Annotated in this window: 88 protein-coding genes (1 of these 88 running past the window's edge); 33 read left to right on the top strand and 55 right to left on the bottom strand. The window is 56.1% G+C overall.

From position 1 onward, the window contains the following. Nucleotides 1-162 carry the start of a DUF1553 domain-containing protein gene (locus OSO_RS0120760; protein WP_010585065.1) on the bottom strand. It extends 1,389 nt beyond the left edge of the window, so only the first 162 of its 1,551 coding nucleotides appear in the window; the start codon lies at nt 160-162; its stop codon lies beyond the left edge, outside the window. Nucleotides 163-568: 406 nt separating this feature from the next. Between OSO_RS0120760 and OSO_RS0120755 the strand changes: the two genes are divergently transcribed. Next, on the top strand, nt 569-1,219 hold the full coding sequence (locus OSO_RS0120755) for a UbiX family flavin prenyltransferase (RefSeq protein ID WP_010585064.1): 651 nt from the start codon (nt 569-571) through the stop codon (nt 1,217-1,219). Nucleotides 1,220-1,373: 154 nt separating this feature from the next. After that, complete coding sequence (gene gcvPB / locus OSO_RS0120750; protein ID WP_010585063.1) at nt 1,374-2,858, top strand: aminomethyl-transferring glycine dehydrogenase subunit GcvPB; 1,485 nt, start codon at nt 1,374-1,376, stop codon at nt 2,856-2,858. Here gcvPB and OSO_RS52050 read toward each other — a convergent pair. Together OSO_RS52050 and OSO_RS0120740 are read right to left on the bottom strand one after the other, a co-directional pair. Beyond that, a complete protein-coding gene (locus OSO_RS52050; protein WP_010585062.1) occupies nt 2,836-3,048 on the bottom strand; it encodes a hypothetical protein in 213 nt (70 codons plus the stop codon). The two genes, gcvPB and OSO_RS52050, sit on opposite strands and share 23 nt — an antisense overlap. A 40-nt stretch (nt 3,049-3,088) precedes the next feature. Next, complete coding sequence (locus OSO_RS0120740) at nt 3,089-3,292, bottom strand: hypothetical protein (RefSeq protein ID WP_010585061.1); 204 nt, start codon at nt 3,290-3,292, stop codon at nt 3,089-3,091. A gap of 314 nt (nt 3,293-3,606) precedes the next feature. On the opposite strand from OSO_RS0120740, the gene OSO_RS48335 reads away from it, so the two are divergent. The 5 genes from OSO_RS48335 to OSO_RS0120705 all read left to right on the top strand — a co-directional run bounded on the left by OSO_RS48335 (nt 3,607) and on the right by OSO_RS0120705 (nt 11,076). Then, nucleotides 3,607-4,869 (top strand): methylmalonyl-CoA mutase C-terminal domain-containing protein, encoded by a 1,263-nt coding sequence (locus tag OSO_RS48335; protein WP_010585059.1) that lies wholly within the window; start codon nt 3,607-3,609, stop codon nt 4,867-4,869. Continuing rightward, a complete protein-coding gene (locus tag OSO_RS0120725) occupies nt 4,857-6,455 on the top strand; it encodes an acyl-CoA carboxylase subunit beta (RefSeq protein ID WP_010585058.1) in 1,599 nt (532 codons plus the stop codon). Before OSO_RS48335 ends, OSO_RS0120725 begins: the two co-directional genes overlap by 13 nt. Before the next feature lie 250 nt (nt 6,456-6,705). Continuing rightward, nucleotides 6,706-8,517, top strand: coding sequence for an acyclic terpene utilization AtuA family protein (locus OSO_RS0120715; protein ID WP_010585057.1), 1,812 nt, complete (start codon nt 6,706-6,708; stop codon nt 8,515-8,517). Next, complete coding sequence (locus OSO_RS0120710) at nt 8,510-9,277, top strand: enoyl-CoA hydratase/isomerase family protein (protein ID WP_010585056.1); 768 nt, start codon at nt 8,510-8,512, stop codon at nt 9,275-9,277. The genes OSO_RS0120715 and OSO_RS0120710 overlap by 8 nt, the downstream gene beginning before the upstream one ends. A gap of 14 nt (nt 9,278-9,291) precedes the next feature. Further along, nucleotides 9,292-11,076, top strand: a complete 1,785-nt coding sequence (locus OSO_RS0120705; protein ID WP_010585055.1) for an acyl-CoA dehydrogenase family protein — start codon at nt 9,292-9,294, stop codon at nt 11,074-11,076. A 125-nt stretch (nt 11,077-11,201) separates the two neighbouring features. Here the strand turns inward: OSO_RS0120705 and OSO_RS0120700 are convergent, their stop codons facing one another. After that, a complete protein-coding gene (locus OSO_RS0120700) occupies nt 11,202-12,884 on the bottom strand; it encodes an AMP-binding protein (RefSeq protein WP_040592576.1) in 1,683 nt (560 codons plus the stop codon). Nucleotides 12,885-13,534: 650 nt separating this feature from the next. Between OSO_RS0120700 and OSO_RS49480 the strand changes: the two genes are divergently transcribed. After that, nucleotides 13,535-13,846 (top strand): carbon storage regulator, encoded by a 312-nt coding sequence (locus OSO_RS49480; RefSeq protein ID WP_010585052.1) that lies wholly within the window; start codon nt 13,535-13,537, stop codon nt 13,844-13,846. Between the two features lie 41 nt (nt 13,847-13,887). On the opposite strand, the gene OSO_RS0120685 is transcribed toward OSO_RS49480, so the two are convergent. Then, nucleotides 13,888-14,868, bottom strand: coding sequence for a sigma-70 family RNA polymerase sigma factor (locus OSO_RS0120685; RefSeq protein WP_010585051.1), 981 nt, complete (start codon nt 14,866-14,868; stop codon nt 13,888-13,890). Between the two features lie 417 nt (nt 14,869-15,285). Between OSO_RS0120685 and OSO_RS0120675 the strand changes: the two genes are divergently transcribed. The 3 genes from OSO_RS0120675 (at nt 15,286) to nadC (ending at nt 20,018) form a co-directional block, all read left to right on the top strand. Next, nucleotides 15,286-18,444, top strand: a complete 3,159-nt coding sequence (locus OSO_RS0120675) for a LamG-like jellyroll fold domain-containing protein (RefSeq protein ID WP_010585049.1) — start codon at nt 15,286-15,288, stop codon at nt 18,442-18,444. Between the two features lie 164 nt (nt 18,445-18,608). Continuing rightward, complete coding sequence (locus OSO_RS48330; RefSeq protein ID WP_010585048.1) at nt 18,609-19,079, top strand: DUF5658 family protein; 471 nt, start codon at nt 18,609-18,611, stop codon at nt 19,077-19,079. A gap of 81 nt (nt 19,080-19,160) precedes the next feature. Further along, nucleotides 19,161-20,018 (top strand): carboxylating nicotinate-nucleotide diphosphorylase, encoded by an 858-nt coding sequence (nadC, locus tag OSO_RS0120665; RefSeq protein WP_040592575.1) that lies wholly within the window; start codon nt 19,161-19,163, stop codon nt 20,016-20,018. A 21-nt stretch (nt 20,019-20,039) separates the two neighbouring features. Here nadC and OSO_RS0120660 read toward each other — a convergent pair whose 3' ends face one another. After that, nucleotides 20,040-20,831, bottom strand: coding sequence for an MBL fold metallo-hydrolase (locus tag OSO_RS0120660; protein ID WP_010585046.1), 792 nt, complete (start codon nt 20,829-20,831; stop codon nt 20,040-20,042). Nucleotides 20,832-21,113: 282 nt separating this feature from the next. Next, nucleotides 21,114-21,881 carry a cupredoxin domain-containing protein gene (locus tag OSO_RS44405; RefSeq protein WP_010585045.1) on the bottom strand — a complete coding sequence of 256 codons (768 nt, stop codon included), beginning with the start codon at nt 21,879-21,881 and terminating at the stop codon, nt 21,114-21,116. A gap of 372 nt (nt 21,882-22,253) precedes the next feature. On the opposite strand from OSO_RS44405, the gene OSO_RS0120640 reads away from it, so the two are divergent. Then, nucleotides 22,254-22,862: a hypothetical protein gene (locus tag OSO_RS0120640; protein ID WP_010585043.1), complete on the top strand. Its 609-nt coding sequence runs from the start codon at nt 22,254-22,256 to the stop codon at nt 22,860-22,862. Between the two features lie 74 nt (nt 22,863-22,936). Then, nucleotides 22,937-24,451 (top strand): HTTM domain-containing protein, encoded by a 1,515-nt coding sequence (locus OSO_RS0120635; protein WP_010585042.1) that lies wholly within the window; start codon nt 22,937-22,939, stop codon nt 24,449-24,451. A 43-nt stretch (nt 24,452-24,494) separates the two neighbouring features. Here OSO_RS0120635 and OSO_RS0120630 read toward each other — a convergent pair whose 3' ends face one another. Further along, nucleotides 24,495-26,843, bottom strand: a complete 2,349-nt coding sequence (locus tag OSO_RS0120630; RefSeq protein ID WP_010585041.1) for a PQQ-dependent sugar dehydrogenase — start codon at nt 26,841-26,843, stop codon at nt 24,495-24,497. A gap of 492 nt (nt 26,844-27,335) precedes the next feature. Here OSO_RS0120630 and OSO_RS0120615 point away from each other — a divergent pair, with 492 nt between their 5' ends. Continuing rightward, nucleotides 27,336-29,579, top strand: coding sequence for an efflux RND transporter permease subunit (locus tag OSO_RS0120615; protein ID WP_010585039.1), 2,244 nt, complete (start codon nt 27,336-27,338; stop codon nt 29,577-29,579). 21 nt (nt 29,580-29,600) lie between these two features. Here the strand turns inward: OSO_RS0120615 and OSO_RS0120610 are convergent, their stop codons facing one another. Further along, complete coding sequence (locus OSO_RS0120610; protein WP_010585038.1) at nt 29,601-31,421, bottom strand: GTPase; 1,821 nt, start codon at nt 31,419-31,421, stop codon at nt 29,601-29,603. A 183-nt stretch (nt 31,422-31,604) separates the two neighbouring features. After that, entirely contained in the window at nt 31,605-34,019 is a 2,415-nt protein-coding gene (locus OSO_RS0120600; protein ID WP_010585036.1) for an ATP-dependent helicase, read from the bottom strand. Between the two features lie 553 nt (nt 34,020-34,572). Here OSO_RS0120600 and OSO_RS0120585 point away from each other — a divergent pair. After that, nucleotides 34,573-35,706 carry an NHL repeat-containing protein gene (locus OSO_RS0120585; RefSeq protein ID WP_010585035.1) on the top strand — a complete coding sequence of 378 codons (1,134 nt, stop codon included), beginning with the start codon at nt 34,573-34,575 and terminating at the stop codon, nt 35,704-35,706. A gap of 64 nt (nt 35,707-35,770) precedes the next feature. Here OSO_RS0120585 and OSO_RS0120580 read toward each other — a convergent pair whose 3' ends face one another. The 7 genes from OSO_RS0120580 to OSO_RS0120535 all read right to left on the bottom strand — a co-directional run bounded on the left by OSO_RS0120580 (nt 35,771) and on the right by OSO_RS0120535 (nt 44,289). Next, nucleotides 35,771-36,883: a redoxin domain-containing protein gene (locus tag OSO_RS0120580; protein WP_010585034.1), complete on the bottom strand. Its 1,113-nt coding sequence runs from the start codon at nt 36,881-36,883 to the stop codon at nt 35,771-35,773. A 142-nt stretch (nt 36,884-37,025) separates the two neighbouring features. Beyond that, complete coding sequence (locus OSO_RS0120575; protein ID WP_010585033.1) at nt 37,026-38,393, bottom strand: ABC transporter permease; 1,368 nt, start codon at nt 38,391-38,393, stop codon at nt 37,026-37,028. A 212-nt stretch (nt 38,394-38,605) separates the two neighbouring features. Beyond that, the gene (locus tag OSO_RS0120565) at nt 38,606-39,490 is read right to left on the bottom strand and encodes an NAD(+)/NADH kinase (protein WP_010585032.1); all 885 of its coding nucleotides are present in this window, start codon (nt 39,488-39,490) and stop codon (nt 38,606-38,608) included. A 291-nt stretch (nt 39,491-39,781) separates the two neighbouring features. Further along, nucleotides 39,782-41,362: a hypothetical protein gene (locus OSO_RS0120555; protein WP_010585031.1), complete on the bottom strand. Its 1,581-nt coding sequence runs from the start codon at nt 41,360-41,362 to the stop codon at nt 39,782-39,784. 76 nt (nt 41,363-41,438) lie between these two features. Further along, entirely contained in the window at nt 41,439-42,386 is a 948-nt protein-coding gene (locus tag OSO_RS0120550; RefSeq protein ID WP_010585030.1) for an ABC transporter ATP-binding protein, read from the bottom strand. A 26-nt stretch (nt 42,387-42,412) separates the two neighbouring features. After that, complete coding sequence (locus tag OSO_RS0120545) at nt 42,413-42,814, bottom strand: GntR family transcriptional regulator (protein WP_010585029.1); 402 nt, start codon at nt 42,812-42,814, stop codon at nt 42,413-42,415. 425 nt (nt 42,815-43,239) lie between these two features. Continuing rightward, on the bottom strand, nt 43,240-44,289 hold the full coding sequence (locus OSO_RS0120535; protein ID WP_010585027.1) for a M14 family metallopeptidase: 1,050 nt from the start codon (nt 44,287-44,289) through the stop codon (nt 43,240-43,242). A 431-nt stretch (nt 44,290-44,720) separates the two neighbouring features. Between OSO_RS0120535 and OSO_RS0120530 the strand changes: the two genes are divergently transcribed. Then, nucleotides 44,721-45,989, top strand: coding sequence for an NAD(P)/FAD-dependent oxidoreductase (locus tag OSO_RS0120530; RefSeq protein WP_010585026.1), 1,269 nt, complete (start codon nt 44,721-44,723; stop codon nt 45,987-45,989). On the opposite strand, the gene OSO_RS0120525 is transcribed toward OSO_RS0120530, so the two are convergent. Further along, nucleotides 45,972-46,247 carry a hypothetical protein gene (locus tag OSO_RS0120525; RefSeq protein ID WP_010585025.1) on the bottom strand — a complete coding sequence of 92 codons (276 nt, stop codon included), beginning with the start codon at nt 46,245-46,247 and terminating at the stop codon, nt 45,972-45,974. The two genes, OSO_RS0120530 and OSO_RS0120525, sit on opposite strands and share 18 nt — an antisense overlap. Before the next feature lie 272 nt (nt 46,248-46,519). Between OSO_RS0120525 and OSO_RS0120520 the strand changes: the two genes are divergently transcribed. Together OSO_RS0120520 and OSO_RS0120510 are read left to right on the top strand one after the other, a co-directional pair. Continuing rightward, a complete protein-coding gene (locus OSO_RS0120520) occupies nt 46,520-46,945 on the top strand; it encodes an acyl-CoA thioesterase (protein WP_010585024.1) in 426 nt (141 codons plus the stop codon). A 412-nt stretch (nt 46,946-47,357) separates the two neighbouring features. After that, on the top strand, nt 47,358-47,795 hold the full coding sequence (locus OSO_RS0120510; protein WP_010585023.1) for an NUDIX domain-containing protein: 438 nt from the start codon (nt 47,358-47,360) through the stop codon (nt 47,793-47,795). A 31-nt stretch (nt 47,796-47,826) separates the two neighbouring features. Here OSO_RS0120510 and OSO_RS0120505 read toward each other — a convergent pair whose 3' ends face one another. The 4 genes from OSO_RS0120505 to dcd form a co-directional block, all read right to left on the bottom strand. After that, a complete protein-coding gene (locus tag OSO_RS0120505; RefSeq protein WP_162130549.1) occupies nt 47,827-48,639 on the bottom strand; it encodes a hypothetical protein in 813 nt (270 codons plus the stop codon). Further along, nucleotides 48,525-48,935 (bottom strand): DUF1559 family PulG-like putative transporter, encoded by a 411-nt coding sequence (locus OSO_RS49960; RefSeq protein ID WP_083843025.1) that lies wholly within the window; start codon nt 48,933-48,935, stop codon nt 48,525-48,527. The genes OSO_RS0120505 and OSO_RS49960 overlap by 115 nt, the downstream gene beginning before the upstream one ends. A gap of 68 nt (nt 48,936-49,003) precedes the next feature. Next, the gene (gene metH / locus OSO_RS0120495; protein WP_010585020.1) at nt 49,004-52,729 is read right to left on the bottom strand and encodes a methionine synthase; all 3,726 of its coding nucleotides are present in this window, start codon (nt 52,727-52,729) and stop codon (nt 49,004-49,006) included. A gap of 526 nt (nt 52,730-53,255) precedes the next feature. After that, nucleotides 53,256-53,828 carry a dCTP deaminase gene (gene dcd / locus OSO_RS0120480; protein WP_010585018.1) on the bottom strand — a complete coding sequence of 191 codons (573 nt, stop codon included), beginning with the start codon at nt 53,826-53,828 and terminating at the stop codon, nt 53,256-53,258. Between the two features lie 176 nt (nt 53,829-54,004). Between dcd and mutY the strand changes: the two genes are divergently transcribed. Then, nucleotides 54,005-55,075, top strand: coding sequence for an A/G-specific adenine glycosylase (gene mutY / locus OSO_RS0120475; protein WP_010585017.1), 1,071 nt, complete (start codon nt 54,005-54,007; stop codon nt 55,073-55,075). A gap of 118 nt (nt 55,076-55,193) precedes the next feature. Here the strand turns inward: mutY and OSO_RS0120470 are convergent, their stop codons facing one another. From OSO_RS0120470 to OSO_RS0120435, 5 genes are all read right to left on the bottom strand, one after another. Next, entirely contained in the window at nt 55,194-55,376 is a 183-nt protein-coding gene (locus OSO_RS0120470; RefSeq protein ID WP_010585016.1) for a hypothetical protein, read from the bottom strand. Nucleotides 55,377-55,653: 277 nt separating this feature from the next. After that, entirely contained in the window at nt 55,654-58,335 is a 2,682-nt protein-coding gene (glnD, locus tag OSO_RS0120465; protein WP_162130554.1) for a [protein-PII] uridylyltransferase, read from the bottom strand. A gap of 413 nt (nt 58,336-58,748) precedes the next feature. Then, nucleotides 58,749-59,087, bottom strand: coding sequence for a P-II family nitrogen regulator (locus tag OSO_RS0120450; RefSeq protein WP_010585013.1), 339 nt, complete (start codon nt 59,085-59,087; stop codon nt 58,749-58,751). A gap of 167 nt (nt 59,088-59,254) precedes the next feature. Further along, the gene (locus OSO_RS0120445) at nt 59,255-59,593 is read right to left on the bottom strand and encodes a P-II family nitrogen regulator (RefSeq protein WP_010585012.1); all 339 of its coding nucleotides are present in this window, start codon (nt 59,591-59,593) and stop codon (nt 59,255-59,257) included. A 256-nt stretch (nt 59,594-59,849) separates the two neighbouring features. Continuing rightward, nucleotides 59,850-61,256: an ammonium transporter gene (locus OSO_RS0120435; protein ID WP_010585011.1), complete on the bottom strand. Its 1,407-nt coding sequence runs from the start codon at nt 61,254-61,256 to the stop codon at nt 59,850-59,852. A gap of 249 nt (nt 61,257-61,505) precedes the next feature. Between OSO_RS0120435 and OSO_RS0120425 the strand changes: the two genes are divergently transcribed. Continuing rightward, nucleotides 61,506-62,435 carry a prepilin peptidase gene (locus OSO_RS0120425; RefSeq protein WP_157605362.1) on the top strand — a complete coding sequence of 310 codons (930 nt, stop codon included), beginning with the start codon at nt 61,506-61,508 and terminating at the stop codon, nt 62,433-62,435. A gap of 72 nt (nt 62,436-62,507) precedes the next feature. Here OSO_RS0120425 and OSO_RS0120420 read toward each other — a convergent pair whose 3' ends face one another. The 3 genes from OSO_RS0120420 to OSO_RS48325 form a co-directional block, all read right to left on the bottom strand. Next, nucleotides 62,508-64,967 (bottom strand): DUF1559 family PulG-like putative transporter, encoded by a 2,460-nt coding sequence (locus OSO_RS0120420; RefSeq protein WP_193378346.1) that lies wholly within the window; start codon nt 64,965-64,967, stop codon nt 62,508-62,510. 229 nt (nt 64,968-65,196) lie between these two features. Continuing rightward, nucleotides 65,197-66,159 (bottom strand): carbohydrate kinase family protein, encoded by a 963-nt coding sequence (locus OSO_RS0120415; RefSeq protein ID WP_010585008.1) that lies wholly within the window; start codon nt 66,157-66,159, stop codon nt 65,197-65,199. Between the two features lie 297 nt (nt 66,160-66,456). Further along, nucleotides 66,457-68,244: a sialate O-acetylesterase gene (locus tag OSO_RS48325; RefSeq protein ID WP_202799964.1), complete on the bottom strand. Its 1,788-nt coding sequence runs from the start codon at nt 68,242-68,244 to the stop codon at nt 66,457-66,459. Between the two features lie 279 nt (nt 68,245-68,523). Between OSO_RS48325 and purB the strand changes: the two genes are divergently transcribed. Next, entirely contained in the window at nt 68,524-69,954 is a 1,431-nt protein-coding gene (gene purB / locus OSO_RS0120390) for an adenylosuccinate lyase (protein ID WP_010585006.1), read from the top strand. A gap of 1,076 nt (nt 69,955-71,030) precedes the next feature. On the opposite strand, the gene OSO_RS0120370 is transcribed toward purB, so the two are convergent. The 3 genes from OSO_RS0120370 to OSO_RS0120360 all read right to left on the bottom strand — a co-directional run bounded on the left by OSO_RS0120370 (nt 71,031) and on the right by OSO_RS0120360 (nt 78,375). Beyond that, on the bottom strand, nt 71,031-72,329 hold the full coding sequence (locus tag OSO_RS0120370) for a DUF1501 domain-containing protein (RefSeq protein WP_029247257.1): 1,299 nt from the start codon (nt 72,327-72,329) through the stop codon (nt 71,031-71,033). A 53-nt stretch (nt 72,330-72,382) separates the two neighbouring features. Beyond that, on the bottom strand, nt 72,383-75,391 hold the full coding sequence (locus OSO_RS48320; RefSeq protein WP_157605361.1) for a DUF1549 domain-containing protein: 3,009 nt from the start codon (nt 75,389-75,391) through the stop codon (nt 72,383-72,385). Nucleotides 75,392-75,504: 113 nt separating this feature from the next. Beyond that, on the bottom strand, nt 75,505-78,375 hold the full coding sequence (locus tag OSO_RS0120360) for a hypothetical protein (protein WP_157605360.1): 2,871 nt from the start codon (nt 78,373-78,375) through the stop codon (nt 75,505-75,507). 210 nt (nt 78,376-78,585) lie between these two features. On the opposite strand from OSO_RS0120360, the gene OSO_RS0120355 reads away from it, so the two are divergent. Both OSO_RS0120355 and OSO_RS0120350 read left to right on the top strand, forming a co-directional pair. Continuing rightward, nucleotides 78,586-79,464 (top strand): helix-turn-helix domain-containing protein, encoded by an 879-nt coding sequence (locus OSO_RS0120355; protein ID WP_029247256.1) that lies wholly within the window; start codon nt 78,586-78,588, stop codon nt 79,462-79,464. Between the two features lie 335 nt (nt 79,465-79,799). Further along, nucleotides 79,800-80,288, top strand: coding sequence for a VOC family protein (locus tag OSO_RS0120350; RefSeq protein WP_010585000.1), 489 nt, complete (start codon nt 79,800-79,802; stop codon nt 80,286-80,288). 229 nt (nt 80,289-80,517) lie between these two features. Here the strand turns inward: OSO_RS0120350 and OSO_RS44385 are convergent, their stop codons facing one another. Beyond that, on the bottom strand, nt 80,518-81,018 hold the full coding sequence (locus OSO_RS44385) for a hypothetical protein (protein ID WP_010584999.1): 501 nt from the start codon (nt 81,016-81,018) through the stop codon (nt 80,518-80,520). Nucleotides 81,019-81,491: 473 nt separating this feature from the next. On the opposite strand from OSO_RS44385, the gene OSO_RS0120330 reads away from it, so the two are divergent. Continuing rightward, the gene (locus tag OSO_RS0120330) at nt 81,492-81,974 is read left to right on the top strand and encodes an SRPBCC family protein (RefSeq protein WP_010584998.1); all 483 of its coding nucleotides are present in this window, start codon (nt 81,492-81,494) and stop codon (nt 81,972-81,974) included. Nucleotides 81,975-82,251: 277 nt separating this feature from the next. Here the strand turns inward: OSO_RS0120330 and OSO_RS44380 are convergent, their stop codons facing one another. The 3 genes from OSO_RS44380 to OSO_RS0120315 all read right to left on the bottom strand — a co-directional run bounded on the left by OSO_RS44380 (nt 82,252) and on the right by OSO_RS0120315 (nt 84,685). Beyond that, on the bottom strand, nt 82,252-83,160 hold the full coding sequence (locus tag OSO_RS44380) for a M48 family metallopeptidase (RefSeq protein ID WP_010584997.1): 909 nt from the start codon (nt 83,158-83,160) through the stop codon (nt 82,252-82,254). Between the two features lie 66 nt (nt 83,161-83,226). Next, the gene (gene nadD / locus OSO_RS0120320) at nt 83,227-83,844 is read right to left on the bottom strand and encodes a nicotinate-nucleotide adenylyltransferase (protein ID WP_010584996.1); all 618 of its coding nucleotides are present in this window, start codon (nt 83,842-83,844) and stop codon (nt 83,227-83,229) included. 328 nt (nt 83,845-84,172) lie between these two features. Further along, the gene (locus OSO_RS0120315; protein ID WP_010584995.1) at nt 84,173-84,685 is read right to left on the bottom strand and encodes a hypothetical protein; all 513 of its coding nucleotides are present in this window, start codon (nt 84,683-84,685) and stop codon (nt 84,173-84,175) included. Nucleotides 84,686-84,849: 164 nt separating this feature from the next. On the opposite strand from OSO_RS0120315, the gene OSO_RS0120310 reads away from it, so the two are divergent. The 6 genes from OSO_RS0120310 to OSO_RS0120270 all read left to right on the top strand — a co-directional run bounded on the left by OSO_RS0120310 (nt 84,850) and on the right by OSO_RS0120270 (nt 95,098). Continuing rightward, the gene (locus OSO_RS0120310) at nt 84,850-86,562 is read left to right on the top strand and encodes an ArnT family glycosyltransferase (protein ID WP_010584994.1); all 1,713 of its coding nucleotides are present in this window, start codon (nt 84,850-84,852) and stop codon (nt 86,560-86,562) included. A gap of 244 nt (nt 86,563-86,806) precedes the next feature. Then, on the top strand, nt 86,807-88,825 hold the full coding sequence (locus OSO_RS0120300; protein ID WP_010584993.1) for a prolyl oligopeptidase family serine peptidase: 2,019 nt from the start codon (nt 86,807-86,809) through the stop codon (nt 88,823-88,825). Between the two features lie 80 nt (nt 88,826-88,905). Next, nucleotides 88,906-92,217 carry a PSD1 and planctomycete cytochrome C domain-containing protein gene (locus tag OSO_RS48315; RefSeq protein WP_010584992.1) on the top strand — a complete coding sequence of 1,104 codons (3,312 nt, stop codon included), beginning with the start codon at nt 88,906-88,908 and terminating at the stop codon, nt 92,215-92,217. 14 nt (nt 92,218-92,231) lie between these two features. Next, nucleotides 92,232-93,623, top strand: coding sequence for a DUF1501 domain-containing protein (locus tag OSO_RS0120290; protein ID WP_010584991.1), 1,392 nt, complete (start codon nt 92,232-92,234; stop codon nt 93,621-93,623). Between the two features lie 653 nt (nt 93,624-94,276). Further along, on the top strand, nt 94,277-94,756 hold the full coding sequence (locus tag OSO_RS44370; RefSeq protein ID WP_010584990.1) for a universal stress protein: 480 nt from the start codon (nt 94,277-94,279) through the stop codon (nt 94,754-94,756). Between the two features lie 120 nt (nt 94,757-94,876). Beyond that, complete coding sequence (locus OSO_RS0120270) at nt 94,877-95,098, top strand: hypothetical protein (protein WP_010584989.1); 222 nt, start codon at nt 94,877-94,879, stop codon at nt 95,096-95,098. Between the two features lie 25 nt (nt 95,099-95,123). On the opposite strand, the gene OSO_RS0120265 is transcribed toward OSO_RS0120270, so the two are convergent. Continuing rightward, a complete protein-coding gene (locus tag OSO_RS0120265; protein WP_237729361.1) occupies nt 95,124-95,861 on the bottom strand; it encodes a CHAD domain-containing protein in 738 nt (245 codons plus the stop codon). Between OSO_RS0120265 and OSO_RS52045 the strand changes: the two genes are divergently transcribed. From OSO_RS52045 to OSO_RS0120250, 3 genes are all read left to right on the top strand, one after another. Next, complete coding sequence (locus OSO_RS52045) at nt 95,844-95,993, top strand: hypothetical protein (RefSeq protein ID WP_237729377.1); 150 nt, start codon at nt 95,844-95,846, stop codon at nt 95,991-95,993. The two genes, OSO_RS0120265 and OSO_RS52045, sit on opposite strands and share 18 nt — an antisense overlap. Nucleotides 95,994-96,325: 332 nt before the next feature. Then, nucleotides 96,326-97,132: a S1C family serine protease gene (locus OSO_RS0120255; RefSeq protein WP_010584987.1), complete on the top strand. Its 807-nt coding sequence runs from the start codon at nt 96,326-96,328 to the stop codon at nt 97,130-97,132. Between the two features lie 126 nt (nt 97,133-97,258). Then, a complete protein-coding gene (locus tag OSO_RS0120250; RefSeq protein WP_010584986.1) occupies nt 97,259-98,851 on the top strand; it encodes a bifunctional aminoglycoside phosphotransferase/ATP-binding protein in 1,593 nt (530 codons plus the stop codon). Nucleotides 98,852-98,991: 140 nt separating this feature from the next. On the opposite strand, the gene OSO_RS44365 is transcribed toward OSO_RS0120250, so the two are convergent. From OSO_RS44365 to OSO_RS0120155, 17 genes are all read right to left on the bottom strand, one after another. After that, nucleotides 98,992-99,498 carry a universal stress protein gene (locus OSO_RS44365; protein WP_010584985.1) on the bottom strand — a complete coding sequence of 169 codons (507 nt, stop codon included), beginning with the start codon at nt 99,496-99,498 and terminating at the stop codon, nt 98,992-98,994. A 348-nt stretch (nt 99,499-99,846) separates the two neighbouring features. Next, entirely contained in the window at nt 99,847-102,546 is a 2,700-nt protein-coding gene (locus tag OSO_RS0120235; protein ID WP_162130553.1) for a beta-propeller fold lactonase family protein, read from the bottom strand. Between the two features lie 240 nt (nt 102,547-102,786). Beyond that, nucleotides 102,787-103,866, bottom strand: coding sequence for an App1 family protein (locus tag OSO_RS48310; protein ID WP_157605359.1), 1,080 nt, complete (start codon nt 103,864-103,866; stop codon nt 102,787-102,789). A 12-nt stretch (nt 103,867-103,878) separates the two neighbouring features. Continuing rightward, the gene (locus tag OSO_RS0120225; protein WP_010584982.1) at nt 103,879-104,802 is read right to left on the bottom strand and encodes a malate dehydrogenase; all 924 of its coding nucleotides are present in this window, start codon (nt 104,800-104,802) and stop codon (nt 103,879-103,881) included. A 146-nt stretch (nt 104,803-104,948) separates the two neighbouring features. Then, complete coding sequence (locus tag OSO_RS0120220; RefSeq protein WP_050986241.1) at nt 104,949-105,863, bottom strand: class II aldolase/adducin family protein; 915 nt, start codon at nt 105,861-105,863, stop codon at nt 104,949-104,951. A 32-nt stretch (nt 105,864-105,895) separates the two neighbouring features. Then, nucleotides 105,896-106,177: a EutN/CcmL family microcompartment protein gene (locus tag OSO_RS0120215; RefSeq protein WP_010584980.1), complete on the bottom strand. Its 282-nt coding sequence runs from the start codon at nt 106,175-106,177 to the stop codon at nt 105,896-105,898. A 45-nt stretch (nt 106,178-106,222) separates the two neighbouring features. Beyond that, nucleotides 106,223-107,044 (bottom strand): RpiB/LacA/LacB family sugar-phosphate isomerase, encoded by an 822-nt coding sequence (locus OSO_RS0120210; protein WP_157605358.1) that lies wholly within the window; start codon nt 107,042-107,044, stop codon nt 106,223-106,225. A gap of 46 nt (nt 107,045-107,090) precedes the next feature. After that, nucleotides 107,091-107,345: a EutN/CcmL family microcompartment protein gene (locus tag OSO_RS0120205; protein WP_010584978.1), complete on the bottom strand. Its 255-nt coding sequence runs from the start codon at nt 107,343-107,345 to the stop codon at nt 107,091-107,093. Between the two features lie 73 nt (nt 107,346-107,418). Further along, nucleotides 107,419-108,837, bottom strand: coding sequence for an aldehyde dehydrogenase family protein (locus tag OSO_RS0120200; RefSeq protein WP_010584977.1), 1,419 nt, complete (start codon nt 108,835-108,837; stop codon nt 107,419-107,421). A 137-nt stretch (nt 108,838-108,974) separates the two neighbouring features. After that, complete coding sequence (locus OSO_RS0120195; protein WP_010584976.1) at nt 108,975-109,295, bottom strand: EutN/CcmL family microcompartment protein; 321 nt, start codon at nt 109,293-109,295, stop codon at nt 108,975-108,977. 109 nt (nt 109,296-109,404) lie between these two features. Continuing rightward, a complete protein-coding gene (locus tag OSO_RS0120190; protein ID WP_010584975.1) occupies nt 109,405-110,598 on the bottom strand; it encodes an acetate/propionate family kinase in 1,194 nt (397 codons plus the stop codon). Nucleotides 110,599-110,740: 142 nt separating this feature from the next. Further along, on the bottom strand, nt 110,741-111,007 hold the full coding sequence (locus tag OSO_RS52660) for a BMC domain-containing protein (protein WP_029247251.1): 267 nt from the start codon (nt 111,005-111,007) through the stop codon (nt 110,741-110,743). Between the two features lie 300 nt (nt 111,008-111,307). Further along, nucleotides 111,308-111,616 carry a BMC domain-containing protein gene (locus tag OSO_RS0120180; protein ID WP_029247250.1) on the bottom strand — a complete coding sequence of 103 codons (309 nt, stop codon included), beginning with the start codon at nt 111,614-111,616 and terminating at the stop codon, nt 111,308-111,310. Nucleotides 111,617-111,718: 102 nt separating this feature from the next. Further along, nucleotides 111,719-112,420, bottom strand: a complete 702-nt coding sequence (pduL, locus tag OSO_RS0120175; RefSeq protein ID WP_010584972.1) for a phosphate propanoyltransferase — start codon at nt 112,418-112,420, stop codon at nt 111,719-111,721. Nucleotides 112,421-112,479: 59 nt separating this feature from the next. Beyond that, the gene (locus OSO_RS0120170; RefSeq protein ID WP_010584971.1) at nt 112,480-113,235 is read right to left on the bottom strand and encodes a DeoR/GlpR family DNA-binding transcription regulator; all 756 of its coding nucleotides are present in this window, start codon (nt 113,233-113,235) and stop codon (nt 112,480-112,482) included. 450 nt (nt 113,236-113,685) lie between these two features. Then, a complete protein-coding gene (purN, locus tag OSO_RS0120160) occupies nt 113,686-114,339 on the bottom strand; it encodes a phosphoribosylglycinamide formyltransferase (RefSeq protein WP_010584970.1) in 654 nt (217 codons plus the stop codon). 2 nt (nt 114,340-114,341) lie between these two features. Beyond that, complete coding sequence (locus tag OSO_RS0120155) at nt 114,342-115,310, bottom strand: hypothetical protein (protein ID WP_157605357.1); 969 nt, start codon at nt 115,308-115,310, stop codon at nt 114,342-114,344. Nucleotides 115,311-115,343 lie beyond the last annotated feature (33 nt).

Raw genomic sequence — 115,343 nt, 5'->3', positions numbered from 1 at the left:
GGGATGCACGTTCGCGTCATGCCATTTCGCCGCCAGGTGTTGATCAACGCGCGCGGCCAACTCTGCCGGCGCTGGTGGAGCTGCCAAGGCAACGGTCGTCATTCCTAAGCTGAAAATGACTGCCGAAATGATGAGTTGCGGCGGACCGTTGAGAATCGTCATTGAGCCCCGTGTCGTTCTGAATCGCCTCGGAGGCACGGAAAACGGCTCCGCTGCGGAAGAAATATCCCTTCACGCAGTCTTCCCCGCGGGTGCAAAAAGTGGACCAAATCCTGTCAGTCGAAATGTCATGAGCTATCCTGTGCTTTCGCTGACATGTCGGAACAGAGCGTGGAAAAGTTTTCCTCACGCGCGGGGAGGTTTTCATCAGTTTGCAGCCACGAGGAGCCCCGCTGGCAGGCAGGAGCGAATCGCTTGGACCAGTCAGGTCGGAATTGAAATTGTCTTGACGCAGGGTTCCGAAGCTTTCTCTAAGGGCGATGATGAACGATGATTCCCGATTGAGGTTCGTCGAGCCGGCCATAATTCAGGGTGAGAGTCAGACGTTTTCAAGAAAAGGCTGGGTGGAATGAGCGATATTGTCGTAGCAGTTACTGGAGCGAGCGGTTCGGTCTATGCGACGCGCTTGATTGAAGTCCTGCGCGATTCGTCGCGGACCGTTCATTTGGTGATCAGCCCGGCCGCGGTGGAAGTCTTTCAGCGTGAATTGAACGTCACGATCGATCTGGAGCGATTTGACCTGCAGCAATTTTTGTCGGCCGGGTCACTCGCGAATTCCGGCCGGGAAAAGGACGTGCCGTCGACTATTGGGAAGGTGATCTATCATCACTTTCGAGACTATTCCGCCGGGATCGCGAGCGGATCATTCTTGACCGGCGGGATGGTCATCTGTCCGTGTTCCATGGGAACACTTGCGTGTGTTGCGGGAGGGCATTCGCAGAACCTGATTCACCGAGCCGCAGACGTCCACCTCAAAGAAAGGCGCAAACTGATTGTGGTTCCTCGAGAAACACCACTCAGTTTGATCGCGCTCGACAATATGAAGCGGTTGGTTGAAGCCGGAGCGGTCGTCTTGCCCGCGATGCCGGGTTTTTATCACCAACCACAATCAATTCAGGATCTGGTGGATTTTGTCGTGGCACGGATCTGCGATCAGCTTGGAGTCAAACAGGATTTGATGGCACGATGGGGACAGTCAGATGAACGCAACAAGACTTGATCAAACCGGCGTTTGCGGCGATTCGTTTCGCGTAGAGCGACGGTTGGTCCAGTGCGTCCGCGGCTGAATTGCGGCTGGGGGGGCCTGTGAGATACAACTTATGTGGCCGCATCGATTGCTGCGGTGACTATTCAGGAGGAAGACACGAAAGTCTATGCGAAATCGTCAAGCCACACAGTTGCTCTCAGAGTTGTCACACGCCGGTCGTCGCGGGGCCGAGTTTCCTTCCTCTGACGTTCCCGGCTGGCCGTTGGAAGATTTGATTCCCGCAAGTGAATTGGCGGCGGCTCCGCCGGCCTTGCCAGAACTCGCTGAACCCGATGTCGTGCGACACTTCGTGAACCTGTCGACTCTGAATATGTCGGTGGATACGCACTTCTATCCGCTTGGCAGTTGCACGATGAAGTACAATCCGAAGCGGCATGAGCGCTTATCGCGGCTGCCTGGGATTGTTGATATTCATCCGCATCAGACCGTCGGAAATATCCAGGGGCTGCTCGAGCTCTTGTACGAAATGCAGGAAATGCTTGCCGAGATCTCTGGGCTTCCCGCGGTGTCGCTGCAGCCCGCGGCGGGGGCTCATGGAGAACTGGCGGCACTCTTCGTTGCGGCCGCATATTTTCGTGACCGGGGCGAGAAACGGACCAAGGTGATTTTTCCCGCCAGCGCTCATGGGACGAATCCCGCCAGTGCTGCGATGGCCGGGTTCGAGTGCGTCGAGCTACAGGGGACGAGTGCCGACGGACGTCGTACCGGCTTTGTCGATTTGGAGGAGTTGAAACGGCACGTCGACTCCAATACGGCCGTTTTCATGATCACGAATCCCAATACGTTGGGGCTCTTCGAGAAAGACATCGCCGAGATTGCAAAGGTCGTCCATGACGTCGGCGGTCTGGTCTATATCGACGGCGCGAACATGAACGCCATCATGGGGATCACGCGTCCGGGTGACTTCGGTGGTGACATGATGCACTACAATGTGCATAAGACGTTTACGGGGCCACATGGTGCGGGTGGACCCGGGTCGGGACCGATCTGCGTTCGTGCCGATTTGGCGGACTATCTGCCCGGGCCAATTGTGCACCAGAATTCCGATGAATCCGAATCGCGTCAATTCGATTTGATCACACCGGCGAAATCGATCGGTCGCGTACGGTCCTTCTTTGGGAACGTCGGAATTCTTGTGCGCGGCTACTGCTACTTGCGTACGCTGGGGGCGGATGGGGTGCGTGACGCTGCCGAGCAGGCCATTCTGAATGCGAATTACTTGAAGGAATTGCTGGCGGATGTTCTGCCATCGGAGCATGGCGAACATTGTCTGCACGAGTTCGTGGCGTCGGCGGATCAACTCGCCAAGAGCCGGGGTGTGACGGCGATGGATATCGCCAAGCGTCTGCTGGACTATGGATTCCATCCACCGACGGTTTACTTTCCGCTGGTGGTGCCGCATGCGATGATGTTCGAGCCGACGGAGACGGAATCCAAGGCCACTTTGGATGCGTTTTCGGACGCCATTCACAAGATCGTGACCGAGGATAAGGAATTGCTCCAGACGGCCCCTCACCAGGCACCGATCAGTCGCCCGGAAGAAGTGAACGCGACACGGCGGCCAGTGCTTACGTGGCCATCGCGTCCGTAGGCGTGCTACTCGAACTGCAACCATTCGTGGTGGCAGAGCGATCGTTGGCGTCCGTTGACGGCGGCTGCTGCTGACTCTCGGCAAAAATGCCGAGGCAGATCGGCGGGTGCTGATGGTCCGTGATTCGCCGTGACACGGCAGGTTCACCGATGACGATTGGGGTTTCGAATTCTTGCGATGGAATCTGCATAAGCGATCTCATCCCAGAAAGAGTCACGGGAAAGTCGTCGTCACTGAGGCAATTCCAAGGCGGCATAGGCGGCAACCGCTGCGCGGATCCGTCGTCGAATGCGTACGCGGGCGCGCCAGATCAAGATTGACCATCCGGCGAGCGCGGAAATCAGAATTGTCGCCGCAACGGCTTGAGTCGTAGGTCCTGCCAGAAATTCGTTCAATTGAGTATTGAAGAATTCGGGCACGTTGAGAGTCAGCATTCGAAAAGTCACTTTCTGTAGTTCTGCCGCTGATGATCGACCAAAATTTCAGCAGCGATTTCGGATTGTAGGCGAGACACGTTAAAGGAAGATGAGGCTCGCGAAAATCACGGGGATTTCAGACAAATCTGAGATGTCCGATGACACTTTGGCGAGCTTTGCGAGGCGGGGCTTTGCGGGTGGGACAGCGAAGTTTGACGAAGCGCGTCTCAAAACCTCTAGTGAGTGCGATCTGAGTTGGTTTCGGTCGCATTCGCTGCGTAAGATGATACTGAGTCCGGCGAGTTTCTCTTTTCGTAAGGAGGATCGTCGATATGAATGAATCATCCCCTTCACATTGTTGTCAGAGTGAAATCCATCGAACGCGCGTGGTTCTGGCCAAAGTTGGACTGGATGGTCACGATCGCGGAATCAAAGTCGTTGCCCGTGGGCTGCGTGACGCCGGCTTTCATGTGATCTACAGCGGTCTTTGGCAGTCACCCGAAGCGGTCGCTCGGATTGTCGCGGATGAAGACGCCGACTGGCTCGGCATCAGTTTGCTCAATGGCGCGCACCTCACACTGATTCCTCGCGTGGCCGAGGCGCTAAGGCAAGTGGGGCGTCGTGATGTCGGATTCCTTGTGGGGGGAATCATTCCTCCAGCTGACATCCCAAGGCTGCGGCAGCACGGCGTCGATGCCGTGTTTGGCCCCGGCACGACGATCACAGAAATCGTCGCGTCGTGTTCGGCTCGAAAGTCCTTGCCGATCAGTCTCGATGACCTGATTGATCGCACTCGTCAGCGGGATCGTGTGGCATTGGCCAGGCTGCTGACTTTGGCCAGTGACCCAGAAACCGCGATGGATGTGCGAAGCCGATTTCCAGAAGTGGGTGGACTCTCAGGCATGCGCCGGATTGCCGTGACGGGAAGTCCAGGCGTCGGCAAGAGTTCGCTGATCGGCAGGTTGCTGAAGTCTTTTCAGCAGCAATCAACATCGCGCATTGCTGTACTGGCCTGTGATCCACAAAGTCCGGTGACTGGTGGCGCATTGCTGGGCGACCGTTTGCGGATGGCCGATTCGACATTGGACGAAAATCTGTTCATTCACAGTCTGGCGACGCCCAGCGGAACCCAGGGAATCGCACCGGCACTCGATGTCATGGAACGAATTCTCGCATTATCGGGGTTCGATCTATTGATCATCGAAACCGTGGGGATTGGCCAGGGGGAGATTGCCGTGCGGTCGTTGGCCGATCACGTCATTCTGGTGCTGCAGCCTCAAACGGGCGACTCGGTCCAGTGGGACAAGGCTGGACTGTGGGAATTAGCCGATCTGATTGTTGTTCAGAAGTGTGACCTGACTGGGGCCGACGAGATGCTTGCCGGTTTACGTGAGCATTTGGTTCGAGCCGATGGGACGACCGTGCCGATTGTGGGCGTCAGTTCACACGATTCGGCCGGATGGGGTGCCTTGTTTCAGACGTTGAGCGGATCGTTGCGAGTGGACTTGCGATCTGGTTCCCCTGTGACGGAGGATGGCGTAGAATCCGACCTTCATCCTGAAGTACAACACGGAGTTCCGGAATGGCGCGCCTGAGCGAGCTCACGATGGCGATCGAAGCAGAACAGCAGTTGCTTCGAGAGGGAACTGGCGCGACGGGGATTGAACGCCAGCATCGCCAGGGACGACTGGCCGTCCGCGAACGCCTGGCTCAACTTCTAGATGATCAGAGTTTATTCCATGAACTCGGTCTGTGGGCGGCGTGGGGAATGTATCCCGAGTGGGGTGAGATTCCCGCTGCAGGGGTCGTCGTCGGCATCGGACAGATCAGCGGGCACGCGTGCATGATCGTGGCCAACGACGCGACGGTCAAAGCCGGTGCCATGTTTCCGCAATCGGTGAAGAAGGTTCTACGAGCGCAGAAGATCGCCGAACTGTTTAGATTGCCGGTTGTGTATCTCGTTGATTCCGCGGGCGTCTTTTTACCACTTCAGGACGAGATTTTTCCCGACGAAGATGACTTCGGGCGGATCTTCCGCAACAACGCACGCATGTCGGCGGCAGGCATTCCTCAGATCGCGGCCGTGATGGGCTATTGCGTCGCGGGCGGCGCCTATTTACCAGTGCTGTGCGACATCTTGATCATGACTGAAGGCAGTCAGATGTATCTGGCTGGCCCGGCGCTCGTCAAAGCGGCGATTGGGCAGACTGTCGATCCGGAAGAGCTTGGTGGCGCGGCGATGCATTCGCGTGTCAGTGGCACGGCAGACTTTCATGAACCGAATGATCAGGCGGCACTCGCCCGGGTGCGAAAGCTGGTTGCACAGTTTCCTGCGAAGTCGGGTTTGAAACTGTCCGAGATCTCCGCATATTCGAACTCAAGCGGCAACGAGTTGTTCGACATTGTGTCGGCCGAAGGTCATGCGGAATACGACGTTCGTCGTGTCCTGGCGTGCCTGGTTGATGGCGATTCCATTCAGGAATACAAGGCAGAATACGGTCAGGCCCTGGTCACGTCGTTTGCGAGAATCGGTGGGCATCCGGTTGGAATCGTCGCGAATCAGCATTGCCGCAGCCAATCGGCCCGCGGTGAATTCGAATTTGGCGGTGTCGTCTATCCCGAGAGTGCCGAGAAGGCCGCTCGTTTCGTGGCGAATTGCAATCAGGACGGAATACCTTTGATTTTCTTGCAGGATGTCGTGGGATTCATGGTAGGCCGCGCGGCAGAGCAATCGGGGATTATTCGGGCCGGTGCGAAACTGGTGAACGTGGTCAGCAATTCGATTGTTCCCAAACTGACCGTGATTCTCGGCGGCTCATTCGGAGCGGGGAATTACGCGCTCTGTGGTAAAGCGTATGATCCATGGCTCATTCTCGCGTGGCCGAATGCACGGTATGCGGTGATGGGAGCGCAACAGGCCGCAGAGACATTGCTGACGCTTCGCATTCGTGATGCCGAGCGTACGGGAAAGAAGTTGGATGAGCACGAAGTGGACGATTTGCGTCGTCTCACGAAGCAGAACTACGAAAATCAGACGGATATCCGCTATGCCGCGGCGCGGGGCTGGGTCGATGCGATCATTTCACCTTTGGAAACAAGACATTGGTTGCACTCGGCGCTGGAATTGATCGCCCAGCGCGGTGCGATGACGGATTTTCGGACAGGAATCTGGCAAGTCTAGTGACGCACCCACTTTGTCCTGACAGGTTTGCAAGCATCGTCCGCTGTCCCGCTGCGAGTTCTTCGACTTGTTAATTCTGGTTTGAAGCCTTACTAGTGTGCGTGATCAAAAATGGGGAGCGATGGGGTTCGCGGATCGAGTTGATCCGCTGCGAATTCGACAATTGGGTCGTGAGTTAAGGATAACGCATCTTCGAGTGTCACCAGGGAATGGCGATCTCGAAGAGTGGCCAATTTAGAATGAGGTCGTCATGTCGATCGCGCCGGTAAAGATTGCCAACGCCCAGGCGTTCTGGGGAGATCGCAATGATGCGGCCCGCGAGCTTCTCGAACGGGTTCCGGATCTGGACTACTTGACGCTGGATTATCTCGCGGAAGTCTCGCTGTCGATTCTGGCGCAGCAGCAAGTGCGTGATCCGTCTGCTGGGTTTCCTCGCGACTTTATCGAAGTCTTTGGCTCGCTCGTTCCTTACTGGCAGGGTGGAGGTCGATGCAAGCTGATTACGAACGCGGGAGGACTCGATCCTCATGCTTGCGCTCAAGCCTGTGCGCTCCGTAATGCGGAACTTGGGGGACCGCCGCTCCGGATTGCTGTCGTCATTGGGGACGCGATCCTCGATCAACTACAGGACGAAGAGCATCCTGATGCTGAATCCCTGTTTCGTCATTTTGATACGGACGATTCGTTTACGGAGATCCGGCCGCGCTTGATCACTGCCAATGTCTATTTGGGGGCCGCTCCCATTGTGAATGCTTTGGCCCATGGTGCGGATATTGTCATCACCGGCCGCGTGGCCGATCCGTCGCTGACACTTGCGGCCTGCGCATTCCATTTCGACTGGGCCGAAGATGATTGGGATCGCTGGGCAGCCGGGACGGTCGCGGGGCATCTGATTGAATGCGGAACACAAGTGACGGGGGGAATCTCGACCGATTGGTTGTCGTTGCCGCATCCTGACAGGATCGGCTTTCCCATCATTGAGATGGAAGAAGACGGAACTTTCGTCGTCACGAAGCCACCGGGCACGGGGGGGCGAGTTGACTTGCAGACCGTCGCCGAACAACTCGTTTACGAAATCAGCGATCCCGAACGATACTTGAGTCCCGATTTGACCGTTTCCTTTACCGGGCTTTGTCTGCAGCAGGTAGGGCCAGATCGAGTGCGGGTGACGGGAGCACGTGGTGCACCACCCTCTCCGACATACAAAGTCAGCGCCACCTATCGTGACGGCTATCGCGCGTCGGGAATGCTCACGATTTTTGGTCGCGATGCAGTGCGAAAGGCACGCCGCTGTGGCGAAATTGTCCTGGAACGCATGCGCGCCGCGGGATACGTCTGGAGGGAAGCACTGGTGGAATGCCTGGGAACTGGCGCGTGTGCGGGCGGCGTTCTTTCGGTGCCTGAGATCGACGCATTCAAGGAGGTTGTCTTACGAATTTCGATCGAAGCCGAGGATCGCGATGTCGTCGAATACTTCACGCGTCAGATTATTCCGCTCGTGACGTCGGGGCCGCAGGGGACGACCGGCTATTCCGAGGGGCGGCCACGAGTCCATCCGATTGTTCGATACTGGCCGTGCCTGATCGATCGGCGATATGTTACGGCGACGGTGGATTTTGTCGAGCTAAGCCCTGATGATCCGATCACCATGATCGAACTGCCGGTCGACGACGATTCGCAGCCAGTGGTGTCTGAGACGCGGGAGTGGCCCGTCGACGTCGTGCGGCTCAATTCACCGCCTCAAATCCTGTGGGATCTCGCGATCGCACGGAGTGGTGATAAGGGTGGAAATGCCAATATTGGAGTGGTCTGTCGCAACCCGCAAGATTTTGATCGACTTCGAGTTTGGTTGACCAAAGATCGTGTCGCGAAGTACTTGGCCCCTTTAGGGCCACGATTGGTGGAGCGGTTTGAACTGCCCAACTTGCATGGCCTGAACTTTTTAGTCCACGGAATCCTCACGAATGGGTTGCGGATCGACGTTCAGGGGAAGACTCTCGGCCAACTGCTCTTGGAAATGCCACTGGACGGAGATTGGTCAGCAGGAGCTTCTCATGGATGACGAACTGATTCAGTTGGAGCGTGATCCAACCGGGGTTGTAATCCTGACCTTGAATCGAGGTGACAAGCGAAATGCGCTGAATGTGTCGCTACTGCGTCAGCTGGCGGATGCGATTGAGGATCTTGAACGCGACCACGTCAGTCGTGTCGTGATCATCCGTGGAAATGGGCCCGTGTTTTGTGCCGGGCTCGATTTGATCGAAGCCAATGATCCCGCCGTGGCCGAGCATTCCGCCGCAGGGATCAATCGAATGTTGGCCGTCATTCAAAACTCGCCGCTGATCGTGATTGCAGCGGCCCATGGTGGCGCTTATGCCGGTGGCGCGGGAATGCTCGCTGCATGCGATCTTGTTGTCGGTGCCGATGATCTGAAGCTGGGATTTCCCGAGGTCCGGCGGGGGCTCGTCGCTGCGATGGTCTGGGGCGTTCTCACCCGGAAGGTACGGGATGGCGACCTGCGCGAACTGCTACTTCTTGGAGAACCGATCACGGCCGACCGCGCGCGACAGATGGGGCTCGTACAATGGATTGTGCCGCCGTCAGAGTTGCTATCGCGGGCTCGCGAAATTGCGGTCGGAGTGGTGACAGGGGGACCGCACGCGGTACGCGAAACAAAGCTGCTACTGAATCAAGACTCAAGTTCCGTCAATTTTGTCGAACTGCAGGCCCTGCACGAACGCGTGCGTATGAGCGACGAAGCCCGCGAGGGTTTGGCCGCTTTCCGTGAACGGCGCGAACCGCATTGGCGCTCGCAACACTGACGAGGAAAAAACCAATGACTGCATCTGAAACCTCAGCAACGGCATTGCGCGAACAGCAGATGAAGCAAGCGGAAGAACTGCTTGCAAGTCTTCCGCAACGTTCCGGTGTGGCGAAGGGGCTGTTTCGAGGCGAGTTTGTCGCAGATTGGATTTTTCCGTATCCGCAGCTCTCGAGTGACGAGCAGCGGCGGACGTCGGCAGCGCTGACCGAACTCAGGGCGTTCTGTGATGCCGAACTTGATCCCGCTCAGATCGATCGTGATGCCGACATTCCTCGCAAGGTTATCGACGGATTGGCGCATCTGGGCGTGTTAGGGATGACGGCTCCGGAATCGCTCGGCGGACGGGGTTTTACGCAACTGGCCTATTGTCGAATTCTGGAAGAAATTGGCGGCCGATGCAGCTCAACCTCGATTTTCGTCAACGCGCATCATTCGATCGGGATGCGAGCCCTGCTCTTATTTGGATCGCCCGAGCAGCAGAAGCAGTGGCTGCCCGACTTGATTGCGGGACGCAAGCTGGCCGCGTTCGCGTTGACGGAGGTGGAAGCTGGCTCTGATGCGGCGAACGTCCAAACCACTGCGACGCCGACGGTCGATGGAACTGGTTACGTCATCAATGGTCAGAAGCGTTACATCAGCAATGCTGCGATCGCCGATGTTCTGACGGTCATGGCACGAACTCCTCATCCCAGTGGGACGGGAACCGCCGTGACCGCATTTCTCGTCTCACCAGACATGCCGGGATTTCGAATTATTGAACCGCGGATGTCTAAGTTGGGAATTCGAGGGACGGCGACCGGGCGGCTGGCTTTCGAAAATATGATCGTCCCGCGCGAGAATGTCTTGGGACCGGCGGGCAAAGGGCTGAAAGTGGCGCTAACGGTTTTGGATTTCGGTCGCACGACGTTTGGTGCGTGTTGTACTGGAGCGGCGAAAACGTGTGTGCGTCTGGCGATCGACCATGCGCGGAACCGCCGACAGTTTGACCGACGTCTTGCCGATTTCGAATTGGTTCAGCAGAAACTCGCGCGGATGGCGGCATGGACGTATGGCATTGACGCGATGACCACGGTAACGGCGGGGCTGATCGATCGCGGTCTGGAAGATTATATGCTGGAAACGGCGATGTTGAAGGTCTACAGCACCGAGCGAGTGTGGACGATCGTGAATGATGCCTTCCAGATTCATGGCGGAGCGGCCTATTTCACCGACAAGCCGCTCGAGCGAATGCTTCGCGACGCACGGATTAATCAAATCGGTGAAGGCGCGAATGAGGTCTTGCTCTCATTTCTTGCGTTGGCGGGCATGCGTGAACCGGGGATGGCGCTGAAAGGAACCTGGGATGCAATGAAGTCACCTTCACAGGCTCCTTCAGCGATTGTCAATTTCGCACGCAAGTTCTTGCACTTACGGTGGTCGACACCCGAAGTGCCGGTCCGCGCGCCCAGCTTGCAAGCGGCGGCATTGCGAATTGGTCAGCTGGTGGGGCGATTGGGAATTGTGACTCAACAGACGCTCATGCGGCATCGCGAGAACGTGCTCGATCGTCAATTGGAACAGGAACGGATTGCGTGGGCGGCCATGGAGATTCTCGCGTCGCTGTGCGTGCTCAGCCGCCGCGATGCGGAACTCGCCGGGAATATTCCCGATGATCCGACTTATGAAGCGTTATCAAAATTGTTTCTGGACGAATCTGCCGCCAATGCCAGTCGGCAACTGTCGCTGGTGGGGCACTCGCACGACGATCTGATTCGGAATGCGGCGAAGGCCGTCTTGACGGAACGAAAATCGAGTTGATCACGTCGTGCCGTGAATGCCGCGTTAGCAGTCTGTTGAAGTATCGGGGACTGGCTCCTGCCAGTTTAAGAGCGCCATCACATCGTCAACGCCAAGGTGCCAGTCCCCCTTGCTTCAACAGGCTGCTATGCCGTTTCGATTTTGGCCACTTCCGATAGTCCAAGTTCATTGATCGCGATTTCGCGGATCTTGAATTTTTGGATTTTCCCGGTGACCGTGGTGGGAAAGCTGGTGACAAAACTGACATGGCTTGGGGTCTTGAAGTGCGCGAGCCCCGAGCGGCAGTAGGTTTGAATCTCTTTTGCGGTTACGGTGTGTCCTGCTCGCAACTTGATCCAGGCGAGGACCGCCTCGCCATATTTCAGGTCGGGCACTCCCACGATTTGAACTTCCTCGACCGCGGGATGTCGATACAGATACTCTTCAATTTCGCGCGGGTAGATGTTTTCACCGCCACGGATGATCATGTCTTTCAGGCGTCCGGTAATTCGATAGCAGCCATTCGGTTCGCGCAGCCCGAGATCGCCGGTGTGCAGCCAGCCATCGCCGTCGATCGCTTCGGCTGTCCGTTCGGGATCGCGGTAATAACCAATCATCACGCCATGGCCCCTTCCGCACACCTCACCTGGTTGCTCATTGCCCAGGTCCTCGCCCGTTTCAGGGTTCACAATTTTGACTTCCACGCCGGGAAGTGGACGCCCGACCGTACCGACGCGTATTTCCAACGGATCGTAAATTCCGGTTTGCGTCAGCAGCGGGGCGGCTTCTGTTTCGCCATAGCCAACCGTCATTTCTTTCGCACCCATTTCACCAGTCACGCGTTTCATCAGTGTGATCGGGCATGGGCTGCCGGCCATGATGCCCGTTCGCAGCGATGTCAGCCGGCGCTGGGGATAGTCTGGATGTTCGAGCAACGCGATGAACATCGTTGGTACGCCGTACACCGCCGTGCATTGATAGGTCTCGATTGCGTCAAGCACCGCGCCCGCATCGAACGTTTCCGACGGATAGATCATCGCGCAGCCGTAGGCTGCCGCACACAATGAGGCAAGCACGCAGCCGAAACAGTGGTACAGGGGAACTGGAACACACAGGCAATCGGTGTCTGTCAGACCCTGATTGGCACCCGCGTAGAACGCATTTAGCAAGATATTTCGATGCGACAGTGTGGCGCCCTTGGGAAGCGCGGTTGTGCCCGAGGTGTATTGGATATTGATTGGATCGTGCGGGTCGAGACCGTGCTCTCGCTGGTGAAGTTGCTGATTGCTAATGGAATTGCCGTACTGCATGAACTCGGTCCATGACAGGACACCGTTGGTGGTTTTGTCGGTCAGTGAGATCAGCCACTGTAACTGGGGGAACTCGTCATGGGCGCGCTGGCCCGGCTGACACGTGGGCAGCGAAGGGATCGCCTGTTCGAGCATCTGCAGGCAATCTGTTGCCTTGAAATGATCAAGTAGTGCCAGACCGCGAATCTGTGACTGACCGATTGCATAGCGCAATTCCGTGGGCTGATAGCCTGGGTTAATATTGACGAGAACCACACCGATCCGAGCCGTCGCAAACTGCAGCAACAGCCATTCGGGGCAGTTGGCCGCCCAGACACCGAAATGATCTCCGTGCTGAAATCCGATCGCCAGCAGCGATTTGGCCACACGATCAACGGCATGATCGAAGATTTCCCAAGTGATGTCATATTGGCGACGTGGAAACACAATCGCCGTTTGATCGGGAAATCGTTCGGCCGTTTTCCGCAGGACCCGGCCAATCGTCAGTCCATCGACCCAGGGCATCGAACATGGATCCATCTGCAACCTCCATCGGAAAGAGTCAATTCTTTCGAGGACATTCGGCGAATCACATCGACCGATATTTTACGCTGCAACTGGATGTCTCGCACGGCCAACGCGAAAATCTTGTGGCAAAATCGCGGCGACCAGGCTGTTCCGAGAGTGGACTCTTGGAGGTTCACCGTCGACCGTGGAAGAACGCAGGTCGTGAATCGCGGGAAGTTCTGGCAGCCGCGTCGCAGATTGTACCGAGTTTTCATGGAGGCGATCGCGGCGTGGAATCGTTACGACGTCTGTGGCAAAAGCCTTGATGAATTCGGTCGCCCTTGCCGGTTTGTGCAACCGGTCCGTCGACGGTTTGCTCTTACGGACGGTAGCACAGGTGAAGATTTTCCCCGTGCCGTTTCGCACAACGTTGTAATTTCTCCAAGGCTGATGTTGACAGTCTTGCCAGGGCATTGCTTCAGATCGCTCACTGTGCTGTTTGAAAACCCTGTGAAACAAGAGGTTGTCCCGTGAAACGCGGAAATTTATCTCCGGAATCACGGTCTGGCATCGCGGTTGCTTCATAGTCGTTTCGTCGGCAGCACGATCAATGTTGATCGGCTGAGGCGATGGTCGCACCGAATCGGCGAAAAGATTCGACCAACAAAAAAGGATTGTGAATCATGCTGGTACTGACACGTAAGCGAGAAGAGTCGATCCGAATTGGCAATGATATCGTGATCAAGGTGACGCAAATCCATCAGGGAAAAGTCAAACTGGGAATTGAAGCCCCGGCGCACGTGCGGATCCTGCGTGCTGAACTGACAGAGTTCGAACAGGCTCCCGCGCCGGTGGGGGTCGGTGAGCGAGCGACGGATTCGGCAGAACGGTGTGAGCCTGCGGACTCAATCCAGGAGGACGAAAGTGAAGTCGAGTACGGACACCAATACGTGCTGGAAGTTGAGGATGTCATGATGTGCGTCGGAGCCCATTGAGGTTCTGAATTTGTGCCCGAACGTGGTCTAAGGTCAGCATCTCAGATCACGATATCCCCTTCCTGATTGACCGCGTACTCTCGTAGTTTTTCCAACGACGCGAGTGCAATCTGGCGAACGCGTTCCTTACTCAAGTCCATTTGCTTGGCGATTTCGGCGAGGCTTTGGCTATGGGGCTGGCCATCCAGACCAAAACGTGCTGCCACAATCGTCCGCTCGCGCTCGGAGAGCGTCGACATCAGGCGATTGACTGTTTCGGCGCTCGTTGGCCGTTCCGATTCTGCAGCGTCTGCGATCGGACGCTTATCGGGAAGACTCTCCAATGAAGGAGACTCTTTCCTTGATGCTCCCTCAAGCGCCGAACGATTGCGTTTCAACCACCGCAGCATCTGATTTCGAGCAGCCCAGGTTGCGTAAGTGCTGAACCGGTTCCCCAAATGGACATCGAAAAGCTCGACCGCTCGAATCAATGGTGTTGTTCCCTCGCTGATCAGTTCAGACATCGTTTCCAGCGAATGTGACAGCTTCTTGGCCAGCGCGACGATCAAACGCAGATTGGCCTGAACGATCCGATTTCGAATCTGCTGTGATTCCCACAAATCCGCTTGAATCCCGTCGACCCGTTGCTGATCGGGGTGGCGCAGATCGAGCAATCGTCGATGTTGTTCGGCGCGAAATTTTAGAAAATTCATCTTCGTGAACCAGTACCGCTCCTCTTGGACGGTTAAGCGCGCAGCGCTCACCAGGCCCGTGACGAATGCGATTCCCGCTGTGGCCGGCGCGTCATCGTGAGGGGCATCAGAGGTTTCGTTAAGAAGTGATTCCACATATTCGGCACAATCCGATCTGTCAAAATTGGGATGTGGAATGAACTCGATCGTTCGTTCCATCAAATGCCGTGTCGTCTCGATTAACTTGGCCGATCCGCGAATCGGTTGTCGACTTCTCGATCGACGCGGGGGCGATGTGGAGTTCTGGTGATCCGGTTTCCGTGCGGGGCGGGAGCAAATCTGTTCACTCATTGTCGTTTTCCTTCGCGGGGAACGGCTTGAAAATGCGTTTCTTCCGTTTCCCAGACGCGCATCCAGCGCGGTGTTCTTGATCAAAACGCCGCTGCTGGCCCGTTTTGGAATCCCTGCAGCGTGAGCGCACGTCGTCTCAGCAGCAATAACCGTTGCGAGTGCAGGGAATTAACGACGATTCTTGAATTCTCATTTTCAGAACGGATCACCATCTCGATTGAGACTCTGTCTCCATTCCTTTTCAGCGAAAGGCCAAGGTGCCGCGACGTGCTGTCGCGTGTTTCAAGTGGAAACTGATTGCAGACAATGGTGAGACGAATTCCATAAACAACTTCAAATCCGTCTCCCGTCGCTTTAGAATTCGAGATCTCCAACACGACTGCTCACCGTCACAGTTCCGCCGAGGATTCGCTGTCGATGCTCAAATCCGCTCGTATGCCATCTCTTCTCGCTCTCTGCATATTGTTTGCAGAGACAATGAGCGCCCAAGACAAGCCTGCGGCTGTGGCGCCCCAAGCGGTTGTGCACTTTACCTTTGACGAGACGGACGGGCCCGCCAAAGATTCCGCGATCGCTGGACAAGCAGCAGACCTCGGAAATCTGGTGAATTATCCAGCGCACATTGCCAGCCCATTCTGGAATCAGAGTGGAAAGAAGGCGATTCGACTCGATGCCAGCAAGCAACAGTCGTTGGAAATTGCCGACAGTCCCGATGTGGGGAATCCTCAAGGGATCACGGTCAGCCTATTTTATGTTGGTTTGACAGACCCTGCCGACACCGCACATCACAGCCTGTTCGCCAAGCGAGGCAACTCGGAGGGAAAATTCTCGGCGAATTACGGCGTCAACTTCCAGATGCAGAACGATTTATGCCAAGTCTACATCCACGATGGCGTTGATTATCGTATCGCCAACTATTCGTCAAAAGCGGGCATGCCCTATCGAAAGTTGACATTTCTCACGGCGACGTTCGCTGCGGGGGATGCACCAGGGCAGGACGCTGATACGGATGTCGACGACGTGCGGATGCAATACTTCGTCAACGGCGAGCCATTGATTCCCAAATCGGTAGGACGCGGTTTTGTGTCAGGGACCGAGGCTTGGGCGCTGGATGTTCAACTCGCTGGCCTGATGAATAAGCTGCCGTTGACGGTGGGGCGAACCGAGAACGCGATCGAATACAACAATTGTATCGTTGCCGATTTCCGTGTCTTTCCGCGGGCGTTGTCCGCCGAGGAAGTCAAACGTTTGTTCTTGGAAGTCGCGGGGGCGAACGTTCATGAATTGATCGCCGCCGATAAGGATGCTCCGCCTCGTATTCCCGTGATCGGTAGTCTTTCACAACAAGGGTTGCAGACGGGACAGACGACGCAGTTGGTCGTCACCGGTAGTGATCTCGGGCCTGATTCGATTCCCATTTTTCCGCTTTCCGAGGTGCAATTTGCAATTGCCGACGGATCGACTTCGAATCGGCTATTACTGAATGTCACTGTTCCGGCCGAAAGCGTGCCGGGCCTTTATCCCTTGTGGATCAAATCGTCTGTTGGGATCAGCAAGGCGACGACGCTGGCCATCGATCGCTTGCCGCAGGCTCCGATGGAGAGTTCGCCCAGCAAACCTGCGACTCTGCCAGCCGCCTTTAGTGGCAGCCTGACCGGAGGACAGCAACAGTTGGTTCATTTCGCTGGAACGAAGGGGCAGCGGATTGTCGCCGACGTGGAACTTAAGCGACTCGGAGGAGCGGCGAATCCGGTAATCGAAATCAAGTCGCACTCTGGCAGTCCACTGGCGATCGGCTGGGGACAAAACTCGCTCCTTGGGGACGCGCGGGCGGAGCTGACGTTGCCCGCAGACGGCGCCTATGTCGCTGAGCTGCATGATCTTGTTTTCAACGCCCCAGGTGCAAACGCGTTTCGAATAAAGATTGGAGATTTAAAGCTGGTTGATAGTGTCATTCCCGCCGCTGCTGCCCCAGGCTCCGTCGAAGTCGAACCGGTTGGAATCGGTTTTTCCCAGGGGATGAAATTTCCTGGTCAGTTCCAAGTGCCGATGGCGAGCTCGACGGGAATATTGGCCTTGGGTTTGGATGCCGGCTTTACAGGCAGTCTGCCAGCAGTGCGATTGAGTCGTGGAATCGAAGTTGTTGAAACGGCGACAAGTCCTGGTGCACCCTTACAGTCGGTTGACGCGACATTTTTGAACAGCCCACCTGTCACCGTCGCCCTCAATGGTCGAATCTCAAAGAAGGGGGAAAAAGACCGTTATTTGTTGAGCGTCACACCGGGACAAAAGCTGAAGCTGACCTTGCAGACAGATACGATCGGTTCACCACTTGAAGGTGAAGTACGAATCGAAGGTGAGTCTCAGGGAAACGTGCTCGCTCTCTCCAGTGATCAGCCTTCGACAGGCGACCTGTCCCTTGAGTTCGCGGTTCCCGGCGATGTCTCAAGAATCGTCGTTCAAGTACGCGATTTGTTCGGCCGTGGGGATCCTCGATCGAGTTATCGATTGGTCGTTGAACCAGCCAATCGTCCGCAGTTCAGCTTGTCGCTGAATCGTTCCAACATCAGTCTGCCAGAAGAGGGGAACGCTCTCGTCGATCTGCAGGTGACTCGCACGGGCTATGACGGTCCGATTCATCTGAGTGTTGTTGGTGATCCCTCAATTTCAGTGATGCCGCACGACATCCCTGCCGGAGTCAGCGGCCGAATGTTTCTGACATTTGTTCGACATGGAAGCGCGGCCGCCATGCATGCGCCGTTACTGAGGCTGGTAGGGGAATCGGTTGGATTGGAGCCTGCAATTCACCAGACCGCGCGGATTCCGTCAGGAATCGGATCGCTCGCGTTCAAAGACGTCGTGGGCATGGGGATGACGGCATCAATTGGAGTGGGAATTGAATTGAAGCGACAGCCGAGCGTCCTCTTCCGTGGGGCGATTCCTGACCTCCAGGTTGTCATTAAGCGTTTGGCGGGCCAGTTTCCTGCGGATGCCGCGGTGAGAATGTCGCTCGAATCGACAGAACCGGTTCGAAGACGCGATCCCAATAACCCGGCGGCCGGAAATTTTCCTTTCGTCTCGTTATCACCAAAATGGATCCTTGCCGACGATCCCGATCAGGCGGATCTGAATTTGTCGGTCCCGCTTGAGACGGTTGAGCCTGCGATTGATCTGGTTATTCGGGCCGATGTCATGGCGCACGCATACTCTGATCGAGTCGTGGCAACGACGTACACTTCGCCGCTTCATCTGAGTATTCAATCGGCGGTCGCACCCAAGATTGACGAGGAATCGCTGTCATTGAAGGGGGATGTTGATCATCCAGTCCTGGGGCAGCTTCAACGGACGGCCGGGTTTGGAAAAGTCGTTGACCTGACGTTGACCGGGCTTCCTGCTGGATACACCGCCCAGCCTGTCCAAGTCGCGGCGGATCAGGATCGTTTCCAGATCATCGTTCGGGCTCCCAAGGCGGCTGCCGACACGCCGCTGAATGATGTCAAGCTGCGAGTGACGGACGCTGGCAGCTTACTTGTCCCGGAAATGCCGGTGAAGCTCAAAGTGGTTCCGACACCATAAGCGAAGCCTCCGTAGAATTGACCGCGCGAACCTGGGTTGACGCAGTTGTCTCTGACAATTGATGATGGAAAATGGACCTCGCGCAACGCTTTCGAGTACGATGATCCGCACATATCAATGCCGACCAAGAGGCGTCTGGCGGGGTGGGTGAGGAGTGTTTCGACGTGACGAGTTCCGATTCCGAATTCATGACCTCCCACAAAGGTCTTCGGCCTTGGGCGGGACTGTTATGGTTTCCACAAGAGACGCTGATTTTGTGGATCGTGAGCGGGCTCGATGTAACGATGACGCTGCATTTGTTGTGGCGCGGCGATATCCAGTTTGTCGAATCCAATCCCTTCGCGGGGTACTTCCTGGATCATTGGGGCGTGACCGGCATGGCTGGCTTCAAAGCTGCGATGACCTTGCTGGTGAGTGTGATCGTTCAGGTTGTGGCGTATCGCGATCCGGTGCTGGCCCGACGTGTTTTGTCGATTGGAACCGTGATCATCGTGTTTGTCGTCATTTACAGTGTCTGGCTTCATTTCAGTCACGTCGAAGTCGATGTCGCGCTGAAGGGGATGCCATGGGCTGGTCGATCAAAGGAACAGGTTTGTGAATTGGCCGTCTGGCTGTTGGACGGCATAGACTCGTGATGATGCTTAGGCTGCGTTGCAATTCATTTCAGGAAAGTCTCGTAATTGATAATCGAACAGACATTCGGCCAGAACGAACAGATGGCCGCTGCGAAACTTGTCGATTTGGCTTTGGCTGAAGATCTGTCGATCGCAGGCGATTTGACCTGTGCGGCGCTCATTCGTCCAGATCAGACGGCGACGGTGCAAGTCGTCGCCCGTCGCGATGGCGTTCTGGCCGGATCGCCGATCGGCCGCATGGTGTTCGAGAAGCTTGACCCAACGGTCCGTTGGGGGGCGAAACGAGCTGACGGCGAGACAGTTGCTCCGGGAACGGTGATTGCCGATGTCTCAGGGCCGTTAAGCTCGCTCTTGATTGGCGAGCGAACGATGCTGAATTTCATGACGCATCTGAGCGGGATTGCGACCATCACGCGTCGATTCGTTGACGCTGTCGCGGGGACCAGGGCCAAAGTGTTGGACACCCGAAAGACACTGCCTGGTTGGCGACTTCTCGAGAAGTATGCCGTTCGCTGCGGCGGCGGTACCAACCACCGCATGGGGCTTTATGACGGTATCTTGATTAAAGACAACCATCTGGCGGCCTGGACTGAATCCGCCAGCATTGCCGAGGCGGTACGGGTGGCCCGCGCGAGTGTGGCGGGAAAGGTTGGGATTGAAGTTGAGGTCGATACGCTGCAGCAGCTTGAAGACGCCTTGGGCGGGGCTCCTGATATCGTGCTGTTGGACAACATGAACGCCGACACCCTGCGCCAGGCCGTCTCGATTCGCAATCGACTGGCCCCCAAGGTCCAGCTTGAAGCGTCAGGCGGTATCACACTCGAGACGGTGAGCGGCTTGGCCCGGACCGGCGTGGAACGCATCAGTGTTGGCGCGCTCACGCACTCGGCACCCGCTCTTGATCTTGCTTTTGACTGGTCCTCGTCGACCGCAACGTAGATCTCGGACGTCAGGGACCGGTCACGCTTTGTCCGGATCGAATCCGCGGACGAGTTCCGCTTCCCATTCGTCCAGCAGCGGCCAGTCAACGGCACAGGTGCCGAAGTCTGCCATATGTTGATATTCAGTCAGGCGATCGATGGTCTTCTGCAGAAGCGCGTTGTTTTTGCGGAAGATCGGGCCATGGCTGGGTAGCAACCATTTCACATCCGAGTCGCGGATCCGTTCGAGCGATTGAATGAACGCAGGAATGTCCGATCCATGATGGGCGTCAATGTTTCCGACGCCGCCATCGCGATAGATGTTGTCGCCAGAGAACAACAGGTCACCTAACCGAAATGACAACTGACTTGGTGTGTGGCCGGGAGTGTTCCAGACATCAAGGGACAAGTTTCCCAGCTTGATCTTGTCACCTTCGTTGATCGTTTCCTCAATTTTGATGATCGGAAGATCGATGGAAATCCCTTGTGCCGCGATTTCGGCATACGTCACGATCCGGTCACCAGCGGCGAGCAGTTGCTGACATTCCGGGTGGCCCAGTGTGGTGGCGCTGGGCAACAGCTCTTTCAAACGCTTCATCCCTTGGATGTGGTCGACGTCGGCGTGCGTTGCAATCAAGTACTTGCAGTTCGCGAGCGAAAAATCCATCTGACGGATCATGTCAATGATTTCTTCGACGACATCTTCGAAGCCGATGTCAATCAGCAGCCACTCACCCGCATCGTGAACGAGGTAGACGGAACATCCCAGCCGCTGCCGGAACTGATAATTCATCTCGATCACATTGGGGAACACTTCGCGGCGTTGGAGCATGAAACAACTTTCCAGCGATCAATAAACGAATGCCAACACGACATGACGACGACAACGGGCCGCTCGTGTCGCGATTTTAGGCTGCTGATCCTCGATCAACAACCCGCGGCCGTCGATGAATCACAGAGGATCGCGCGACTTTCTCAATCCGGTTGACCTGGGCGAATGAGCCAGAGCCCACTGACCGGAAGTGTCTTTTTCTTTTCAAGTCCGATGATGACTCAGGCAAAGAATGACCATGCCCGGCAATACCGTGCCGGGCATGGTCGCGAATTCTTACGTCTACTTCAGGATTTGAGCGGCTTTATACTTGAGCGGCTTTTCCTGGTTGTCGCCCGCCTTGATCGTGACGGCGTATTTTTTGTCGAGCCAGCCCGACGATTCTTGCCAAACCATGAATTCATGTTGGCCAACAGGCAAATTGGGGATCTCGAAATTTCCCTTTTCGTCGGTGACGGCGGCGTAAGGGTGGTCAATGATCATCCAGTAAGCAACCATCCATGGGTGGATGTCGCAACTGATCTTGGTTGGAGTTCGTTCGACCAGGTTCATCGGCTTGATGGCGACACCGACTCGGTCGTTGGGGGTGACGATGAAATTGGCGGGTGTGTTCTTGATCGGATTGGTGTGCGTGTTGTGAGCGACCGCATCGTCCGATTTCACGCGTACACTTTGATCGGTACGGACGATCATCACGTGCGGCAGGAATCGGCACCCCTTTTGGTCAAACAGAATTTCCTTGTCCTTGCTCGCGGCGAGGTCTGGATGCACCTTCGCAGGTTTTTTCGCCAGGTAGACGACGATATTTGCGATTCCCTTCGTTTCAGGGTCAACGACCAGCTTTTCGTCGGGAACGATCTGCGCTGCACAAACGGCCGAGTCTTTTGCCGCAACATCGCCCTGGGCGACCAGCGGTGCGATCTTGGGAATATCGCCATCCAGCAGAATCTGGCCCTTGAGGTTACCCCACTGCGCGTCGGCAGAAGGAGCAAAAGTCACTGCTGCGGCGACGATGGCGGCAGCGAGGGCCCTGGAAAACAGCTTTGTCATGGCAGTGTATCCTCGGAAAAGTGGGTTTGGGCAGCCTTGCCCTTGAGGGGAGGCGTCCCGCCTCGAATTGGCACGGTCAGCGCATTATCGCCGATTGCCGGTTGCGAACAAGAATGCCGGGCGAATTTCTCTGAATGAAGAACGACAAATGCCGTGAGAAATATGACAACTGATGCTGTCATGCGGCTGATTCCAAGTCGTTTCGTATTTCCACAATAGGCTTTGATGCCTCGTCTGATCTTTGGACCTTGGTCTTGACCATACCCAGGGGATGAATAAGCTTCCGCTCATCCTATCGGCAGTTACCGCCAGGGACGGCGGGCTTCGTCCCAAAATCACCACAATTCGTTGCGGTTCCAAGGAAGGAACATCATGAAGCGTTGGGGCTCACACCTCGTTATCGCCCTCTATCTGTCGGCGATGTCCGTGGGAATCGTCAGTCAGACGTTAAAATTCGGAAATGCATCGCATCCGGCGATGTACTACCTGATCTGGGACATGTTCTGCGGCTGGTCGGCCCACGAAATCCGCTACCACGTCATTGGCCAGGGCGAAAGCGGAACCTATTACGAATTGGCACCTGGTCCCTGGACGCGGTTCATGCCTTATGGCGATCTCGATCGTCTGCATTACGACGTCTTGGGGAATTCGCATCACAAGATGGCCCTGAACGCCCTCAGACGTACCGAGCATGAGCCGATTCATCGCATTGTGATCGTCGAAGAAGTCTGGCAGAAGAAATACAATCTTTCCGATCGAATTTGGGCGATGCGTTTCGACGAGCCCAAGGACCGGATGAGCTACTTCTGGCAGCGTGCCGAAATGGACGATGAAGGGCGAATCCTGAGTGCGGTGCCGGATTATTTGGCCTATCTGCACAACAACAGCATTGCTTCGAACCCGCAGTTGGTCGCGGAAATGCACGTGGGGAAAGAGCACTACATCTACAACCCGGCTCACCGGGTTCATGCCCCCGAATAACGTTCGTGCGTTGCCCTTCCCTGCCGGAATCATCTGACTGAATTCGGCCTCGCGCCAGATGGAGATACGGTTCGATGTTACAAAAAGAGTCTTTCGCTGTCCGTGTGCATCGCTTCTTCTACGCGGAAGAGGTTCCCTATGGTTTGGCGCTCTGCCGAATCTGCTTGCCGCTCGTGCTGATGGGGCTGGTACTGCCTCGCTGGGTCGTCTGCCGAGAACTGTACTCCGCAGACGGGGCGACCGGCCAACTGTCAGTGGGATATGGCTACATCGACCTGCTTCCCGAGCTTTCGGGGAATATGGTCGCGGCCCTCTACACCACAATGATTTTTGCGATGCTCAGCTTGTGCGTAGGATGGTGCACGCGGATTTCAGCGTTCATCTCGTGCGTACTACTCACCTACTTTTGCATGCTCGACTGCGTCAGCACAATGACAAAGTACACGGCGATCAGTTCGCACGTATTACTGATTCTGTCGATGTCGCAGTGCGGAGCGATCTGGTCGGTCGACGCCTGGTTGGCCAGTCAGAAGCGAAACCTCGATCCGACCAAGCCGCGCGTCGAATTGCCAAAATCGGCCGCCTGGCCGCGTCGCTTGATTCAGTTGCATATCGCCTGGGTGTACTTCGGCGCGGGGATGACCAAGATTCACACGCCATCCTTCTTCACTGGTGATCAATTGCAATATTGGATGCTAACGCATCTGAACTACAAACACCCCCTGGGTGAACTGCTTAGTCTCTACCCGATCTTGCTGGTGACGGCGGGATTCGTGACGGTTGTCTGGGAAATCACGTTCATTTTCTGTTCTTGGAAGTCGTCGTGGCGAAATATCATATTGCCGATCGGAATTTCGTTTCATTTCATGACGGCCCTGACTCTCGGTTTGTTGATGTTTCCAATGGTCTGTTATTGCACGTATTTTGCCTTCTTCGACGACGAGGACATGAGTCAGTCATGTGCCTGGATGCGGCGTAAAGTTCGGCAAAATGCCTGGCTGAAGGCCTTTCAACAGCAACTGGCCGTCTGGCGTCAACAGTGGGGTCAGCACCCCGAATGGGCCGCCAAATCACGCTGGGGCTTCGCCGTGGCTGTTCCCGTGGTCGCGCTGATCGGGTTGCAACTGGAACGATACATCGATCTTTATGGTGAACGACGCCCAGAAGGCCGCTATCAATTGACCGCACTTGATCCTGAACGAGCTGAATTGATGCTGGCTCCTGCGGCTCCACAACGAGATATCGACAAATTCTTCTCTGTCGATATGGGAACGTTCCTCATCAGCGATTTGCTTGCCGATCGGCGAACGAAGTTTCGTCAGGGCGAGAAGATGATTGCGCAGTGCAATCTGGCTCCGCCACATCCCGACATGTCGGTTGAATGCAAGATCCGTGACAGCGAAAACCGTCTGATCGAACGAATTCCGGCAATTGCCACGCGCGAAATGTTTCGGGTGAACATCACCTTCCCGATCAGCGAAACGATGCGGCCAGGCGAATATTCGATGATCATCGAGACCGCCGGACGTCACGTGATGCAGAAGAAGTTTGAGGTCTTGCCAAAGTACGGTACGGTTGCGGCCCGTTAAGCTTTTGATGGCGACATTGTGAAGTTCACATTGGCACCGGTGCCTACTGACCGGTGCCTGTTTTGTTTGGTGAAGGCAGTTGCTTGATCCACTCGGTCAACAGATCGATGGCAGGCTGGTCGATCAGCGACGTTGCCAGTTGCGGCATCTGTCCGCGGCCACGTCGTGCGACACGGTACAGCAGCACGGATCGATCGGGGTGTCCTGGCGCGACGACACGTGCATCGGCGAGGCCGAATTTGTCGTGGACCGGAATCGCATCGACCATGCGCATCTTGTCGAGCGGGGTAGAAAACTCGAGCTGAATCTGAGCGTTCCCTCCTCCGGCATCGACATGGCAGATCGCACAGTTTGCATGCAAATAGGATTTCGCGCGGAGCGTCAGATCGGCCGTCGAGTCGTAGGGATTGACGAGACGTTCCATCTCGTCAGGCTTTTTTTCGAGTTTGAGCCAGCCGAATCGCTCAAGCATGGTCAATTGATTCTCAGGTTGCAGTTGTTTGGCAGGTGGTGTTTTGGGCTGGCAGTCACCTGGATCGGCGCTGCTCTTAGGGGCGATTGTCGTCGTCAGCGAAACGCTGTGTCCACGATTCATCTGGCCCGTGCTGAGTCCCAGCACGAAACCCGCGGCGCGACTGTGGCAAACCATGCATTCCGTGCGGCTTGGATAGTGCCAGACTTGCTGTCGGGGCCCCTCTATTGTCTGAATTGTGAAGTCGACATCCAATCCTTCTTGCCTGACGAGGGTTGCGTCGGTTTGTTCATCGTTCCAGCGGTATGAGTAACCAATCCATTCATTTTGCTGCTTCGTCATGAAACGCGTTTCGATCCAGCGCTTGGAGGTGGCGTCGCCTTCCTTAAACTCGAGCGAAAACGATTTCACCAGGACCGTTTCATCGGGGAACTTCCAGCCGCGATTGCCAGCGATTTCGATCTTGGGCGAGTCTCCGGGAATTGCCATGTATCGGACTTTTTCGGCCCCGTCGGACCAGAGCGGAGCATTGACCTCGTAGGGGACGAGCGCGGCTTCGACGTCATGGCCTTTGACCAAGCGAAACAGTCCGCTTTCGCTGAGCGTACGCGGAAATGGCGGGGCGTCCTTCTGCGGTGGGGTTGGAATCAGGGTGTATAGGGCTCCAGCATCGTCGCCGACATAGTCGCAGATCAGTAGTTCGTCGTGTGAATCGGTTCCAAAGCCTGAGATATGAAAAGGCGTGTCGGACAATTCCTTGTGCCAGAGCACTTTGTTTCCATCATGTTTTGCCGCCCAGATCTTACCCGTCGAGTGATCACCATAAATGTAGGCCCCTCGCAGTTCCGGCAAATGAGACCCGTAGTACACAACGCCGCCGGTCAGTGATCGTGCTTCAGAGTGGTGATGTTCAAACGTTGGCTGGGCGAGTGGTGCGGGGCCCATTTCGCGATTGAGATAGAATGGATGGCTGCCCTCGTAAACGGACCAGCCATAGTTCTCGCCCTTTCGCAGGAAGTAAACCTGTTCCCAAAGGTCCTGGCCATTGTTTCCGATCCAGATATGACCAGTCTCGCGATCGGCGGTCATTCGCCAGGGATTGCGTAGACCAAACGCCCAGGTTTCGGGGGCGATGCCGCTCTTCCCGATGAATGGATTGTCGGCTGGAACCGAGTACATCTTTCCCGGATCGGGATGCTCAATATCAATTCGCAGGGCCTTTGCGGTTAGGTGGCTCATTTCCTGGCCGCGAAGATTCGTGTCGCTGTCTGATGTTCCATCACCCGAGGTCACGTAGAACATTCCATCGAGACCGAAGGCCATCGCGGCGCCATTGTGTCCATCCGAGGGCCATTCGATGATGGTGGTTTCGCTCTTCGGATCAAACTCGTACGGGGGCAGCGGGTTCATTTTGAACCGTGAAATGACGGTGTATTTCTCTTTGCCAGCTGCATGAGGACGATTGTGACCGACGAACAGGAAGCCGTTCTGTTGAAACTGAGGGTGAAAGACAATGTCGTAGGCGATGCGATCGTCGGCAGGAAGCAGAACCTCTGTTTCCTTGACATCCGGATGATCGACAAATCGCCGAATGGTCGAGAATCCTTTGGCGCCTTCCTCTAACGTGATCAGCAGGATGCGATCGCTTCCCGGTTGGCGAGCCACCGCCACCGGGTTGCTCATTTTCAATTGGGGATACATCCGCCGACTTGTGTAGGGCAACGGCGGCTCGGGCGAACCCAGGACGCGCGAGGTCGTCAGCTTTGGAACGCGTCCATCAGGCCAAAGGAGGCCGTTCTTTGGCACCTTGTTTGTGTCGTCCGCTTCCACCTTTCCTGTCGCACACGCCACGGCGGCGAATGCCAGAAGAAGTCCGTAGGCTCGCGGTCTCATTTGATGGACGAAGGACGATCGAGTCATCGTGCGGAACTCTCGCGGAAACAAATTGAGTGATTCAGAATCGCGGCTGATCGGATCAGATTGGTGTCGAACGCAGGTGAGCGGCCGGGGCCTGTTCAAGGCGATCACACCCAAGGATGCAGTACTTCCCGTCAATTGTGAAGAGATCGTGAACTCAATTTCCGATTCGGTACGAATCCGTCTGAACGAAACGGGCCGTTCTATTGTGTTTTTGTTCGGGATGCCGAAAACTCATACTGGGGTCGTCTGGGCCTAGGTCTAAGATGACCGTGGATGTTCGGATCACGGATTTCGTGCGCGGTCGGTCGTTGATCGTTCGTGTCTCTTCTCGGGGCCGATGTCATTCTTGAAATTTGTCCAGTCACACTGTCGTGTCGAGGCGACTTTGATATGCTTCGGCGCGCTGGTGACGGCGGTTTTGGGGCTTGTTCTGTCGTGCCGCATGATCTCGGATGAGACGCATGCGGGGTGTTCTGGTGGAGAACTGTGTGCATGGCGCTTCGTGCCGGCGGTCGACTGGTGGATTTTCTAGTTGCCCGTCATGTTCTATTGCTCGTCGTGGCTGTGATCCTCACGGTGTTCTCGGTCGGGCCCGCGCGACGCCTGGCATTCGATCAGTCAATCGAGTCGCTTTATGCCGCCGAGAATGTGCGTCTGAAGGACTACGTTGAAGGGAAGTCGTTGTTCGGTGGGGATGAGTTCGTCTTTGTCGCCTATACGGACCCTGATCTCTTCACAGAGGAAGGACAGGATCGTGTCGACGAACTCGCGACGAAACTGGGCGATGTTCAAGGCGTCGTTCCCGACAGCATTCAAAGCCTCAGCCGTGCATTGGCGATTACCAAGCTGCCGTTCTTCAAGAGTCGACGAGGGGAGCTGATTGAATTCAGCCGCGGTGTCCTTCTTGGCCCTGACGACCAGACGACTGCGGTGGCGCTGCGTCTGCTTGAGCCACACGAATCGCCCGTTCCCCGCGCGGAATCATTGGCACAGATTCATCGAATTGCCGCGGGGCAATCAATTCCCACGTTTGTTGTCGGTGAGCCGGTCCTTGTTCACGATATGTTCCGATATGCAGAAGATGATGGCGAATGGATGGGATGGGCCGCTTCTGGTCTGCTCGTGATTGTCATCCTCTTTTTCTTGCGTAGCCTGCGTGCGGTCATTCTGCCCTTCGTCATCGTGCAATTCGCCATCATCTGGACGAAAGCCGTCCTGTATCAAAGCGGGATGCAGCTCAGCATGGTCAGCTCGATCCTTGGATCGCTAGTGACGATCATTGGGGTCTCAACCGTCGTTTACATGTCGTTGTACTATCAGAAGCTTCGGGAAGAGACTGATCGTGTGACAGCATTTCGACAAACCGTAAAGATGATCGGTGCCGATATCGTCTGGGTTTGTCTGACGACTGCTGTCGGATTCGGAGCCCAGCTTTCGAGCCACCTGCATCCTGTGCGTTCGTTTGGTTTGACGATGGTTATCGGATCGCTGCTCGTCCTGCTGGCGATGACCCTGGTGTTACCAGGAGGATTTCTGATCGGCCCCGAACGTGCCAAGCCGCAGCGTCCGCGTGGCGATCGCGAAGTGAATCAATCTCTTCAGGGACTATCCCATTGGGTCCTGTGTCATCCCTGGCGTGTTTCGCTCTCATGCGTTGCTTTGATGATCGTCGGCCTGTTTGGTCTGTTTCGCCTCAAGATCGAAACCGATTTCAGTAAGAATTTTCGCTCCGACAGCCCTGTCGTGAAAGGGCTCGACTTTCTCGAAACAAAACTCGGCGGTGCAGGAGCTTGGGAGGTGAATTTCCCCGCACCCGAAGAGCTGACCGAAGAGTTTCTGGTAAAGGTTCGAAGGCTGGCGGCGAAGCTGCGCGAAATTCCTGGCGAGCGTGGTCCTGCCCTGACGAAGGCCTTGGCTGTCACGGACGGATTGGATCTGATTCCCACGATTCCTCTCCTTTCTGGAACCCTCGGGGCCAAGGTCTCGAACCTGAATCGGATTCAGCCTGAGTTTGTGCCGAGCCTTTACAATCCGAAGCATCAGCGGATGCGGATCATGCTTCGCGCCTATGAGCGACAGTCCTCCGAAGACAAACAACGCTTGATTGATGACGTGGGTGAGATCGCTCGTGCCGAGTTTCCCGAAGCGAAGGTCACGGGGCTATTCGTGCTGCTGACCTTCCTAATCGAGAGCCTGTTGCACGATCAGATGACGGATTTGATTCTGGGGACAATCAGTCTCATCACGATTATGACGATTGCCTATCGCAGTTTGTGGATGGGCGTCGTGTCGCTGGTGCCGAATGTCATCCCGATCGTGCTGCTGCTCGGCGGAATGGGCTGGCTCGCGGTGCCTGTGAACATCGGTACGGCAATGATTTCGAGCGATACGATGGGGCTGACGATTCACGACAGCATTTTCTACATCTCGGCATTCTTACGGGCTCGCCGTTCGGGGCTGAATTTTCCCGACGCGTTGCATCTGGTGCAGTCTGAAGTGCGACAACCCCTCCTGTATTCGAATCTGGCGCTGATTGTCGGGTTTCTCGTTTTGGCCACGTCTCACTTCGTACCACTCATCTATTTCGGTGTCATGGTCAGTGTGGCGATCGCGGGGGGATTGGCGGTCAATCTGCTCCTGCTGCCGCTTTTGCTTCAGCTTGGCGAGCGATGGACATTCCGCCCGGTCGCGGCGCCAGAACCTAGCGAGCCTCAAGAACCCGCTCAGAACGTGTGAATCCCTTCACGCGGCCGATACTCAAGTGGTCGTCTCTTGTCGGATGCTCAAGGCTTCAGCGGGCTGGCCCGCGAGATATTGCAGTCTGATCGATTCGACGCTCGACGAAAATTGATCCAGCCGGTCGCCGTGACGGGCGAACTCTGCGACAGCCTGCTCCAGATCAGGAAAGAGTCCCGCTCCGGCATTCAGTCGGGCCAGCTCACGGGCCAGTTCTTCGATGCGCCGCGTCAGGCCGCGTCGTAGACGCAAGGTGTAGCTCATGACGAACGCGCCCGCCCAGAACAACAGGAAGAGTGCCGAGGGAATGTAGAAATTCGTATCCAGCAATGGCTTTTCGAGCCAGAACGAATCGTAGAAGAAATTGCGTCCCACTCGGTACAGCAAGAACGCGGGTAGAAGTGCGAACAAGATTTCGTATCGCCACCGAATCGACCACTGCGAGTTGCGTTTGGCCGTATTAAGAATCAGTTCATCAATTCGCTGCGCGGCGTCGGTCAAAAACTCCAAACGCACCTCGGTGGCTGCTTGGCGCAGGTTGTCGAACGACGCCGTGCCGGGGACGACTCGGTCCAGCTTTGCGGCGTGAACATGACCCGAGACCACAATCTGCGACTCGCGAAGTTCTGAATCGCTCAGTCCGAGTGACGACAATGATTCAAGGCGTCGCTCGGCATCTTGCTCCTGCTGCTGTGACGTCACCCATCGCGTTCCATGCACCAGTCCGACCAGGGCCATTTGTGCCGTCGTGTGTGACCTCATCAACGAAAACGAGGCGAGCAGGCTGGCCTGGCTATGCCACAATCGCAAGACCGATGCAAACGGGCTGTAGCCCCACATCTGAGTCACCTGCCCCAGTAACCGTCGTTCCCAAAGTCCGCGACTGACAAGTAACTCTTCCTGCAAGCGACTGGCCATCCGCTCTGTGGTGCGATGTCGTTGTTCGGAGAGTGCTTGTTCCAGTTTTTTGACCTGGGGATCTTGTTCGGACAAGATCGCGCGGGCGTGCATCAAGACTTCCTGGACGAGTCCCATGAGATTGCCGCGGCGGATCCGAATTCGTTGTGTGGTGGAAAGTTCCTTCAGCAGCAGGTCAATTAACCGCCCAAACTCACCCGTGGGACGCATGCCGGATTGCTGTTCACGCAGCGCGAGCTTCGAATCGACAAAGAACATGTCGGCAATTCGAAATGTCCGGCTCAGTTGCGAACGCCAGTCGTCGCGAATGTCGGAATCCAGATCGGCGTGGGATTGAATGAAAACCAGACGGCAGCCGCTGGCCGCCTGCAGCAGTTCCTCGCTGACTCGGGCCGAGCGATATTTCTGCTGTGTGCTGACGTAAAGCAGCACATCACAATAGGGGAGCAGACGATGTAGACGAGCGAGATTACTTGACGTCGTCTCGACCTCGGAGGTGTCGGGATCGGGACAGTCGATCAGCACGATATCTCGTAGCAAAGGAGTCTCAAGCCGGACCACCTTCAGTTCATCGTCACCCTTCTCCAGTGGCAAATGGTAGGCGGTCAGATCGGTCTGCGGGTGGGCCAGGACAATGGGGTGTGTCGTCGTCGGACGCTGGCGGCCAGAGGAGGTGACCTCCTGGCCAACCAATCCATTGACGAGAGAACTTTTTCCGACACCCGTGCCGCCGAATGTCGCGACGACGAGTGGAGCTTCAACGCGGGCTCGCAATGGTTCCAGACGAGACAAGAGTCGTCGAACCAAGGCTTGACTCTGCTGGACAGACTCCCAGGCGGAAGGCTCGTTCGACCAACTGACCAACCGAGCGACCAGGTCATCAACTTGAGCAAGCAGTTCCAACTGAGCCAATTCCACTGTCATTCGTTGTGTCCTATGCACTCACAATCCCGTTGCGCAAATCGATTGATTCGAAGACAGTCTGTCGTATCTCGTTGACCGATTCCAGCAATGCCGGTGACTCTGACTCAATCGACCCGATGGATCGCACTGATGGCGCCCACAATCGACGTGGTTCTGGCTGAACGAGCGACACGGCCCGTCGGATCAACTGAATCCCACCGGTTGCAATGGGCATTTCGCGGCAATAAAGCTTTCGCGCCGATGGTCGGCGGCGAATTCGACGGTCACTGTTCGCATTCTCGAGAATCCGTTCACCTCCACGACCGTTCCAATGCCGTAGCGAGGGTGACGCACTTGTGAGCCCAGTCCGAAGCCAACCGGGATGTCTGCAAAGGTGCTTGCACCGGCTTCCAGTGCGGCACCGGTTGTCAGGTGTGGCTTGCGTGGTGTTTTTTTGGGTTTCTTGGGACTGGCTTGTGACTTGTACGTCCCGCCATACCAGTCACTTGATTGTGCAGGTGCCGTTGACGACTCCTCGAATCCGTCATCGTGTATGATGTCTTGATCCCACATTTCCATCGTCACGCCGGCACCCGTGCAATCCCGGCGCTCCACGATCAATTCTTGCAGAAAATCACTGGAAATTGTCGACAGGGTTCGTCCGTGCATTTCACGTCGCTCGGTGTGTGTCAGCACCAGCCGTTCTTGGGCACGCGTGATGCCGACAAATAACAAGCGACGCTCTTCTTCAAGCGGTTGCTTATCGTTCTCACGCAGCGACCGTTCGTGCGGGATGAGATTTTGTTCGACGCCAATCAGGTAGACATCGGGAAATTCAAGTCCCTTGGCGGCATGCAACGTCATGAGTGTCACGGCACCCGTCTCTTCTTCGAGAGAATCGACATCCTGCGTCAAGCTGGCGGTTTCCAGAAAGCTGCCCAGAGTCGCGACCTCTTCTTGCTCGGTCATATGTCGATCGAACAACATGGCGGAACTGACCAGTTCGTCGACATTCGATTTTCGCTGGACTTCATCTTCGTCCAAGGGGCCCTCGTATTGTCGATAGTAGCCGGTGCGTTCGAGGACGGCTCGAACAATCGTTTCGACTGCGCCTCGTGACGACTCGGATTGGTCCGAGTCGTCGGAATTGTCGCTCTCGAAATCAAATTCGGTGGACCCAAACTGATTCCCAAACGGGTTGGCAGACAGATCGGCCAGTTCCGCGATCAACGCCGCAAAGGCGCGAAGTCCGACAGCCGCTTTCTTCGAGAGGTTTGGCACGCGTTCGGACTGCGCCGCTGCGGTCAGGAGATCAATCCCTGCAGTGTCGGCCCATTGAACAAAGCGATCGAGTGAGCTTTTTCCAACTCCACGGGTCGGCGTATTGACGACGCGCAGAAATGCGATTCGATCGAGTGGATTCTCGATCAGGCGAAGATACCCCAGGACGTCTTTGATTTCCGCGCGTTCATAGAACGCCAGTCCTCCAGCCACCTGATACGGGATCTTAAGTCGAGAGAGCGCCGTTTCGACGGTGCGTGACAGTGAGTTCACGCGGTAAAAAATCGCGAAGTCGTTCCAGCCGCGTTGCCCCGCCTGGACAAGTGACTGAATTTCCGCAGCGATAGAAGACGCTTCACTTTGCCCATCGGCGTAGAGTCTCAATTGAACCGGTTGTCCGCTCTCTCTCATCGGCTGAAGGCGTTTCGGTTTGCGATTGACGTTATGGCGGATCAGTTCGTCAGCCGCGGCAAGGATCTCGGGTGTGCTTCGGAAGTTTTCTTCGAGTCGTACCTGCACGACGCCGGGGAAATCTCGCTCAAACCGGAGGATGTTTTCGATCTGAGCACCGCGCCACCCATAGATCGACTGATCAGGATCACCCGTCACGCACAGATTGGGAAATTGCTGCGACAGTGCCGCGACGATTTGGTATTGCGCCCGGTTCGTATCCTGGTACTCGTCGACGAGGATGAACCGATACCGTTCATCCAGTGACATTCGCAGTTCATCGTGCTCATGCAGCATGCGTGCGACATGCATCAGGAGATCATCGAAGTCGACCGCGTTGGCGTCGAGCAATCGCTGTTGATAGACGGGGTAGACGCGCGCTGCGACGGCATCGAGATGCGTTCCGATCGAAGCGGCATGCTTTTGGCGAAATTGATCGGCCGTGATCAGATCGTTCTTCGCCTTGCTGATTCGGCCGAGTAGTTTTCCGGGCGGAAAATGTGTCGCATCGAAATTCAAATCATGCAGAACCGTTTTGAGCAACGTGAGCTGATCACTGGTGTCGTAGATCGAAAAACTGGGCCGAAGTCCAACCACAGCCGCATGTTCACGCAAAAGACGCGAGCAGAATTTATGAAATGTACTGACCCAGACAAAAGAACGCGGCAAAAGCGCCTGCACACGCTCACTCATCACTCGGGCGGCTTTGTTCGTGAAGGTGATCGCAAGAATTTCGTGCGGATGGACACCCCGGTCGATCAACCGGGCGATGCGGCGAGTAATGACTCGTGTTTTTCCCGAGCCCGGTCCCGCGACGACGAGCAACGGTCCTTCAAAATGCTCGACGGCCGCACGTTGAGATTCCGTCAAATCTGCGTCTTTACCCACGACCGTGCCGCTCCTTGGAATGCAACCAATCCTTCATCGGGGAATTGTAACGAACGTTCGGCACCGCGACGAATCAACGGACATCGGCATCGAGTTCCACGTTGACTTGGCGATTGTAAAGCAATGTTTTGAAGGATTTTTGGACCTGGCAAAGTCGTCAAGTTGCGTGGCAGGTCTTCAGGCTCAAAGTGGCTGTTAATGGGCGAAGGCGCCCCCCCTGGAATTCCTCCCTATCAAACCGTAATAAGGTCTGCGTACGCCCCGAGACATACACTGATGCGCACAGTTTTTTTCCTTGCGTCTTGGCGCCCTGGCGCCTTTGCGTTCCCTTCTTCTCCGGTGAAAAGCGGCTTCGGAAAGAAAAATTAACGCCAAGGCGCAAGGACGCAAAGTGAAGACCACACGACTTCTTTGTTTCTTTCTTTGCGATCGATTCCCCGCGAACGGGCAAAGTGCGCGACGTCAGAGCCGGTCTGTGGGCCGACAAGTTGAAATCCCTGATGATCCTTCTCATGATGCAGTTGGTGAACAATGATCGTCACGGAGATGGATCATGGCGGCGATGGACCGTCGCTCGTTCAGCGGCCTTTGGCTCAATGGCTTGATGACACACTCGAAACTGGGAATCCGACGCATGAAGAACTGTTTGATGTCTTTGGCCGCAATTCTGGCCATGATGTTTGCGCTACCGATATCAGCCGCCGAGAAGACGCTTCCGGTCCGCATGGGCTGCGGCATTATGACGTTCGATACGGTGCCAGGTTGGGGACTTGGGGCTGATGGCAAATCCGTGCTGGGGTCCACACATGGCGGCGTCGTGGTCGACAAGGCGGGAAATATCTACACCAGCGCGAACATCGGCATGTTTGTGTTTTCGCCAGATGGCAAGGTGATTCGTCGATTTCTCGGTGACGAATACACGAATATGCATGACATCGAGATCCGCGACGAAGCGGGGGGCGAGTTCATCTACGCTGCTCGAAATGCCGCCGCTGAAGGGATCAAATTCAATGCCGAGACGGGCGCAATCGTCTTGAAACTACCGTTTCCAGAGGCCTCTGGATTGAATCTAAAGAAATTCAGCCCGACGGCGATCACCGTTGCTCCCAACGGCGATATTTTTCTGTCGGACGGCTATGCCAGTGACCATATTTTCAAGTTCGACAAGACCGGCAAGTACTTGCTGCACTTCGGAGTCAAAGGCAATGAACTGAAGCAGTTCAATACGGCCCATGGTATGACGATGGATACACGTTATGAAAAACCGCTGCTTTTGATCTGTGACCGCAATCACACTCCTCCTGGAGAAGCGGGCCCCCGAGGTCGCTTGTTGCACTATACCCTTGATGGAGAATTCGTCGCCGAGATCGTGACCGGTCTGGGAATGCCAACGTCTGCCTCGATTCAGGGAGATTATGTCTCGGTTCCGGATCTTCACGGTCGGCTGGTCATTCTCGACAAGAGCAACACGATCATGGCGGTGCTGGGGCACAATGCCGATCCCGCAAAGCGGGCAAACTTCAATGTCCCGCAGGATCAATGGGTCGAAGGGGTGTTCAGTGGTACGCACGGTTCGTCGTGGGACAACCAAGGCAATTTGTACGTCCAGGATTGGAACGTGTCGGGCCGTCTGATGAAGCTGGTGCGAGTTAAATCGCCTGCGGCGGCTCCTGCTGCCGGAAACTGACCCGTCCGGAACACGAAGTCTTGCAAGTGAGGGAGGGCCGCCATGATTGGTCGCCCTCCCTTTCTTATTTCGCGGCGGGCTCGGCCAGAAGGTTCACGATCCGTTCGCGCATGTACTTCTCGCCGTCACGACCTTGCCACTTGAGTTCGCCGGGCCAGAAGTCGCGCAGATATCCACGCTTGTCGATCAGGTAGACCGAGGGCCACATCGAATTGCCCCATGCGTCCCAGTTCTCATTCTTGGCGTCGATCAGAATCGGAAACTCAAGCTTCTCATCCTTCGCCTTGCGGCGGACATTCGCCGACTCTCGCTCGCTCGATGTCTCGGGTGAATGGATTCCAATCAGCACGACATCTTTGTTCTGGAATTGTTCGTGCCATTGTTTGTATGACGGATAATTGTGGATGCAGTTGATGCAGCCGGCCGCATAGAAATGTAACACGATAATTTTGCCGCGCTGTGCGGCGAGCGTTATCGGTTCCGAGTTGATCCACTCGTTTGTGTTGACGAGTTCCGGTGCCTTGAATGTGGGTTGACGCAATTCCGCCAGGGGGAATGAGGGGCCCAGCATCGCCTTCAGCGTCTCGATCTGATCTTTCTTCAGGACGGCGATCAGCTTGCGTTGCTCGTTTGTTTTAAGTCTCACAAAACGAACTTGCGGTGGCTCGGACGCGTTGCGGTTGTCCTTGTCCTGGTTCTCGTTGGCGAGCGCCGCGTCCGTTTCGGCGATGATGTCTTTCATCCGCTTTCGTTGGGCGTCGGTGTACTTTAACCGATCCGCTACCTGATCTAGCAGGAACGAACTGTTGCCCAGATGCTGAAGCAGGATCTCATTCAGCCGTTGCAATTGCTCCGGTTTGAGCAGCGTTTTCAGTTGCGTTTTGACTTCGTCCGAAATCTTGGCCATCCCGGCGGTCGCATCATCGGCGGACTTGTTTCGAAGCGGAAAGAACTTCAAATCCAATTGATCGAGCAGTTGCGAGTAGGCTGCCTGCTGGGCGTCGTCGAGTCTCAAGTCTTTGACCACGGCGGGTTCGTGCAGCAAGACCCAGTAGGGATCGTTCCCAAGGTAGGGATCGATGGCAAATGCCTCCGAGGCCGCAATGACCAAACCAAGAAATGACACGAAAGCCAAGAGAACTCGCAAGTTTGGAACTCCCACTTGTTCTAAGGTCATCGCGCGGGATTGAGCCGCGTTGGTTATCGAGTGTGACGCGGCCGAAACAAGCTACAAACGACTACCATGACTGACAAAGCGCGAACGGTCAAGATTGTGCGAGCGCATCGACCCAGTCAGAGGGGGGGGCTCGCCTCGCAGATCATTCGTGACGCAATGCTTCGATGGGATGCATGCGAGCGGCGGAACGGGCGGGATAGATTCCAAAGACCACACCGATTGTCACCGAAATTCCGAAGGCCACCGGCAGGCTCCAGAACGCAACTTGTGGGACCATGTCGGAAAAGATCTTTGCCATCGGAGACTCACCCGATGATCGATCGAGAATGTAGTTCTCGACGACGTACTTGATCCCCTGGAATGCCAGCGGCGTCGCCAATCCCAGCAAAATGCCGATTAAGCCCCCCGCACCCGAGAGCACGATCGTTTCTGTCAAGAATTGGTGAATGATATCGCGTTGGCGTGCACCCAGTGCCCGCCTGATCCCGATTTCGCGAGTTCGTTCGGTGACCGTCGCCAACATGATGTTCATGATGCCGATCCCCCCAACGATCAAGCTGATCGCCGCGATCGAGCCAAGCACGATGTTAAAAATCTGCCGGATCTGATCGGCCTGTTTCAGCAGTTCCAGCGGCACAATGATGTCGTAGTCGTTCTTGGAGCCGTGTAGCTTCTTGAGTGATTCTTTCACGACTTCGGCGGTCGGAACCACGTCATCACGGTTCCGAACTTTCAGCGTGATCTGATTCAGCTCAACTTGCTCTGCCGAGAACGATCCGCTCATGCGGGTGAAGACCGTGTCGCCGATGCGACTGCGGAACGTACTGAGTGGAATATACACGTCTTTGTTGTAGTCCTGGCCCGAAAGGCTGCCACCAATCGCTGCGGATGAGGTGCGTGAACGCATCACGCCGACAATCTTGTAGCGATGGTTCCGGACTTGGATTGTCTTGTCGAGCGGATCTTCGAATGGGAACATTGTCGAGGCTGTTTCGGCGCCGATCACGGCCACGTTCGCGACTTGTGTATCATCCTCGTCGCTCAGAAAACGGCCGCGCAACAACGACAGGTGGTTCATGTCGGCATACTCGGTGGTGCATCCCACGAGCCGCACATTGAGAGTGCGATCCAGGTACCGAGCTTCGCTGACCAGCTCGCGCATTCGCACCGCACCAGAAATGGTGGGAAGAGTTTTGGTCAGCAGATCAAAATCGGCACGCAGCAAACCATACTGAGGCACCATCATGCCGCCACGACCACGACCGCTGCCTCCACCGCCCGCTTGCGAATCGGCGGGTGGCTTTACGGTGACGATGATGATGTTGGTCGCGCCGAGCGCGAGCACTTGCTGTTGGGCCTGGGCACTGGCGCCTTCGCCAATGGCCAGCATCGCGATGACGGAGAAGACCCCGAACACAATTCCAAGCATTGTTAGGCCAGAGCGCAACTTGTGCAGCATCAGGCTTTTCAAAGCCAATCGAATCGTACGGAGGGTTTCAGCGAATGGCATTTAGGGCGAGCCACGAGGAGTGGTAAGCGAAAGTTTAACGGTATTCGGCAGGATTTTTTGGCAGAGCATCCATCAGATTAACGTTGATGCATGCGATTGGGAAGGCTTTCAACGGACCTGAAAGGTAATTCAGGTCGTACTGAACGGCGACCGGCACGAATACCTCCGCCGTTGGCCGCTGATGACGGCAATTCATCTTGCCGACATTGGCGTCAGGGGCCGTCCTGCAGGGGATCGCGTTTCTCGTAATGAGGCTGGCCGCCCCAACCCAGTTTGCGATGCAACGTTGTGTAGTAGCTATGATCCGGCAGGCGGACGAGCTGAAAATTGACCGGAGCTTTCCGAATTTCGATGTGATCACCGGGCAGCAACGGCTCTTTGATCTGGCCGTCGATGACCAGTGTCGCGCCAACCGGAAATTCGGGTGACGTCAGCGTGTACGTGCAATCCGCTCGTTCGACCAAGGGGCGGTTGGTCAAGGTATGCGGACAGATGGGGGTGATGACAAAGGCCTGAAGATCTTGACGCAAGATTGGCCCCCCCGCACTCAGGCTATGGGCCGTTGATCCCACGGGGGTGCTGACAATCAGACCATCGCAGCGATATGTCGTGACAGACTCTCCATCAATGGCCAGATCGAGGTGCAGGATTCGCAGCGCGGCTCCGGCATGCACCGAAACCTCGTTGAGACCAAGAAATTTCTGCTGAGACCCGTCGGCACGTCGAAGACGGCACTCGAACATCAAGTGATTGACGATTTGATATTCGCGCGACAAGAGTCGCGGAAAGACCGCCTTGAATTCGCCTGGCGACAAGTCCGCGAGAAATCCGAGTCGCCCCAGATTCACGCCGAGCAGCGGGCGCTGGTGTGAACCGAGCTGCCGACACGTTCGCAGAATCGTACCGTCGCCCCCCAGGACGATGATGAAATCCATTTGCCGCCGACCCAGGTTCAGCTCGTCGGGTGACCCGAACACCGATAACTTGACGCCAGGATGGATGTTCAGAAATTCAATAATCGAAGCCCGGACGTGCTCGACACTCTCTCCATCAGAGCGGCTGGTAAGGGCCAATCGAAGCGGTTTCTGTGAGGTCATGTTCAGACTTCGCGGTCCAGCTCGCCTTGGGTTTGATTGCCAAGGCGTAGGAAATCAGGGGTGCAGGAAGAACTGTCATACGGCGACCAGTCCAGCCGGGAAATCATAGCCCCAACGTCCAGTCGTGTGTCAGCGGAAATCCGCGAACGAAGGCCAATTTCCGGTTGTGAACATCAGAATTGAGCTGCTTGCCCCCGCTTCCCGCGTCAGAATCGCTGAAGTCAATGCCATTGATACAATCGAATCAATCGATGCCAACGATTTGCGGAATGAACGGTGTTTTGTTTGGAACTACCGGGTTCTGTTTCTGGCGAACGCCAGTGGCGACGCGGCGACCGACACAACCGCGAGAGATGCCACACCAATGGCTGTGACGTGAATTGAAATCGGGTGTGAGACACCTCGACATGCCTCGAACGCAATGGCGGCGACAAACAACAGCCAGATCCACGCGCAATTGATCGCCATCGTCTTGGAGATCAATTGCCGACGCCGCGCCAGTTTGAAAAGCCAGAATGAACCTGCCACCGCTCCGCTGACGCAAGCCATATGCGTCAGTTGAAATAATCTCGCCTTCAAATCCGGTTCGAGCCACTTGTTGGAAAGGATCATCGCGAAGGAGGCACCCACGATGATTGACACGATTCCTGGGCCAAACCTCTGTAGTTCGCCCGTCACGGCGACAGATGTCAAAGTCGTTGTCGTAGTCCACAACAAGACAAGTGTTGTGGGCAGAAACCACCAGGTGAATGTGGATACCTCCAGCGAGCGAGCGTCGAGTACGAGACTATAGGACACGAGGAGTGAAACGCCCCAAATGGCCCATGCGATCAGAACGCTCTTCCCCAGTGAAAGCAGGTTCGCGTAAGCCAGCGTCGCATTGGTGATAGGTCGCGATGCCAGGAAGTGCCCCAACTCGAAATCCGACTTCTGATTGCCTGTGCTCCAGGAGAAGCCGTAATTTCCATAAGCAAGGAGTCCCAGGAGTGCGCCCAGAGCGGACAAGAGGTATCCGCTAACGATGAGGCCTCGAAAGAGTTCATCAGGATCGCGACTGCGGAGCGTCCACGTCACTACACCCACCATGATCCCAACCGAGACAAACAGCGGAAGTGTCCAGCCTTTGGAACGCCATTCGAACCAAAGCTGCGCCGCAAAAGGTGTGGAGAAGCGCTTGGGATGAACGGCCTGCCATTGTGGGCGTTGCGACGAGATCGAAAGAGCCCGCTGCGAGCCGAATCCCTCTCCACAGCGGACCCGCGCAAACCCGCGGTAGCCCATGCAGGAAAAGAGAATCGTGACGACACAAAGCGCCAGCCATTCGAAACTGGATAGGTCGGGGATTGGTTCCGACGGTTGCATCCACAAGAATCGCGAGACGTACCAGCCGACGAGCCCTCCTGTGGTGATTGCAAACGCGACCGCCTGCCATGCGGATCTATACGTCATCCAGTGGGTCGACCAGCAGATCGCGACGCCGCAACTTGAAACCAGCGCAGCGGACCATGCGGGAAAATCCTGTGACGTGCACCAGTTCTGCATGGTGACGAGCAGCCATGTTCCACCCCCCGCAATCAGCATCTGGGGAAGCAGCATGTAAAAGAAGAGTTTGGCACTCGAGGCGGGAGCGACAAACAGCCGTGATGAGAACGGGTGGTTATCAATGAGTGACGCGGCGCAGAAAAACGAATTCAATGTCATGAGGCGATACAACATCACTTTCAGATGAGCGTCGTTGGCGGCAAGCCCTTCCGATCGAAGCGCCACGAAAAGCAACAACGGCAAGAGGTTCGCAATCGATGCGAACATCAAAAAATTCCAGCGACATCGATGGATGAGATCGCGCGTCATCGCCATCAGAATCGTATTCATCGGTTCGGTCCTTTGACGTTGCGGAATCAAATGTCCTCAAGAATTTGGTCCGGTGCAGCTCAAAATCGTCGTGCCTTCAGTGTCGTTGCGATGTCTGCATTTCTGACGTCGTTGCATTTCGTCGATTGAGAACGCGCGCGACAAAGATCTCGTCGAGTGACATTGTGGCGTCTTCAATGACGGACGCGCCCAATGATGACGCCGCGACCATGAGATCCGAACGTTCTCCGCTACAGATATACGTCCATTCATGACCTCGTCCTGATGACGTCAGTGCGCCGGCCAGGATGGGAGCCGTTTCGACAGGGTGCGCAAACCTCAACGTCAATCGGCGATGTTGTTCTTTCATGTCGTCCATGGTGGCGGAAAGGATGATCTGCCCTTGATGAATCATCGCAACATGGTCGGCGACACGTTCCACTTCGTCGAGCAGATGCGATGAAAACAGAACAGTTCGCCCTTCGTCAGCAATTGTGCGAATGATGGCGCTCAAGATGTCACGACGCACCACGGGATCCAGGCCCGACGACGGTTCGTCGAGCACCAGCAAGTCAGGGCGATACGCGAGGGAAATCAGCAGTCCTGCGCGAGCCCGTTGACCGCGAGAGAGGCTTTTGACGCGGCTGTTCACGTCGAGTTCAAAAGCTTGACGCAGTTCTTCGGCATAGGTCTCGTCCCATGTGGGATAGAACGCCTGCGTATAGCGAATCAGTTCACCGACCCGCATCCAATCTGGCAGATCACGGTCTTCGGACAGGTAGCCGATGCGCCCCAATGTTTCGACGGGATGCTGTACGGGATCGAGCCCGAACACGCGGACGGTTCCCTCTCGCGGCGTTAACATTCCCAGGATGTGCTTGATCAGGGTTGTCTTTCCGGCGCCGTTCCCGCCAATCAGACCAAAGACGCCACCGCGAGGAACGGTCAGATTGACCCGGTTCAGCGCGATCGTCTGGCCGAAATGTCGGCTCACACCGGTCAGTTCGATCACGGCGGCACTGTCACTGAGGTTGGGCTCAGACATGAGATACTCCTCGGGTTGGTCAGATCTCAATCTGACGCAGAGTGATTCGTGGATTGCAGAATCGTGTGACGCTGCGCGACCAGCTTCTGCAGTTCGTCCAGATCAACATTCAAGTGGCTGGCTTCGGCCAGCAGTGCGTCGATGCGTTCGGAGAGAAACTTCAAACGTTCGCGACGAGCAAGCGGAGATCCCTGCTCAGAAACATAGGTTCCCGCCGTCCGCCGTTTCTCGACAAGGCCCGCGGTCTCAAGTTCGCGGTAGGCTCGGGCCACCGTGTTCGGGTTAATGACCAATTGCGCGGCAAGAGTGCGGATTGGCGGCAGTTCGTCTCCTGCGGCAAGACGGCCCGACGCAATCAGAAATTTGATCTGGTTCACGACCTGAAGATAGATCGCAACGCCGTCATTTGTAGAGATGTGGATTTGCATCAGCGGACCTCGCTTTAGCTGCGATCATGTCGGCAGATTGTATTAAGTCAATAATACAATCTGTTCGTCGATCGTCAAGGCGTCGCTGAAATATTGTGTGAACCTGACGGTCGACGAGTCGTCTTTCCGCAGGATCAATCCCAGAATCGCACCGAGAGATTATTTGAGGGGGCGAGGGATCGCGTCGAAGTGGATGGTCCAAATCCTTCGAGCGAACGATTTTTCCGGGGCCCTCGTACACATTTCTGCTCTTGGCAACGAGGAAATGCTGGGCACACTCGGCACAGATCTTTTGACGTCGACAGTCTAATCGACAACAAGGCTCGTGGCGGCGAATCGCGCCGCCTCGAGCACACACTTGCACCAGTCACATTTGCGCGAATCATGCCGTGCGAATCGACGATTGATGGTGGTGAGTTCAGGGCTTATTGAGGTAAAGGCCATGGCTGTTCGCGGCCCACGCACAGAATGAACTGTCCTTGTCGAACTTTTGCACTCCAAGCCTGCGCGACGACGACGCCGTCGACGCCGGCGCAGACCGGCCACGCTGGCTCATCGATTCGGGCAAAGTCATGGAGACGTCCGACCAATTCACCTCGCTTGACTCGCTGTCCGCAAGGCAGAACTTCTTCATAGTGACCGGCGAACGGCGCGGCGACATAGCATTCAAAGTCCACGATGGCGGCGCACTTCTGGGTTCCGTCCGCGTGGTGCGCGATGGGGGCGATCGTGCCCTGCAGTTGCCCGTGGTGGATCGCCGCGGCAAGGACACCCTGCCGCGCATAGGTGACGCCCTTTCGCAGCACCGCTTCGCCCCATCCCAATTCCGTACCGATGGTGATTTTGCCGAGTCGTTCGGCTTCGCTCGTCAGCAGTCCCGGGGTGTTGTTCTGATAGATCATGATCAGCGGAGCGCCGAACCAGCGTGCCGTTTCCGCGATCTTGCGATGCTGATCCGGATCGTCAACAGGATGGAAGCTGGCGCAGATATCGAAGCGGATCTGGTTTCCACCCGAGTGCAAATCGATGACGACATGCACGTTCGGCCAGATGTAGTCGCGAATAAATGCCGCCATTCGATGCGTAATTCCGGCCAGTCCCGATTGCTTACCGGCGCCGTCGACGAATGCGCGATTGAGATTGACGCGGTCGGCGTCAACGCTATCCCGTGTCCCCGATCGAAAGGCTTCTACGTTAAGGACGGGGATGAAGATGATCCGACCTGTGACGTCCGCCGTATTGATTTCGCCAAGAAGTTCCTTAAGAACGACTGGGCCTTCGTATTCATTTCCATGGGTCGAACCGATCGCAACCAGTCCGCGTCCGGTTTGGGCCTTGGGGCCGACCCAAACGGTCAGAGGGATCAGTTGAGCTCCCCACATGGTGTCGTGTTCGAGTGCCACCCAATAGTCACGTCGGCCGGGTGATTCGAGGTCGAGATTTGCGGGTTTGACAATCTGTCGGGTCACCGTCATCAGCAGTTCCTTAAGGCATTCAATGTGAGCCTGCCAGCGGCAGGGGCTTCCAGTGGACGTCCCATCTTGGGCGAGCTTCGTCAATCTGACAAGCATTTGACGAATTACGAACGCGGCCTGACTGTGTTCTCTTGAACGTTGTGGGTATTCTGGGGCCTTCGTTGGATTTGGGTTCGCTGAATCCCGACTCGACGAGGAGGGCGTCAATTCGGTGTCGTGGAGCAGACCGCGTCAGTGACGACACCTGTGCCTCAATGCGCCGTCGCCGTTGGCTCTGGGCTAAACGAATTGCGAAATAAGGAAATGCGAAAGAGGCTACGGTCCGGGCTATCCCAGCTCGCCGTGCAGTTCCCAATTGTTCGATCCTTCATTGTCCAATCGGTTCGCGGTCTGGCTCCACGAGACGCCGGCAGCGGAGAGGAGAAAACGTCGTGAGTCGCCGTGCGATTGTCGTTGGTGGTGGAGTGATCGGGGCCGCTTGTGCGCACTACTTGAACCTGACGGATTGGGATGTCACGGTGGTGGAGCGAAAGGAATTTGGCAGCGGTGCCGCACATGCCAATTGTGGCCTGATCTCACCAAGTCATGTGCTGCCGATTCCGCAACCCGGCGTGATCGCAAAATCATTAAAGGGAATGCTGTTTCCAAACTCGCCCTTCGCGATCAAGCCGCGACTCGACATTGCGCTGTGGAGCTGGTTGTTTCAATTCGCTCGCCACTGCAATCAGCGAGACATGCTCGAGTCAGGTGAGACCCTGCAACGCATGCTGAACTCGTCGCGGTTGCTCTACGACGAACTGATTGCCAACGAATCGCTGGATGTGGAATGGCAGACTGAAGGAGTCCTGTTTCCGTTCCTGCATCAGGATGGGATGGAGCACTTCGCCGAGACCGATCGACTGCTGCGCGAGCACTTTGGCCTGGGGGCAGTGCGGTACGATGGCGCTGAGCTATCAAAACTGGAACCTGCCTTGAAACCAGAGCTTGCCGGCGGGTGGCACTACACCGCCGATGCGCATTTGAAGCCGGACAAGTTGATGTCCGCCTGGAAGGTGCGACTTGAAGAACGCGGTGTGACCATCCGTGAGCACCACGAGTTTCTCGGTTTTGGCGAGCCGGCGCCGCACAACGGTTCAAGCAGCAGTCATGGGGCGACTCGTGTTGTGACATCGAAGGGCGAATTTGAAGCCGACGCCTTCGTGGTGGCAACCGGTGCCTGGACACCCCTGCTGAATCAGTCTTTGGGATGTCGAGTTCCGATCCAGCCGGGCAAAGGCTATTCCATGACGATGGCCCGTCCCAAGATTTGTCCGAAGATTCCGATGATCTTCGAAGAACATCGTGTCGCGGTGACGCCGTGGCCGAGTGGGTACCGGCTAGGGTCGATCATGGAATTTGCTGGCTACGACGCGACCCTCGACCCTAAAAAAATGGCGATGCTGCGTGCCGGGGCCGCGCACTATTTGCATGAGCCTTCGGCTGAGCCCGTTGTTGAAGAATGGTTCGGCTGGCGTCCCATGACACCCGACAGCCTGCCGATTATCGACCGCTGTCCGAATTTCAATAATGTGTATCTCGCCGCCGGGCACAATATGCTTGGCGTTTCGATGGCTCCAGTGACCGGAAAGCTCATCGCAGAGATGATGAACGGACAAACGCCGCATGTTCCGATCGAACCGATGTCACTCAAGCGGTTCTAGTAGTGCCGATTGATGCGATGGCTCAGCAGGTCGAAGAAGTCGGTAGGGAATTGTGAATTCCAAATGCCCCTCGCTCGACCGTTCTTGAACAAGGGACACGTCGCCTTGCGAGAACTCAATTTCACGGAACAGAGAGAGTAGTGTGGACATCGCGTCACCGGGAGTGTCCGCGGTCCGCACGAAGTTCGGAACGCTCGAGAAGCAGGCCTGCCATTTCTCGTCTTGCCGCTCGACCACGACTGTTGCGACGTTTTGCATGCTTTTCAGTCTTTCACGATGATCCCGCCCGCAGTGTCGATTCTGCAACAAAGATATCTGCCCTCCACTCCAAACGGAATCATCAGGAGGAGATCTCCCCGCCGCAATTGTCGCTCGTCGTCGCGTCGGGCTGGTGGTGTTGCGGCAGTGGTCCTTTGAAATGCCTGCGGAACGGTGGTCGTCGCCGCTCTGGGGCGGAGGGCGTGGACGTTGACTCGTGGGGCTCGTCACGGCCCGTTGCCTCGTCGTGGATCGTTCGCTAATTTGACGGCATGAGCTACCATTATCTTGCGAAACACCGTGTCGAGTTTTTTGAGACCGATCTGGCCGGGATTGTGCATTTCGCCAATTTCTACCGGTTTATGGAACAGGCCGAGCACGAATTCTTTCGGTCGATGGGCCTGAAGATTCATGCGACCCTGCCCGATGGCACCGTCTTCGGCTGGCCTCGTGTGTCGGCGACCTGTTCCTTCAAGTCCCCCGCCTATTACGAAGACGAAGTGGAAATCCGAATTACGATTCTTCGTCTCACCCGGCGCTCGCTGACGATGACGTATGAGTTCCAGCGGGATGGCGTGGTATTGGCTTTGGGCGAGATGAAGACCGCGTTCTGCGTGTTTTCGGCCGATGGGAAGCTGGCTTCGTCGGAAATGCCAGATGACTATTTCGAGAAGCTGACAAGAGATTCGATTGCTTGAAATGACGCTGAAGATCGTGTTGAAGCTGGGACAGATTCCGTGGTGAACTCGCTTCCGTGAGATGCGGAATGTGATCCAGAGCCAGGAAGAGAACGCCGCCCGCAGGTCGAACAATGAACTGCGGAGTGCTTTCTCAGCGGAATTTCTGTAGGCGTGGATGGCGACGTGGCCATCTGAGTTCTTCGCTTTTCTGAACGGATTGCAACGGGAGAACTTCGCTCCTAAGATTCGATGTCTGCTTTTCGGCGACCGTTTCCCGTTCAATTGGGCATGGAAACCGCTAGGAGATGGAGGTCAAGCGGGCCTCGGGACGCAAATGTGACGGCTTGAAACCAGGCAAGCTGTCGCGATTGCGAATGAAAACACACTGCATCCGATCACGAATGGACTCGTATCGCGAGGATGAATTGCAATGCTTCAGGTCAAATCATGCGGCGTCATCATTTTCCGTCAGACGCCGGAACTGTCATTTCTGCTCATGAAGCATTCGCACCGGTACGACCTGCCGAAGGGCCATACGGAAGAGGGCGAAACCGAAATCGAAACCGCGCTGCGAGAAATGTGGGAAGAAACCGGAATTCCGCGGGAAGAAGTGCAGCTCGATCCCGACTTCCGCTACGAAGAAAAGTACTTCCCCGTTGAGCCTCGTTTTGGCAACGAACGCGTCGAGAAGACGTTGGTGATCTTCCTGGGTTGGATCAAGCAGAATTTCCCGATTGCCGTGACGGAACATGCCGGCCACGAATGGAAACGCTGGCACCCCCCTCACGAAATTCAGCGATTTACGATCAACCCGCTACTGGCCGCGCTGCTCAAGCATTTCGAGACGCATACGCTTCCCCGGGTCTGAACTGCGAAATTCGTCCTGCTTCGTTGTCTCCCTATTGCTCGATAGACAATCCAGCCGGGGCTTCTTTCAAAATCGATTCGACGTCACCTGTGACATAGGCTCGGGAAAGGTCCAGTCGTTTCAATGTTGGTAGTTCCCAAATCGACCTCAATTCGGTTGAATTGAGCGTCCCCCTGATTTCGATTGCTTCCAGCTTTTCGACGGATTGCGGATCTCGAAATCTGGATGTCCAGTGATCTCTCGCGGGGGTTGATTGCTCGATGTCTCCAAGCGAGATTAAGAGCGTTGTCTCGTCCGGCGATGTTCGAAACGTGCTATGCGATTTGTGCCCGCGGCTGCTCCAATCGAATTTCCAATAGCGAGCGGACTTCAGTGCATAAGGACTATCGGGCTTGCTCGTGCAATCCGGGTTTGGGTGGAGTTCCTCTGGACCTGCCATGTGACGGAGCACAGTGTTGTCAGTGCGATTGTTGAGTTCTCTTACGGTCCCGTCGGCCATCGCGATCATCGTACTGCTTCGGGCAGGGCAGCCGAAGCTTGGAGATTCGCAGTTTGGAGATTCGCGGTGCAGTCCGAGCGCGACGTCGCGCCAGTTGTAAGGATACCCTGCTGGAACGTATTGCCCTGCGGAATCACCAAGTAACATTGTGGAGCTTGCGCCGGTGGTGATGTCAGCGAGGCGAATGTGGCTATTTCGGTGTATCAGCCACTGATTCGCGGAGTAATGAATCAGGCGAAAACCATCCGGAGAGAATTGTGCAGAAATGCTGGGGTTCTGCAGGCTTTTAATGGCGTAGCTTCCCAGGAGGAATACGCTGACATTCTCGGGGTCATCCCACGGCAAATTGAAATTGACAAAGGTGTACCATTGACAAAGGTGTACCAAGGATCCGATGACAGAAATGGATCGAGAAACGTACTCCAACTGTGGTGTGCGTTGCCGTTAGAGTCGAACGTACCTCCTGGCGGCAACGTACTGAATACATCGTTGTAGTTTTGGAACGCCAGACAGAACTGTTTGAGATTGTTTTTCGACTGTGATCGACGCGCTGCCTCTCGCGAATGCAGGATTGCAGGTATCAAAATCGCGAGCACGGCGATCAACAAGCCAAGCGGAATCAGCTTACTGAATCGCCTCATCCACAACGCGGATTGTTCAGAGGGCATCGTGATCGCCTTCAGAATCTCGCTCTATCGATTCTGACGCCTCAATGATCGTACCCCAGATTCGGTGATAGCCACCGTTCCAGGACGTCGAGCGGCATCTGCTTGCGTCGAGCGTAGTCTTCAACTTGATCCTTCGTAATCTTATCGACGCTGAAGTAGCGGGCTTCCGGATGAGCGAAATAGAGTCCACTGACACTCGCTGCGGGGTGCATCGCGAAACTCTCTGTCAGCTTGATACCGATTTGCTTTTCGACGTCCAGCAGCTCAAACAGTTTCGTCTTTTCGGTGTGATCTGGACATGCGGGATAACCATGGGCCGGTCGAATCCCTCGATATTTTTCTTCGATCAGGTCGTTGGTCGAAAGTCCTTCTTCCTGACCATAGCCCCAGTCATTGCGGGCACGATGGTGCAGGTACTCGGCAAACGCTTCCGCCAGTCGATCAGCCAGGGCTTTGGTCATGATCGAAAGATAGTCATCGTGCAATTCGTTTTGGAACTTGTTGGCAAGTTCGTCGCAACCGATTCCCGTCGTGACGGCGAATGCACCGATGTGATCTTCACGGCCTGATGACGTCGGCGCGATGTAATCCGCGAGCGAACGGAAATCGGCCTGGCCCGGTCGTTCCCACTGCTGACGCAGCATCGAGAAGCGCAAGTCGGATGCACCAGACGTCGCGTCGGGATTGTGCTGGACGATGATGTCGTCGCCATCGGTCGAAGCGCGCCAGAACCCATAAATGGCATTTGCCTTGAGCAGTTTCTCGTTGACGATACGGGTCAGCAACTCTTGAGCGTCGTCGAACACCTTCTGGGCCTGCTCGCCGACCACAGGATCTTTGAAGATCTTGGGGTATTTTCCACGAAGTTCCCAGGTCATGAAGAACGGGGACCAATCGATATACGGAACCAGTTCGCTGAGTGGAAAATCTTCAAGGACGCGCGTACCCAGGAACGCCGGCTTGTCGATTCGTACCGACTTCCAATCCGTCTGGAATCGCCGTGCGAGCGCCTCGGTGTACGGAACCAGTTTTCGATTTGCCTGCATGGCGTCGTAATTGGAACGATCGCGCTCTTGACCGGCCTTGTTCTTTTGGATGAACTCGGCGCGGCGTTCTGTGTCCAGAAGGTTTTCCACGGCCGGAACAGACAGCGACGCATCGACGACGTGGACGACCGGCTCTTGATAGTGCTGGGCAATCTTGACGGCTGTGTGCTTGGCCGAGGTTGTGGCTCCGCCGATTAGCAGCGGAACCTTGAAGTTCAGTCGCTGCATTTCTTTGGCGACATGGACCATTTCATCGAGTGACGGCGTGATGAGCCCGCTGAGACCGATGACGTCTGCCTTGGATTCACGTGCCGCCTCGAGAATCTTGTCGCACGAGACCATCACACCCAGATCGACGACATCAAAGCTGTTGCAGCGCAGCACGACGCCAACGATGTTCTTGCCAATATCGTGCACATCGCCTTTCACCGTGGCAAGGACGACACGTCCGCGTCCTCGCGATTCGTCACGTGCCACGGCCTGTGCCGTGGAATCGGCCTGCGCTCTTAGGCGTTCGGCTTCCATGAACGGCTCGAGATACGCCACCGCTTTCTTCATCACACGGGCACTCTTGACGACCTGCGGCAGGAACATCTTCCCTGCCCCGAAAAGTTCGCCGACGACATTCATGCCGTCCATCAACGGCCCTTGAATGACTTCCAGCGGCTTGCCGTACATCAAACGGGCTTCTTCGGTATCTGCGTCGATGTGATCCGTGATTCCTTTGAGCAGAGCATGCTTCAGGCGATCTTCGACCGGACCATTTCGCCATTCTTCGACGACATCTTTGGCAACTTCTTTCCCGCCGCCTTTGAATTTTTCCGAAAACGCGATCAGTCGTTCCGTGGCGTCGGGACGTCTGTTGAGGAGCACATCTTCGATGTAAACGAGTAGCTCTTTGTCAATTTCTTCATAGACTTCGAGCTGTCCCGCATTGACGATCCCCATGTCCAGTCCCGCGGAAATGGCGTGGAATAAGAACGCCGCGTTCATGGCTTCACGGACGACGTCATTCCCTCGGAACGAGAACGAAACGTTGCTGACACCGCCCGAAGTCTTCGCACCAGGGCATTCGACCTTAATCCTGCGGATTGCTTCAATGAATTCGACGGCGTAGTTCGAGTGTTCTTCCATCCCCGTGCCAACCGTCAGGATATTGGCGTCGAAAATAATATCGGTCGGCGGGAATCCGGCTTCCTTGGTCAACAGGTCATACGCGCGTTTGCAGATGCGGACTTTGTCGTCGCAAGTCGCGGCTTGCCCCTGTTCATCGAAGGCCATTACGACAACCGCGGCACCATAGCGGCGAATGCGGCGGGCCTGCGCCAGGAATGTTGCTTCCCCTTCTTTCATACTGATCGAATTCACGACGCCTTTGCCGTCCAGGCACTTCAGGCCAGCCTCGATCACACTGAATTTGGAACTATCGACCATGACCGGGACTTTGTTGACGTCCGGGTCGTCCGAGATCAGATTCACGAACGTGGTCATGGCGACCTGACTGTCGAGCAGTCCTTCGTCCATGTTGACGTCGATCATATTCGCGCCGCCTTCGACCTGTTCGCGGGCGACGGCGAGCGCTTCGTCAAACTTTCCTTCTTTGATCAGACGGGCGAACTTGCGCGAACCCGTGACGTTCGTGCGTTCCCCAATCATGAGGAAGTTCGAACTCGGGCGAAGATCGATCCGCTCTTTTCCGCAATACGAGGACGTGGCGGCGATCTCGGGGCACTTCCGTGGCGAGACGCCTTCAACGGCTTCCGCAATCGCTTTGATGTAGTCCGGGTTGGTCCCGCAGCAACCGCCGACGATATTGACCCAACCGTTCTGAGCGAATTCGCGCAGGTTCGCGGCAACTTCCGCCGGATTCGAATCGAACCCCCCAAAACCATCGGGCATGCCCGCATTTGGGTAGCAGCTAATGTATTTCGGAGCCAGATTGGCCAGTGTTTCGACGTACTGTCGCATCTGCTTGGGGCCGAGTGCGCAGTTGAGCCCAATGGTCAGCATCGGGGCATGTGAAACGGAGGTCCAGAACGACTCGACCGACTGACCTGTCAGCGTGCGTCCGCCATTAAAGATCGTCCCTGAGACCATCACCGGCAACCGCACCCCTAGTTCGGCGAAAACGTCTTCGATCGCGAACAGACATGCTTTCATATTCAGCGTGTCGAACGAAGTTTCCGGCAGCAGCAGGTCGACGCCCCCTTCGACCAGCCCACGAATCTGAACCGCATAGGAGGCCACCATCTGGTCGAACGTGACTGGTCGATAGCCAGGCTTGTCGGCGTTGAACGACAACAAGACCTTCGTCGGCCCGATACTGCCGGCAACGAACCGCGGTTTCTTGGGGTTTGAGGCGGTGAACTCGTCACACGCCGCACGGGCGACTCGGGCGGCGACGACGTTGATTTCGCGGGTGTATTCCGCCAGTCCGAATTCTTCCAGCGAGATGATATTCGCATTGAACGAGTCGGTTTCGATGATGTCCGCGCCAGCGGCCAGGTACAGACGGTGGATCTCGCCAATCATCTGGGGCTGAGTCAGGACCAGGACGTCGCCCGCGTTCTTCAAATCGATCGGATGCTTTGCAAAGCGTTCGCCGCGATAGTCGGCTTCCGTTGGCGAATACCGCTGAATCATCGTCCCCATCGCGCCATCGAGCACCAGGATTCGTTCAGAGAGCAGTTGTTCGAAGTCGGCGACTGAGCGAATAGGCATAGAGAAATCGCTTGCACAAGGGGGATCGGTGGAATGTCAATCTGATGGCTGCGGGTCAGTCGGGGAATCATCGTAAACGCTTGCAATGACGGATTCATCGGGCGTTGGCCGTGGTGCGGGTAGGATTCGTTCCGTTCCGACTGTGGACGTCACGATCATTTGCTTAAACACCCGACACTTCGCTTCAAGTCCGAGTTCGCAGGTCGGATGAAGTGAGCTGGATGCGACCCCACCGCCGCTCATCGAAGTGAAGCGTAAACGGCGAAGGCCGAAGTGTCGAGTATTCAAACTTCGAGGCTGCGGCCAATTCTAAAGGCCAATGACCGGACGAGTCGAGATACGAGTCAAGATTGGAAGCAATGTTCCCTGAATTGGGAGACAATTTCCGTCGAATACGCGTCGTGTGACGCGCGTTTTCGACACACCAAACGCGATCGGACCGCTGAAATGCAGAGTGAGCGTTAGATCCGAGCCATCAAAGTGAGACCGCTTCGTACGGCGACCCGGACACACATTTCAGCGGGAATTACTCGGAGGTCTCTTGCCCAAATGCGAGTCGCATTTGCGGGTCTTTCAAGGGTGATTGCAATTCTTTGAACAACAGGCTGGGCTGAATGTCCTGATTGTTCTGATACTTGCCGGTACGGTATTCCGAAATTTCACCCAACAGGGTCTGGTAGATGATCTGGCAGATGGGCAATCCCGCATAAATGCGGATCGGATGCACGGCGTAAAGTTCCAACGTCCAGTACCCGCAGAACCCCACGTCTCCCACACCTGCGGTGACATGTACGAACAATCCAAGCCGACCGATGGATGAGCGTCCTTCCAGCATCGGGACCAGATTGTGGGTCTCGGTTCTTTCAACAGTACGACCGAGATACAACTGCCGCGGTTGCATCACGAACCCTTCCGGCGGAATCAGATGTCGCCGAAATCGATTGGGCCGTTTGACGTCCAGCACGATCTCTTCATAGACCAGCAATTCGTCATGAAGGTGCAGGTTGTAGCTATTGGGATTGAGCATCGCCGGATCGAATGGATCGATGACGATATTCTTTCCCAACTGAGCTTTGATTTCTTCGCCGGTTAAAATCATAGAGCGGCAGTGCGTGAAAGTGAAAATAGACGCTTGCGAGGATCTTCCGCACACGGTACGAAGCGAGGGTGACGGATTCAACTGTGGCGGGCGACGGAATCGGTTTCCGCTGCCACGATTGGGGCCCACCTCGGAATTGAAGTCGAATCATCAGATCGTCCGCAATGGATCGCCGAATGGATTCTGCAGATTATGCGTTATTTCGTCGCCAGCTCATGGCTTGGTATTCTGTGCGGGCACGTGATCTTCCCTGGCGACGAACGGCCGATGCGTATCGAATCTGGATCAGCGAAATCATGCTGCAGCAGACGACCGTGGCGGCGGTGATTCCCTACTTCGAACGGTTTTTGACGCGATTCCCCTCGGTCGAGGATCTGGCCGCAGCGGAAGAGGCAGACGTCCTTCGATTGTGGGAAGGTCTGGGCTACTACAGCAGGGCTCGAAATCTTCGTCGGGCCGCTCAGGTCATTGTCGAGCAATATGCCGGCCGGTTTCCCGCGGACGTTGCCGAACTGCAATCGTTGCCCGGTATCGGCCGGTACACGGCGGGGGCCATCGCCTCGTTCGCGTTCGACTTGCGGGCACCAATTGTCGAGGCCAATACCCTGCGCCTGTATTGTCGGTTGTTGGGGTATGAGGGAGATCCGCGAGCGCGCGAGGGAAGTGAACTCCTCTGGCAGTTCGCCGAGGCAATTCTGCCTCGCAAAAATCCTGGGTTATTGAATCAGGCGTTGATGGAACTCGGCGCGACGGTTTGCATTCCTCGAAACCCGCAGTGTGATACTTGCCCGGTCCAGCGTTATTGCGCTGCGTTTCGCGAGAACCGTCAAGAGTCAATTCCTCGCCCCAAGACACGAACCAAGATCACGGACATCACCGAAGTCTCGATTGCCATTCAGCAAGGGCCACAGTTTCTGCTGAGGCGGCGGACGGAAAAAGAGCGCTGGGCGGGCTTGTGGGACTTTGTTCGCTTTGAGATTGATCCAGGAGATCCGTCGAATCTCATTGACTTCATGGTGGAAACGGTACGCACAAAGACAGGGCTGTCGATTGAACTCGGACCTCAGATCGTTGAGCTGAAGCACGGAGTGACGCGATACCGGATCACTCTTCGATGCTTCGTTGCCCATCGCGTGAAGGGGCGTCTTTTGGCACGCGAGGAATGGAAATGGGTCGCTCCAGAATCCTTCCACGAGTTCCCGTTGTCAGTGACTGCACGTGAGTTTGCGGTGCGATTGACGCCGTGAGCCGATGCGGCACGAAGCTGAGCCCGCCGTTGTGGTACGTGGCTTCACTCTGAGAGCTGTCACAACCTCTGAGAGCGTTACAACAAAGAGCCGCTGCAACGAAGTGGACCGATTGAATCTACCGTGGAAGCGGTGCAGAATTCTTATCGAAGAGATCGCTCGTCTGAGCGGGATCGAAATTGCCTGAATCATCGATTCGGAATGTGACTTCGCCATTCTCGATGTCGATCACGGTCACGGTCATCTCACCAATCCGCAGCACATCTCCGACGGCGACTTCCAATTCTTGGAATTGCACCATTAACCTCCGTGTATCAATGGGAAAGATGTGATTCGTGATGGTGCGAATATAGCGACGGGTTTCTTGGCTCGCAACGACGATCTTGCGGAAGTATCCAATTTTGTCCCTGTTTTGTTGTGTTTAAATGAAACACTACTTGCGAGACACGCGAAGGGAACTCCACCTTTGCGATGATGAACGACGTTGCGATGCGATCGATTCGTGGTTGAAATTCATGATGCGAGATCGCGAAATGCAGTGCGGCGAATGCGTTGATTCGTTCATTGTCCCGTCGGGTTTATTGTCCTGTCGCCGCGGACTTCTCGAAGTCCTGCAGTTGCAACGTCAAAAAGTCGCGAAGTGATTTTAGTCGTTCTCCATCGCGAACCTTTCGGCCATCGGACTCTGTCACGAAGAAGACGTCCAGCACCTGATCGAAGTGGGTGGCGATTTTTGCTAGAGCGACGCTGAGGTTCTGTTCGTACAGGGTGCGCGTGATAACGTAGAGAAGTCCGGGCCGATCGTGTGCAAAGACGTCGATGACCGTGTAGCGATCTGACGATTCGTTATCGACGACAACCCGCATCGGCAGATCGGAAACGGGACCTGAGGTTGCATGTACCGAGAATCTCCCTCGCGATTTCAGCAACGTCTCGACATTGGTTTCGCCCCGCAGAACTTTTCGGATTGCGATGGCAACTTCATCGACACGCCACGTTGGAATCTCGCCGGCATGATCGGCATCGCGTACGCGATAGACGTCGATAATCACTCCATCCAGCGTCGTGAAAATCGCCGCGGACAAGATTGCCATTCGTTTTGCGCTCAGGACTCCCGAGAGCTTGTGAAAGCAGCCGGGGGCGAGTTGTTCGTGAGTAATGATCCGATATTCGGCCGTTTCGGTTTCCGCGTCATAAACGGCTTCCACATGGATCTCATCCGGCTTTCGGGATTGGATGACGCGGAAATCGTCTGCAATCCGCGACGGTGGCGTCTCGAGCAGATAGTGGGCGGGGAACTGATCGAGCTGTTGCAAGAGTGTGCTGCCGCGCTCGTGATGTGCTCGGTCGGGGTCACGTTCTGTCCGCGGATCTTCGATCAAACCGGCGACCTGCTGCTTGATCGCCTTTAACCGGGTTGCCTCGTCGAAGAGATGACTTTTCCCGCTAAGCCACAGCATGGTGTGTTCGTACAGTGTGTTTGTCAGCTCGGCCTTCCACTGATTCCAGACACCGGGCCCCACCGCCGAGATGTCGGCCGCGGTGAGTGCGAACAGCATTCGCAGGGTCTCGGGGCTGCCGACTTCATGGCTGAATTTCAGCAAGACCGCAGGGTCGCCGATGTCGCGCCGCAAGGCAAGATCCGCCATTTGCAGATGCCGGTGGACGAGAAACATCAGCAGATCTCGCTGGTGATCGGGAAGCCCAAGTCGCGATGCCGCGTCTGCCGCAAGGCGGCGACCCACTTCACTATGATCTTCGTCATAGCCCTTTCCTGCATCGTGCAGCAGAATCGCCAGATGCAGGATCTGTTTGTGGTGGATCTCGCGATAGGCCTGGCCAACCGGCTCTGGATCGAACTGGAACTGCTCGGCGGCCTCGACGGCTCGCAGGGTGTGTTCGTCGACCGTGTAATGGTGGTACTGATTGAACTGCAGCAGGCAGCGAATATGTTGAAAGCACGGCAGGACTGCTTCGAGAGCCCCGTTGGAGTGCAGGCTTCGCAGCGCATTCCCGAGCGATCCCGGGGTGCTGAGCAGCGCCATGAAGGAATTCGCGGCCTCGCTGGAAAGTGTCACGGGAGGTTTGATTTGTTGTTGCTTGATCGCTTCGGACAATCGCGGTGCGACTTTCCGCCGATAGCGAGCGGCCGTCAAGTAGAGGTGGAGGACGCCTTCGAGGGTTTCCAGTGCCGTTCGCCGGGCTCGAGAACTGGGGATATCGATGAACTCGGGGCCGACGCGATAGATGTTGTCGATCCGGTAAGAGATCAAGAACTCGAAGATCCTGGTCCCCCACGGCTTCTGACGTGTGCGTTCGATGAAGCGTCCCGTCAGATCCGCGACAACCGAACTGTGCTGAAAGTACTCTTGCATGAATCGTTCAACGGGGATCTGTCCCTGACTGGGGGCAATCTTTCGCAGTTGTGCGATCCGTAGCTGATCTTCGCGCGACAACGTGTCTTGTTCTTTCCCCGCTGCAAAATGCAGGTCGATTCGCAGTCCAATCAAAAACTCGTAGGCGTGCGTCAGGCGTCTCGATTCGTCTTTCAGAATAACCCCCTGCAAGCGCAGTGAGTCGATGTCGCCCGCACCATAAAGGGCAAACCCGATCCAGCGAATCAGGTGAAGATCCCGCAAGCCGCCCAGCGATCGTTTGACGTCCGGTTCTAATTGCTGAGTCGTTGCCCCGAACTCGGATCGTTCTTTGTCGCGAGCGGCAACCAGATCAATCAAGAACTGGCGAAATCGAGCTTTGATGACGGTCCGCACGAACTTTGCTTTGATCTGTTCAAACAACGCAGTACTGCCGCTCAGTCTGCGAATGTCGACGAGTGACGTGGCGAACTGTGGCTCTTGTTTGGCCCATGCAATTGAATCGGCGACGGTCCGAACGCTGCTGCCCAGTTTCAGGCCCGCGTCCCACAGGTCGCGCTGAATCTGGGACGCAATCGGTCCGAAGAGCTGAGCAATTTCAGGCGAGTGAAGGAAAAGAAGATCGATATCGGAATAGGGACAGACGTCCCCCCGACCTGTGCCGCCGATGGCGAGCAGTGCCGATGCCCCGCGGATTTTCTCGGCGACATCTGCGGGTGTTTCTGCGAGCGATTCTTCGAAGATCGTCGTGACGAACTCATCCATTAATTGCGAGAGCAGAGAGGCTGTCTGAAGTCCCGATGCCCCCTGCTGAAATCGCTTGCGTGTCTGCTGGCGAAGGTCGTCGACGCGCTTCCGCAAAACGGCGATTCGTTCGGTACGCACCTTCAACCCGAGGCTCGAATCCGGGGAGGTCGACAGCGCACGGACTTCGGAAATAGTGGCCTCCATTGTGCTGCAGGGGGTGAGAGACATTGCCTTGACGGATCTTATCGTGATCGTCGCGCTGGAGGAAATCATTCTGCGGGAGACGACGGCTTGGACACGCGAAGTTCGCTTGCTATCGATGCACAATAGGACGAGGCAATTGCCGTCCTCGCGACAATCTTCAATCAGAGTTCACGACGATGACGGACTTTGATTGAACGAGGCGTCGAATTTCGGGCGCACCGACAGAGGAGGGATGCACGCGTCATGGTCTGGCCTCGAGATCGACATGGATTCCCGATCCGGAATCGTGTCGATCGAAAAGGCACAACGATGGCGCGTGTTCCCTGGTCTCCGCGGCTCGTCTCACTTTAGATCGCTTCTGGACCGGTTTCGCCGGTTCGGATTCGGACGACGTCTTGCAGGCTGGTGACAAAGATCTTTCCGTCGCCGATTTGACCCGTGCGAGCGACATCGGAAATGGTCTGGATGGCCTTGGCGACTTCATTGTCGCCGACGACGACTTCCAGTTTGACTTTCGGCAGGAAGTCAACGGTGTATTCCGCACCACGATACGTTTCTTTATGGCCACGCTGGCGTCCGAAGCCGCGCACTTCGGTCACGGTCATCCCTTGGATGCCCGCTTGTGTCAAGGCGTTCTTGACTTCCTCCAACTTGTAGTGGCGAATCACCGCTTCAACCTTCTTCACGATCAACTCCTTGGATAGATCTTTAGGAACATCATCACAGTTTACAGCGACAGAAGCCTTCACTGAGCATGAAGGCGCGATAACTTGTCGTACCCTTTGGTTCTCTCTTTCGACCGCGACATGTTCGACCGCGGCATGACCCGAACAGATTCCGGACCAGATCCCGCTCAGAGCGCCTCGGAACCGCTCTCACCGGTTCGAATCCGGACCATCTCTTCCAAGTCCGTCACGAAAATTTTCCCGTCACCAATTTGCCCCGTGCGTGCCGTGCGGATCATGGTTTCAATGACCAGTTTGGCTTGATCATCACTGATGACCACTTCCATTTTGACTTTGGGCAAAAAGTCGACGGAATACTCGGCGCCACGATACTGTTCTTTTTGTCCCTTCTGGCGTCCGAATCCACGAACTTCGGTGACGGTCATCCCTTGAACGCCCACTTCCATCAATGCGTCTTTCACTTCTTCCAACTTGAAGTGTCGGATCACCGCCTCAATTTTTTTCACGAGCCACCTTTTTGAAAATCAGAGTGCTTGTCTTGATTCGATCAATGTCGTCCTCGGGCGTTTCACGGATGCGTCGATTAGAGCCCGATGCGATTCGTTTCACCCATTTGAATCATACGGAAGCCCGATGTTTCCGCGATCACTGATCGTCGAGAATCACAGCATTCTTTCCTGAAAGTGCAAGATCAGAATGGTGGCGGGACGATAGCCCATGCTTCGAACATCCCGCCACGTCAGTGGGATTCTCGTTGAAGAATCAATAGAAAATGTAACCTTCTTCACCGTGCTGATTGATGTCGAGACCTTGAAGTTCGCCCGCTTGATCAACTCGCAGGCCCAGGATGGCATCGACAATTTTCAGCAGAATTGCGGTTCCAACGACCGCCAGCAGCATTGCAGCACCCGCCGCCACGGCTTGTGCGATCACCTGATTGGGGTTGCCTTCCAGCAATCCACACGGCTCGGTCACGCCGGGAATGACGGCCCGCGTGGCAAACACGCCCGTCAGAATGGCCCCAAGAGTTCCGCCGACACCGTGCACGCCGAACGCGTCGAGTGAGTCATCGTACTTGAACTTGTTCTTCAGAGTGGTGCAGGCATAGAAGCAGACAACCCCCGCACACAGGCCCAGAATCAGGCCCCCGATTGGAGTGGCTGATCCGCTCGCGGGAGTGACACAGACCAATCCGGCGACGGCACCCGAGCACGCACCAAGGATACTCGGCTTGCCACGCAGGATCCATTCGAGCAGTGCCCAGGCGATTGTTCCGGTAGCGGCGGCCATATGGGTCGTGACGAACGCGTTCGCTGCACGGAGATCTGCGGCCCCTGCACTGCCCGCATTGAAGCCGAACCAACCCACCCACAGCATTGTCGCGCCGATATAGGTGTATGTCAGATTGTGGGGTGGCATCGGCTCATGCCCAAAACCAAGGCGTTTGCCCAGAAGAACCGCACAGACCAGTGCCGAGATTCCTGATGTGATATGCACCACGGTTCCGCCAGCGAAGTCATAGGCTTTGAAGGCGGCGGTCTTATTGAATTCGGAACACCAGCCGAAGTCGGACCAGACCCAGTGTGCGACGGGGCAGTAAATGAAAGTGCCCCAGAGAATCGAGAACAGCACCATCGAGCTGAACTTCATTCGCTCGGCGAAGGCGCCACAGATCAATGCGGGGGTAATGATGAAGAACATCATTTGAAACACCATGTGGATCGAACGAGGCAGCGTCGGTGTGTACGCTGGATGAACTCCCACTTTGAGCGCTTCGTCCCAATAAGGAATGACGCCGTTCAGGAGTAAATATTTTCCGTCACCAATCAATCCCAGACCTCCGACGGAGTCGCCGAAGCAAAGGCTGTATCCATATAGTGCCCAGATGACGGACATCACCCCCATCAATGTGATGCACTGCATCATGACGCCGAGAATGTTTTTCTTACGAACTAGACCACCATAGAACAACGCCAATCCTGGTGCTGTCATCATGAGCACGAGTGCCGATGATGTTAGCATCCAGGCGATGTCCCCCGAGTTGAATTGGTTGACAGCGGCGGGGACCGCGTCAGGAGTTTCTCCAGGTGATTCTTCGGCCTGCAGTCTTCCCAGATTTGCCAGAAAAAGAAACAATACCGCGAGAGCGATCCGGTACCCATGCCTCACAACGCAACTCCTTAAATGCAATCCAGGAAATTAACCTTGGTTATTCAATGCCATTCGAAATCAAACTCAGATCTCAATGTTTCTCAGATCGAATGACACAACGTTGTTTCCCGAAGGCAAGTTGCGTGCCGCGAAGATCGGCATTGCCGGGTTGCGGTTGACCGAAGCACGCTATTTCGACGAGGAATTCGTGTTTTATAGGTAAAAAAATGTGGAATTCGGCAGGTCTTATCTTTCAGGAATGTCACGTTGTCTCCGCTGATGACCGCAGTTTATGCCTGTTTTGTGGGCACTGGTTTGGCGATCTTCGTCGAATGGCTGAGTCGGCGCGAGCGGCGGTTGCTTGAGTTGCCTGCATCAAGCCCGTCCTTTCGTTGGAGACGCGGGGCGGCGGTGCTGATCGTGACCGCAATTCTCTGCGGAGTGTTTCACTGGGCATCCGTCGCCAACGGGTGTTTGGAGACTCCTGAAGTGCAGCCGTCCTGGACAGGGCGTCACTGGCGTCTGGCCTATCATCTGACGCTCATCTGTTTCTTGATTGTCGCGACGGCGATTGATTTTGACTCGTACACCATTCCTGACGCGATCACCGTTCCCGGCTCATTACTTGGTGTGATCGGAGCTTGTCTGATCGGAGAAGCGCAGATCAGCCATTTGTGGGTCGACTGGTCTCTCGCCATTCCCCAGATTCAAGGGCCGTATATCCCCGCCTGGTATGACAGTCACCGTGTGTGGCACGCTCTTGCCTGGAGCCTCGCCGGATTGATCACGGGGGCGGGCATCACCTGGATTGCGCGTCAAATCAGTTCACTGGTCCTGGGACAAGAAGCGATGGGGTTGGGCGATGTCACTCTGATGGCAATGATCGGCAGTTTTCTGGGATGGCAGGCCGTCACGCTCGTCTTTCTGATCGCACCACTGACCGGTTTGATTGCGGGGGTCATCATTCGGATGATTTCTGGCAAGACCTATTTGCCCTACGGCCCATGGCTCAGTATCGCAGCGGTCCTTGTCCTGTTGACATGGAGCACGCTCTGGCAACAAACGCGCCTGATTTTCAGTGATTGGCTGAGTGTGCTGGTGCTGGCGACGGTCGGATGTGTGGGGTTTGTGGTCCTGCTGATGCTACTTCAGCTTTACAAGTCCATACCAACTCGCAGGAACAACCCCGTTCCGTAATGAGGTTGGCGGCGCCAACTGCGTCGGATTCAATCGATAGACCATTGATGGCGGTTGGGCGCGGATGGAATGTTATTCCAGTGGATTGCCGTCGTTGTGCAGGATCATTCGCCGCAGTTTTTCGGGCTTGACGTCTTTTTCGATCTGTTTGACATCGCCGCTGAAGAACAGGGCAATGAAACTGTCCTTCACCACATCACCCAGCGGACGGGCGGGATTATCTGGGTCGAAGATCAAACCGCCGGGCTTCGTCCAGACTTCTGCGGTATCAGAGCCCGCTTGGACCACCAAAATGGTATTGGATGTACCGTCTGATATGTCCACGACCTTCGGGGTCTTGTCGTCGGCAAATGCCGTTTGAGGCCCGACAAAAACGTGAAGTGATGTCTTACCGGGATCATCGACCCCCGGGCTGCGATAGATCATCGGCATTTTGTTGATCAATTTCTTGTTGTGCTCGCTGTCCCACGGTTCGTCCAGTTTGAATTCGTTGTAAAGGCCGGCTTGATCAAGGTAGGGCAGCAGGTGTACTCGCCAACTGAGTCCGACGGGGCGGTTGGGATGGCCTCTGCCCGCTCCCGGAAAGAAATTGTGCGCGCTGTGAAAGTTGTGAAAAGCGATACCCAGCTGTCGGAGTGCCAGCTTCTGCTCACTGCCCCTGCTGGCTTCAATTCCGGCTGCCAGCGTCGATCGAAGTAACAAGGGAAGCCGATCCAATCCTTCGGGAGCGGTGGCACGAACCTGAATTTGACTCTCGTCGAGGACGATGTTTGTTGAAGCCAGCAATCGATTGATCAGCGACCGCATTTCCTGATCGCTCTCGTTGGCGGTTGGAGGAAGCGGATGTTTCTCGTACGTTTGCCGCAGTTGATTCAGCCCGAGGTCCATCATTGCCGATAGTCCCATCGCCATCTGTGCATCATGGGCTTTCAAATCCATGTCGAAGAGTGGTTGTGAATTTTCAAGGCTCATCGCGACATGGATGGCGATCTTGTCAATATTGTTGATCACCCCAAGCATCGGGTTCAACTTCGCGATTTCACGGACGAACGTTGATTGCGATTCTAAATCGATCACCGCGGTCAGATCTGAGTCGAGTCGAAGTTTCTCGATGAAAGGTGTCGGGCGAGACTGGCTGCGAGATGCCGAGATCATCGATTTCACCGATTCGATTGTTCCCAAGGCGATTGTTTGATCCTGAGGGAACCAGACTGCGAGCCGATCATTGTGATGGATCGTTTGTTCTTCAAACATAAGCGTGGACGGCTGCGACAGAAGTCCGCTGACAATCTCTGCCTGATTCGCAACGGACGACAGTCTGATGATCAATGTGGGCGGCGTCGAGCTTGGGTTTTCGCCGCGTACTTGCTCGACATCGAGTGATGAGCCATCGGCCGGCTGGATCATTCGCGACAGTGTCAAATCATCTGTCGTCGACGGCACGTTAAAAACGGCGCCGTCGGCTTTGAGTGCCAGAAACGTCCCCCCTGCGAGAGTTCCCAGGCATTTCTTCGGGGCCGTTAGATCGACTTCGAGACCGCCAGGCTTGGTCCAGATTTCCGCGGTGTCAGCACCTGCCAGCGCGACGAGAATCGTGTTCGACGTCCCATCGGTCATTTTGCCAAGTGAATAGCCTTCGTTACCGTAGAACGGAGTCTTCTCGCCTGTGAAGACATGGAATGAGGTCTTCCCTCGATCTTTCACGTCCGGTGATTTGAAGATGTCTGGCATCTTGGCGATCAGTGTTCGATTGTGATCGCTGTCCCAGGCCTCATCGAGATGAAATTCATCGTAAAGGGCGGCCTGCTCGACAAAGGGAAGGATGTGCACGCGCCAACTCAAGCCCGTTCTTTTTCCATCCCCGTCTCCGTCGGCCCGAGGGAACTTCGAGAAGACGTCGTGATAGTTATGAAACCCGAGCCCGATGGCCTTCATCGCCATCAGTTGTGCGCGGGGACGTGGTCGTTCCTGCTGAATGTCGGGGACCCTCACCCCAAGCTCTTTGGCCATCGAATTCACAAACGGTTGGTCCAGGGCGACGGTAATCCGTTCAATCATGGCTAGCTGAAGATTCGCTTTTTGAAACGTGATGGTCCAACGCGAAGGCTGTTTGTCGATGGCGAACTCGCTGAGCAGTTGGCCGAGCGGCGAATTGAAGAACTGTTGTGGATGGATCACGATCAAGCCGACCAGCGCATCCGGCAGCCACGCCACCTCATCGAAGGGACGAGGTGATGAGGCGGATTTCCGCGTGGAATTCGGCGATTCTGCCGTCAACCTGTCCGCCGTGGTCACCGCCAATGCCGGCGAACCCACTGTTGCGTAGGACTTGTCCGTCCCGTCTGGGGGCGCTGCGATGTCGGGGACGACGTTTTTCGTCTCGTTCTGGGGTGCACCGTTCGAGGATGGAGTGGGTGCTTTTTCGACGTGGGCCTCAGATCGACGTTGTTGATCGACGACATGGTCGTCCGGCTTGAGAGACTCGGCGGCCTTTTTCTCTGTGCAGCCGCTGAGTAGCAGCAGTATCAGCATCAACGGCCGCATTTCCAGGGCAAATCTGCGCATAGCATGCCTGCGAAAAGTTGTGTGAGACCGATCGAATCGTGTCGAGTTCGACAATTCACTGATCGGAAACTTTAACAGACGATGTGTCTGAGATCGAGCGAATTTCTGCGAGACATCGTCGGTTGAAGGTCTCAACGTCTTTAGAGGCCGGCCAGGGAGCATCTAACGGTACCGGGCTCCATTTCCTGAGATGCCGCTAGATCTGTTCGATGGACAGCGTGTGCGAGCCTACAAAATCGGCCAGTTCGGCTGCATTGAAGACGCCAGTGGTGGCGCCGACCGAACGTACACAACTTGCGCCGAGTGCGGTGCCGAGTTTCAAGCAGGACGCGTAACTTTCGCCGCGTAGGACTCCGTAGAGGTACCCGGCCGCGAAGGCGTCGCCTGTGCCGGTGGAGTCGACCGGTTCAACTGGGTAAACGCCTGACCGAAGTTGGACGCCGTCTGGGCCGATTAGCACTGCGCCACGTTCGCCCTGCGTCACGATGGCGGTCTTCGCTCCGAGTTTCTGAAGTGCAAGTGCTTGCTCGAGCGGAACCGACTTTTGCGTGATGCGATGTGCTTCGTCGTTATTGCAGATAAAAATATCGGTCCAAGGCAGGACAGGATTCAACCAGGCCATGGTATCGGTCGTTTCCGAGATCACGACGTTCAGGACCGTGACGACCCCTGCGTCGCGTGCGATTCGGAACAAACGAATGACGCGTTCTGGAGTCAATGACTCGATCAGACAAAACCCGCCGACGAACAGTGACTTTGCACTGCGAATCGAGGCCTCCGTCAATTCGCTGCCGTCGTATTCACCGTTCGCGCCAACGCAGTGGATGAATCGACGATCTTCGCCTTTGACGTTCAGCACGAATGTGCTGCTGGTCACCGCCGTCGTGCTCATTTCCAATCGACTGGTATCGACGCCCGCTGCGGTCAGCAGATCGCGCACTTCGCGGCCGAACAGGTCTTGACCGACGCGACCGGACAGGGCGACGTTCATTCCCAGCCGAACGAGATCGACGGCCAGATTCGCTGGACATCCCCCGATCGAAAACTCGATTTTGTCCGTTTTCACCAGCGCCCCAGACGGTGGCATGCTGGGAAGTGGCTGACAAATCGTGTCCGCCACGATGATTCCGGCGCAGAGACAATCATAGGTGCGCGACATTGTCGATCTCATTGAGTGGAACGGTCGCCCTGCAAAGGCCGCCGCAAGTTCATCGTTTTAAGCAGGAAGGCAACACCGTGTCGTGGAAGAAACGTTGAGACGTTCATGCATGTGACACGTTCATTGAGCCGCTCTTGAGCGTGTCGCCTGAATGAATGTCATGATCACGAAAGGTGTCGACGGGGCAATTCTTTTGTTCCTGAACGACTTTCACAAGTCCAAGGAGGTGATTTGCCACGGTTCTCGCAAATGGACACCTCGTCCAATCGTCCTGTAACTTCTGCGCGCTCGCGAACGTCAGTCTTTGGGGCGAACCTCGGCAAATTCTGCCTTGGCCAGAATCGCGGCGAGTAACGCATCGGCAATCGCGCGCATCCCTTTGTCTCCTGGATGGGCGGCAACGCCCGCGTGATCAAATTTCCGTTCAGAACTCGCAGCATTGGTTGGGTCGCTGCCCAGTTTTGAAATCTCGACAAACGTAAGTTTGGCGTCTTCAGCGGCTCGTCGCATGATCTCGTCTTTGACGGGGTTGGCCCAGAAGCTACTGCGAACGAAGATCGTCGGATGTCCGTCACCTTTCAATTCATTCAACAACCGTCTCATGGCGGACAAAAATTTCGCCCGTGTTTCATCGGTTGTGAGCTCTGGGACATTTTCACCGATGGCCACGATTACAAGGTCGGCATTGAATTCTCGCTCAGCGGCGAAAGCCTTGGCCACATCGAACGTATCGTGTGTTCGTTCAAAATCGCCGATATTTCTGACCATGATCAGCGGCGGCTTGTCCGCGATTCGGGCGATGTCTGCGGTCAGCAAGTGGACGAAATCTTTCTCTTTTGCGCTGGCCGCCATTCCCCAATTGCTGGTCCACCCAATCTGAGGAGCAGGCCCGTGGAGCGTAAGGCTGTTCCCCAGGAACAGAATTCTTCGAGTTGATAAACGTCCAATTTGGGGATCAGCGATCGGGGGCGTTGCCAATTGGCGCTCGAGCCAGGGGGTGACTTTGTCGACCCAACGAGCCGCGTGCTCGCGCAGTCCCGTGCCGCTGAAATGCACACCTTGACCGCCGGAATCACGAAATGATCCTTTGATTGCGTCTGTGTCGGGCCCTGCGAGCGCAACACCGTTCCCTGCGACTTGCTGTTGCGCGTCACGAATCTCGGCCGATGCTTCGTCCCCCGGAATATGGTAGGTCGCCTGGGCGACGAACCAGGGGGCCTTCCAACCAATCTCGCGTCGTGACTCTTGAATGAGCAGCGTCAAATTCTCGAGATAGACGGGGCCAGCCAATGTTCGTGTTGGATCTTTCTGGTTCGCGTCACTCTCGCCTTGATGCCAGAGGACTGCCCGGAAACCATGAAATCCGAAATGTTTCATACGACTGACCAGCATCTTGAAAGCCTCACCTTGGCTTTCCCATCGGTTGTCGGACCGTTGCTGTACCCGTCCCACCAGTGTCGGCGGATTGGAGAGGATCGTGCCCTGGGGAAGCCATTCGCGGACGCTTGTCGCACCAATCCCACAGGCGACGAAACCGACAGGAACGTTAAAGTGCGCGACGATGGCGTCACCGAATGGAGGAATGAAGCTGCCGCCGGTGCCCGTCGCGCCCGGCTGCGGATCATCGGAGAGATGCCAGCGTTCGCCGTCGAACGAGGCGAGTCGGCCGGACGTCGGTTTTTGTCGTTCCTCGCCGTAGTTGGCCGAGTTTGATTGCCCTGCGACCACGAAGACTTCGCCGACCCCAACGTGCGCGATCTCGATTTCTGCCGTTACCGAGGCTCCCTGCTTCGCTCGGAGGGCAATCCGGTACCACCCGCCAGCGGGGACGTCGAGTTGACCTTGGAAGGTTGGTCCATCGAACTGGCAATTCACCGTCTGCCACTGGCCAGGCGTTCCATTAACGGTCAGCCGAGCTTCCAGAGCAGAGGGGGCTTCATCGCTTCCCTTCAGTTTACCAATGATCGGAAGCGGGCCCTGCTCTTTCGTTGTGCGCTGCACGATCTGGTAGTCGGTTGGCGAACTGACTTGCAGTTCTGCCGCATCGACGGCCAGCGAGGTAAAGCACCAGATCGTCCAAAACATGCGAAGTTTCATAAAACGACTCGAGAGTGTTCGGTTATACGACGATCGAATCAGCGAATTTGAATTCGAAGTCCGCCCCCATGCGTGTCCTTGGTCATGAGGAACTTGGAAGGTTACCATATACAATTCGCGACGCGGAATCGAAATGGTCGCAGAAAGATGTCTTCAATGAGGCTGGATCTTGCTGAGCGTTTGGGCGCTCGGGCTGATCCCATTTTGGAACCCATGGGGTAAAATTGTCCCGCGGTGAATTTCCATGTATGCAAAGGGTGATGAGTTTTGAATTACGACGTTTATGACAACCCGTTGATTGGTCGGTATGCCTCGGCGGAGATGAGCCAGCTCTGGTCGCCCCAGACGAAACATTCGACTTGGCGCAAGCTGTGGGTCGCACTCGCCGAATCGGAGCAAGAACTGGGATTGGAGATTTCTCCCTCGCAGATCAACGAGTTGAAAGCCCATGTCGACGATATCGACTTCGAAGCGGCCGCTTCACATGAGAAGCGGCTACGTCACGACGTCATGGCACATGTCCACGCTTATGGCGACCTGTGCCCCGCCGCGAAACCGATCATTCATTTGGGCGCGACCAGTTGCTTCGTGACCGACAACACGGACTTGATCCTGATGCGTCGCGCGCTTGAGCTATTGCGCTCGAAGCTCGTCGCGACCATTGATCGACTGGCGGCGTTTGCATCAAGTTATCGGGCCCTGCCCTGCCTGGGATTCACACACCTGCAGCCCGCGCAGCCGGTCACCGTAGGCAAGCGCGCCACTCTGTGGTGTTATGATCTTGTTCTCGATCTGGAAGAACTCGAACATCGCATCGCAAGTTTGAAAATGCGAGGTGTGAAAGGAACCACGGGAACGCAGGCGACCTTTTTGACACTGTTCGACGGCGATCACGCCAAGGTCGAGCAACTTGACCGGATTGTCTGTGAGAAGATGGGCTTTGATTCTGCCTACGCGGTGACGGGGCAAACCTATTCTCGAAAAGTTGACTCACAGGTCATCGACACCCTGGGCGGGGTTGCCCAGTCGGCGCATAAAGCGGGAAGCGATTTGCGGATTTTGCAGAGCCGCAAAGAGATCGAAGAACCGTTCGAAAAGCACCAGATTGGCTCGTCAGCGATGGCCTACAAGCGGAATCCGATGCGGTCGGAACGCATGTGCGGACTGGCTCGATTTGTGATGAGCCTGACATCCTCGGCGGCACAGACGACGGCGACACAGTGGATGGAACGAACGCTCGACGATAGCGCCAATCGCCGTTTGACGATTCCTCAAGCGTTTCTCGCCTCGGACGCCATTCTGATTCTTTACCGCAACGTGGTTGATGGGCTGGTCGTTTATCCCAAGGTGATCGCCAAACATCTGGATGAAGAACTGCCGTTCATGGCCACGGAAGAGATTTTGATGGCCGGAGTTCGGGCTGGCGGTGATCGTCAGGAACTTCACGAACTGATTCGGGTGCACAGCCAGGAGGCGGGCAGGCAAGTCAAAGAGCATGGTGGCTCGAACGATCTGATTGAACGGCTGAAAGGCGAGACGGGATTTGCCAATGTCGATTTGAGCGGTGCATTGGACTCGTCGCGGTTCGTCGGACGGGCACCGGAACAAGTCGATCGATTTGTCGAAGACGTGATTGAACCGATTCGTCAACGCTACGCTGAAGACTTGAAACGCCCCGGCGAAGACCTTCACGTATGACGATGTGATCGATTGGCAACGCTTTTTCCCTCGCTCCACCGGGGACGAGGGGAAAAGCTGCCTGCCGTTTCCCGCGTCCGAAGTTCCGTATGCGGATGCCTTCAATTCGGGATGAACCATCCACCGGCGATTCATCAAACTGTCTCGATCGGGAACGGCTGCAGGTCGATGAAATTACAGTTCGATCAAATTGTCAAAGATCCGTTGGCAAAAACGCCTCAGCGTGTGCCGATCAGCGACAGGGCTCGAAAGTGAGTCCGTCAGGATGATGTGGCATTTTGTGAATAGTGCCCGCTTTTGAATTCTCCTGACTAAAATGATCAACTTGAGCGCGGCCCTTGATTTCACGGGGAAAAGTACGTGCTCATCATGTTGCTCATTCCAATTCTCTGTTCCGTTAAAACCACGTTTTTTGATGGACAGTGGACGGACCGATAGCGGCGTCCTCACTGCGCTGCAATGAGACGTCAGTCGTTCGTTGAGTACGATGGTGACCCGCGTCAGGGCCCCTATCGAGGCCTGCTCCAACTTTCGCGATCCATTTGAGGCCCTGGGATTTCGCCAAAGGCCCCGAAACCATTCCACCCTGAATGGTCGCCCTCCAAATATCAGGCGGGACCATTCCCGGCAGGCTCCTGAAAACAATTCGTTAAATTGATTCCAGCGTCGTCATCCCGGCACGATAGCAAAATCTCGTGATGGCGCAGCGAGCAGTTCGAGGGTTGTTTCCAAACATTTGGATGGTCGAACGTTCTGTTCGAAAGCGCGTACGTTCGGCATTCTCTCATTCCCTCTGTGTCACGCTGCAAGAGCCGTCCGCAATCGCGAGCCTGGGACGAGGTGGAATTGCTTCGCGTTGCCAGACGCAATCCAATGCTCGAATTTCCTTGTTCCGAAGCTCCACTGGGGAATGTTTCCTACGCCTCGAGGTGTGCAGAAGGTTCTTGGGGTGCTTTCCCGCTTGGTAGAAACCGTGCCGTAAGAGGCGTCACCAAACGGGAGCTTGGTAACGAGGGGAATGAGGCGTTGCCAAGCAGTTGCTTGGAAACGAGGAAACGAGGGGAGTCGGTAGGCGATTACGCCAGCAGTTCTTTGATCGGGTGCGAAGCGGGATCGGCGATCGGGATCGGCCGGCCGTCGACATCGAACGATTTCGTCGTGTCGACGCCCACAGCCTGCAGGTAGGTGTGGAACATGTGGGCGTGATCGACCTTACCGTCTGTGACTTCGGTCCCGTTGGCGTTGGTCTTGCCATAGACCGCGCCAGGAACAATTCGACTGCCACCCAGCAGTACCGACCACGATTTGCCCCAGTGATCTCGTCCATAGATGTGATTGATGTTCGGTGTGCGGCCGAATTCTGACATCACGACGACAAGCGTGCTTTCGAGCATTCCTCGATCCGCGAGATCGCCCACGAGCGTTGCGAAGGGCGTGTCAAACTCGCCAAGCTGCTCCAGATGGAAAATGAAGTTCTCGTTGTGAGTGTCATAATTCGAATGGCTGACCTGGACGAACGACACGCCATTTTCGAGCAACCTGCGGGCGAGCAGGCAGTGGCGGCCGAAGTCGTGCTTGCCGTAGCGGGCCTGATCCTGTTCGGACTCTTTCGTGACGTCGAAGACTTCCCGGCGGGCCATCAGTTGTTGGGCCTGCTCATAGCTGTAAGCGTAGGCGTCGGTCATCGCCGTTCGTCGGCGCGACAGAAACCGCTCGTTTGCCGCTCGCCGCAGGGCATTTCGCTGGTCATCGGCAGATTGAGTGACGATGTCGGGACGTGATGAATTCTGAGGTGGTTGACCATTGCCCATCACCACACCGGCATACTTTGGACCCAGATACGCCGAGTCATTCGTGCGGCCACCGCCTCCTGGCGTGATCTGAATGTGACCGGGAAGTCCGTTGTTGTCGGGGGCGAGTGCTTTTGCGGCGACGGCGCCGATTCGAGGGAAATCACCCGCGGGCGTTTGGCGACGCCCGGTGAACATCATATAGGCGCCCTTGCCGTGGTCGTCTTCTGAGGTGTCGATGCTACGGACGATTGCCAGGCGATGCATTTGCTTGGCTGTTTCGGGAAGGAGTTCGCAGACCTGCGTCCCTGGAACCGACGTCGAAATCGCGCGAAACGGTCCACCCGTCGGCGTGCCCGGTTTGGGGTCCCAGCTTTCGAACTGGCTCAGGCCACCATGCATGTTGAAAACAATCACGCGTTTCTGTTGTTTGGCCAGTTCACTGGCGGCAAGCGGCTGTGTCAGAAACGAAAGTCCTCCGACCAGATTGCTTCCGGCGGCGAGAGTTCCTGCGGCAAGCGTTCCCAGGAATTGGCGTCGGGCCATCGCATGTTCGGTCGATTGGCAGGCATAGCGACACTGCATGTTGCTCTCGCTTTCAAGGGAACGTTGTAACTTGAATCCATTCACCCGAGTCTTCAGTGGTTGAACCGAAACTCGGCCGACGTCACCAGCGACCAGATCAAGTCGCGAATCGCCTGGGGACGTTCATTTGCATGCGCCGCCAAATAGGCGGCCACTTCATTCACTTCGTCGGGTGCTGGCCGACGCGTCAGTGTCGACAAGTAGAGTTCTTCGGCGAATGCGCTGCTGTCCGCCAGTGCCGTCAGCCGTTGTGCCAACTGGCCTCCCGACGCCCAACTGATCAGTGTTCCGCCGTTCGCGACAAACAACGCCTGATCTGGAGTCGCGAAGAAGTCTTCCTGTGACTGACCCGATGAGGCAGCGTACAGATTGATGAACGGGGCCACGTTGCCTCGCATTTGTTCATTGAACTGTTGTTCAAGTTTGAAATCTCGAACTTTGGCCTGAGCCGCGTCCGTGGCAACCGTGGCCTTCGGGATCGACTTCTCGACTTCTCCATCGGCGGCGATTCGTTGCGACTCCAGGACTCCGGTCGCTTGCATCAAGGTCCAGCCAAGTTGCTCGGGTGACAGCTGCTTGAATGAACGAACGGCGACATCGACGGTGGACAGATCGACCAATTTCTCACGTCCGGCTGCGATCGCTGTTTCAACGGACCGTTGTGCTTCCAAGGCCTGATTCACATCGTTGGTCTTGGCCGTGACCTTCGCCTGGCGGTTGGCCATTTCTGCCGTCGCCGAGGAGAATGTCTGCTTGGCGGCCATCAATTTCGCGAAAACTTCTTGTTGCGCGGCGGTTCGTCCCACCATCGACTGTTCGGCAGTGGCCGCTTCTTTCTTCAGTGGCTCAAGACGTTCTTTCAACTTCTGAACGGCTTGAGTCAGATCGGTATCGCCTGGCAGCATCTGCAGGGCAGCCTCTGTTTTCGTGATCGCATCGGTGATGTTTTGAACAGTCGCCTGCTTTCCTTCCAACTGAGACTTTGCTTCGTCCACCAGTTTCTGGGCGTCCGCCATGGCCTTCTCGACATCGCCGACGACGCTGGTCAACTTCGACAGTTCTGCCTGTTGAACTTCGGATTCGGCAATGGCGGCGGTCAACGCCGCTTTTTGGGCATCGACTGCGGCTCGCGAGACTTCCGCATTGGTCAACGACAACCGCAATGCCACCTGCGTTTCGCGAGCGTTGAGCCGTTTCTTGCAATTCGCCGTGGCAAGCGAGTCCGCTTTGTAGCGATTCCAGGTCTCAATAAATTTCGCCTTGGCGGCATCAACTGGTTTTCGGGCTTCCAGGTACGCAGCATAGGCCGCATCTGCAGGGGGATATGCTTCAACCAGTTTGGCTTGCAAAGGGGGCTGTGCAGCGGTCTGGTCGGCAATGGATTTCTGAACCGCCTGCAGTTCGGTGTTCAATTGAGTCTGCTTGGAGGTGAATGTTGCGATCGCTGACGCAATCTCTTTGTCGTTTGGCAGAAGCTTGGCGACTTCGGCTGATTTTTGAGACGTTTCTGTGATCGCTTTGATCGCCGCTTCTTTGGCACGGGCGTCGGCCTGAGCCTTGTCGACGGCCGCCATCGAGTCATCGAGCGGCTTCTTTGCCGTCGCGACCGCGGCTTCCGATGTTCGCCAGGCCGTCTCGGCGGCGGCGAGTGCGGTTCGCGCGGCCTTGAACTGAGTATCCGCTTCATTCGCCAGTTTTTGCGAAGCGTCCTCGGTCGATTTCAGGGCTTCGAGCGCGGCGATCAGCGCCGCCTGTTCTTCGGCCGCTTTCGCGAGCTGGCCGGCGTCTTGAGACGCGGGTGGTTCGATCGACCGTTGGTAGGTTTTGGTCAGTGCCAGTTCGCGAAGCATCGCACGGATGTCGTACTTTGTGGCGACGAACTGTGAGGTCACCAGTTCCAGCACGGCGGGGTGCGAGGGGGGATTCATCGGATGATGCAGGTCAACGGGATGGACAAGCCCACGCCCCATCATGTGCGCCCACAAGCGATTGGCGATATTCAGATTGAACTGCCGGTTTCCCCCGTTTGCGGCCAGTTCGGCCAGCTTACTGCGGCGACTGAACTTCGGAACCGGACGCGTATTCGGTAGCGGTGGTGCGACATAGTCTTCACCCTGGCGCAATCGCGGTTCATCGATTTCCATTTCGCCGGGAAGTTGTGGACGAATGTTTCCGGCGTCCTGTGTGAACACGGATTTGTAACTGGCATCGCCATCCGACTTTTCGCCCAGAAAAACTTTTTTCTCGACGTCGGTAAACAGGACTGTGCGATTCACAAAGGCAAAAATGCCGTAGTAGTCCGTCTGCAAATAGTGGTCGACAATCGGATGGTCATGACACTGAGCACACTGCAGGTCCATCCCGAAAAAGACGCGACCGATGTCTCGCGTCATCAGGTGCGGTTCGGCATCGCGATCAAGGAAGAACTTCGCAGCCGGGCGAAGATTGGTGTCGACTCCGTCAGAACTCAGGATTTCACGGGCCAACTGGTCGAACGGAACGTTTTTCTCAAGTGAAGACTGCAGATACTTCTGCCATTCGGGCGTGCTGACGTACTTGTCAGGGCGACGTTCCATGAACATCACGTCCAGTACGGTTGCCATGTGAACGGCGAAACGCGGACTTGCCACCAATCGATCGATCAGTGCCGTCCGCTTGCTGGGCGACGGGTCGTCGAGGAATGCGCGGGCTTCTGCAGAGGTCGGAATCAGCCCATGCAGGTCGAGCATTGCTCGCCGCAAGAACTCGGCGTCGTTACAGACGGCCGAAGTGGGGCCAACCTGATCGGCGTCGATCAATTGATCGATCCGAACGTAAAGCGGTTCATCAGCTTGAACCTGTGACAAACACAGGCAGCCAAAACACAAAATCACCGGCAGGAAAAGTCGAGGCGGGATCATAGGCGGGGTGTCCAGGCATTGCGGCAAATTGGGATCGAAGGTCTGGAACTTCAAACTGCGGTACGTCCGCCAGGTTGAAAAGTTTGCTCCAAACGACAATCCGCACATCCGAAACGCATCGGCAGTAGTCAATACATAGCAGCCTGAAACTCGCTCCGTCAACGGAGATTGCTTCCGGTAAGAAGAAACATCGAAAAAGATGGATGCGACGATCAGGAAAACTGGGGGCTATGCGTAGAGTTTTTTGGGTGAGGCCGGCGCAATCGACAGGTGCGTTAGGGTGAGACCAAATTGATGCGTTTCCAGATTCCGAACTGTTTTCTCGCTTCGTTCGCAAGGCACGACACTTCGACCAGAATCGTTTGTCCGGCGAATCGTGAGAGATCTGCTTTGACGGTGACCCAGCCATCTCGTGTGGCAGAGGCGTCGTCATCCACGATCGCCTCGGACGCGATTTCACCGTTTATGCGGACCACAAGTGGCCACCCCTGATCGGGTAAGTTGGCGACCACAATTTCCAATTGGCTTCCCGGATCGCTTGAAAGTTCGATCCCGGCACGAAGGGTCAGAGGTTGCCCGCCCGCAGGGATTTCGGATTGAAGAACGTCTTTCTGGCCGTGGTAATCGGGAAGTCGTGTCAGTTGAAACAGGCTTGGGGCGGGTGAAAATTGCGGAGCCACTTCCGAAAACTGGAGAACCGCACTTTCTTGTGGTGCGAATGCCCGCGTTTCCGATGCTGCGAGATTCTCGGCCTGGTCAACTGGCGTTTCCACGTTCAGAAAGGCCTGCTCCAGATCCTGCCGGGTTCGCGCCAGGATCAGATGATCAAACCAGGCAGAGTTCTCGTCAACGCTATTCAGTGTGACGCCAGTGACCACGAAAGAACCAAAGTCTGCAAACAGGTCTCGCGTCACCAGACTCCAGTCTTTGGGGAGATCACCGCGCATCCAGAGCGGTGCGGGAGCCTTCGTCGTCGCGACGCCGACTTCGTATCGGTATCCAAACCGACGACCATGTGTCTCTGGAACTTGCGAACGGCGCAATCCCTGACGCGTTAAGGTTTCCGAGATTTCATCTATTAAGGGCGGGCCAGCGAAATCCAGTCGTCCCTGATTGGCAAATCCAAATTGAACTTGCACCCCGGAAGGCTTTTTCCAGGCGAACGCGACGTAGCGATATTGCCCCAGTCGCGGAAATTCGACCACCTCTGCGTTCAGCCCGTCAAGTTGGCGTGTTCCTTTCGAACCGGACGAAACTTTGAGAGAACCATGTCCCGAGAAATGTTCCGTTGCATCGAGTTCAACTCGGCCGTTGCCCTCTGTCAGCGCGTCGACGAACGTGGCTTCGTCCTCAAACAATGGTAGAATTCCCGGGTTCTGCGCTCCGACGAAAATGCCGCGCCAGTCAATCCAAGAGTTGCCGTCTGTCGGAAAAATGATCAGTTCAGCGGTCACCGTACGTCCTTGCCACGATTGGATTGGCACAACAAGCGGTTGCGGATCTGCCATCGAGTCCCGGATCGGAATCTCCATTGCCGCCCTCACACGGCCATCGATCCGGACTTGGAGCTGGCTGGACGATGTTCTCTCGGCGAATCGTGAGGCCGCGACTGTCAGCCATCGATCACTCATTCCGATCTTGAGCTGCCGTGACAGAGAATAGAACGGACCTGCAGCGCGGCCTGTGATTCGAAACAGCGGGTCGCGGTTGTCGGATGTGTCGAGGACGTTCGCCGTCTTCCAGTCGATGCGATTATGGGTCGAGATCGTCCAGCCGTTCAGTCCCGTCAATGGTTTGAGGCGAGTTTTGGCGACTTCCGTCGAAAGCCTTTGATGGTCGAGGCGGACTTCGGGCTCATACCAGTTGACGACGTCGCGAATATCGAATGGATCGGCTCCGGCAGGACGTCCCTCGTGTGCCATCTCGGTTCGGAATGTGACCTGATGCCGCTTCGCGTCGTCAGGAAGTTCAATCCATTGGGAATCACCGACGAGTTGCGAGCCAGTCAGCTTCCGTTGATTGACCTGTGCGGGACCATTGTCCAATAGCAGGCTGACATCAACACAACCGCCCTCTCCAACGCTTCGATCCAGGCCGTATCGCGTTCGGATGGCACGGGCGATTTCCGGCAGTTCAAACTCCAAGTCTGTGCTTCCGTGGGCGCCCCATCCCCATCCAAATTCATGCCCCGCTGATCGTAACGGTGTTCGCAGGACCGTTTGATCGATTCGCCAGCCGAAGCTTGAGCCGAAGACCGCCTGATGTTGCATTCGAACGGGTGCAAACCGGGACAGCGGAACGTCCGTTGGCGAAAAGCACAGCCAGTGTCGAATTGCGCGGAATCGTAACCAGATCGGATCGAGACTCCATGCAGGCTGGATCAACTGGAACCAGTTCTCTGGTCGAATTTTTTCGCCCACGTGCCGGGGCTGAAATCGCTCGAGCGAGGTCGTCAAGCGACTGCCATCATTCTGATCCAGTTGAATCAGACGGGCGCTGACATCGGGCGACAGCCACGCGAGTTGTTCGAAGTAGGCGGCCCACGGATCGACCAGCGGCAAATGGAGCTCACTGAGTTCCGCAAATGCGAATTGCCTAAGCCCTTGAGGCGTCAGCGCGATCAATCCACTTTCTGTCCAGCGTAGTGAACGAAAGGCAACAGGACTGCCGGCCATCGGCCAAATCGTCGCCGGTTTGTATTCGCGCGCGGTTGCTGAATTCCAGACAATACGTCGGACCCAGGTGAGAGTGACCCGAATTTCTGTCGAATGAGTGATTTCCGGGGGAGACACGTTGGCGAATGGCTTCATCAGAAGGTGCGGTGGCGTTGATTCGAATCGATCTGCCGAGCCATCGCGGTAGAAAAGCACTTCGCCTGCCAATCGGTCTCCTCCCGTGAATTCGACATATTTTGTCGGCGGCGACGCGGGGGGCTGTGTGTGATCGGTCAGCCATCGCAGTGGCGCCGCATCGTCAAAGAGTTCACGCCCCGCCAGCGTCGGTGTTGCCGCGGGATCGCACCAGTCTTTAATCTCGTCAGCACTCCATTGACTTTCGTCCGCAAACTTCGCGGTGAATCGTTCGGCGGCATCACCCCAGGTCGGGGCGAGCAATACGCAGAAGCCGATCCAAGCGATTTGATTCATTCGTGCTGGCCGCTCCAATCTCTTCGGCATTGCGCAAATCCGCCGTTTGTCCAGAATCGTGCTCGCGTCATGATAACCCGGCGAACCATCATCGCTGTGACCCGTCCCAAGCGGAACTGACGAAAACGCTTCCGCTTCCATAGAAATCTGAGAAACTGAGGCTATAAATTTCCAGTCTGATCCCTCTTTATGGTTTGCGCGGATCTCGTTGTGAAAGAGTTGTTGTCCCCCAAACAGGTTGCCAGAGCAATCGGCGTGAGCGAATCATCGCTAAAGCGATGGTGCGATCAGGGCTTGATTGAGACGGTGCGTACCGCGGGGGGGCATCGCAAGTTGCCGATCGGTGATGTGATTCGCTTTCTTCGAGAGAGGAAGCACCACGTTGTCTGTCCTGAAGTTCTGGGGATGCCGGTTCGGTCACCGCAGTCAGAGATCGGACTCAAGAAGGGTTGCGAGTCATTCACAGAAGCACTGCTCGAAGGGAACGAACCGCTGGCGCGGCAGATCGTGTTCGATTTGTACCTCGCCAAACACTCGATCCCGGTCATTTGTGATGAAGTAATTTCCCGAGCATTTCAGGACATCGGACGCCGATGGGAATGCAATGAGGCGGATGTCTATCAAGAACGCCGTGGTTGTGAGTTCACACAACGCATCCTGTACGAACTTCGGCGCGCTCAGCAGGTCTCTGATCCGAGTTGGAAGGCGTGCGGCGGTACGATCGATGGCGACACCTACACATTGCCCACCACGATGGTTGAACTCGTTTTGCGTCATGCGGAATGGGATGCAACGTCACTTGGGGTCTCAATCCCGATCCGATCGATGGTCCTCGCAATCCACGAACTGAAGCCTCGGTTGTTCTGGGTGTGTGTGTCGCACGTTGCGAATCCGGACGCCTTCGTTCGGGACTTTAAGCAGTTGTCCGATGCCGCGGAAACAATTGGTACCGCGATCGCGGTCGGTGGACGCGCTCTGACCCTCGAGTTAAGACAGCAGATGACCTTTTGCTGTTACAGTGAATCGATGCAACAGCTCGAAGCATTCGCCAAGTCGGTGCGTCGAATTGGCACGGCACTGATGTCTTGAAGGCCTGTGCAAATCAGGATGGTAGCCACCTGACTTTTCGCGAAGGCATGGCGTTTGTCGAATCTGAGCGGCACGCGTCCCCGCGATTTCAGCAACTGTTGATGCGTGACTCGCATCAACGGTCCTCGACATGACGTGCCCATTGTGCCGTTCACACGTAGCTTCTCGAGATGGAACCTGGGGCACAAATCCTATGAAACGGTATCCAAAGAACTTTGGTCCGTTTTTAATGGTGCGTGTCGATTCGTGTGTTTCTCGTTCGACAAGTTGGCGGCAGGCCCGCTCGGACGCGCGCCGCCTGCCGGACATTACCCTGTTTCGTAAAGGAGACGACGATGAGTTCATCGAGCCAGCCGATTCCACCCGGACATGAGTGCCTGATTCCGCATTTGGTGTGCAGTCCGGCCTCTGAGGCGATTGAGTTCTACAAAAAGGCTTTCGGTGCCGAAGAAGTCGTCAGACTGCCTTCACCCGATGGAAAAAGGCTGATGCATGCCTCGTTGCGAGTCAACAACGGCTTTGTGTACCTTGCCGACGACTTTCCAGAATACTGTGAAGGTAAGTCGGAAACTGCGATTGCCCTGAAGGGCACGCCCGTCACCTTACACCAGTACACCAAGGACTGCGACGCGGCAATTCAGCGCGCCAAAGCGGCTGGTGCGACTGTCATTATGCCCGCAACGGATATGTTTTGGGGCGACCGCTATGGCGTGATCGTTGATCCGTATGGCCACAAGTGGTCATTCGCGACGCACCAGAAGGATCTGTCACCGAAGCAGATCGAACAGGCAATGAACGATGCATACGGTCAAGCGCCACAGTAGCCTCGAAGAATCGAGCTGTTCTGGGAGTCAGAAGGGAACGGCCTGTATACCTATGATCGCCAGTCCTACATGATCGAAGATCGATGTCGGGCTGGCGATCGTTGTTCCGCAGTGCCGAGGGACTTGTTTAACACACTGTTGAAGTAACGGGGACTGGCTCCGACGAGTTTTAAAAACACCATGACATCGTGAATGCCGAGGTCCGGGTCTCCCTCACTTCGGCAGGCTTTTAGAACGTGATCATCCCCAAAACCGCTTGAAGACGTGCCACTCGCAATCGTTGTACCGACTTAATCCCCACCACGATGAAGGCCGAGAGTACGAACAAATGTGTTGCCACGAATGGCAGTTCCGATTGCGTCGGGGCCAGCTCCCGCAGCGACGGAACTTTTTGGAAAAGCTGCGTGACGAGCACAAACACGTTGAAGTACTGCGAGATCAGCGAATTCACGACGAAGGTGTCATTCCAGCGGCCCCGTACCTTTTCCAGATAGCGGCCGAACACCGCCAGCGAGAGCGTGATCAGTGACAGAATGCCAACCGCATGTGAAGGCATGAACCGATCTGCCGGAAGTAGAAATCCCGAAAGACTCGTTGCAATCGTGGTCGTCAGAAAGAACGCGGTCCAGCCGTTCGATCGCTTTCCTGTGAGAAACCCAGAAACAACCACGAAGCCCGACACAATTCCAAACAGGCTGATGATGACATGAACGAAAACGAGGGGCGACATTTCAAATCTCCTGATGCGGGCGCTTTCGCCAGCAAATTCTGTCAGATCAAGACGTTCGGCTGGTTGGTGGTCGTCGTCAGGCGGCCTGTTCTGCTCCACTCAACCGATCAGTGAGGTGTCGTGATCTTGTTCAAGTGGATTACCGGCGGGTTCTGCTGATCTTTCACGGAAATCGCCGCGATGGTGAGTTTTGATTTCAACGCGCCACGAGTGCGTGGCCCTCTACTCGTGCTCGAACCGCGCTGTGTTTGACTGATGACGTTTTGATGCATGACATCGGACATCTTGACTTTGTATTTTACGTTTTGGATAAATAACCGTATGGTTAAGTTGTGTTGGTGCGACGGCGGCCGAGCGTTTTGCGGATTTGGATCACGCAAGCCGTCGCGGCGCTCCGGATCCCCGAGCGCCTTGGGGCAGCATCCATTGCATAGGCCGGCGCGTGGTCCGTTATGGAGAAAAGGAATCAGCGGATGTCTTCAAATGATGGGATGGTCGTGATTGAACGAGTGTTTGATGCCCCGCGCGAACTCGTGTTTCAAGCGTGGACGGATCGCGAGCATCTTGCCAACTGGTACGCGCCGAATGGCTGCACCATCACGTTCAAGACTCTCGAGATTCGACCGGGCGGAGTGTTTCACTCCTGCATCCGGTCACCTGAGGGGCATGAGTGCTGGTGCAAAGGCGTCTATCTGGAGATCGAGCCACCCACGCGAATCGTCTATTCGATGTCGATTGCGGATCAGGACGGCAATTTGGCGGAACCGGTCGATGTGGGGATGGATCCGGAATGGCCCAGGGAGACGACCGTCACAGTGTCTTTCCTCGAGTGGGGTGACAAGACGAGGCTGACCTTACACCAAACGGTCCGGGAAGCGATTGCGAAACGAACAGGGGCCTATCCGAGTTGGCTCCAGATGCTTGACCGACTTGTGGACGAGGTCACACACCATTGAAGCGTCGCGTGTGGTAATGACGAAGCGTTGACCAGCGAGCGCTTTTGAAGTTTGTTTTCCTCTCGTCCCCAAGCACCTTCTGCTTGGGAACGCTTCCTGCCCATCCGGAATGTGTGCATCGGGCCGAGATCACTCTCGTGATCGGCTGAAAATCGAATCGCAAGAGGCGTTACCAAGCGGGAGCTTGGTAACGAGGAAGAATACAGGGGATTGGGAGTCAGGGAGCCCGAACTGAGAAAAGTCGCCCCCAAGCGTCGTTTCAAAAAATTTTACGCGGTCATCGGACTGCGGGAAGAACTTCCGTGTCTGACTTTGTCGGGCTATTTTCGTAGAGCGGCATCGCGGAAGGAATCCAGGCTCGCAGGTCACGGATGCGCGTCTGGTGATTCGGATGGGTCGACATGAACTCGGGGGGAGCCTGCCCGCCACTGGTGGCGGCGGTCATGCGTTCCCAGAACTTGATCGTCTCTTCCGGGTCATAGCCAGCTGCCGCCATCAGCAACAGACCCATATGGTCTGCTTCGGATTCATGTTTGCGGCTGTAGCTCAGAATTCCGAATTTGGCACCGGCGTTCAGTACGGAAAGAAGTTGCTGGCGCCGCGCGGGATCCATATCTCCCATTGATGCGCCGGCGGATGACAGGCCAACTTGCACCATTTGCTGTTGCGCCATTCGTTCGGCGCCGTGATGTGCCAACGCATGGGAAATTTCGTGCCCAATGACGGTCGCCAATCCGGCATCGGTTTCAGCCACTGGAAGAATCGCGGTGTAAACGACAATCTTTCCACCAGGCAGACAAAACGCATTTACCTGATTGTCTTGGACCACTTCAAGTTCCCAGTCAAATTTGGGAATGGGGGTTCCGATCAGCGCACGAAACTGTTCGTTGCTTGTGGCGCGAATCAGTCGCTTGGCGACGGTGCGAACAGCTTCGACTGCCGCTCCATTGCGAACGACCCGCGCGTTGCTCAGCGTTTCTTTGAACGCCTGCAGCCCCAATTTTGCTTCTTCGTCCGGCTTGATCGCCACAATTTGGACTCGGCCGAACGGTCCCTGTTGGCAGCCGCGGGCCATCGTCATACCGATGGCGACCACACCAATGAGGATCGGAATCATTCGCACGGCCAGACCCAAGCCAGGTCCATTGTTGCCCCGGTAACCGTACCGCGGATCGCCGTAACTCATCGTGATTCTCCTCTTTGATCAGTCAAAGACTGTGTTCATCTGAAGCGGGTGTGGATTTCCGGTATGCTAAACCGAATTCTCGGATTGTCCATACAGTCGATGTTCTTGGATGTAGGCTTCGACGGACCGAGGGACGAAGTAACGAATCGACCGCTTTGATGCCACTCGTTGGCGGATGTCCGTTGCCGAAAGATCGATTCCGGGCATCGTCACCGTGACCACACGCGTTTCGACGATTTCACCACAGGCCAGACGCATCTCGGACAGATCGGGCAGCGGGCGATCACCTCGATTCACGGCCACAATCGTTGCCAGTTCCAAAATTCGTTGAGGCGAACGCCAGGAGGGGAAATATTGCAGCGAATCGGCGCCCATCAACAAGAAGAGCTCGCGAGAGTCGTCTTCTGTTTTGAGCTGTTCCAGCGTCGTTACGGTATACGAGGGACCTTGGCGATCGAGTTCGATCGAACTGATTCGGAACGCGGAGTTGCCAGCGATCGCAAACTCCAGCATCTCGCATCGCGCTTTTGCCGCCGAAATCGTCGTACCAAGTTTGTGCGGAGGCTGGGCGGCGGGAACAAACCAGATTTCATCTAGGGATTGTTGGTCCCGGCATTGTTCGGCGAGAGCCAGATGGCCGAGATGAATTGGATCGAACGTTCCGCCGAAAATTCCCAGACGCATGACTCAACTTCGCTCGCTTCCTCAAGAGTCTCTTATCGGCAATGGGACACACGCTCGCGTAACCACTCATCGGTCCGGAGATGGCCATTTTCCCCCAGCAACGGGAAGGCTGCCCCTAAGCAATTCACTGTGGATTTCAATTGAACCGGGAAAATAAGCCTGTCACACTCGCTTCGGGCTGTGATCAATTGCCACACTTGCCAAGGGCGTCGATCATCAAGTGCCCCAATGTGACGGACTTTCTCTCGAAGTCAACGGATCTGGCTGACCTCTGAAAAAAGAAAGGCTTCGCCCGTGATTGCGAGCGAAGCCTGGATTGTCGTGCCGATCAGTTTGAAGGAGTGTTCGCCTCATCGACATTTGCCGCGGTAAAGGCATCCGCCGGCGCTTCGTCGGTCGATGGTGCGACGTCAGTCACGGGGGACTCTTCCGCTTCTGATGCCTCTGCCTGACACGCGGTCGCTCCCGCACAACAGCCAAATCGTGCGATGGCGGACGTTGAACAGCATCCTGAAGGCTGGTTGGCGGCGGCGCTCGCGAGCACCGCATTCACGGTGTCTGCGGATGATTTCGAAGGACATGACCCGCAACCCAGACGGCTGGCCAACGCCGAAATCGGACAGCTAATGTTCCCGCTGGACGAGTCGCCGACCAGCGGCGTGGCATACCGCGACAGTTCCGGGAACATCGCGAGGGCGGCAAGACCGCTGAGGATCACCACAACCGGCGTGTACAGAACAGCTCGCATCAAACCTGACCGGCGACAGTGTCCGCCCGTTGGGCAGCTTGAGTCTGCAGGATTGGCCTCGTTCGACACAGGTTGAAGTTGTTCGTCAGACATGTCAGAAAACTCCCTCAAATTCAGGTCAGTCCAATCGAGAAGTACGATCCTTCTCCTGGTCACGTCTCGATATCATAGCGAAATAGTCAACTTTTCCATCCCGAATTCGTAGGATATCGAGAAGTCGAATCCACGTGCCGTTTCAAACCTGAATTTACGCATTGATGAGCAAATACGTTCCTGTTGTGGTCCTGGCATGCCTGATCTGGCTCTGCATCGCGGCACGTCTTGATCCCGGCGGCAGCTACCCCAGGATGCCTCAAGGGCCTGGGTTAACCGTCGACGAAGTCTTCAATGTGCAGCAGGGCGTCTATTTGATCGAGCAAGCACGTGTGCTGGGCTGGCTGAATCTTGTTCCAGGCGCCTCGTACGAAGCCTACCGTGCCGAGAACGGCTATAACCCGGATCACCCGCCACTTGGGCGCTGGTGGTTAGGCATGCATCATCATCTGGCGTGGTGGTTGTTTCCACCGTTTGAACCCGATGCGTTATGGAATACGGCTTGCGCCCGTTCAGGGTCGGCAACGGCGTTGGCCCTGACGATCATCCTCGTCGGCGGGTTCGTCACGTCGCGAGCGGGTTGGCGTGCCGGTCTATTCAGCGCGTTGGCCCTGGTTTCCATGCCGCGTGTGTTTGGTCATGCCCATCTTGCGTCGCTTGAGTCAATCACGAATTTCACATGCACGGTGTCGGTGCTCGTGGTTGCCCACCTGTGGAATGGGCCTGTGGCCCCGACGTCGCGTCGTGCCGTCGCCGCGGGCGTCATCCTGGGGCTGGCTCTGATGACCAAGATCCAAGCGGTGTTGATTCCGATTCCTGTGATTTGCTGGGTTCTGTGGCGTTGGCGGGCGCGAGGTCTGCGACCACTGATGATCTGGGGAGGCACGGCGATCGCGACATTCTTTTTGCTGTGGCCCTATCTGTGGGATGCACCTTTGGCCCACGGTCTGGAATATCTGGGCCGTGCAACGAACCGCGCGACAATCTACGTCTGGTATTGGGGCCAGCGGTTTACCGACAAGGAGGTTCCCTGGCATTATCCCTTTGTCATTTTTGGATTGACGGTGCCGGTTATGTTGCACCTTTTTGGAGTCGCAGGGGTCTGGCAGACACTTCGGAATGGGCTCAAGAGCAAGTGGCGGCCAGCGAATACGAGCAGGAAGGGGCATGGACTTGAGGGGCGTATGGCGGCAGTCGATCCAGCGCGGCAGCGAGATGATGGTCAAAGTTTCGAAGCCGCCATCGTGCTGATTCTCGCTTGTGCCCTCTTTCCACTCGTGGTGTTCGCGGTCCCGGGGGTCGCAGTTTACGACGGCGAACGATTGTTTCTGACGAGTTTTCCGCTGTGGGCGATCTTGATTGGCATCGGTGCCGAATCCGTCTGGTCCCTGGTCGCGCAGGCCACCGGAAGAATGTGGATTGCGACGTCGCTCTGCTGTTCGCTTTTCGCCGTTTCCGCCTGGCCGCTGGTCGGTACATCCCCGTGTCATCTTGTCTATGAAAATGGATTGAGCCTGCTGCTTGATCAAACCGCTGATCGATCGCTGTTCGAGGTCGACTACTGGGGAGAAGGCGTTACGCGGGAACTCTTGTTCAAAGTGACCGAGATGGCGCCTCAAGGTGCGACGATCGCGATTGCCCCGGCCCTGCACCAGTTTCAGACGGATGAATATCTCCGCCAATCCCCAATTCTGCGGTCGCACGGGATGAAAGTCATTGGCTACGATTCCAATGATCGCACAACGGAATATGTCCTCGTTTTTCGCCGCATGGCGGACCTGCCCGAAGAATTTCTTGGCGACCCGTCTGCGCAGATTGTCGCCAAGACAATGGTTGGAGGACGCCTTTTGGCGTATCTGGTCAAACGCGCACTCTAATCAATCGAGAACGGCGTCAAGAGTTTCAGAACACAAATGAATTTCCAGACGAACCGAGATACGTCCGTTCTCGGATCACCTGGTCTCGGGGTCGTTGTCGCCGCCACGAAATGTCGTTGAGCCCAATGCTTTGACCGTGTCGTCGACTCGCGCAGATCTCGTCAGGGTTGATCCGCGGCCGCCGTGACTGCATCGTATGCCACCGCGGATATTGGCCGCGAGGTGATGACATCCTCGATTCGAAATGAAAACCTCTGACGAAGGTCTGACTGTGACGCGACTGCGATTCTTTCTGGTGATGTTGTGCGCCTCACTCATCTGGTCCCGCGCCTCGGCGATGGCCCAGGCCCCTGCTCCATTGACCGATGCGCAACGGGTGGCACTGGAACGAAAAGCAAAAGAACAGCGGTCCCACTTAGAACCGCTGTCCAAGCAGTCCTCGAGCGAGTGGAGCGACGCTGCGATCTTTTCTAAGGGGTTGGACTGGGCTTTACGCTATGACCGTGACTTTACCGCGGCAGACGTGGAACAGATGGAACGAGCCGTTCGCCGCGGTCAGCAGCGTCTGGATGCAATCAACCAGGGACGACATCCTTGGACGATACGACACGGCAAGATCGCGTTGGGGTACCGTTCGGTCGTTGATGGATCGGTTCAGCCGTACGGCGTTGTCGTTCCGAAATCGTACGATGGAAAGACGCCAATCCGGCTGGATGTGGTCCTGCACGGTAGCTCGCGGCCGGTTGGCATCAGCGAATTGCGATTCATCGCTCGGTTCGACGAGGGGGATGACGAGACCGCATCACCTCCCGATCAACCGTTTATTGAACTGCATCCTTTGGGACGTGTGGAAAACTGTTACCGCTGGTCGGGTGAGACCGATGTGTTCGAAGCGATCGAAGATGTCTGTCGCCGATATCAGATTGACCGTACCCGAATTGTGCTGCGCGGCATGTCGATGGGGGCATCGGGGACATGGCATCTCGGGCTGAAGCACCCCGATCGCTTCATCGCCCTGGGCCCGTATTGCGGCTATGTGGATACGCACAAATTCTCGCAGACGCCCATACCCGGTTTCGTCGTCGTCGGTCCGCTGCCTGAACATCAAGAGCAAGGTCTGCACATGCTTGATTCCGTCGATTACGCCGCCAACGCAGGTGTTGTCCCTGCGATTGCCTGCATCGGCGGAAAAGATGTGTTCTTTCAGGCCCACGTGATCATGCATGAAGCGATGGCGCGTGAGGGTTTAACGATGACAAATTTAATTTCACCCGACACCGGACATGTCATCGACCCCGTCACACAGACGGAGCAACTGCGTCAAATCGCCGAACATGCGGCCGTGGGGTATCAGGCTCGTGGGAAACTTCGTTTCGTCACCTGGACGCTGAAGTACGGCCGCTGTCATTGGCTACAGATACTCGGTCTTAAACAGCACTATGCCCGCGCTGAATTTTCGGCGCGAATGGAAAATGACGTGTTGATCATTGATGAACCGCTGAATATCTCGAAATTCGCCATTGATGTAGCGAAGCTTCCCGCATTCCCCAAGTCGGTCCGCATCGGCGGAATAGAACTCCCGGTGAAACTGCTTCCGTCAAATCAACCGCAATCCATGGTCATCGCCTCTCGTGATGGACGATGGCAGTGGGACGAGTCTCCATTGTCACGGACCGTCAAGCGGCCCGGCGTTCAGGGGCCGATCGACGACGCCTTTGCCACCCCGTTTCTGTGCGTACGCGGAACTGGACAGGCGTGGAATCAAGCGGCCGGTTCGTATGCCGATGCCAGTCTAAAACGTTTCGCGGATGAGTGGCATCACTACTTCCGTGGTGAGCTACCCATCAAAAATGATATCGATGTCACCGCCGAGGACTGGGAATCAAAAAACCTGATTCTGTTTGGTGACCCTGGCAGCAACTCGCTGATCACCCGGGTGCTATCAGACCTTCCCTTGAAGTGGACTCGCGAGTCACTTCAGTTCGCCGGGATGACATATCCCGCGTCCGACCACCTGCCGGCATTGATTGCGCCCAATCCATTGCCGGGAGCCGACAATCGCTATGTCGTGCTTAACAGCGGGCACACCTTTCGAGAGTCGGATCTCGCCAAGTTCAACTATTTGCTGTTTCCGCGCTGGGGTGACTGGGCCGTCTTGAAACTTGATTCAACACAGTCATTCGATCGTGGCTGGGATGACAACGTCGTAAAGGCGGGTTACTTCGACGAGTCGTGGGGGATCTCAGCAAAATCCCCGCAATAGAGGCGTTCGACCTTCAAATTGAGTTTGGGCGGCCGCTATCATATGCAGATTAGGACATGTGATAGGAGCGGGGCCCCAGCATGATACGACGCGATCTTGTTGCATTCGCACTCAGTTGGACGTTCGTAATCCTGACGACGGACAGCCTGTGGGGGGCGGATGCCGGTGAGTTGTTTTTCGAAACGAAGATCCGCCCCGTTCTGATTGAACGCTGCTTTGAGTGTCATGGGCGAGATCAGGTCAAAGGCGGCTTGCGAGTTGATTCGCGTGAATCGCTGTTGAAAGGCGGTGATTCTGGCCCGGCAATCCGTCCTGGAAACGTGGAGGCAAGTCCGCTCATTCTGGCCATTCGCCGTACTGACGAAAGCTTCGTCATGCCGCCGGCGGCCCCCTTGTCGGCAGAAGTGGTGCATGATTTTGAGCACTGGGTACAAGAGGGCGCCAACTGGCCCGCGTACGTTCCCGTCAAGTCACGACGCATTGCTGTTTCATCGCCGATCTCTCCGCGGATGCCCAATGATCCTGTGCTGCAACCTGCGCTTCAATTGTGGCTCAAGGCGGATGCCCGTCCATGGAAAGAGGGTCAGGCAGTCGCACTTTGGGAGGACGAGAGTGGGCGCGGACACGACCTTGCCGCGACCGCCGGAGCTCGACAGGGAGGAACGGGGGAACCGGCCCGATTCGTCTCGCAGAGTTCGATTTCGGGCTTTCCGGCCGTGCGATTCGAGCCCGCGAGCGGAATGGGCGGAAATGCGACGAGCGCGCCGGGCATCAAGGGGGATGGCGAGCTGACGATGTTCGTGGTGGCACGTTTGAAAAGCGGTTCTGACCGACAGGTCAGCCTGCTGGCCGGATTAGGCGAACTCAGCCATCCTCACGATCCGCAACGGGCACGGGGGATCGCCATTGGATTGCAGTCTGCAGAAGCCACCGGAGTACCAATCCTTGTGGGTGGCTGGGGCCATAATGCGTCGCCAACGAACCTATCGTCCCAGCCCGTCCTTGATGGACCGCCTGTCATCATGACGCTGACAAAACGGCGCGGTCCGCTGGCTGCGACATCCGAGATTCTGTTGAACAGTCAGTCGGTTGGGTTGTTGACGGGAAGTGGCGAATCGCCAGACCTGACGCGACGAAGTGACCTGGGATTCTTTCTCGGTCATGCGCAGGCATGGGCCAAAGGCTTCTCGGGCGATGTCGCCGAAGTGATTGTCTACAACCGCCATCTGACCGCCGACGAACGCGGCGGGGTCGAAGCCCACCTGTCCTCAAAATATCGGATTCCCCTTGCGGCGTCCCAGTCAGAGCAATTCGTGGAAGGCGGCGATCCGTCCTTTTCCGCGCGTCACTGGGCCTTCGAACCATTAACGACACCCCCAGTTCCCGCGACGACGAATGTATCCGGTGATCACCCGATTGACCGCTTTCTTGCGGCGAAGTGGTCCGAACGTCAGCTCAAACCGATGGAGCAAGCCGACGCACGGACCTTGGTTCGGCGACTGTACTTCGATCTGCTCGGACTTCCCCCGACGGCCGAGGAAATGGAACAGGCGACTCGTTCGTTGACACCCTGGAATGACTTTGCGTGGAATGAGTTGATCGAGCGACTGCTCGCCTCTCCTCGCTACGGAGAACGCTGGGGGCGGCATTGGCTGGACGTGGTTCGGTATGCGGATACGGCGGGTGACAACGCCGATTATCCCGTCCCCGAGGCACGATATTATCGGGACTATGTCATTGATGCCTTCAATGCCGACAAACCGTATGACCTGTTCTTACGCGAGCAACTTGCAGGAGATCTGCTGGCGGCAGAAGGTCCACGAGAGCGGTACGCCGAGCAAATTGCGGCGACGGGCTTTTTGGCACTCAGCCGTCGCTATGCCACGGGGCCCTATGAACTATGGCATCTTACGTTAGAAGACACCGTCGATACTGTCGGTCAGGGTCTTATGGGGCTGACTCTGCGCTGTGCTCGTTGCCATGACCATAAGTTTGATCCCGTTACGACGAAGGAATACTACGGGCTGTACGGCATCTTCGAGAGTACGCAGTTTCCCTGGGCGGGGGCCGAAGAGTTTCAGTCCAAAAAGTTGCCTCGCGAGCATTTCGTCCCGCTGATTCCTGCGGCCGAAGTGGAGCCCTTGCTCGCCGAGAATGCGGAGAAAGAAAAAACACTTGAGGCCGAATTTGTTCAACTTGAAGCGGCCAGTCCTATTCCCGTCGAACTCGCGTCACTCGCTGATAAGTTGGCTGCGATGAAGTCAACGAATTCCAGTTCGTCGGAGCTGGCTGCCGTTCAGACAGAGCACGATAAGATGAAGAGAAAGTGGGAAGCGGCGAAGAACGGGCGCCGCGCGCCGATGGAGACAACTCGTCGCCGCGGCTATCCCGAATCGATTCCCGTTGCGTACGCAGTTCATGAGGGCATCGCACGCGCGGCGTACGTCCAGAAGAGTGGCGACCCTGGCCAGCCCGGTCCTGTCGTGGCGCGCGGCGTTCCCACATTTATGACCAGCGTCGAAAGTCCGACCGTCCCCGCGAATGAAAGCGGTCGACGTCAACTCGCAGAATGGCTCACGCGCCCGGAACACCCTCTGACCTCCCGTGTGATCGTTAACCGAGTCTGGCAGATCCATTTTGGGCAAGGGATTGTCGCGACACCTTCGAACTTCGGATTGCGTGGTGCTCCGCCGACCCATCCTGAACTGCTCGATTGGCTCGCACGCCGTTTCGTCGCTGATGGTTGGTCCTTCAAACAGCTCCATCGCCTGATGCTGACGTCTCGCGTCTGGCGATTGGCAAGCATGGGAGACACCCAGAATGATCTCTCCGATCCAGCGAACACCTATTTATGGCGGCACAATCGCCGGCGTCTCGATGCCGAATCGATTCGCGATGCGATGCTGACGGCCAGCGGACAACTCGACCTATCGCGACCATCGGCGCATCCTTTCCCGCCCATCGCAAAATGGAGCTACACGCAGCACAATCAGTTCAAGGAGTTTTACTCCAGCCTGCACCGCAGCGTGTATTTGATGACACCACGCCTGCAACGTCACCCGTTTCTCTCGCTTTTCGATGGCCCGGATACCAATACGACGACTGGCGTGCGGACGAGTTCGATCGTCACAGCCCAAGCGCTCTATTTGATGAACAATGAAGAGGTCAAAGGATATGCCGAGGCCTTTGCAAAGCGAGTGCTGGCGGACAGGAGAGAACGACGCATTGAGACGGCTTTCGAAATTGCCTATCAGCGACATCCGGAAATAATCGAAACCGAGCGAATCGCTCAGTTTCTACAGGACTCGGTCCCGCGCAGCGACGATCTGTATGCCTGGACGGCCGTTTGCCGCGCATTGATGACTTCGCACGAATTCTTTCACGTCGAATGACCGAGGAGCTCAGTATGTCCGGCACTCGAAGCTCACGTCGTCAGTTCCTTCACACCTGCGGTGCCTCGGCTGCCGCTGGCTTAAGTGCGTTCGCCTTGCGCACCCAGTTGCAATCCGCAGCGATGGCGGGTGAGATGCGATCTGTCGCGCCGACGGGCCCGCACTTTCCGGCCAAGGCCAAACGGCTGATCAAGATCTTTTTGACGGGTGGCTTCTCGCACGTCGATACATTCGATCCCAAACCGGCCTTGCTGCGTGATCGCGGGAAGATTGTCGAGGGGGCCCATCTTCGCGGTGTCGCCAAACAGCCATTGAATCCTTCGCCATTTGAGTTCACTCCCAGGGGTGAGAGTGGGCTGATGATCAGCGAGCTGTTTCCGCAGCTTGGCACGCTGGCCGATGACTTGTGCGTGATTCGATCGATGAAGACGGACATCGTTGAACATTTTCAGGCATCGCTGGCGATGCATACGGGGTCAGCGACCGTGCCGTTGCCCAGTCTGGGGGCGTGGCTCAGCTACGGTTTGGGTTCTGACAACCCCAACCTTCCACCCTATGTTGTGCTTTGCGAACACTTGCCTTATGGCGGTTCGCAGTTGTGGGATTCCAATTTTCTGCCGCCCATCCATCAAGGGACGCGTGTCATACCGGGGAATGATCCCATACCGAACTTGCGTCCGATCGTGCAAGACATCACGTTAAGGTCGCTCGAAGCCAGAATGCTGGATGATCTCAACTCGCGGTTTGTCGATGCACGCCCGGGTGACCTGGCACTTGCCGCCCGCAGTCAAAGTTTTGCGACGGCCCGGGGTATGATGGAAATGGCGCCTCGCGTGCTGGATTTCTCTCAGGAGACCAATGCGACGCACGAAATGTATGGGCTGGAACGCGGCGACCGAACGAGCTTTGCCTGGCAGTGCTTGGCAGCTCGGAAACTTGCCGAAAGTGGCGTTCGCGCCGTCGAGATCATCGATAGTGGGGCGAGCAATAACTGGGACTCACACGGCGATATGCAGCACCATCGCCCCAAGGCGGAACGCGTTGATCGCGCCATCACAGCGTTACTGCGCGATCTAAAGCAACGGGGGTTGTTCGATGAGACCCTGGTGGCCATCTGCACCGAGTTTGGACGAACCCCGTTTGATCCGGGGCCGGGCCGAAATCACTGGCATCGCGCATTTACCTGCCTGCTGACAGGGGCGGGAGTTCGTGGCGGGCTGGCGTATGGGACCACAGATGAGTACGGAATCGACATCGTCGAGAACCCTGTTCATGTCCATGATTATCACGCGACAATCTTGCATCTGCTTGGGATCGATCACGAGCGGTTGACCTATCGATATGCTGGTCGGGACTTCCGGTTGACGGACGTTGAGGGCACGGTCCTCAAGGGGATTCTTGGCTGAGAGGTCTCCGCACAAGCCGGAAACGCGGGAAATGATTGTGAAGTTCCCTGGGGCGACTTAACACGACTCCGCGCAGCATATCGGATGCGTCGTGTGACAATATCGTGCTGAGATCCAACCGAAGCAGAGAACACGTCTTTGATTGTCGCTCGAATCAGCCGATGCTCTCTGCAATTCAGATCAATCCGTGTGCTGCAATCAAAAGACCCGTTCACGGTGTGTCGAACTTTGTGCAGATCAAAGAGTGACTAACGTTCCAATCATTGGCTTGGCCAATTTTTGTCCGGCTGACTGAATTCCAATCAGTCGTCCGGGGAAAACGGCATCCGCTCGAAGTTTGAATCAGGGGAATCTGGACTGCTACCGGCTCGCTATGCTCGGAATGCTGGTGCCATCGATCCTCGCTCCTTCCCTACTTCACCAGATGCCAGCCAAGGCAATTGATTTTACGGTGTTTGGAACGCGGGCTGCTCTTTAATCGCAGTCCCTGAAGATTGCCGAGTCGTACTGTGACTCGTGGCAAGAGTGCTGGACATCAGTCAAGAGACCTTTGTTTGCTGAGCCTGGGCATCTGCATGGTCTCCACGATTTCAGTAAATTTCGAATTGCCCAATTGAGATTGAACGCCAAAAATAGTTTTGGAGGATCAAACGATGCCGAAAATCACACGTATTCTATGCCCGACGGACTTCTCTGACACGGCTGCAGAAGCGGTGATCTATGCAGAGCAGATGGCTCGTGAAGCCAATGCAGAGTTACTGCTGTTGCATGTCTTCGACATTCCACTTTCGTATTCGCTCAAAGGGCAGGAACACCCACGTGATGCCCGGATTGAACTGCAGCTCAACGAGATCCTGAGCGATTCTCCGCACCGCGACAAGATTGTCCGCGTGCAACAAGCCGGCGATGCAGGGGAAGTGATTTGCTGGATGGCGCAGGATCGCATGTGCGATTTGATCATTCTGGGAACACACGGTCGAACAGGGCTTGCGCATTTGTTGTTCGGCAGCGTTGCCGAATATGTGCTTCGGCATGCGCGCTGCCCGGTTCTCACAATTCGTGACCGCGATCCGAATGAACCGATGCTGACACGCCCAACTGTCGCGCCCATTATGGCGCCGCGATTCATGTAGCGATGGCTTTGCGATCAGTCTGCTGTCCAATCGATCGGAATTGACTGGAGCGAAACAGAGAGGGAACTCAAAACGTGTTACGGCGAGAATTCGCCACCCATCGAGAATGGAGTTTGTATTATGAAAAGTTCGTGCATTGGTGCGGGGGTTATGGCCACTAAGGTCGTGAATTGCAGCTTGGCGTTCTTTGGCGGTTCGGTGGCGAGTCCCTTGGTGATGTATGGCAGCATGCTATGCCTCACGGTTGTTGGAGTTTGCGTCGCCGTCGTCGTTCGGGAGTTTGCATGTATCGATGATGCCGCGCCAGGCGTTCAACCTGAACTGGCTCTGCAGAGATCCTGATCGATCTATCATCACTTTAGCGCTGTTATCGGGGACGTTGCTGGACGAGCATTGTGAACACGGGAGTTAGCTCCGCAAGCCCTTGGCAAACATGATGAATCGCGGCTTGAGCGGCCTTGGGATTGAGTTGTTCAAGTTGTTGCACTTGCAGTGCAATTCGTTGGCGTCGCGCAGGGAATGCGCATGAGTTGTCGCTGTCCTTAAAGAACGCCAGAAGTCCTGCTTGATCGTTGGCAGCGCCCAAGACATCTTGGAACATGGCCAATTTCATCGTGACCCGCCGAGCGGTTGAGGGACATTCGTCCCAATGAATCGCCTCAATGGCGTAGCGTGCATTTCTGAGAGCTTTTCGCAGTGGATGAAGCTGCTGAAGATCTGTGCGCGCTCGTTTCGCCGTTGAAAATAGCTGTGAAATCAAAAGGCGAAATGACCGATGAATCGCGCCAGGATCGAATCGATGGGATTGCTGTTGAATCAGGCGTCTGAACTCTTTGAGGTGCTGCGTCAGGTTGTGTGAAATTGCTTTGCGGCATTGATCCATCAAGTCGCGCGCCGCCTGATTGCGTTGTTGATCAAGTCGGTGCAAAAGCCATTCGTTCGCATCGTCTGCAGGCCGCTCACATTCAGGTGTCAAAAGTGGCCTTAGGACATCAAGATCGCGGACACGTCCGGCTCGACTTCGCACGCAATCGAGCTTCTTCAGTATTTTTGACGTATCTCGCCTCGGTAAAACGTCATTCAAAAGTTGAAGTCTGACGTCGATCCGGCGAATTTCCGTTCGCAGCCGATGGACTCGTTCTACCCCTGGTTGTCGCTTCGTCGACTGGATCTGAATCGCCTGGGCGACGCGGCTCAGTCGGTGACGCAGTTGGTCCTGACACATGGAATGAGTTGAAGAAACTTGAGCACCCATCGCAGTCTCGATCCTTTCGAACGGGTTGCAGGGTAACCCGGTTGGTAGCGGCCCCTGCAGGCGCCAACAGCACATTTGACATCGTCCGTATGGACCAATCGCGAAGATTGTCGCAATTGGCACTTCGGATGCACTTAATCGTCCATCGATTCCGGCTCGCCTCCAATGATTTCGCGAGCCTGTGTGGCACGCCCCATGCCATCGACGGCGATTCCACGTCGATTGGGAACACAATTCATTGAGATGTCGCAAGATCGTCATCTGACGTGGCGGAATCGGACAGACGCCCAACAACTTGGATGAGGAGCAGAATCATGATTCGCCGACTGTATTTCGGTCATCCGTTGCTTTTGATTGCATTGTCGGGAGCTCTCACGTCTTGGGCAGGTGCTGAAGACAAGAACCAAGCCCCCGCCAGTTTGGCAGCACCAACATCCGAGGCTGGTTCGAGTGTTGACGTGAAGCAGATGGCATTTCTCGGAATCGTTGTAGAACCGGTTCATCCTGCGGTTGTCACGCATTTGAAAAGCGTGAATTCGTCTGAGCAAGGGTTGATTGTGACGATGGTCAGCGCGGACTCTCCCGCCGATCATGCGGGGGTGAAAGTGCATGATATCGTATTGGCGTACGACGATCAAAAATTGTTCACGCCCGAGCAATTGGTGCGACTTGTGGCCAGCGATCGACCAGGGCGCGAAGTCAAGCTCAGCTTGATCCACGAAGGCCGTCCTGAAACTCTAATGGTGAAACTTGGCGAGCGTTCAGTCGCGTCAATCGAAGCTCTTTCGAATGGATCTCTCGCAAGGTCACCGATTCGCAGTGCGCGTCCGCGGATGATTCGCCGGCATCAATTGCCCGCTCCGCAGATCTTGGGATGGGATGAATTCGACTCGATCACGATCAAGAAGTTGGACAAAGGCCACTTTCAGGTGAATGTGGCACATCCAGATCGATCTGGCACGCTTCAGCAGCACGAATACCAAGGGACGCGAGATGAAATTCGAGCACGAATTGAAGCCGATCAGAGATTATCGCCGCATGAACGGACTCAACTTCTGCATGGCCTGGGCATGCACACTCCACGGTTGATCGCTCCGGATGATGAGCACGCTGACTTCTAGCCAGCTTCGAACCCGGTGCATTGATGACCTCACGACGAGCAGGCCAACGAGTTCGCGGCGCTGCTTGAAAGCTTGTCAGAACAAAATGCTGCGCCACTCGTCAGATCGAAATCGGACCTCATACGCATGACCGCCAACGACTCTGTGCGACGTCCCGATTGGTTCGAAGCGTTGTTGAACCCTCAAACCTATCCACATCCGGTCCAAGACATTCGGCTGTTGGAAACTCATATTTCCTGGGTAGTCCTGACAGGCGAGTGGGCTTACAAACTGAAAAAGCCTGTGAACCTGGGTTTCGTCGACTTCACGACGCTCGAACTTCGCCATGCGGCATGCGAAGAAGAATTGCGTCTTAATCACCGCACCGCTCCTGAGTTGTATGACTCGGTCATTGGACTGACGAGCACAGGAGCGGGTCCGCGGTTCGCTGGATCGGGGCCCGTGCTGGAATACGCAGTGCGGATGTATCAGTTTCCCGATGCCGCACGTCTTGACAGCTGTCTCGATCGAATGGAACTGTCTCGTGAGGTCTTGGATGAACTTGCGAGTGAAATCGCCGATCTCCACCAGAAGGCCGCCGTTGCCCCACCTGAGTCGGCATTTGGCGGAGCCATATTGATGCGGCAGACGGTTCAAGCCTGCATCGATGCGTTGAAATCTGAAGATGTGCCAGACAGATGCAAATCGGCCGTCGCGTTTCTGGCGCACTGGACTGACACCGAATGGCGACGGCTTTGTCCCCTGATCGAGGAGCGGAAACGCCGCGGATTCGTTCGCGAGTGTCATGGAGATCTGCACCTTGGAAATCTTGTGCTTATTGACGGCAAACCCACGTTGTTTGATTGCCTGGAGTTCAATCCGGATTTGCGTTGGATTGACGTGTTGAGCGATGTCGCATTCCTCCTCATGGATCTTCTTGATCGAGGCGAGCCCGATGCTGGATGGTATCTACTCAACCGCTATCTCGAACGAACAGGTGACTTCGGCGGATTGATCGCCCTACGATACTTCCTGACCTACCGCGCTCTCGTTCGCGCGAAGGTCGCGGCGCTTCGACTGCGGCAAGCCGGGGTGTCGGCGGCCGAACAGACGAAGCAACATGATGAACTCGAAAGTTATCTAACACTCGCCCAACAACTCACAGAACGGTTTCCTCCATCGATCGTCTTAATGAATGGAGTCTGCGGGAGCGGCAAGACAGGGGTGGCCTTGACCCTTGCGGCTACCTTGCCGGCGATCCAGATCCGCTCTGATGTGGAACGGAAGCGCCTGGCGGGCCTGTGGCCTGCGATCGTCAGCAACGACGCTCTATTATCCGCGACAGAGCTTTATTCTGAAAAAGCCTCAGAGCTGACGTACGTAGAATTAGAACGGCTAAGTCGGACCATCGTTTCAGCAGGCTATTCCGTGATCGTTGACGCCGCATTCTTGCAGCGGCAACAGCGCGCGAGGTTTGCGCAACTGGCGAAAAACCTGTCGGTTCCCATCGTGATCGTCGCCTGCACGGCTCCCCAACACGTGCTGGAAGAACGGGTTCGTCGACGACAGTCTCGCGGCAAAGACGCGTCAGATGGTGACGTAGCGGTTCTCCACCAACAAGTTCGTCACGCCGATCCACTCACAAGCTCAGAGGTTTCCGAGATCGTCGATGTCGATACTTCTTGCACGAATGGTCCGAGCGTGGCGGACAGAATTCGAAAGCGACTTGCCTCAGATTGATCCTGAGGCGCAACGAGTCAACGCCGAAAAGGATGTTCCGTCCGGAAGTTCCAGAGGTTGTTTCGCGCAATGCTTCAACCAGGAAGGGGCTTGGGGGCGAGCAGAATCTACCTCGTCGCCATCCCCTGCTTGGGATGAAATCAATAGGGTGTCGCCATCGGTTCTTCCCATTTGCTCTCGGCTGCTGCGTGTGTGGCTTTGTGTGTCTCGCTCGGGACGATCAAAATGGGGATTGTCGTTTCATGCATCACCGATTTTGCGACAGAACCAAACACCAGTTGATAAAGTGCACCGTGTCCGTGTGAACCCATGACAATCATGTCAACGGAGTGCTCTTTCGCTTGCGACAGAATTTCGTATGTGGGTACCCCCCACTCGAACAGTGTCGCGACATCAATGCCGCTTGAACGCAAGGTTGTTGCGAGCTTCAAAAGCCGCTGGTGTTCGCCGGCGAACCGAAGTGACAAATCTTCGTCTGGCGATGGTAGCACCACGGGGACTTCTCCCATGGTGGCGTACACTGGATCTTCATGCACGCAATGCAGCAGCCAAACTTTCGCACCACAGGCATGCGCCAACTGTTCGGCCTGGGCCACAACTCGGTCGGTGACATCCGAGAAATCAACGGCGACGAGTAAATTCTTCATGGTGCACCCTTCCTGAAATCGACACGCGCTCGACCAGTGTCCCGCCGTGTCTGGAAACTAAATGCGGCGTCCGGTGGCCGTTGACAACGCCAGCGGTTTGCCGATGAGCACAAGAAAGAATAGCAATCGCGATGCCGACCGGCCTAAAACCGACCAATGAGAGGCGTTCTCGCAGAACACAGGAAAAGATAACCCCATCAACGATAGATGTTACGCCGCTCGTCTCGCTTTCGCCATTTATTTTTTTGGCGTGGAATCGCGTCGATTCGCCGTCTGCACATCGATCGCAATGGATTCACGACACCGGGATTCGTCCAACTGGCGGTGAATCATCCAACTCCACCGCGTTCAATCATCATCGTCCTCAACCACAGTAATGGCCCATTCTGGATACGGCTGCTGGCTTCCTCGTTGTGAGCGCCACAGAATTCGATTCAATGCGTCTTCTGGAGCCTTATCAATTTCCGCAAAATTGAAAGTCGCTGACATGATGGCGTCTTCACGCAGAATCGGATCGAGGATCGCCTTCGGGTCGGGATTCATCTGGTCGAGCGGGACATTGTTTGCGACCGCGGTAAATGGCGTGAAGTCGGGTTGATCGGTGAAACAGTCAAACATCGGTGTCGCACTGGCGTCGAACTGATTCATTGGTGGCAAACCAAGGATTTGTTCCATCGTTCGCAGGTAGCTAGTCGTGTTGTACTGGGTGCTGACGACCTGCCGCCGTTTCACATAAGGACTGATGCAATAGGCGGTGGTACGATACCCGCTGATATGGTCCCAGCCCGCTTGTGGATCATCCTCAATCGCAAAAATCGCCATGTCATTCCAGAACTTCGAGCGACTGAGTCCTTCTACGATCCGGCCGAACGCGAGATCATTGTCGGCCATGCACGAGGCTGGTGTGGGTGTGCCGGGCTTGGTTCCACTTGTATGATCGTTTGGAAGACACACAATCACGAGGCTGGGAAATTCGCCTTTGGCTTCGAAATCCTTCAGCTCGCGTAGAAACTCGTCCGCTCGATGTTGATCGGGCACCGACATGTTCCAGCCGACGTATGTCTGTGATGAAATGGGGCGAATCGATTCGATCGATGGGCTGCAGCTGAAAATGACTTCGTTCGACAGCCCTTTCCAAGTGCGGTAACACGCCAGATAGTCGGGCTCGCCCTTCTTTTGCGGATCGGCCCAGCGACACGTGGGCTCCATGAACTCACCAAAGTTCCGAATCGTCTTACCGTGCGCCATCACGTTGTCCCACAGGAATCCGGCAGGCGAATACGCGATTGCATCCGCTTCATCGGTTCCCATTCCATCGGGATAGCTGCGTGGAAACCCGGCAAAACTTTTTTCCATGTAATCCGTACTGAAGGCCGTCGTACTCCACTGGTGTCCGTCGGCGCTCAGGATTCCCGAGCAATAGGTGTTGTCGAGCAGAACAAACTCATCGACCATCTTGTGTTGATTGGGCGTGATATCCGCTCCAAAAATACAGAGCTCCGCTTTACCGGTCCCCTGCGGCAATGCTCCGAACACCTGGTCGTATGTGCGATTTTCTTTGATCACATACACCACATGTTTGATGAGACTGGGCTCGCCGATGCGTTCCGGAATCGCGCGCGACGGTTGGTTCGGGCGCGGTGGCAATGCCGCTTGAGCGATTGCGGCACGGCGGAGGTTCTTGGCGGCGCGTTCTGAAAGTTTCGCAAGCGTTTCGTCATCGGGAAGCGGCATGAGGGAAACGGAGCCGTGATAGTGGTGCGAGTTGTATCCTTCCACGCCATTCGCCTGCTTCTTCGGAGCCATGGGCAGCCCCTTGATGTTCGCGGAATAAATGGCATTCCGCCCGGCATCGAAGACGACGGCACCTGGAAACCACCCAGCAGGGATTAAACCTGTCAGGTGTGACTCACCCTTGTCTTCGGGTTCAAAATGCACGACCGCGATTGCATTCTGAGTCCCATTCGCGACGTATAATCGTTCACCGGAAGGATGAAAGGCGATGGCATTCGGCGACGCACCAAAAATGTCCGACGGCTTGGCTTTCATCCAGATCGTGTCGATGACCTTCTCTTTTTCGACATCGATGATGCTCAAGTAGTCGCTCGCCGCATTCGCGCAGACCACAAACTGTTTGTCGGGCGAGACTGCCAATCCGCTGGCATGCAATCCCACGAGGAGTTCGACCACCGGCTTTTCCCCCTCGAGTGAGACGATGCTGACCGAACCTTCACTCGCGATATGCCGGACGGGATCAACCCGTACTTCCGTTCCACGCCCGGCTGGACCGCGGACATCGTCGGCGCCTGGGCGACGCCCCGCCCAGTTACTCACAACGGCTTTGTCTTCAACAAGCACAACATCATACGGCGCGGCCCCGACATCGAAGCTGCGAAGCGTCTTTCCAGTCGCGATGTCTAGTTCATGAAGTTGATTCGACAAATTGCCGCAGACATACAACTTGTGTCCATCAGGCGTCACCGCCAGCCCGCTAGGGATCTCGGGCTTTCTCCGCGGTGCATTTGCGTGAGGCAAAGGGAACGCATGCGATGGTCGAACCTCGCCGCCGTCCGTGACGGCAAAGACCTTGATGGAGCCATTGACGTTACTGAGGTAAATCCACTTCCCATCGGGCGAGAAGATTAAGCCGGTGAAGCTGACAAGGGCTTTTTTGTCCGGCGCGAGGATGTTCTGCGACGCTTCATCAGGGACGGCGGGCTCGACTTGTGCATCATTCGGAAACGCAACCCGTTGAAGAATCTCGCCCGTTTCCGGCGCGAGGACAATCAATTCGCTCGTCTTGCCGGATGTCACCAAGATCCGCCCGTCCGGCGACAAGGCGAGCGCCTGGGGCCTGAGCCCCGCCAGTTCCACCTGCTTGCCGTACGGAGTCAGCAACTGATTGACGGGCGTGACAATCGCGTCTTCGCGGGTGCGCCCAACACGATCGTTCGAGACTTCGATTGCTGGCTCTTGCGAATGCGAGACCTCGCTGAGTAGGCAGGAAACAGACATCGTCAGAAGGACCGCAATCCGAGTGAATTTCATTTCGCAGAATTCCTTAAGCGACAGGACAAGCAGAGCCACCATGCTTCTTCGTTACGAGCTGCGAAAATGCTATCGGTATCGTAACCTCGTTTCCATTCAGCCTCCTCTCTGTGTCTCCCGCATTACCAATGTGCGCCCGAAGGACGCGAAACGTCCATGTGGGTCTAGTGGGGGGAGGGGAGACACAGAGGCACGGTGACACTGAGAAGAGGCTGAATCCAGGTCTCAGTGGCGGGGGGACTACGCTTGGGCGGCGTCGCGGGCAACGAGGGAGGCGACTTGGGAACGAATGTCCGTCGGGTCCGTGTAGAGCGTCCAACGTTCGGGAGGAATTCCGTCGAACGCTTTTAAAATCCGTTCGGAATTGCGTGTTTCACCACGGATGGCGCGAATGAAAATCCCGATGACCTGACCGGGAAACTCGCGCGTCAGATGACCGTAGATCTCGGGGTCTTGCTCGCCCGAATCGCCGATTAAGACGAACCGCCGATTGGGGAAGGCGGCGAGGATCGGTTCAATCGCGGCTCGCTTGTGCGCCTTTTGTGGCGACATGCGCAACTTGCGAGCAGCCTCGCGGAACCGAAAACGCTTCAGATGAAAGGAACCGAACGGATATCCTTCGGCTCGACAGAAATCATGAATCGGCTCGTAGAGCTGCCAAGGACTGCCCGAGACAAAGTGAAATGCCGTTCCCGCGACCGCACAGTCGCGATACAGTTCCGGCATACCGAGGACCGGAACGAACGTGCGTGTGAACGTGTTTCGAAACAGGTCGCGCCGGTTACCGACATTGCTGTGTTTGATCGTGTCGTCGACATCGGAAATGATCGACACGCCCGTCGGTTCTACCAACTGGATTGGACCACGGAACTCGCGCGTGTCGCTCGCACCAAGCACCGCATGGCAGTCGATCCACCGCCCCCCGTTTTCGAGTGGCATGGCATACTCGCTCGCGATGCTGTCGGACAATTCGATGGTGCCGCGAAACAGCCCCATGTAGTCCGATTCTGCAACCTGAAACTCGCGGTCGGCAACGCGTACTGCAACGGCGCGGCCTTTCAGGCCCGACATCAGAAACTGTCGCATCCGCTGACGGAAATACTCATCGGCGGCGCGATCGATGCGCATCGCCCGCTTGATCAGTCCCATGACGGGCGTTCGGCGCAGCCAGGGAATACGCGGATCAAACACGCAGCCTTGAACGACCAGTGACCAACCGCGGTCATCCGCCGTCCGCGATGCGAACGACGGATAGATCACGATCTGTTCGTCGCGCCCGATGGCCTTGCGATAACGGCGGAAGCTGCGAAACAAGGCCACGGGCATTTGCCTTTACAGGACTTTTTCGATGGTTTCTCGCAAGACGCTGCCGGATTTCTGGAGAGCCATCTTTTCCTTGGGCCAAAGATCGACTTCGATCACGCCCAAGACTCCTTTCCGACCAACGACTGTCGGGACCGAGATGGCCACGTCCCGCAGGCCAAACGCTCCCGACTGCAGGGATGATACAGGAAGGATCCGTCGTTGGTCGAGCGCGATGGCATGGACGACGTCCGCAATCGAGACACCAACAGCAAATCCAGCTCCGCCTTTCTTCTTGATCACTTCCGCACCGCTGCCGCGCGTCTTCTTTTCTACTTCAGCGATCAACTGCGAATTCACGCCGGGATACTTGTCCAGGGGCAGGCCCGCAATTTGTGCGGCCGACCAGATTGGAACCATGCTATCGCCATGCTCGCCGTAAATCGTGACGTCGACTTGGGTCGGTGGAACATCCAGTCGTTGTGCCAGCATGCTGCGTAGACGAGTTGTGTCGAGTACCGTGCCCAGGCCGATGACTTGCGACGCCGGCAAGCCCAGTTCTTTAATCGCCAAGTAGGTCAAAACATCGACCGGATTCGAAACGACAAAGACGATGGCGTCTTTCTTCAGGCCGCTGGACTTCAGTTCGGTCAGAATTCCACGAAATAGGACCACGTTCCGGTTAATCAGATCCAGGCGACTTTCGTCTGGCTTGCGGCGCAGACCGGCGGTGATCACGACGCAGTCACTGTCCGAGCACGATTTCATGTCGCCGGACGTAATCTTTTGATCGGCGAGAATGCTGGCGCCATGCAGCAGGTCGAGTGCCTGACCTTCGCACGCATCTTGATTCACGTCGACTAGATGAATGTGCCGCACAATTTTGCCGGCTTGCAAGGCGAATCCCGCGCATGAACCCACCAGACCGCCACCGCCGATAATACTGACTTTCATGTTCAACTCTCTCGTGAATGCGGACTCGCCTTGACTGCCTGTTCACCAATGAGGGGCAGGCACCTCAGGACCGTGAATCTCATGACGTTTTCGAGCTTCCCGGGGTCGCCCCCGCTCACTCATCAGGCCCAGTCGACCGTTGTCGTTTACTTCGCCATGGCTGCGATGACTTGTTCGGTAATCAGTTTTACCAACGTGTCCATGTCCACGTCCGCAGGAGCAGCTGGCTTGGGCGTTGCCGGAGCAGCCGCGGCGGGCTTCTTCTGTCGTTCGAGATAGCCGGCGTACTGGGGTGGTGGCTCGAACGCGACGGGCTCGAGCTTGTTTTCTTTGTAGCCGTCGCGGAACGCGCTGTTGCCGCACAGGTCACAATCTTCGACGTGGAATCGTGGATCATCAAACCCGAGCTTCTTCTTCAGGTCGAGCAGCTCTACCGATTCACGTTCATTCAGATACGTGACCTTTCCAAGCTGTTTCGACAGCAGGAGGATTCGGCAGTACGCGTCCAGAATTTCTGTCTTCCAGTACGCTTCTTCAATGGTCTTGCCGAATGTCACGGTCCCGTGGTTCGTCAGGATGATCGTGTTCGTTCCGTTAGCCAGGAACGGAACCACCGTATTGGCGAAGGCGTGTCCGCCCGGCGTTTCGTAGGGAGCAATCGGCACTTCACCCATGAACACTTCGATTTCAGGCAGGATGCACTGAGGAATCGGCTCACGAGCCACGGCGAAGGCGGTGGCATGTGGTGGGTGGCAGTGGACCACGGCCTTCACATCGGGACGATGTTTCATGATTGCCAGATGCAACAGAACTTCGCTGGTGCGCTTCCGCTTGCCGGCGATCTGTACGCCTTCCATGTCGACCGCACAGATGTCATCGGGCGTCATGAAGCCCTTACAAATCATCGTCGGAGAACAGAGAACTTCGTTCTCGCCCACGCGGATCGAAATATTTCCGTCGTTCGCCGCGGCGAAACCTTTGTTGTAAACGCGGCGGCCGATTTCACAGATTTCTTCTTTGAGCTTCCGGTCGTTGATTCCGGAATTCCACTGGCTGGCCATGTTGGCTGATCCTTTGTTCGTCAACTTGTCGGTCAATCGACTTCAATCGTGTCTAAAATACAGGCGTTGTAGGCATCGAGCGGTTTGTAATTCGGAGCGAATGGATTCGCTGCTTCACCACCCTCACTGAATCCAATCTTCGCACCAGGGGACGCGCCTAGTTCGTCATAAACGACAATCGGTTCTTCGCGTCCCGCGGGATCCCCTTTCAATCCGGCGACGCTCAGCGGCACAACGACCAGCCACGTCCCACCCGAAACCATCGGGTCGCACTTGGATAACGTCACCTTGCCGATCACTTCGCCGATTCGCATTCGGTTTATCTTCTTATGTCGTTTCCCACGTCGTCGGACCACCGTTCACATGTCCGCAGGCGAACGCGGCTTGGTGCCGCCACAGTCTCGCAGCAGGTTTCTCAGTTCGATAAAGCTCTTTCCGATGGGACTGATGCAGACGACGTTCGCGCTCAGTGTTCGAACCACATGTTCCCATTGCTTCGCATTGTCGATCACGGCCGCGCGAACACGGTCGTGCCGATTCGCCTTACAGGCGATCAGCTCCGCCTGTTCCGTGAAAATGACGACGCCGTCGCATTCCGCAGTACTCACCAGACTTGTCGCCATGGTGGCTGCTTCCAGCGGCTGACCGACCAGCTCGATTTTCCAGCCTTCGGCCAAACGGCGAATTCCGTCTTGCAATGCTTTGACCGTCGGTGTCACCGTCTGCAGGATGACATGCCACTTGACTCGTCCAGCACCCGATGCTCCCGCTTCCGCACTGCGATCCTGACGCGACCAGACGATTCGTCGCGAGTTCAGCCAATCGCGAGCGGAAGGCGTCAGGATGGAACGGCGTCCCACACGAAGAGTCTGTCCAGAGCGAACGGATTTTTCCAGGACATCTGCGGTAATGATTGTAGCCAGCACTTCAACCGCCGCTGGTTTCGCATCGACGGCCGGAATGCCAGTTGTCGATGCGAGCACACTTGCGGAGGGCATTCGCACAGGCACTGGCGACGAGAGGCCTGTTGAAACGCTCGAAACAGGGGCGACGGAATTGGATGAGGAGGAGGGAGCGACGACGGGCTTGGATTCGACGGGCGCACGACGAACGGAACCGCGCTGAAGCTGCGTCAGCACGTTCGTCACGATTTCGTCGATTAAGGCCTGATTCACTGTCACGTCCACTCGTCTTTGCGATGTCCGCCGCCGAACATCGAGCATTCTTTCAATCGACCAGTCCCAACACGTGCCAACGTGCTGGCGTGGTATCCGCCCCCACCATTTCCTTCGCCGTCTTGCCATCCGATGAGATGATCACTGTGTCGCCTCTTCCGCCGCCCTGGTTATCAATTACCAGTTGTGGCGCACCGTCCGGGACACCGTTCGGTCCCAGTGGTTGTACGAGCAGCATCCGCCAGCCTTTCAGCGTCGGATGTTTCACCGTTGAGGTCGCTCGTCCAATCACTTTTGCCAGTTGCATGATGCGTCATCGGCCTGAAGTGGTTCTCGTACTCTCGTCTCACCTGCCGGTTGTTGTGGCGGAACGACCGGCATCAGATCACACGCAGATCGTCAACCAGCACGCAGCGGCGTTGACGGGTGAACGTCATTGGGTTCGTCACGCCTTCACCCGTCGGGGTCGCAATGCTGAAGCTGAGATAGCCTTGTCCGCCGAGTCCCAGTCCCGCCATCGAAGGGCCGTTCTTGACGAACAGTGTCGTGTCCATTTCTCGACCCATTCGCGTCATGTGACGAACGTTTCGTGAGTGGATCAGGCTGGTGTGGCGGAAGCCATGCTCAAACTCGAGTGCCAGTTCCACGCCGTGCGAGAAGTTGCGGCAGCGCACGAATGGAACAAAAGGCATCATCTGTTCTTCGGGAACGAATGGGTTCGAGGTATCCGTCTCACCGAACAACAGCTGCGTTCCGGCAGGAACTCGGACGCCAATCAATTCGGCCAGCTTCGAAGCGTCAAGACCGACCAGATCGCGATTCAGGTGATAGTGATCGCCCGGCTTGGTCGGAGGTGTGAACGCCAGCTTCGACAGAGCATCAATCTGCGATGAGTTCAATTGGAAGCCACCGTGACGGCTCATTGTGTCGAGGAGCGGATCGAAGATTTCTTCGACGGCAAACACCTCCTTTTCACCGATGCACAGCAGGTTGTTGTCGTAGGCCCCACCTTTAACGATCGACGATGCGGTGTTGTCGAGGCAGGCGGTTTCGTCGACGACGACCGGCGGATTTCCAGGGCCAGCGACAATGGCCTTCTTGCGGCTTTCCATTGCAGCCCGAGCCACTGCCGGACCGCCCGTCACACAGAGCAACTTGACGCCGCGGTGAGCGAAGATGGCTGCTGCCGTATCGAGCGTCGGCTTCTCGATGATTGTGACGAGATTTTCGAGCCCCGTTGCCTTGTAGATGGCGCGATTGAATCGACGGACGCCTTCACACGCGATGCGAGCACCATTCGGATGCGGGTTCACGACCATGGTGTTACCACCGGCGATCATGTTCACGACGTTACCTGCCAGAGTCGGCAGCGAGTGCGTCACGGGGGTGATCGCCCCGATCACGCCGAAAGGAGCGTATTCCGTGACGGTCAGGCCGTGATCACCGCTGACCGCGTCCGTTCGCATGAATTCCACACCGGGAACCAGCTTGATGATCTTCAGCTTCTCGATCTTGTGATCGAGTCGGCCAATTTTGGTTTCTTGGAACTCGAGCGTGCCGAGTTCCTCGGCTTGTTCATCGCAGATCCGGCGAACGCATTCAATCACAGTCGCTCGTGCTGCCAAGGGCGATTCGCTCAGCTTTTTGAAGGCTTCGTTCGCAGCGGCTACCGCCTGATCGACCGACTGGAAGACGCCGAAATCACCGTCGCGAGCGGGCGTCGATGACTTAGGGGCTTTTCCCAATTGAGCGAGCACTTCCTGCACAACGGTTCGAATCGTATCTGCATTCGCTTGCATAATTTTTGATCTCGTCGAGTGATCTGCAAAAGTGGTTCAGCGATTCGTTCACCGCGATGTCGCTGGAGTCGATATCATTTGTTGGAAGCGGACTTTGCCGATGAGATATGGCTCACCGGAAGCGATCCGCGATTTGTCTATGTTTCTTCTGTTTTCGCATCGAAGATCGACTTCGCCCCGAGATGAACCGAATCCACCAGACCGATGATGGCACAGTCGATCGGTAGCGGTTTCGTCTGCGGCGTGAAGCGGGCGCTGGAACCCTGAACGATCAGGACGACTTCACCTTCCCCTGCTCCGACTGTGTCGACACATATAAAGGTGCGACCTGTCGAAACGAGTCCGGATTGGTCTTTCTCATTCACGCGCAACGGTTCAACGACAAGCAGCTTCTGGCCGATCATCGCGTCGACCTTCTGCGTCGAGATCACACTGCCTGTCACACGTGCGAGAAACATGGTGCATCCTCAGGAGCGTCCGGGAATCAAAGTTCCCCATCCGCTCGGTTGTCCTGTCACGGTCTGCTTTCACATCCCGCGGACAGGACGATGGTCGTCATCCCTTTGACTATTTCTTTCCGATCGCTTCCACGGTCTGGCGTGCCACAACGAGTTCTTCATTCGTCGGAACAACCCAGACTTGAACGCGACTGGAGTCGGTCGAAATTCGGCTTTCGCTGCCTCGAGGCAGCGAAGAATTCTTGGCGAGATCGAGTTCGATTCCAGCCCATTCCATGTTCTTACAGACTGCGGCACGGATCAGGGACGAGTTCTCACCAATCCCTGCACTGAACACGATCGCATCAGCTCCGCCCAGCACGGTCAGGTATGCACCCAGATACTGTCGGATTGAAGCGACAAACACGTCCAGCGCAAGCTGAGCTCGTGCGTTTCCTTTCGCCGCGGCCTCTTCGACGTCGCGAGCGTCCTGGCTGACACCACTGAGGCCCAGCAGGCCGCCTTTGCTGGACAAGTCTTCCAGCAATTGCTCCAGCGTACGCCCGGTCTTCCGCAGCAGAATCGGCAAAGCGTACGGATCAAAGTCGCCCACTCGGTTGTTGTGAAGCAGACCCGTTTGCGGACTCATTCCCATGCTGGTGGCTTGTGACTTTCCATCGCGAGCGGCACACAGTGAATTGCTTCCACCCAAATGGCAGGTAATCACCTTCAGGTCACCGCGTCCGAGCAGTTGCACCATGCGGGTGTTCAGGTAGCGATGGCTCGCACCATGATAGCCCCAGCGCTTAATTTCGAACTCTTCAGACCACTCGTACGGAATTGCGTACAAGCGGTTTTCGGGCGGAATTGTCTCGTGAAATCCAGTTTCCAGCGCCGCCACCAATGGCAGCTTGGGAAACGCGGATCGCAACTGTCGCATCGCTTTGGCATACATGGGATTATGCGCGGGGGCGATGTCGGACAAGTCCTCCATCTTTTTGAGCAGTTCATCAGTGACGACGCGAACGCCACTCATATTTCCCGCGAATACGGCCTTGAAGCCGATTGCTGCGACTTCTTCGACCGATTTCAGGCAACCGTGCTGAGGATGTGTCAGTTGTTCCAGACACATTCCCACCGCGGCAGCATGGTCGGCGACTGGTAAGGTCGATTCCTGCTTCTGGCCGTTGATTTCCACAAAACAGGCACTGGCCGCCATACCAATGCGATCGATCCCGCCGCGCGCCAATTGCGTTTCGCTCGGCAGGTCATACAGGCGATATTTGAAACTCGTTGAGCCCAGGTTGGCGACGAGTACTTTCATGGCATCCTCCGTGGCTCACGCCCGATTCATTCACTCACGGTCGCGGCGCGGTGAACTGATCGAGACGAAGCCCAGCCTGGGACAGCGATGTTGCTGTCCCCCAGTATGTGCGTTGACGTGTCAATTCCGCTTGGATTCACGATTAAATGAACGCGTCCAGCAGGCTCTTCTCAGGACGAGCGATAATGTGAGCGCTGACAAGCTCACCGATTTTCGAGGCGGCGGCCGAACCGGCATCGACAGCGGCGCGAACCGAGCCGACGTCGCCACGGATGACGGTCGTCACGAACGCTCCGCCAATGTTAATCTGCTTGACGAGCGTGACGTTCGCAGACTTCAGCATGGCATCGGCCGCTTCAATTTGAGCGACCAAGCCCTTTGTCTCGATCATTCCAATAGCTTCATTCATAGGATTCATTCCGGATTTCGGAGACGGTTTGGGAGGAATCGATTCGAGCAGCGCGACAGGCGGAACGGACAATGCCGTTGTCGCCGGGGTACTCGCTCGCGTCGTGGTCTTGGCGGGCTCGGCCTTCGGGGTCGCGGTGCGGGTGGCAGGACTCCGCACCGGTGCAGTGGATTTGCGGCTACTGGATTTTTTCGCCATGTTCACCTCCACTACAAGATCGCCAAGGAAATTTCGTCAGTCACGGTGTGTCAATCCGTTGGGTGCAGATGCACGCCAAGTGGGTCTGACGCGTTCCGTGATTCAGTTCACGCTGCTTTCCGCACCGGCCTTGGGCTTCGGCAGGATCGCGCTCAATTCTTCGTGTGGACGAGGAATGACCTGAACGCTGACAACTTCACCGATCTTGCTGGCGGCGCTGGCACCGGCGTCGATCGCAGCCTTAACGGCGGCGACGTCACCGACGACGAACGCGGTCACCAGACCGCTGCCGACCTTTTCCCAGCCGACCATTTGCACGTTTGCCGATTTCAGCATCGCATCGACGCCTTCGATCAAGCAAACCAAACCTTTACATTCCAGCATTCCGAGAGCTTCCATCGCCTTCGCCATTGTCGTAAACCTTTGCTAGCAGGGAGAGAAATAAGTCGTCAGTTGTCGTTATCCTACAGGCGATCCGAGACGCGTGAGGCCTCGGCTTGCCTGTGATCGTTCCTAATGAGCCTTGCACGCACAGTCGTGCGGCTTGATCAGTTCGACAGAGGTGGCTGCCGTCAGGTTGACCGCGTTGCCCTCATCCGTGTCCAGGTGGACTTCCAGTTTCACTGTTGGGTCGCCACGCACGGCCAGGTCTTCCAACGTCGTCGTGCATCCGGGTGACACAATGCGAAGGTGCATCCGATCGCCGTTCGAGACGCCGTAATATTCCATGTCGGCCGGGCTCATGTGAACGTGCCGCATGGCGCGAATGACGCCAGCCTTCAACTCGACGACGCCGACCGGCCCTACCAGCACGCAGCCGGGGGTGTCGCGGTGATCGCCGCTGATTCGAACAGGTGCGTCGATGCCGAGCGAAATTGAATCGGTAAACGCGAGTTCAACCTGAGACGGACGGCATGGGCCAAGCACACGGACGTCGGGCAGCATTCGCTTACGCGGGCCGACCACCATGACCGTCTGTTTGGCGGCAAAGTAGCCGTCCTGATAGAGCATTTTCATCGGTTCCAGCTTGGCGCCGGGGCCAAACAGGACTTCGACATGTTCTTGTGAGAGGTGGACATGGCGGGCCGAAATATTGACGAGCAGAGGATTCCGGGTGGCCTGCGCCGCAGGTGCGGCGGCCGGGTGTCCCAGTTGCTTTTCGAGAACGGATCGAACAATTTGCTCGATCTCACTACGATTCAACTCCGTCGCCATTCGCCTGATCTCCGTCGAGGTGTCATCGGTCAGAACCGATCAAATTCCCTCAATCTCAACTACACATCAATCACTGTTAGTTTGACGCCTGCCTGTTCGACAACGTCTCGCCAAGCGTTACTCAGTCCAGAATCGACAATCAGCCGTGTGACGCTCGACAAATCACACAAAAAGGTGAGTGCCGAACGACCGAATTTACTGCTATCCGCCACAACCCAAACTTCTTTGGCCGCTTTGATCATCCGCCGTTCACATTCGACCAGTAGTGAGTTGCTGTTGAACAACCCCTTCTCGGTAATCCCCCCGGCACTCATGATCACCCGTGGAACATTCAATTCCGCAAGGTTCGCTTCTGCGAGCGGCCCCAGTGCCACTCCTGTCCGGGGATAGAGATAACCACCGATCAGAATCAGTTCGATGTTTGCCTGTTGAGATAGCAGGTTGGCAATCGGCAAGGAGTTCGTCACAACTTGCAGCCGCTTGCCGACAAGAGACTTGGCCACTTCCAGGGTCGTTGTCCCCCCGTCCAACAGAATCGTCTCACCTGGCTCAATCAGATCCGCAACCGCCCTCCCAATCTTCGCCTTCTCTGTAACTTCTCGACTTCCTCGTTCTTCGAACGGCGTCAGCGACTCACCGGTATAAGCGGCACCACCTCGTGTCCGTCGAATCTGACCGATTCCGTCAAGATATTCCAAATCGCGTCGAACCGTTGATTCACTGGCTCCCAGCTTCTCTACGAGCTCGTGCAATGACACAAATCCTTTTTCTTCAATGATTTGAAGGATTTCGTCGCGTCGTTGATCGAGGATCATAACCAAAGGCTCTTCCTTGGCGGGCGTTGGCCGAATTCCTCACAACTTCCTGCACTCTTCCCATTCTAGCATGCGGGTGACTGATTGCAATCAAAACCAGTCACAATCATTCACTCAAGTCGTCAGAACGGGTCAGGATGGTCTGGTGGATTCAACCGCACGGCGCAATCCCCCGCGCATGCTGTCGGCGGATTGTCCGCCAAAGGTTGATCGGGAATGATGAGAACCGATCGGCGTCTGAGATCAACCTGCTGGCTCGCCGGAATAGTCGTTACAGGCTCCCTGGTTTACCGGGAGCAGTAGCAGGTTGCAGGCGACAGATTCGTTCTCTGTGCCTCCCTTACCCCCGCTGGGGCCAACTTGTACGTTTTGCGTACTTCGGATGCACATGGGTGGGGTTGAGAGACACAGAGGCACGGAGATACAGAGAGGAAAGAAGGAGGCGATGGGTTACTGGATCGTGCGGACGCGTGAGCCGTCAATCTCGAGTTGGCCGGAGGCGAAGCGGCGAATGGCTTCGGGCAAGGCTTCGCATTCCGAAGCAAAGACGCGAGCGGCAAGGTCGTCGGGGGTGTCGCTATCCAGCACGGGGACAGCCCGCTGTTCGATGATCGGTCCGTGATCGTATTCGTTATCGGCGAAGTGAATCGTGCAGCCACTGATTCGCACGCCCCGCGCGATCACCGCTTCATGGACATGATGTCCATAAAAGCCTTTGCCGCAGAAAACAGGAATAAGTGCCGGATGCGTATTGATGACCCGGCCCAGAAAATCGTCTGGCACCGTCATCAGAGACAGGAAGCCACCACAAACCACCAAATCGACTTCGTTTGCGCGGCATTGTGAAAAGATCGCGTGGCTGAAGTCTGCAACTGATTCGAATGTCTTTCGGGCAATGACGTGGCAGGGTAGCCCCAGTTCTTGGGCGCGTTTTACGCCAGCACATTCTGCCCGGCTGGCCAGAACGACACGTATCTCGGCCGAGAGTTCTCCTTGGCGAATCTTCGCCATCAAGTTCATCAGCGTGGTGCCGCCACCAGAGATCAAAACAGCCAGTCGAATTGGGCGTTCCAACGGAGCAGACAACGGGCGAAATCGTGCCACAGTTACGAATCCTCGGTCTCTGCCAACGGTTGGGAATGGAATGGGTCCGGCGCGGGGTGCTCTCGCGGCGGAAAATGAGTGAAATCCGGTTCAATGGTCGAAGCGGGGCGTGGTGGCATCTCGATCCTGTTCACTTGCCACACAATGTAACAGACGATGCAGAACGCGAGAGCCGTCAGCGCATACCAGCCGCGACTGATCCCATGATAGACGGCTTTATAAGGATGCGGAATCCATTCGACCTCGCCCGCAAGAATCAAGGGAGCCTTGCGCGTGGTGTCCTGTGCGTCATAGCCATACATTTTGAAGTAGTAGCCGGTAAAGCGAACTTCTTCCTGCATATCGCCACTGATGGGCAGTCGTTCATCTTTGGATGTGAACACGACGACCGCCGGGTTTCCCTGCGAATCCGGAGTGTAGACCCATCCTTCATAAGCTTCATTCAAATCCAGTGAATTCTTACCCACCTCAAACTTCGTCAGCTTCCGCATTACGCCGTGCAGCGTGACGGGCCGTCCGCTGTAGAACTCGGGGTGCGTGAAGAGGTCCACAAACTGAGGAAAATCCTCTTTCTTTCGGCGCTTGTAGGCGGGCGTCGTCTCGCGACGTTCCATTTTGATTTCCGCCGCATAACGTTGCTGTTTTCGGAGAGGAACCTCTTGGGCAAGACGTAGGATTCGCAGGTAGGCTTCACGCTCTTCGTAGCGTACACCAACCGTGTTGTCTTTCACGGTCAGCATCAACTTGGGGTGAATCGACTCACCATGATCGAGGCTGGTTTCTGCGTCGAACTCCTGCAACAGCTCCCGTCGCTTCGCTTCAAGCAACTCTTCTTCGGTGCGCGGCCGAGGTGTTCGTTCCGGTCGCGGGTCCGATCGATCGACTGAGAAAATCGGGTCACGATCCTGGGCGACAATCGTTGGGGCCTGCCAAACCAGCGCACACGCGAGCACCGCATATGCAACTCTCATCCTGCGATTCATGTTGGCAACCTCCGAATCCTC

Origin of the sequence: Schlesneria paludicola DSM 18645 (genome assembly GCF_000255655.1) — a bacterium.
GTDB classification, from domain to species: domain Bacteria; phylum Planctomycetota; class Planctomycetia; order Planctomycetales; family Planctomycetaceae; genus Schlesneria; species Schlesneria paludicola.
Note: the sequence above shows the minus strand (reverse complement) of the source record. Positions and strands in the feature narration are given on the sequence as shown.

Excerpts from the sequence above, each read along its gene's own strand:
- OSO_RS0120250 (WP_010584986.1), top strand. The coding sequence starts at position 97,259 with ATGACCGCCAACGACTCTGTGCGACGTCCCGATTGGTTCGAAGCGTTG.
- OSO_RS0120630 (WP_010585041.1), bottom strand. The coding sequence starts at position 26,843 with ATGACTCGATCGTCCTTCGTCCATCAAATGAGACCGCGAGCCTACGGA.
- OSO_RS0120615 (WP_010585039.1), top strand. The coding sequence starts at position 27,336 with ATGGCGCTTCGTGCCGGCGGTCGACTGGTGGATTTTCTAGTTGCCCGT.
- OSO_RS0120330 (WP_010584998.1), top strand. The coding sequence starts at position 81,492 with ATGTCTTCAAATGATGGGATGGTCGTGATTGAACGAGTGTTTGATGCC.
- OSO_RS0120155 (WP_157605357.1), bottom strand. The coding sequence starts at position 115,310 with ATGAGAGTTGCATATGCGGTGCTCGCGTGTGCGCTGGTTTGGCAGGCC.
- OSO_RS0120740 (WP_010585061.1), bottom strand. The coding sequence starts at position 3,292 with ATGCTGACTCTCAACGTGCCCGAATTCTTCAATACTCAATTGAACGAA.
- OSO_RS0120710 (WP_010585056.1), top strand. The coding sequence starts at position 8,510 with ATGGATGACGAACTGATTCAGTTGGAGCGTGATCCAACCGGGGTTGTA.
- mutY (WP_010585017.1), top strand. The coding sequence starts at position 54,005 with ATGGATTCTGCAGATTATGCGTTATTTCGTCGCCAGCTCATGGCTTGG.
- OSO_RS0120580 (WP_010585034.1), bottom strand. The coding sequence starts at position 36,883 with ATGACCTTAGAACAAGTGGGAGTTCCAAACTTGCGAGTTCTCTTGGCT.
- OSO_RS0120715 (WP_010585057.1), top strand. The coding sequence starts at position 6,706 with ATGTCGATCGCGCCGGTAAAGATTGCCAACGCCCAGGCGTTCTGGGGA.
- OSO_RS44365 (WP_010584985.1), bottom strand. The coding sequence starts at position 99,498 with ATGAAGAATTTACTCGTCGCCGTTGATTTCTCGGATGTCACCGACCGA.
- dcd (WP_010585018.1), bottom strand. The coding sequence starts at position 53,828 with ATGATTTTAACCGGCGAAGAAATCAAAGCTCAGTTGGGAAAGAATATC.
- OSO_RS0120640 (WP_010585043.1), top strand. The coding sequence starts at position 22,254 with ATGAAGCGTTGGGGCTCACACCTCGTTATCGCCCTCTATCTGTCGGCG.
- OSO_RS0120415 (WP_010585008.1), bottom strand. The coding sequence starts at position 66,159 with ATGTCGCGCACCTATGATTGTCTCTGCGCCGGAATCATCGTGGCGGAC.
- OSO_RS0120700 (WP_040592576.1), bottom strand. The coding sequence starts at position 12,884 with ATGGATCCATGTTCGATGCCCTGGGTCGATGGACTGACGATTGGCCGG.
- OSO_RS0120255 (WP_010584987.1), top strand. The coding sequence starts at position 96,326 with ATGATTCGCCGACTGTATTTCGGTCATCCGTTGCTTTTGATTGCATTG.
- gcvPB (WP_010585063.1), top strand. The coding sequence starts at position 1,374 with ATGCGAAATCGTCAAGCCACACAGTTGCTCTCAGAGTTGTCACACGCC.
- OSO_RS0120205 (WP_010584978.1), bottom strand. The coding sequence starts at position 107,345 with ATGCAACTGGCAAAAGTGATTGGACGAGCGACCTCAACGGTGAAACAT.
- OSO_RS0120575 (WP_010585033.1), bottom strand. The coding sequence starts at position 38,393 with ATGCCATTCGCTGAAACCCTCCGTACGATTCGATTGGCTTTGAAAAGC.
- OSO_RS0120350 (WP_010585000.1), top strand. The coding sequence starts at position 79,800 with ATGAGTTCATCGAGCCAGCCGATTCCACCCGGACATGAGTGCCTGATT.
- OSO_RS0120195 (WP_010584976.1), bottom strand. The coding sequence starts at position 109,295 with ATGTTTCTCGCACGTGTGACAGGCAGTGTGATCTCGACGCAGAAGGTC.
- OSO_RS0120510 (WP_010585023.1), top strand. The coding sequence starts at position 47,358 with ATGCTTCAGGTCAAATCATGCGGCGTCATCATTTTCCGTCAGACGCCG.
- OSO_RS0120660 (WP_010585046.1), bottom strand. The coding sequence starts at position 20,831 with ATGCTCCAACGCCGCGAAGTGTTCCCCAATGTGATCGAGATGAATTAT.
- OSO_RS0120520 (WP_010585024.1), top strand. The coding sequence starts at position 46,520 with ATGAGCTACCATTATCTTGCGAAACACCGTGTCGAGTTTTTTGAGACC.
- OSO_RS0120755 (WP_010585064.1), top strand. The coding sequence starts at position 569 with ATGAGCGATATTGTCGTAGCAGTTACTGGAGCGAGCGGTTCGGTCTAT.
- OSO_RS44405 (WP_010585045.1), bottom strand. The coding sequence starts at position 21,881 with ATGACAAAGCTGTTTTCCAGGGCCCTCGCTGCCGCCATCGTCGCCGCA.
- OSO_RS0120705 (WP_010585055.1), top strand. The coding sequence starts at position 9,292 with ATGACTGCATCTGAAACCTCAGCAACGGCATTGCGCGAACAGCAGATG.
- OSO_RS0120420 (WP_193378346.1), bottom strand. The coding sequence starts at position 64,967 with ATGCTGATACTGCTGCTACTCAGCGGCTGCACAGAGAAAAAGGCCGCC.
- OSO_RS48335 (WP_010585059.1), top strand. The coding sequence starts at position 3,607 with ATGAATGAATCATCCCCTTCACATTGTTGTCAGAGTGAAATCCATCGA.
- OSO_RS0120300 (WP_010584993.1), top strand. The coding sequence starts at position 86,807 with ATGAAAACCTCTGACGAAGGTCTGACTGTGACGCGACTGCGATTCTTT.
- OSO_RS0120470 (WP_010585016.1), bottom strand. The coding sequence starts at position 55,376 with ATGGTGCAATTCCAAGAATTGGAAGTCGCCGTCGGAGATGTGCTGCGG.
- OSO_RS0120610 (WP_010585038.1), bottom strand. The coding sequence starts at position 31,421 with ATGACAGTGGAATTGGCTCAGTTGGAACTGCTTGCTCAAGTTGATGAC.
- OSO_RS0120635 (WP_010585042.1), top strand. The coding sequence starts at position 22,937 with ATGTTACAAAAAGAGTCTTTCGCTGTCCGTGTGCATCGCTTCTTCTAC.
- pduL (WP_010584972.1), bottom strand. The coding sequence starts at position 112,420 with ATGGCGACGGAGTTGAATCGTAGTGAGATCGAGCAAATTGTTCGATCC.
- OSO_RS0120550 (WP_010585030.1), bottom strand. The coding sequence starts at position 42,386 with ATGTCTGAGCCCAACCTCAGTGACAGTGCCGCCGTGATCGAACTGACC.
- OSO_RS44370 (WP_010584990.1), top strand. The coding sequence starts at position 94,277 with ATGCCGAAAATCACACGTATTCTATGCCCGACGGACTTCTCTGACACG.
- nadD (WP_010584996.1), bottom strand. The coding sequence starts at position 83,844 with ATGCGTCTGGGAATTTTCGGCGGAACGTTCGATCCAATTCATCTCGGC.
- OSO_RS0120290 (WP_010584991.1), top strand. The coding sequence starts at position 92,232 with ATGTCCGGCACTCGAAGCTCACGTCGTCAGTTCCTTCACACCTGCGGT.
- OSO_RS0120555 (WP_010585031.1), bottom strand. The coding sequence starts at position 41,362 with ATGAATACGATTCTGATGGCGATGACGCGCGATCTCATCCATCGATGT.
- OSO_RS0120170 (WP_010584971.1), bottom strand. The coding sequence starts at position 113,235 with ATGATCCTCGATCAACGACGCGACGAAATCCTTCAAATCATTGAAGAA.
- OSO_RS0120315 (WP_010584995.1), bottom strand. The coding sequence starts at position 84,685 with ATGTCTGACGAACAACTTCAACCTGTGTCGAACGAGGCCAATCCTGCA.
- OSO_RS44385 (WP_010584999.1), bottom strand. The coding sequence starts at position 81,018 with ATGTCGCCCCTCGTTTTCGTTCATGTCATCATCAGCCTGTTTGGAATT.
- OSO_RS0120360 (WP_157605360.1), bottom strand. The coding sequence starts at position 78,375 with ATGAATCAAATCGCTTGGATCGGCTTCTGCGTATTGCTCGCCCCGACC.
- OSO_RS0120180 (WP_029247250.1), bottom strand. The coding sequence starts at position 111,616 with ATGGCGAAGGCGATGGAAGCTCTCGGAATGCTGGAATGTAAAGGTTTG.
- OSO_RS0120190 (WP_010584975.1), bottom strand. The coding sequence starts at position 110,598 with ATGAAAGTACTCGTCGCCAACCTGGGCTCAACGAGTTTCAAATATCGC.
- OSO_RS0120525 (WP_010585025.1), bottom strand. The coding sequence starts at position 46,247 with ATGCAAAACGTCGCAACAGTCGTGGTCGAGCGGCAAGACGAGAAATGG.
- OSO_RS0120235 (WP_162130553.1), bottom strand. The coding sequence starts at position 102,546 with ATGAAATTCACTCGGATTGCGGTCCTTCTGACGATGTCTGTTTCCTGC.
- OSO_RS52660 (WP_029247251.1), bottom strand. The coding sequence starts at position 111,007 with ATGAATGAAGCTATTGGAATGATCGAGACAAAGGGCTTGGTCGCTCAA.
- OSO_RS0120370 (WP_029247257.1), bottom strand. The coding sequence starts at position 72,329 with ATGCAGTGTCGCTATGCCTGCCAATCGACCGAACATGCGATGGCCCGA.
- OSO_RS0120565 (WP_010585032.1), bottom strand. The coding sequence starts at position 39,490 with ATGACCTCACAGAAACCGCTTCGATTGGCCCTTACCAGCCGCTCTGAT.
- OSO_RS0120225 (WP_010584982.1), bottom strand. The coding sequence starts at position 104,802 with ATGAAAGTCAGTATTATCGGCGGTGGCGGTCTGGTGGGTTCATGCGCG.
- OSO_RS44380 (WP_010584997.1), bottom strand. The coding sequence starts at position 83,160 with ATGAGTTACGGCGATCCGCGGTACGGTTACCGGGGCAACAATGGACCT.
- OSO_RS0120725 (WP_010585058.1), top strand. The coding sequence starts at position 4,857 with ATGGCGCGCCTGAGCGAGCTCACGATGGCGATCGAAGCAGAACAGCAG.
- OSO_RS49960 (WP_083843025.1), bottom strand. The coding sequence starts at position 48,935 with ATGAGGCGATTCAGTAAGCTGATTCCGCTTGGCTTGTTGATCGCCGTG.
- nadC (WP_040592575.1), top strand. The coding sequence starts at position 19,161 with ATGGCCGCTGCGAAACTTGTCGATTTGGCTTTGGCTGAAGATCTGTCG.
- OSO_RS0120310 (WP_010584994.1), top strand. The coding sequence starts at position 84,850 with ATGAGCAAATACGTTCCTGTTGTGGTCCTGGCATGCCTGATCTGGCTC.
- OSO_RS0120200 (WP_010584977.1), bottom strand. The coding sequence starts at position 108,837 with ATGCAAGCGAATGCAGATACGATTCGAACCGTTGTGCAGGAAGTGCTC.
- OSO_RS49480 (WP_010585052.1), top strand. The coding sequence starts at position 13,535 with ATGCTGGTACTGACACGTAAGCGAGAAGAGTCGATCCGAATTGGCAAT.
- OSO_RS0120215 (WP_010584980.1), bottom strand. The coding sequence starts at position 106,177 with ATGCGAATCGGCGAAGTGATCGGCAAGGTGACGTTATCCAAGTGCGAC.
- OSO_RS0120585 (WP_010585035.1), top strand. The coding sequence starts at position 34,573 with ATGGCGGCGATGGACCGTCGCTCGTTCAGCGGCCTTTGGCTCAATGGC.
- OSO_RS0120545 (WP_010585029.1), bottom strand. The coding sequence starts at position 42,814 with ATGCAAATCCACATCTCTACAAATGACGGCGTTGCGATCTATCTTCAG.
- OSO_RS0120535 (WP_010585027.1), bottom strand. The coding sequence starts at position 44,289 with ATGACGGTGACCCGACAGATTGTCAAACCCGCAAATCTCGACCTCGAA.
- OSO_RS0120675 (WP_010585049.1), top strand. The coding sequence starts at position 15,286 with ATGCTCAAATCCGCTCGTATGCCATCTCTTCTCGCTCTCTGCATATTG.
- OSO_RS0120685 (WP_010585051.1), bottom strand. The coding sequence starts at position 14,868 with ATGAGTGAACAGATTTGCTCCCGCCCCGCACGGAAACCGGATCACCAG.
- OSO_RS48315 (WP_010584992.1), top strand. The coding sequence starts at position 88,906 with ATGATACGACGCGATCTTGTTGCATTCGCACTCAGTTGGACGTTCGTA.
- OSO_RS0120270 (WP_010584989.1), top strand. The coding sequence starts at position 94,877 with ATGAAAAGTTCGTGCATTGGTGCGGGGGTTATGGCCACTAAGGTCGTG.
- OSO_RS48325 (WP_202799964.1), bottom strand. The coding sequence starts at position 68,244 with ATGTTTTGGACGATCTGGTGCTTTACCTCGCTGGCCGTCGATGCGGCA.
- OSO_RS52050 (WP_010585062.1), bottom strand. The coding sequence starts at position 3,048 with ATGCAGATTCCATCGCAAGAATTCGAAACCCCAATCGTCATCGGTGAA.
- OSO_RS0120220 (WP_050986241.1), bottom strand. The coding sequence starts at position 105,863 with ATGGCCAGCCAGTGGAATTCCGGAATCAACGACCGGAAGCTCAAAGAA.
- metH (WP_010585020.1), bottom strand. The coding sequence starts at position 52,729 with ATGCCTATTCGCTCAGTCGCCGACTTCGAACAACTGCTCTCTGAACGA.